105 protein-coding genes, 4 tRNA genes, 1 other RNA gene and 2 pseudogenes are annotated in these 95966 nt (G+C 64.7%); 47 read left to right on the top strand and 65 right to left on the bottom strand.

All coding sequences use genetic code 11. From position 1 onward, the window contains the following. Positions 1 to 236: 236 nt before the first annotated feature. On the bottom strand, positions 237 to 1301 hold the full coding sequence (locus tag G9E11_RS01585) for a D-2-hydroxyacid dehydrogenase (RefSeq protein ID WP_190602353.1): 1065 nt from the start codon (positions 1299 to 1301) through the stop codon (positions 237 to 239). A gap of 94 nt (positions 1302 to 1395) precedes the next feature. Here G9E11_RS01585 and G9E11_RS01590 point away from each other — a divergent pair, with 94 nt between their 5' ends. From G9E11_RS01590 to G9E11_RS01600, 3 genes are read left to right on the top strand one after another with little or no spacing between them, the layout of a single operon-like run. Beyond that, positions 1396 to 2325: an NAD(P)-dependent oxidoreductase gene (locus G9E11_RS01590; RefSeq protein ID WP_190602355.1), complete on the top strand. Its 930-nt coding sequence runs from the start codon at positions 1396 to 1398 to the stop codon at positions 2323 to 2325. Next, positions 2322 to 3092, top strand: a complete 771-nt coding sequence (locus tag G9E11_RS01595; protein ID WP_190602358.1) for an SDR family oxidoreductase — start codon at positions 2322 to 2324, stop codon at positions 3090 to 3092. The genes G9E11_RS01590 and G9E11_RS01595 overlap by 4 nt, the downstream gene beginning before the upstream one ends. Then, complete coding sequence (locus G9E11_RS01600; RefSeq protein WP_246468635.1) at positions 3092 to 4219, top strand: L-idonate 5-dehydrogenase; 1128 nt, start codon at positions 3092 to 3094, stop codon at positions 4217 to 4219. Before G9E11_RS01595 ends, G9E11_RS01600 begins: the two co-directional genes overlap by 1 nt. Before the next feature lie 69 nt (positions 4220 to 4288). Here the strand turns inward: G9E11_RS01600 and G9E11_RS01605 are convergent, their stop codons facing one another. After that, complete coding sequence (locus G9E11_RS01605; protein WP_190602360.1) at positions 4289 to 5029, bottom strand: FadR/GntR family transcriptional regulator; 741 nt, start codon at positions 5027 to 5029, stop codon at positions 4289 to 4291. A 247-nt stretch (positions 5030 to 5276) separates the two neighbouring features. Between G9E11_RS01605 and gndA the strand changes: the two genes are divergently transcribed. Both gndA and G9E11_RS01615 read left to right on the top strand, forming a co-directional pair. Next, complete coding sequence (gndA, locus tag G9E11_RS01610) at positions 5277 to 6713, top strand: NADP-dependent phosphogluconate dehydrogenase (protein WP_102972232.1); 1437 nt, start codon at positions 5277 to 5279, stop codon at positions 6711 to 6713. 139 nt (positions 6714 to 6852) lie between these two features. Continuing rightward, positions 6853 to 7686 carry an oxidoreductase gene (locus G9E11_RS01615; protein WP_190602362.1) on the top strand — a complete coding sequence of 278 codons (834 nt, stop codon included), beginning with the start codon at positions 6853 to 6855 and terminating at the stop codon, positions 7684 to 7686. Positions 7687 to 7738: 52 nt separating this feature from the next. Here G9E11_RS01615 and epsC read toward each other — a convergent pair whose 3' ends face one another. The 3 genes from epsC to msrA form a co-directional block, all read right to left on the bottom strand. Further along, complete coding sequence (gene epsC / locus G9E11_RS01620; protein ID WP_111905560.1) at positions 7739 to 8323, bottom strand: serine O-acetyltransferase EpsC; 585 nt, start codon at positions 8321 to 8323, stop codon at positions 7739 to 7741. 41 nt (positions 8324 to 8364) lie between these two features. Then, positions 8365 to 9300, bottom strand: a complete 936-nt coding sequence (gene cysK / locus G9E11_RS01625; RefSeq protein WP_111905561.1) for a cysteine synthase A — start codon at positions 9298 to 9300, stop codon at positions 8365 to 8367. A 67-nt stretch (positions 9301 to 9367) separates the two neighbouring features. Next, complete coding sequence (msrA, locus tag G9E11_RS01630) at positions 9368 to 9892, bottom strand: peptide-methionine (S)-S-oxide reductase MsrA (RefSeq protein ID WP_190602364.1); 525 nt, start codon at positions 9890 to 9892, stop codon at positions 9368 to 9370. 115 nt (positions 9893 to 10007) lie between these two features. On the opposite strand from msrA, the gene G9E11_RS01635 reads away from it, so the two are divergent. Together G9E11_RS01635 and G9E11_RS01640 are read left to right on the top strand one after the other, a co-directional pair. Next, entirely contained in the window at positions 10008 to 10910 is a 903-nt protein-coding gene (locus G9E11_RS01635; protein ID WP_190603570.1) for a Nif3-like dinuclear metal center hexameric protein, read from the top strand. Positions 10911 to 11091: 181 nt separating this feature from the next. Then, on the top strand, positions 11092 to 11829 hold the full coding sequence (locus G9E11_RS01640; protein WP_190602367.1) for a zinc ribbon domain-containing protein: 738 nt from the start codon (positions 11092 to 11094) through the stop codon (positions 11827 to 11829). A 65-nt stretch (positions 11830 to 11894) separates the two neighbouring features. Here the strand turns inward: G9E11_RS01640 and G9E11_RS01645 are convergent, their stop codons facing one another. Then, positions 11895 to 12659, bottom strand: coding sequence for a YaaA family protein (locus G9E11_RS01645; protein ID WP_190602369.1), 765 nt, complete (start codon positions 12657 to 12659; stop codon positions 11895 to 11897). A gap of 32 nt (positions 12660 to 12691) precedes the next feature. Next, positions 12692 to 13408: an alpha/beta hydrolase gene (locus tag G9E11_RS01650; protein WP_311764276.1), complete on the bottom strand. Its 717-nt coding sequence runs from the start codon at positions 13406 to 13408 to the stop codon at positions 12692 to 12694. Positions 13409 to 13679: 271 nt separating this feature from the next. On the opposite strand from G9E11_RS01650, the gene rnpB reads away from it, so the two are divergent. The 5 genes from rnpB to G9E11_RS01675 all read left to right on the top strand — a co-directional run bounded on the left by rnpB (position 13680) and on the right by G9E11_RS01675 (position 17482). Beyond that, an RNA gene (gene rnpB, locus G9E11_RS01655) (RNase P RNA component class A) lies at positions 13680 to 14071 on the top strand. A 25-nt stretch (positions 14072 to 14096) separates the two neighbouring features. Continuing rightward, a complete protein-coding gene (locus G9E11_RS01660; protein WP_190602371.1) occupies positions 14097 to 14489 on the top strand; it encodes a hypothetical protein in 393 nt (130 codons plus the stop codon). A 254-nt stretch (positions 14490 to 14743) separates the two neighbouring features. Next, positions 14744 to 16237 (top strand): glyceraldehyde-3-phosphate dehydrogenase, encoded by a 1494-nt coding sequence (locus tag G9E11_RS01665; RefSeq protein WP_190602373.1) that lies wholly within the window; start codon positions 14744 to 14746, stop codon positions 16235 to 16237. Between the two features lie 115 nt (positions 16238 to 16352). Further along, positions 16353 to 16562 carry a TolC family protein gene (locus tag G9E11_RS01670; protein WP_190602375.1) on the top strand — a complete coding sequence of 70 codons (210 nt, stop codon included), beginning with the start codon at positions 16353 to 16355 and terminating at the stop codon, positions 16560 to 16562. 122 nt (positions 16563 to 16684) lie between these two features. Further along, positions 16685 to 17482, top strand: coding sequence for an HNH endonuclease family protein (locus G9E11_RS01675; RefSeq protein ID WP_190602377.1), 798 nt, complete (start codon positions 16685 to 16687; stop codon positions 17480 to 17482). 29 nt (positions 17483 to 17511) lie between these two features. On the opposite strand, the gene def is transcribed toward G9E11_RS01675, so the two are convergent. The 3 genes from def to orn all read right to left on the bottom strand — a co-directional run bounded on the left by def (position 17512) and on the right by orn (position 19082). Continuing rightward, positions 17512 to 18084, bottom strand: a complete 573-nt coding sequence (def, locus tag G9E11_RS01680) for a peptide deformylase (RefSeq protein ID WP_190602379.1) — start codon at positions 18082 to 18084, stop codon at positions 17512 to 17514. Positions 18085 to 18207: 123 nt separating this feature from the next. After that, positions 18208 to 18280 (bottom strand) — tRNA-His (locus G9E11_RS01685). A gap of 130 nt (positions 18281 to 18410) precedes the next feature. Further along, the gene (gene orn, locus G9E11_RS01690) at positions 18411 to 19082 is read right to left on the bottom strand and encodes an oligoribonuclease (RefSeq protein ID WP_190602381.1); all 672 of its coding nucleotides are present in this window, start codon (positions 19080 to 19082) and stop codon (positions 18411 to 18413) included. 223 nt (positions 19083 to 19305) lie between these two features. Here orn and mptB point away from each other — a divergent pair, with 223 nt between their 5' ends. Continuing rightward, positions 19306 to 20862 (top strand): polyprenol phosphomannose-dependent alpha 1,6 mannosyltransferase MptB, encoded by a 1557-nt coding sequence (gene mptB / locus G9E11_RS01695; RefSeq protein WP_190602383.1) that lies wholly within the window; start codon positions 19306 to 19308, stop codon positions 20860 to 20862. 1 nt (position 20863) lies between these two features. Here the strand turns inward: mptB and G9E11_RS01700 are convergent, their stop codons facing one another. Further along, on the bottom strand, positions 20864 to 21541 hold the full coding sequence (locus G9E11_RS01700) for a DNA alkylation repair protein (protein WP_190602385.1): 678 nt from the start codon (positions 21539 to 21541) through the stop codon (positions 20864 to 20866). A gap of 107 nt (positions 21542 to 21648) precedes the next feature. Then, positions 21649 to 22740 (bottom strand): LacI family DNA-binding transcriptional regulator, encoded by a 1092-nt coding sequence (locus tag G9E11_RS01705; protein WP_190602387.1) that lies wholly within the window; start codon positions 22738 to 22740, stop codon positions 21649 to 21651. Between the two features lie 169 nt (positions 22741 to 22909). On the opposite strand from G9E11_RS01705, the pseudogene G9E11_RS01710 reads away from it, so the two are divergent. The 4 genes and pseudogenes from G9E11_RS01710 (at position 22910) to G9E11_RS01725 (ending at position 26462) form a co-directional block, all read left to right on the top strand. After that, positions 22910 to 24056 (top strand): annotated as a pseudogene (locus G9E11_RS01710) (Gfo/Idh/MocA family protein). After that, positions 24056 to 25270 (top strand): annotated as a pseudogene (locus G9E11_RS01715) (dihydrodipicolinate synthase family protein). The pseudogenes G9E11_RS01710 and G9E11_RS01715 overlap by 1 nt, the downstream one beginning before the upstream one ends. Then, positions 25267 to 25974: a sugar phosphate isomerase/epimerase family protein gene (locus G9E11_RS01720; protein WP_190602389.1), complete on the top strand. Its 708-nt coding sequence runs from the start codon at positions 25267 to 25269 to the stop codon at positions 25972 to 25974. The pseudogene G9E11_RS01715 and the gene G9E11_RS01720 overlap by 4 nt, the downstream one beginning before the upstream one ends. Before the next feature lie 56 nt (positions 25975 to 26030). Next, complete coding sequence (locus G9E11_RS01725; protein ID WP_190602391.1) at positions 26031 to 26462, top strand: SRPBCC family protein; 432 nt, start codon at positions 26031 to 26033, stop codon at positions 26460 to 26462. Positions 26463 to 26485: 23 nt separating this feature from the next. Here G9E11_RS01725 and G9E11_RS01730 read toward each other — a convergent pair whose 3' ends face one another. Next, positions 26486 to 26977 (bottom strand): LapA family protein, encoded by a 492-nt coding sequence (locus G9E11_RS01730; protein ID WP_190602392.1) that lies wholly within the window; start codon positions 26975 to 26977, stop codon positions 26486 to 26488. Between the two features lie 442 nt (positions 26978 to 27419). Between G9E11_RS01730 and G9E11_RS01735 the strand changes: the two genes are divergently transcribed. Continuing rightward, entirely contained in the window at positions 27420 to 28265 is an 846-nt protein-coding gene (locus tag G9E11_RS01735; RefSeq protein WP_246468637.1) for a metallophosphoesterase family protein, read from the top strand. Between the two features lie 495 nt (positions 28266 to 28760). Here G9E11_RS01735 and G9E11_RS01740 read toward each other — a convergent pair whose 3' ends face one another. Further along, positions 28761 to 28958: a helix-turn-helix domain-containing protein gene (locus tag G9E11_RS01740; protein WP_190602396.1), complete on the bottom strand. Its 198-nt coding sequence runs from the start codon at positions 28956 to 28958 to the stop codon at positions 28761 to 28763. Positions 28959 to 28984: 26 nt separating this feature from the next. On the opposite strand from G9E11_RS01740, the gene G9E11_RS01745 reads away from it, so the two are divergent. Next, on the top strand, positions 28985 to 29221 hold the full coding sequence (locus G9E11_RS01745; protein ID WP_190602398.1) for a helix-turn-helix domain-containing protein: 237 nt from the start codon (positions 28985 to 28987) through the stop codon (positions 29219 to 29221). 566 nt (positions 29222 to 29787) lie between these two features. Here the strand turns inward: G9E11_RS01745 and G9E11_RS01750 are convergent. After that, positions 29788 to 30072 (bottom strand): helix-turn-helix transcriptional regulator, encoded by a 285-nt coding sequence (locus G9E11_RS01750; RefSeq protein WP_190602401.1) that lies wholly within the window; start codon positions 30070 to 30072, stop codon positions 29788 to 29790. A gap of 525 nt (positions 30073 to 30597) precedes the next feature. Between G9E11_RS01750 and G9E11_RS01755 the strand changes: the two genes are divergently transcribed. Further along, positions 30598 to 30762: a DUF6221 family protein gene (locus tag G9E11_RS01755; protein WP_311764297.1), complete on the top strand. Its 165-nt coding sequence runs from the start codon at positions 30598 to 30600 to the stop codon at positions 30760 to 30762. Between the two features lie 80 nt (positions 30763 to 30842). On the opposite strand, the gene G9E11_RS01760 is transcribed toward G9E11_RS01755, so the two are convergent. From G9E11_RS01760 to G9E11_RS01770, 3 genes are all read right to left on the bottom strand, one after another. Next, positions 30843 to 31247 (bottom strand): type II toxin-antitoxin system VapC family toxin, encoded by a 405-nt coding sequence (locus G9E11_RS01760; protein ID WP_190602404.1) that lies wholly within the window; start codon positions 31245 to 31247, stop codon positions 30843 to 30845. A 253-nt stretch (positions 31248 to 31500) separates the two neighbouring features. Continuing rightward, a complete protein-coding gene (locus G9E11_RS01765) occupies positions 31501 to 31830 on the bottom strand; it encodes a hypothetical protein (RefSeq protein ID WP_190602406.1) in 330 nt (109 codons plus the stop codon). 44 nt (positions 31831 to 31874) lie between these two features. Further along, positions 31875 to 32231, bottom strand: coding sequence for a hypothetical protein (locus G9E11_RS01770; RefSeq protein ID WP_190602408.1), 357 nt, complete (start codon positions 32229 to 32231; stop codon positions 31875 to 31877). Positions 32232 to 32959: 728 nt separating this feature from the next. Between G9E11_RS01770 and G9E11_RS01775 the strand changes: the two genes are divergently transcribed. The 3 genes from G9E11_RS01775 to G9E11_RS01785 all read left to right on the top strand — a co-directional run bounded on the left by G9E11_RS01775 (position 32960) and on the right by G9E11_RS01785 (position 33834). Beyond that, positions 32960 to 33103: a hypothetical protein gene (locus G9E11_RS01775; protein ID WP_190602410.1), complete on the top strand. Its 144-nt coding sequence runs from the start codon at positions 32960 to 32962 to the stop codon at positions 33101 to 33103. Between the two features lie 2 nt (positions 33104 to 33105). Then, positions 33106 to 33387: a hypothetical protein gene (locus G9E11_RS01780; RefSeq protein WP_190602412.1), complete on the top strand. Its 282-nt coding sequence runs from the start codon at positions 33106 to 33108 to the stop codon at positions 33385 to 33387. Positions 33388 to 33495: 108 nt separating this feature from the next. Then, the gene (locus tag G9E11_RS01785) at positions 33496 to 33834 is read left to right on the top strand and encodes a hypothetical protein (protein ID WP_190602413.1); all 339 of its coding nucleotides are present in this window, start codon (positions 33496 to 33498) and stop codon (positions 33832 to 33834) included. Between the two features lie 207 nt (positions 33835 to 34041). On the opposite strand, the gene G9E11_RS01790 is transcribed toward G9E11_RS01785, so the two are convergent. The 28 genes from G9E11_RS01790 to G9E11_RS21610 all read right to left on the bottom strand — a co-directional run bounded on the left by G9E11_RS01790 (position 34042) and on the right by G9E11_RS21610 (position 56584). After that, positions 34042 to 34485 (bottom strand): hypothetical protein, encoded by a 444-nt coding sequence (locus G9E11_RS01790; RefSeq protein WP_190602415.1) that lies wholly within the window; start codon positions 34483 to 34485, stop codon positions 34042 to 34044. Between the two features lie 246 nt (positions 34486 to 34731). Continuing rightward, a complete protein-coding gene (locus G9E11_RS01795) occupies positions 34732 to 36183 on the bottom strand; it encodes an alpha/beta hydrolase (RefSeq protein WP_190602417.1) in 1452 nt (483 codons plus the stop codon). Next, the gene (locus tag G9E11_RS01800) at positions 36183 to 36794 is read right to left on the bottom strand and encodes a hypothetical protein (RefSeq protein ID WP_190602419.1); all 612 of its coding nucleotides are present in this window, start codon (positions 36792 to 36794) and stop codon (positions 36183 to 36185) included. Before G9E11_RS01800 ends, G9E11_RS01795 begins: the two co-directional genes overlap by 1 nt. Positions 36795 to 36858: 64 nt before the next feature. Continuing rightward, positions 36859 to 37206: a hypothetical protein gene (locus tag G9E11_RS01805; RefSeq protein WP_190602421.1), complete on the bottom strand. Its 348-nt coding sequence runs from the start codon at positions 37204 to 37206 to the stop codon at positions 36859 to 36861. Continuing rightward, a complete protein-coding gene (locus tag G9E11_RS01810; RefSeq protein WP_190602423.1) occupies positions 37206 to 38186 on the bottom strand; it encodes a M23 family metallopeptidase in 981 nt (326 codons plus the stop codon). Before G9E11_RS01810 ends, G9E11_RS01805 begins: the two co-directional genes overlap by 1 nt. Beyond that, a complete protein-coding gene (locus tag G9E11_RS01815) occupies positions 38183 to 38530 on the bottom strand; it encodes a putative phage holin (protein WP_190602424.1) in 348 nt (115 codons plus the stop codon). Before G9E11_RS01815 ends, G9E11_RS01810 begins: the two co-directional genes overlap by 4 nt. Further along, the gene (locus tag G9E11_RS01820) at positions 38527 to 38685 is read right to left on the bottom strand and encodes a DUF7620 family protein (protein ID WP_190602426.1); all 159 of its coding nucleotides are present in this window, start codon (positions 38683 to 38685) and stop codon (positions 38527 to 38529) included. The genes G9E11_RS01815 and G9E11_RS01820 overlap by 4 nt, the downstream gene beginning before the upstream one ends. 41 nt (positions 38686 to 38726) lie before the next feature. Continuing rightward, positions 38727 to 39002, bottom strand: coding sequence for a hypothetical protein (locus G9E11_RS01825; RefSeq protein ID WP_190602429.1), 276 nt, complete (start codon positions 39000 to 39002; stop codon positions 38727 to 38729). 8 nt (positions 39003 to 39010) lie between these two features. Continuing rightward, a complete protein-coding gene (locus G9E11_RS01830) occupies positions 39011 to 39982 on the bottom strand; it encodes a hypothetical protein (RefSeq protein WP_190602430.1) in 972 nt (323 codons plus the stop codon). Beyond that, positions 39982 to 41088: a Gp37-like protein gene (locus G9E11_RS01835; RefSeq protein ID WP_190602433.1), complete on the bottom strand. Its 1107-nt coding sequence runs from the start codon at positions 41086 to 41088 to the stop codon at positions 39982 to 39984. Before G9E11_RS01835 ends, G9E11_RS01830 begins: the two co-directional genes overlap by 1 nt. Continuing rightward, positions 41088 to 41867, bottom strand: coding sequence for a hypothetical protein (locus G9E11_RS01840; protein WP_190602435.1), 780 nt, complete (start codon positions 41865 to 41867; stop codon positions 41088 to 41090). Before G9E11_RS01840 ends, G9E11_RS01835 begins: the two co-directional genes overlap by 1 nt. Positions 41868 to 42077: 210 nt before the next feature. Next, positions 42078 to 47099 carry a peptidoglycan DD-metalloendopeptidase family protein gene (locus tag G9E11_RS01845; protein WP_190602438.1) on the bottom strand — a complete coding sequence of 1674 codons (5022 nt, stop codon included), beginning with the start codon at positions 47097 to 47099 and terminating at the stop codon, positions 42078 to 42080. 20 nt (positions 47100 to 47119) lie between these two features. Beyond that, positions 47120 to 47503, bottom strand: a complete 384-nt coding sequence (locus G9E11_RS01850; protein ID WP_190602440.1) for a hypothetical protein — start codon at positions 47501 to 47503, stop codon at positions 47120 to 47122. Positions 47504 to 47553: 50 nt separating this feature from the next. Then, the gene (locus tag G9E11_RS01855) at positions 47554 to 47895 is read right to left on the bottom strand and encodes a hypothetical protein (protein ID WP_190602441.1); all 342 of its coding nucleotides are present in this window, start codon (positions 47893 to 47895) and stop codon (positions 47554 to 47556) included. Between the two features lie 28 nt (positions 47896 to 47923). Continuing rightward, positions 47924 to 48091 (bottom strand): hypothetical protein, encoded by a 168-nt coding sequence (locus G9E11_RS01860; protein ID WP_190602444.1) that lies wholly within the window; start codon positions 48089 to 48091, stop codon positions 47924 to 47926. A 94-nt stretch (positions 48092 to 48185) separates the two neighbouring features. Continuing rightward, complete coding sequence (locus tag G9E11_RS01865) at positions 48186 to 48851, bottom strand: hypothetical protein (protein WP_190602446.1); 666 nt, start codon at positions 48849 to 48851, stop codon at positions 48186 to 48188. 51 nt (positions 48852 to 48902) lie between these two features. After that, positions 48903 to 49310: a hypothetical protein gene (locus tag G9E11_RS01870; RefSeq protein WP_190602448.1), complete on the bottom strand. Its 408-nt coding sequence runs from the start codon at positions 49308 to 49310 to the stop codon at positions 48903 to 48905. Continuing rightward, positions 49307 to 49582 (bottom strand): hypothetical protein, encoded by a 276-nt coding sequence (locus G9E11_RS01875; protein WP_190602449.1) that lies wholly within the window; start codon positions 49580 to 49582, stop codon positions 49307 to 49309. Before G9E11_RS01875 ends, G9E11_RS01870 begins: the two co-directional genes overlap by 4 nt. Next, complete coding sequence (locus G9E11_RS01880; RefSeq protein ID WP_190602450.1) at positions 49579 to 49953, bottom strand: hypothetical protein; 375 nt, start codon at positions 49951 to 49953, stop codon at positions 49579 to 49581. The genes G9E11_RS01875 and G9E11_RS01880 overlap by 4 nt, the downstream gene beginning before the upstream one ends. A gap of 6 nt (positions 49954 to 49959) precedes the next feature. Beyond that, positions 49960 to 50367 carry a Gp19/Gp15/Gp42 family protein gene (locus G9E11_RS01885; protein WP_190602451.1) on the bottom strand — a complete coding sequence of 136 codons (408 nt, stop codon included), beginning with the start codon at positions 50365 to 50367 and terminating at the stop codon, positions 49960 to 49962. 58 nt (positions 50368 to 50425) lie between these two features. Then, complete coding sequence (locus G9E11_RS01890) at positions 50426 to 50578, bottom strand: hypothetical protein (protein WP_190602452.1); 153 nt, start codon at positions 50576 to 50578, stop codon at positions 50426 to 50428. 12 nt (positions 50579 to 50590) lie between these two features. Then, positions 50591 to 51529: a phage major capsid protein gene (locus G9E11_RS01895; protein WP_190602453.1), complete on the bottom strand. Its 939-nt coding sequence runs from the start codon at positions 51527 to 51529 to the stop codon at positions 50591 to 50593. Between the two features lie 33 nt (positions 51530 to 51562). After that, the gene (locus G9E11_RS01900) at positions 51563 to 52045 is read right to left on the bottom strand and encodes a capsid assembly scaffolding protein Gp46 family protein (protein ID WP_190602454.1); all 483 of its coding nucleotides are present in this window, start codon (positions 52043 to 52045) and stop codon (positions 51563 to 51565) included. Positions 52046 to 52143: 98 nt separating this feature from the next. Beyond that, positions 52144 to 52863 carry a VG15 protein gene (locus G9E11_RS01905; RefSeq protein ID WP_190602456.1) on the bottom strand — a complete coding sequence of 240 codons (720 nt, stop codon included), beginning with the start codon at positions 52861 to 52863 and terminating at the stop codon, positions 52144 to 52146. Further along, entirely contained in the window at positions 52847 to 54256 is a 1410-nt protein-coding gene (locus G9E11_RS01910; RefSeq protein ID WP_190602458.1) for a phage portal protein, read from the bottom strand. Before G9E11_RS01910 ends, G9E11_RS01905 begins: the two co-directional genes overlap by 17 nt. Before the next feature lie 5 nt (positions 54257 to 54261). Continuing rightward, positions 54262 to 55779 (bottom strand): hypothetical protein, encoded by a 1518-nt coding sequence (locus G9E11_RS01915; protein WP_190602460.1) that lies wholly within the window; start codon positions 55777 to 55779, stop codon positions 54262 to 54264. 22 nt (positions 55780 to 55801) lie between these two features. Then, positions 55802 to 56035 carry a hypothetical protein gene (locus G9E11_RS01920; protein ID WP_190602462.1) on the bottom strand — a complete coding sequence of 78 codons (234 nt, stop codon included), beginning with the start codon at positions 56033 to 56035 and terminating at the stop codon, positions 55802 to 55804. A 246-nt stretch (positions 56036 to 56281) separates the two neighbouring features. After that, positions 56282 to 56584: an HNH endonuclease gene (locus G9E11_RS21610; RefSeq protein ID WP_190602464.1), complete on the bottom strand. Its 303-nt coding sequence runs from the start codon at positions 56582 to 56584 to the stop codon at positions 56282 to 56284. A gap of 302 nt (positions 56585 to 56886) precedes the next feature. Here G9E11_RS21610 and G9E11_RS01930 point away from each other — a divergent pair, with 302 nt between their 5' ends. Together G9E11_RS01930 and G9E11_RS01935 are read left to right on the top strand one after the other, a co-directional pair. Continuing rightward, positions 56887 to 57204 carry a hypothetical protein gene (locus G9E11_RS01930; protein ID WP_190602466.1) on the top strand — a complete coding sequence of 106 codons (318 nt, stop codon included), beginning with the start codon at positions 56887 to 56889 and terminating at the stop codon, positions 57202 to 57204. A 2-nt stretch (positions 57205 to 57206) separates the two neighbouring features. Beyond that, complete coding sequence (locus G9E11_RS01935; protein WP_190602468.1) at positions 57207 to 57608, top strand: hypothetical protein; 402 nt, start codon at positions 57207 to 57209, stop codon at positions 57606 to 57608. Positions 57609 to 57815: 207 nt separating this feature from the next. On the opposite strand, the gene G9E11_RS01940 is transcribed toward G9E11_RS01935, so the two are convergent. The 8 genes from G9E11_RS01940 to G9E11_RS21580 are packed head-to-tail and all read right to left on the bottom strand — an operon-like array spanning position 57816 to position 62601. Further along, positions 57816 to 58214: a hypothetical protein gene (locus tag G9E11_RS01940; RefSeq protein ID WP_190602469.1), complete on the bottom strand. Its 399-nt coding sequence runs from the start codon at positions 58212 to 58214 to the stop codon at positions 57816 to 57818. After that, positions 58211 to 58831 (bottom strand): DUF7341 domain-containing protein, encoded by a 621-nt coding sequence (locus G9E11_RS01945; RefSeq protein WP_190602471.1) that lies wholly within the window; start codon positions 58829 to 58831, stop codon positions 58211 to 58213. Before G9E11_RS01945 ends, G9E11_RS01940 begins: the two co-directional genes overlap by 4 nt. Beyond that, on the bottom strand, positions 58828 to 60135 hold the full coding sequence (locus G9E11_RS01950; protein ID WP_190602473.1) for a replicative DNA helicase: 1308 nt from the start codon (positions 60133 to 60135) through the stop codon (positions 58828 to 58830). The genes G9E11_RS01945 and G9E11_RS01950 overlap by 4 nt, the downstream gene beginning before the upstream one ends. Then, on the bottom strand, positions 60132 to 61211 hold the full coding sequence (locus tag G9E11_RS01955) for a hypothetical protein (protein WP_190602475.1): 1080 nt from the start codon (positions 61209 to 61211) through the stop codon (positions 60132 to 60134). Before G9E11_RS01955 ends, G9E11_RS01950 begins: the two co-directional genes overlap by 4 nt. Beyond that, the gene (locus tag G9E11_RS01960; RefSeq protein ID WP_190602477.1) at positions 61204 to 61614 is read right to left on the bottom strand and encodes a hypothetical protein; all 411 of its coding nucleotides are present in this window, start codon (positions 61612 to 61614) and stop codon (positions 61204 to 61206) included. The genes G9E11_RS01955 and G9E11_RS01960 overlap by 8 nt, the downstream gene beginning before the upstream one ends. Beyond that, positions 61614 to 61985 (bottom strand): hypothetical protein, encoded by a 372-nt coding sequence (locus tag G9E11_RS01965; RefSeq protein WP_190602479.1) that lies wholly within the window; start codon positions 61983 to 61985, stop codon positions 61614 to 61616. The genes G9E11_RS01960 and G9E11_RS01965 overlap by 1 nt, the downstream gene beginning before the upstream one ends. Beyond that, a complete protein-coding gene (locus G9E11_RS01970; protein ID WP_190602481.1) occupies positions 61982 to 62176 on the bottom strand; it encodes a hypothetical protein in 195 nt (64 codons plus the stop codon). Before G9E11_RS01970 ends, G9E11_RS01965 begins: the two co-directional genes overlap by 4 nt. After that, a complete protein-coding gene (locus G9E11_RS21580; RefSeq protein ID WP_190602483.1) occupies positions 62173 to 62601 on the bottom strand; it encodes a helix-turn-helix transcriptional regulator in 429 nt (142 codons plus the stop codon). The genes G9E11_RS01970 and G9E11_RS21580 overlap by 4 nt, the downstream gene beginning before the upstream one ends. Between G9E11_RS21580 and G9E11_RS01980 the strand changes: the two genes are divergently transcribed. Both G9E11_RS01980 and G9E11_RS01985 read left to right on the top strand, forming a co-directional pair. Then, positions 62511 to 63308, top strand: a complete 798-nt coding sequence (locus G9E11_RS01980; RefSeq protein WP_246468638.1) for a helix-turn-helix domain-containing protein — start codon at positions 62511 to 62513, stop codon at positions 63306 to 63308. The genes G9E11_RS21580 and G9E11_RS01980 overlap by 91 nt on opposite strands. Continuing rightward, on the top strand, positions 63301 to 64485 hold the full coding sequence (locus G9E11_RS01985) for a tyrosine-type recombinase/integrase (protein ID WP_190602486.1): 1185 nt from the start codon (positions 63301 to 63303) through the stop codon (positions 64483 to 64485). Before G9E11_RS01980 ends, G9E11_RS01985 begins: the two co-directional genes overlap by 8 nt. Before the next feature lie 85 nt (positions 64486 to 64570). On the opposite strand, the gene G9E11_RS01990 is transcribed toward G9E11_RS01985, so the two are convergent. From G9E11_RS01990 to G9E11_RS02000, 3 genes are all read right to left on the bottom strand, one after another. After that, on the bottom strand, positions 64571 to 64984 hold the full coding sequence (locus G9E11_RS01990; RefSeq protein ID WP_190602488.1) for a hypothetical protein: 414 nt from the start codon (positions 64982 to 64984) through the stop codon (positions 64571 to 64573). Next, positions 64966 to 65379: a hypothetical protein gene (locus G9E11_RS01995; RefSeq protein ID WP_190602491.1), complete on the bottom strand. Its 414-nt coding sequence runs from the start codon at positions 65377 to 65379 to the stop codon at positions 64966 to 64968. The genes G9E11_RS01990 and G9E11_RS01995 overlap by 19 nt, the downstream gene beginning before the upstream one ends. Positions 65380 to 65591: 212 nt before the next feature. Further along, positions 65592 to 65664, bottom strand: a tRNA-Arg gene (locus G9E11_RS02000). A gap of 182 nt (positions 65665 to 65846) precedes the next feature. Here G9E11_RS02000 and G9E11_RS02005 point away from each other — a divergent pair. From G9E11_RS02005 to ettA, 3 genes are read left to right on the top strand one after another with little or no spacing between them, the layout of a single operon-like run. Further along, entirely contained in the window at positions 65847 to 66416 is a 570-nt protein-coding gene (locus tag G9E11_RS02005) for a single-stranded DNA-binding protein (protein WP_190602493.1), read from the top strand. A gap of 60 nt (positions 66417 to 66476) precedes the next feature. Then, entirely contained in the window at positions 66477 to 67043 is a 567-nt protein-coding gene (locus G9E11_RS20900; RefSeq protein WP_246468697.1) for a DUF6993 domain-containing protein, read from the top strand. Between the two features lie 45 nt (positions 67044 to 67088). Next, on the top strand, positions 67089 to 68771 hold the full coding sequence (gene ettA / locus G9E11_RS02015; protein ID WP_190602495.1) for an energy-dependent translational throttle protein EttA: 1683 nt from the start codon (positions 67089 to 67091) through the stop codon (positions 68769 to 68771). A 124-nt stretch (positions 68772 to 68895) separates the two neighbouring features. Here the strand turns inward: ettA and G9E11_RS02020 are convergent, their stop codons facing one another. Next, entirely contained in the window at positions 68896 to 69867 is a 972-nt protein-coding gene (locus G9E11_RS02020) for an acyl-CoA thioesterase (RefSeq protein ID WP_190602497.1), read from the bottom strand. 63 nt (positions 69868 to 69930) lie between these two features. Here G9E11_RS02020 and G9E11_RS02025 point away from each other — a divergent pair, with 63 nt between their 5' ends. Continuing rightward, on the top strand, positions 69931 to 70608 hold the full coding sequence (locus G9E11_RS02025; RefSeq protein WP_190602499.1) for a DUF8185 domain-containing protein: 678 nt from the start codon (positions 69931 to 69933) through the stop codon (positions 70606 to 70608). Positions 70609 to 70645: 37 nt separating this feature from the next. Here G9E11_RS02025 and G9E11_RS02030 read toward each other — a convergent pair whose 3' ends face one another. From G9E11_RS02030 to pepN, 4 genes are all read right to left on the bottom strand, one after another. Then, entirely contained in the window at positions 70646 to 71119 is a 474-nt protein-coding gene (locus G9E11_RS02030) for a globin (protein ID WP_272912715.1), read from the bottom strand. A 2-nt stretch (positions 71120 to 71121) separates the two neighbouring features. After that, entirely contained in the window at positions 71122 to 71784 is a 663-nt protein-coding gene (locus tag G9E11_RS02035) for a mechanosensitive ion channel family protein (protein ID WP_190602501.1), read from the bottom strand. A gap of 107 nt (positions 71785 to 71891) precedes the next feature. Then, positions 71892 to 72371: an OsmC family protein gene (locus tag G9E11_RS02040; protein ID WP_190602502.1), complete on the bottom strand. Its 480-nt coding sequence runs from the start codon at positions 72369 to 72371 to the stop codon at positions 71892 to 71894. 3 nt (positions 72372 to 72374) lie between these two features. Beyond that, positions 72375 to 74927, bottom strand: a complete 2553-nt coding sequence (gene pepN, locus G9E11_RS02045; RefSeq protein WP_190602503.1) for an aminopeptidase N — start codon at positions 74925 to 74927, stop codon at positions 72375 to 72377. A gap of 209 nt (positions 74928 to 75136) precedes the next feature. On the opposite strand from pepN, the gene G9E11_RS02050 reads away from it, so the two are divergent. The 4 genes from G9E11_RS02050 to G9E11_RS02065 all read left to right on the top strand — a co-directional run bounded on the left by G9E11_RS02050 (position 75137) and on the right by G9E11_RS02065 (position 78892). Continuing rightward, positions 75137 to 76153 (top strand): hypothetical protein, encoded by a 1017-nt coding sequence (locus G9E11_RS02050; protein WP_190602504.1) that lies wholly within the window; start codon positions 75137 to 75139, stop codon positions 76151 to 76153. 123 nt (positions 76154 to 76276) lie between these two features. After that, positions 76277 to 76771: a ribose-5-phosphate isomerase gene (locus G9E11_RS02055; protein WP_190602505.1), complete on the top strand. Its 495-nt coding sequence runs from the start codon at positions 76277 to 76279 to the stop codon at positions 76769 to 76771. Next, the gene (locus G9E11_RS02060) at positions 76771 to 77709 is read left to right on the top strand and encodes an Fpg/Nei family DNA glycosylase (protein ID WP_190602506.1); all 939 of its coding nucleotides are present in this window, start codon (positions 76771 to 76773) and stop codon (positions 77707 to 77709) included. Before G9E11_RS02055 ends, G9E11_RS02060 begins: the two co-directional genes overlap by 1 nt. Before the next feature lie 25 nt (positions 77710 to 77734). Further along, positions 77735 to 78892, top strand: a complete 1158-nt coding sequence (locus G9E11_RS02065; RefSeq protein WP_190602507.1) for a winged helix DNA-binding domain-containing protein — start codon at positions 77735 to 77737, stop codon at positions 78890 to 78892. Between the two features lie 50 nt (positions 78893 to 78942). Here G9E11_RS02065 and G9E11_RS02070 read toward each other — a convergent pair. Continuing rightward, positions 78943 to 79016, bottom strand: a tRNA-Gly gene (locus tag G9E11_RS02070). Between the two features lie 138 nt (positions 79017 to 79154). Here G9E11_RS02070 and G9E11_RS02075 point away from each other — a divergent pair. The 6 genes from G9E11_RS02075 (at position 79155) to G9E11_RS02100 (ending at position 84475) form a co-directional block, all read left to right on the top strand. After that, positions 79155 to 79229, top strand: a tRNA-Pro gene (locus tag G9E11_RS02075). 79 nt (positions 79230 to 79308) lie between these two features. Then, on the top strand, positions 79309 to 80700 hold the full coding sequence (gene tig / locus G9E11_RS02080) for a trigger factor (RefSeq protein ID WP_190602508.1): 1392 nt from the start codon (positions 79309 to 79311) through the stop codon (positions 80698 to 80700). Between the two features lie 243 nt (positions 80701 to 80943). Beyond that, on the top strand, positions 80944 to 81558 hold the full coding sequence (locus tag G9E11_RS02085) for an ATP-dependent Clp protease proteolytic subunit (protein ID WP_190603577.1): 615 nt from the start codon (positions 80944 to 80946) through the stop codon (positions 81556 to 81558). A 38-nt stretch (positions 81559 to 81596) separates the two neighbouring features. Beyond that, positions 81597 to 82256 (top strand): ATP-dependent Clp protease proteolytic subunit, encoded by a 660-nt coding sequence (locus tag G9E11_RS02090; protein ID WP_102972267.1) that lies wholly within the window; start codon positions 81597 to 81599, stop codon positions 82254 to 82256. A 196-nt stretch (positions 82257 to 82452) separates the two neighbouring features. Further along, complete coding sequence (clpX, locus tag G9E11_RS02095; RefSeq protein WP_190602510.1) at positions 82453 to 83739, top strand: ATP-dependent Clp protease ATP-binding subunit ClpX; 1287 nt, start codon at positions 82453 to 82455, stop codon at positions 83737 to 83739. 121 nt (positions 83740 to 83860) lie between these two features. Beyond that, positions 83861 to 84475 carry a mycothiol-dependent nitroreductase Rv2466c family protein gene (locus tag G9E11_RS02100; RefSeq protein WP_190602512.1) on the top strand — a complete coding sequence of 205 codons (615 nt, stop codon included), beginning with the start codon at positions 83861 to 83863 and terminating at the stop codon, positions 84473 to 84475. A gap of 359 nt (positions 84476 to 84834) precedes the next feature. Here G9E11_RS02100 and valS read toward each other — a convergent pair whose 3' ends face one another. After that, positions 84835 to 87456 carry a valine--tRNA ligase gene (valS, locus tag G9E11_RS02105; protein WP_190602514.1) on the bottom strand — a complete coding sequence of 874 codons (2622 nt, stop codon included), beginning with the start codon at positions 87454 to 87456 and terminating at the stop codon, positions 84835 to 84837. 83 nt (positions 87457 to 87539) lie between these two features. Between valS and G9E11_RS02110 the strand changes: the two genes are divergently transcribed. Then, complete coding sequence (locus G9E11_RS02110; RefSeq protein WP_190602516.1) at positions 87540 to 87914, top strand: DUF488 domain-containing protein; 375 nt, start codon at positions 87540 to 87542, stop codon at positions 87912 to 87914. Positions 87915 to 87974: 60 nt separating this feature from the next. Next, a complete protein-coding gene (locus tag G9E11_RS02115; protein ID WP_190602518.1) occupies positions 87975 to 88760 on the top strand; it encodes an SDR family oxidoreductase in 786 nt (261 codons plus the stop codon). A 25-nt stretch (positions 88761 to 88785) separates the two neighbouring features. Here the strand turns inward: G9E11_RS02115 and G9E11_RS02120 are convergent, their stop codons facing one another. Next, positions 88786 to 89880 carry an endonuclease/exonuclease/phosphatase family protein gene (locus tag G9E11_RS02120; RefSeq protein ID WP_190602520.1) on the bottom strand — a complete coding sequence of 365 codons (1095 nt, stop codon included), beginning with the start codon at positions 89878 to 89880 and terminating at the stop codon, positions 88786 to 88788. 327 nt (positions 89881 to 90207) lie between these two features. Here G9E11_RS02120 and ileS point away from each other — a divergent pair, with 327 nt between their 5' ends. From ileS to ndk, 4 genes are read left to right on the top strand one after another with little or no spacing between them, the layout of a single operon-like run. After that, positions 90208 to 93549 (top strand): isoleucine--tRNA ligase, encoded by a 3342-nt coding sequence (ileS, locus tag G9E11_RS02125; protein ID WP_190602522.1) that lies wholly within the window; start codon positions 90208 to 90210, stop codon positions 93547 to 93549. A gap of 3 nt (positions 93550 to 93552) precedes the next feature. After that, the gene (locus tag G9E11_RS02130; RefSeq protein ID WP_190602525.1) at positions 93553 to 94926 is read left to right on the top strand and encodes a bifunctional folylpolyglutamate synthase/dihydrofolate synthase; all 1374 of its coding nucleotides are present in this window, start codon (positions 93553 to 93555) and stop codon (positions 94924 to 94926) included. Beyond that, entirely contained in the window at positions 94926 to 95435 is a 510-nt protein-coding gene (locus G9E11_RS02135) for a DUF4233 domain-containing protein (RefSeq protein WP_246468639.1), read from the top strand. The genes G9E11_RS02130 and G9E11_RS02135 overlap by 1 nt, the downstream gene beginning before the upstream one ends. Positions 95436 to 95476: 41 nt before the next feature. Further along, a complete protein-coding gene (ndk, locus tag G9E11_RS02140) occupies positions 95477 to 95896 on the top strand; it encodes a nucleoside-diphosphate kinase (protein WP_190602526.1) in 420 nt (139 codons plus the stop codon). The last annotated feature ends 70 nt before the right edge of the window (positions 95897 to 95966 follow it).

Genomic DNA, 95966 nt, shown 5'->3' on the forward strand with positions numbered 1-95966 from the left:
CGCTAAAGCCACACAGCTAGAGCGCTCAGCGTAGAGCACGTAGCGCGAACGTACACCTGCGGCCCCTCCCGACAACGGGTGGGGCCGCAGGTGTACGTTCGCGCTTGGATTGGGGCCTCGAGTGTACGTTGGCACTCAGAGGAGGAATGCAACAGGAGAGCCGGGCAACCGTGGGCTGCCCGGCTCTCCGGTGTCTGCCGCTGCAGGAGTGTCCTGCGGCGCTTTCGCGGAACCGCTTAGTAGAAGTGGACCATATCCACGAGGTGGGGGAGTTCGCCGCCGTCGAGGAACGTCCTGAGGTTGCTGCAGAAGCGCTCGGCGATCAGCCGATTCTCGGCAGCGCTCAGGGCCGAGGTGTGCGGCGAGACCATGACGCGCGGGTGGTTCCACAGCGGGCTGTCCTGCGGCAGAGGCTCGACGGCGAACACGTCCAGGCAAGCGTAGGCCACCTGACCGTTCTCCAGCGCCTCGAGCAGCGCGTCCTCGTCCACCACCGTTCCGCGGCCCACATTCACGAACACCGTGCCGGGCTTCATGGCCGCGAAGACCTCGCGGTTGAAAAGCCTGTCCGTGTACGGCGTGCCCGGGAGGGTGTTCACCACGGCGTCGGCAGAGGCGAGCAGCCCGGCCAGTCCGTTGTTGTCCGCCACTTCCTCGATGCCGTCGATCGGCTCGACGGAACGCTTGGTGCCGCTGACCTTCATGCCGAGTGCGCGGGCGATGCGGGCGGTTTCCAGCCCGATCTCCCCGAGACCCGTGACCACCAGCGAGGAGCCGTTGACCAGCTTGGTGGGTATCCGCAGCTCCGGCCACACCTTGGCGGCCTGGTCCTGGGCGAGCTCCGCGGTCCGCTTGAAGCCATTGAGGATGCCCAGCGCCGCAAATTCGGCGAGGGGCAGGGCGTGCACGCCTGCGGACGTGGTGACCTTGAACTTGTTCAGGGTTTCGGCGTCGAGGCCGGATGCTTTGACCGCTCCGCCGGCACCTGCCGCCATGGCGTGGATCCACTGCAGGCGCGGGTTTTCCTTGGCGATCCGCGCCAGGCCGGCGGGGCTTTCGTTCGGGAAGCCGTACAGCACGTCGGCCTTGCCCAGGATTTCCCAGTAGCGCTCCTCCTGCTCAGGCGTGCGCCTGAAGTCTGGGTCGCCGGCGTGGTCTGCGGGAAACCGTTCGGGCGGCAGCAGGTCGGGCTCATAAAGGACGGTCACGGAGGGATCTACGGCGCGGATGCGTTCCACGAACTCGGCTTCGAGCGGGACGGCGATCGCGACGGTGGTTTCAGTCGTCATGCTGTTCATCATACTGAATGGCGGCTAGAATACTGAACAGCTTTGCAAGAATTAAAGAGTCATGGATGCGCCACATTGGCCACAACGAAGTGAGGTTCCGCTGCAGATGAATATACCGAGAGCAGGCTTCGTGGGCCTGGGCCTGATGGGGGCGCCGATGGCGGCGAACCTGGTACGGAAGGGCTGGGCGGTTACGGCGTGGAACCGCTCGCCTGGCGCCCTGGAGTATTTCCGCCAGCTCGGCGGAGTCGGTGCAGACAGCGTAGGCCAGCTCAGGGACGAGCCGGTGATCGTCTTCATGCTGCCTGACCTTGCCTACATCGAGGACGCGGCAACCGGACTCCTCGAGAGCTGGAAGTCAGCGCCGCCGGCGGCCGGCACAGCCGTGGTGGTCATGAGCAGCGTTTCCCCCGCCGCGGTTAGGGCTTTCGGGCAGAGGGTCCAGGAGGCCAGTTCAGGCCACGCCGTGGTGGTGGACGCGCCGGTCAGCGGCGGGACAAAGGGTGCGATCGATGGGACGCTGGCCATCATGGCCGGCGCGGACCGCGACGCCGACTTCCGCCGGCTGCTTCCGCTTTTCGAGGCCATGGGCACCACCGTGCGGCTCCTTGGTCCGCTCGGTGCCGGATCGCTGGCTAAGGCGTGCAACCAGCTGGTGGTCGGAACGACGACGGCGGCACTCGCCGAAGCGGCCGAGCTCGCCGAACGGTCGGGCGTCGATGTCGCGGCCCTCTATGAGGTCCTGTCCGGCGGCCTCGCCGGCAGCCGCGTCCTGGACCAGGTGGGCCCGCGGATGGCCCGGAAGGACTACACCCCCACCGGCCCGGCAAAGTTCATGCACAAGGACCTGTCCTTCGTCGTGGAGTCGGCCGACGCCGCCGGGACGGCCGTCCCGATGGCACGGGCCGGCGTCGAACTTTATGCCGAACTGAAAAGGCAGGGCCTGGGGGACCAGGACCTGGCCGTGGTGCGGCAAACTATTTCAAATCTCAGCAGGACGGGCGCCGTGGGCGCCGCAGAAGGGACCTCTTCATGACTTCACTTTTTGATTTGACCGGGCGGGTTGCCCTGGTGACTGGTTCGAGCCGGGGGATTGGTAATGCGTTGGCCCGGGCGTTGGCTGATGCGGGTGCGACGGTGGTGTTGAACGGTGTGAACGCTGAGCGGTTAAAGGCTGCGGAGGCGGCGATGGCGGCGGAGTACGCGCCGGGCCGGGTGCACAGTGTGGCGTTTGATGTCACGGACGACGCTGCGGCCGCGGCGGGTGTGGCGTGGGTCGAGGAGCAGGTGGGCCCGCTGGAGATTTTGGTGAACAACGCCGGGATCCAGCACCGGGTGCCGATGCTGGAGCTGGATGTGAAGGACTGGGAGCGGGTGATCTCCACGGACCTGACCAGCGCGTTCCTGGTCGGGAGGGAAGCGGCCCGGCACATGATCGGCCGCGGTCACGGGAAGATCATTAACATCTGCTCGGTGCAGACGGACCTGGCCCGGCCCACGATCGCCCCGTATGTGGCGGCGAAGGGCGGGTTGCGGAACCTGACCCGGGCGATGACCGCGGAGTGGGCTGGTGCGGGGCTGCAGATCAACGGGATCGCGCCGGGGTATATCCATACCGAGATGACGCAGAACCTGGTGGACGATGAGCAGTTCAACGCCTGGATCCTGGGACGGACCCCGGCGGCGCGGTGGGGCACGGTGCAGGATCTGGCCGGCCCGGCGGTGTGGCTGGCCTCGTCCGGGTCTGATTTCGTGAACGGGCAGACGATCTTTATCGACGGCGGAATGACGGTGGTGGTCTGATGACACACACAACAGAATCTTCAACAGCAGCAGGCACCTCAGCAGCAGCAACGGCAGCAGCAACGGCGGAAACCGAACTTCCGGTTTCGGGTCCGGCGGTGGTCGCGCACGCGAAGGGGGATCTGCGGATCGAGGATGTCCCGCTGAAGGCCCCGGCCCCGGACGAGGCGGTCGTGGAGGTGCTGTATGGCGGGATTTGCGGGTCGGACCTGCATTACTGGCTGCACGGCGCGGCGGGCGAGTCGATCCTGAAGGCGCCCCTGGTGCTGGGCCACGAGATTTCCGGCCGGGTCGTGAGGGCCGCGGCGGACGGGACCGGGCCGGGAGCGGGGACTCCGGTGGCGGTGCACCCGGCCACCCCGGGACCCGGCACGGGCCCGGACGCGCCGCGGTACCCGGCGGACCGGCCGAACCTCTCGCCGGGGTGCACATACCTGGGCTCCGCGGCGCGGTTCCCGCACAGGGACGGGGCGTTCAGCCGGTACGTGAACCTGCCGGTGAGGATGCTCCGGGCCCTGCCCGAAACCCTGGACCTGCGCACCGCGGCCCTGATCGAGCCGGCGTCCGTGGCCTGGCACGCGGTCGCCCGGGCCGGGGACGTGGCCGGCAAAACCGCGCTCGTGATCGGGTCCGGCCCGATCGGGGCTTTGGTGGTCGCGGTCCTCAAGCGTGCCGGCGCTGCCCGGATCGTCGCGGTGGACATGCACGCCAAACCGTTGGAGATCGCCACGGCGGTGGGCGCGGACCAGGTCCTCAACGCTACCGACGGTGAGGCGATCGCCAGGGTCCAGGCCGACGTCGTGATTGAATCCTCCGGGAGCCACCACGGCCTGGCCTCCGCGATCCAGGGCGCGGCCCGGGGCGGGACCGTGGTTATGGTCGGGCTGCTGCCCACCGGCCCGCAGCCGGTCCTGATCTCCCTGGCCATCACCCGCGAACTGGACCTCAAAGGCTCGTTCCGGTTCAACGACGAAATCGACGAGGTCATCACCGCCCTTGCCGACGGCACCCTCACCATCGACCCCGTCATCACCCACGACTACCCCGTCACCGACGCCCTCGAAGCCTTCGACATCGCACGCAACTCCGCCCAATCCGGCAAAGTCCTCCTCAACTTCGCCGGCTAAACAAAGCACAGCTACATCCGGGCCAGCGCGTACATCCGGGCCAGCGCGGCCAGTGCCAGCCAAGAGGGGCTAGGCGGACTGCGTCCGCCGCTGCAGTGGAACGAAAACCCTCGGCTGCTCCACCCAGACGGGCTCCATTTCCGAGATGGTGCGGCGCATGATCCTGCTCGACGCCTCGCGGGCCTCCGCTGCGTTGCCCCCAAAGATGGCTTCGGCCACATCGAGGTGCCACTGTAGCGTGAGGTCCCGGGGCCGGTCGGGCATGAGGCCGTGCACAGTGCGGCCGGTCAGGGTTTCGGCCACCTGGCCTACGAGGTTGGCAAACATCTCGTTGCCGGAGCCGCTGAGCAGCAGGGAGTGGAACTGGATGTCCAGTTCGAGGAAGCGCGGCACGTCGCCGGCCTGGCCGGCGTCGCGCATGGCCAGTGCCACGTCGAGCAGTTCCTGCCGCAGCTCCTGCGGTGCGTTGGCCGCAGCGAGTTCGGCAGCCACGGGCTCGACGGCGGAGCGGAGTTCCGCGAGGGACCGCAGCTGGGCCCCGCGCCCTTCCCCGGCCAGCCGCCAGCGGATCACGAGGGGATCGAACGGATTCCAGCGGTGCGCCGGCAAGACCTTGATGCCCACCCGCTTGGTGGTCTCCACCAGGCCAAGCGACTGCAGCACGCGGACAGCTTCCCGGATCACGGACCGGGACACCTGCAGTTCGTCCTCCAACTGCTCCGCCAGCATCACGTGCCCTGGCGGAAGGCTGCCGTCGACAATTCTGGTACCCAGGTGCTCGACGGCACGGTGGTGGAGGCTGGTTGACATAGTGGTAAGCATAATCGGGCCGGGAGGCTTTGTTCCCCGCAGCCGGGAAGAGTCTGGACGCTGTCGGAGGGGCACGTCATAGACTCTTTATGGCGCGGCTGGCGTCCAAGGAGTGGTCACCCGCTTTCGCACTCGCCCTCGAATATATATGCTTTATTCACAGCCCAGTTTTCTAAAGCGTGTTCCGCGGCACCCGCGGGACGCAATGCAATGCACACATGTTGCACCCACTGAATTGGAGTTTTTGATGTCAGCACACATCGGTGTCACCGGCCTCGCGGTGATGGGCGCCAACCTCGCCCGCAACCTGGCCCGCAACGGCTTCACCGTTGCCCTGCACAACCGCTCGGTTGAGAAGACCGACGCCCTCCTCGAAAAGCACGGCACGGACGGCGACTTCGTGCGCACTGAAACGCTGCAGGAGCTGGTGGACTCCCTGGAGAAGCCGCGCCGCGTGCTCATCATGGTCAAGGCCGGCAAGCCGGTTGACGCCGTCATCGACCAGCTCGTTCCGCTGCTGGAACCGGGCGACATCGTGATCGATGCCGGCAACTCGCACTACGAGGACACCCGCCGCCGCGAATCCGCGCTGGCCGAGAAGGACCTGCACTTCGTGGGCGTAGGCGTCTCCGGCGGTGAGGAAGGCGCCCTCAACGGCCCGTCCATCATGCCCGGCGGCTCCAAGGAGTCCTACGACGCACTCGGCCCGCTGCTGGAAAAGATCTCCGCCAAGGTTGACGGCCAGCCGTGCTGCGCCTGGATCGGCACCGACGGTGCCGGCCACTTCGTCAAGATGGTGCACAACGGCATCGAATACGCTGACATGCAGGTCATCGGCGAAGCGTTCGACCTCCTGCGCTCCGGCGCCGGTATCGAGCCCGCCGAGCAGTCCAAGATCTTCGCCGACTGGAACAAGGGCGAGCTCGCCTCCTTCCTGATCGAGATCTCGGCCGAGGTTCTCGGCCACGTGGACGCCAAGACCGGAAAGCCGTTCGTCGACGTCGTCGTGGACGCCGCCGGACAGAAGGGCACCGGCCGCTGGACGGTCATCTCCGCGCTGGAACTGGGCTCACCGGTTTCAGGCATCGCCGAGTCTGTTTTCGCCCGCGCCCTGTCCTCGCAGGCGGAGCAGCGCAAACTCGGCCAGGAGCTGCTGGCGGGCGAGGAAATCGCCGTCGAGATCCCCGAGAACTTCGTCGAGGACGTCCGCCAGGCGCTGTACGCCTCCAAGCTGGTCTCCTACGCCCAGGGCCTGGACATGCTGACTTCCTCCGCCAAGGAATACGGCTGGGACCTCAAGCTGGACGAGATCGCCTCGCTGTGGCGCGGCGGCTGCATCATCCGTGCAGAGCTGCTCAAGGAAATCACCAAGGCCTACGCCGCGGAGCAGAAGCCGGCCAACCTGCTGTTCGCCCCGGCCTTCACCAAGGCCATCGCCGAAGCACTCCCGGCCTGGCGCCGTGTGGTGGCCACCGCCGTGCAGCTCGGCATTCCGGTTCCGGTGTTCTCCTCCTCGCTGGCCTACTACGACGGCTTGCGCCGTAAGCGCCTAGCCGCCGCGGTCATCCAGGGCCAGCGCGACCTCTTCGGTGCGCACACCTACGGCCGCGTCGACGCCGAGGGCACGTTCCACACGCTGTGGGGCGAGGACAAGTCCGAGGTCGAGGCAGTGGACACCCACTAGCCACACCCGCCGCATGACGCAGGAACGGCCGGCCCTCCCGGATAATCTGGGAGGTGCCGGCCGTTCGTGCGTCCGGCTCCAGCCGTTCTTGGCGACGACGCCGATCCGCGCCTGGCCGACTTACCCCGAGGAGTGCCGAGTGTCCCAGCCCGTAGCGATTGTCACCGGAGCCTCCACCGGCATCGGCTTCGAGTCGGCAAAGCTCCTCAGCGCCAAGGGATTCACCGTCTACGCCGGAGCCCGGCGGGTGGACAGGATGGAACCGCTCAAGGCGCAGGGAATCAGGGTCCTGTCGCTGGACGTCACGGATGACGCGTCCATGCAGAGCCTGGTGGCCACGGTCACCCGGGAGCAGGGGCGGATCGATGTCCTGGTGAACAATGCCGGGTTCGGCTCCTTCGGTGCGCTGGAGGAGATGGATCTGGCGGAAGGCCGCCGGCAGTTCGACGTGAACGTCTTTGGGCTGGCGCGGATGACGCAGCTGGTCCTGCCCTCAATGAGGACTGCCGGGCGGGGCAGGATCATCAACATCTCCTCCATCGGAGGCAAGTTCTATGAGCCGCTCGGCACCTGGTACCACGCCACCAAGTTCGCCGTGGAAGGCCTCAGCGACGCGCTGCGGCTGGAACTGAAGCCGCACGGGATCAGCGTGTCCATCATCGAGCCCGCCAGCACGATCACCGAATGGGGCGGGATTGCAGCCGAGGGGCTGCTGGCCAGCTCGGGCGGCGGGCCGTACGCGGCCCAGGCCAGGGAGATGGCCGCCGTGCTCGTGTCCACGGGGCGGCCTGCGACGTCCACCCAGCCCGACGTCGTCGCCGGAGCTGTGCTGAAGGCCGCCACCGCCGCCCGTCCCCGGACCCGCTACCCGGTGGGCAGGGGCGCCGCTGCCATCACGGCACTGCGGCGGCTGCTGCCGGACCGGGTGTACGACCTGGCGGTGACGGCGGTGCTGAAACACATCGCCCGCTGAGCCGCCCGGCGCCTAAAAGCACCAAAAGGCACAGCCGCCCCCAACCTAGGGATCAGATCCGGTATTCGATGTAATACTCGGCCGGGTCCACGGCGGGCTTGGTTTCCCGCAGGGCGTCGCGGTGCCGCCAGCTCGCGGGGATGCCGGTGATGATGGACTCGGGCGGGGCGTCCTTGACCACCACGGCGTTCGCGCCCACCGCGCTGTCGTTGCCGATGGTGATCGGTCCCAGGACTTTGGCCCCGGCGCCGATGGTCACGCGGTCCCCGATGGTGGGGTGGCGCTTGACCTTCGCGAGGGAGCGGCCGCCGAGAGTGACGCCATGGTAGATCATGACGTCCTCGCCGATCTCGGCCGTTTCGCCGATGACCACACCCATGCCGTGGTCAATGAAAAAGCGCCGTCCGATCGTGGCACCCGGATGGATCTCGATGCCCGTCAGGAAGCGTGCCAGCTGCGAAATGAGCCGGGCGGGGAACCGCGTGGACGGGTCCTGCCACAGCTTGTGCGTCAGGCGGTGCGCCCAGATGGCGTGGAGCCCGGAGTACGCGAAAAAGTTCTCAAAAGAACCTCGAGCCGCCGGGTCGTGGGACCGGGCGGCGTCGAGGTCTTCCTTAAGTCTTGCGAAGAAACCCACAAAGATCTTTCTACAGGAAACGGAAAGCGGCTGGCTAAGGTCTAGCCCCGGATGTCGTCATAGAGCACGGTGGAGATGTAACGCTCACCGAAGTCGCAGACGACCGCCACGATCAGCTTGCCGGCGTTTTCAGGGCGCTTGGCCAGTTCGAGGGCGCCCCACACGATGGCGCCGGAGGAGATGCCGCCCAGGATGCCTTCCTTGATGCCGAGGTCGCGGGCCACGGCCACGGAGTCCTCCAGGGTGGCGTCGAGGACCTCGTCGTAGACGTTGGTGTCCAGGAGTTCCGGAATGAAGTTAGCGCCGAGGCCCTGGATCTTGTGCGGGCCGGGGGCACCGCCGTTCAAAATGGCGGAGTCCTTGGGTTCAACGGCCACGATCTGGACGTCCGGCTTGCGCTCCTTCAGGACCTGCCCGACGCCGGTGATGGTGCCGCCGGTGCCGATGCCGGAGACAAAGATGTCCACCTTGCCGTCGGTGTCGGCCCAGATTTCCTCGGCCGTGGTTTCACGGTGGATCTGCGGGTTGGCCTCGTTGGCGAACTGCTGGGCCCAGATGGAGTTCTCCGTGTTGGCGACGATCTCCTGGGCTTTCTCCACGGCGCCACGCATGCCCTCGGAACCCGGGGTCAGCACGATCTCGGCGCCGAAGGCACGGAGCATCACACGGCGCTCGGTGGACATGGTCTCCGGCATGGTCAGGATGACCTTGTAGCCGCGGGCTGCGCCCACCATGGCCAGGGCGATGCCGGTGTTGCCGGAGGTGCCTTCGACGATGGTTCCGCCGGGCTTCAGCGCGCCGGACTTCTCAGCGGCGTCGATGATGGCGACGCCGATACGGTCCTTGACGCTGTTGGCCGGGTTGTAGAACTCAAGCTTGACCGCAACGGTGGCGTCCAGGCCTTCCGTCAGGCGGTTGAGCTTGACCAGCGGGGTGCCGCCCACCAGCTGTGTTACATCGTCGTAGATCCGTGCCATGTGTACTTGCGCCTATCTCTCAGGGAGGAATACTTTGGTCAGCCTAACGAGGGGGTCAGCGCCACTGCTACGCATTAAGCCATGCAGAGTAATATTTCCGGGCCTTGGCCAGCTTCGGGTTAATAATCACCTGGCAATACCCCTGCTCCGGGAACTTGGCGTAGTAGTCCTGGTGAATGTTCTCCGCCGGATAGAACACAGGGAGCCGGCTGACCTCGGTCACAATCGGCCGGGACCAGAGCGCCTGGTTCCGTTCGATCGCCTCTTCGAAGAGGATCTTCTCCTCGGTGGTCTCATAGAACATCGACGAGCGGTACTGCGTGCCAACGTCGTACCCCTGCCTGTTGAGGGTGGTGGGGTCGTGCAGGGCGAAAAACATGTCCAGGATGACCTCGGCCGGGATGACGTCCTCATCGAAGGTCACGGCAACCACCTCCGCGTGCCCCGTGGTCCCGGAGCAAACGGAGTAGTAATCCGGGTTGCGTTCATGGCCGCCGGTGTACCCCGACACCACCGACGTGACGCCCTTCGTTTTCTGGTAGACGGCGTCCAGGCACCAGAAGCAGCCCCCGCCAAGCACAAAAGTTTTCATGTCCTCTTTACTCATGTCCTCTTTAATGGTTCGCGGGCGCCAATGATTCCCCAGCCAACCCCAGGGTCACATACCGGGCAGGGGCCAGAGCCGACTGTAGGGTAAAAATATGAGTATGGAACCTGTGAACAGCGACGTTGCAGCGGAACCGGAAGACGCTCCCGACGCCGCGGAGTCGCCCGCCGCTGCAACCCTGGGGCAGCTCATGCTGGCCGTGGAGGAACTCTGGCCGGAGTCGCTGGCAGAGTCATGGGACGAGGTGGGCCTCGTGGCCGGCCATCCGTCCGCTGACGTCACGCGCGTCATGTTCGCCGTGGATCCCACCATCGAGGTCATCGACGAGGCCATCGAATGGGGCGCGGAGCTGCTCATCACCCATCACCCGCTGCTCCTCAGGGGCGTCACCTCGGTTGCCGCCAACACCCCCAAAGGCCGGGCAGTCCACCGCCTGATCGAATCCGGAACGGCACTGCTGACGGTCCACACCAACGGCGACTCAGCAGTGGGCGGCGTGTCCGACGTCCTGGCCGACGCCCTGGGCCTTGAGAACGTGTCGCCGCTGACTCCTGCGGCGGACGGCCTTCCGGAGGAAGGCATCGGGCGGGTCGGGGACTTGAAGGAGTCCATGACCCTGGGCGATTTTGCCGCGCGGGTTTTCGGCATCCTCCCGGCGGTGGCGGGCGGGGTGCGCGTGTCCGGGGACAAGGACGGCCTCGTGCAGCGGGTCGCCGTGTGCGGCGGGGCCGGGGATTCCCTCTTTGACCAGGTCCGGGCCAGCAATGCAGACCTGTACGTCACCGCTGACCTCCGCCATCACCCGGCCTCGGAAGCCAGGGAGGCTGCTGTCAATGACCGCCCGTACCTCATCGATGTCTCGCACTTCGCCAGCGAATGGCTGTGGCTCCCGGCCGCGGCCGAAGCGCTGGGCAACGTGCTCGCGGACCAGGGCCTCGACGTCGAAATACGGGTCAGCACCACCAACAGCGATCCGTGGGACTTCATACTGACTCCCGGCTAAGCCTGGCGCGCGAAGTCCATCGCAGGGCCCACGCCGGCGAGGGGCCCGCACCGAGCGCAGCGAGGTTTGGGAGCCGGTGGGGATGCGTAGCGAGGCTGGGGAGCGCGTTAGGCGCTAGAGTCTAGAAAACCCCCAACGGGGTGCCGGCCAGGAGCCGGAAGGGATCAAGCGGAGGTAAAACGTGGCCAAGGCAGCACCGGCGGAACAATTGAAGTTGCTCGAGCTCCAGGGCCTGGACGCCCGGCTGAAGTCACTGTCCAACCGGCGCCGTGCCCTTGAATCCGATCCCCGGATCACCGATCTTGAGGCCGCCCTCAGCGTTGCCAACGGTGAGCTGGGCGCCGCGAAACTCGCCGTCCACGACGCCGAAGCGGAACTGAAGCGGGCCGAGGCCGACGTGGAGCAGGTGGCTACCCGGATCGAACGGGACGAGGCAAAGCTCAACAGCGGAACCGGCCTCTCCAAGGACCTCGTCGCGCTGCAGAAGGACATTGCTTCGCTCAACAAGCGCCGTTCAGACCTGGAGGACGTGGAACTGGAGGTCCTCGAGCGCCTGGATGTCCTGCGCGAACGCCAGGCGGCCCAGCAGAGCATCGTGGACGACATCCAGGGTTCATTTGGCGGGATCCGTGCCGAGCTCGATGAGCAGCTAGCGGAGGTCAACGCTGAAGAGACAATAGTCCGCGGCCAAAGAGCAGAGTTCGCAGCGGGGCTGGACGCCGGGATGCTTACGGTCTACGAGAAGACGCTGGCCCGGCGCGGAGTGGGCGCGGCGCGGCTCTTCCATGGCACGTCCGAAGGATCGGGCATGCAGCTGAGCCCCGGCGACCTGGCCGAGATCAAGGCCGCCTCCGAGGACGAGATCGTGTTCTGCCCCGACTCCGGCTGCATCCTGGTGCGCTCCGCCGAGTGGGTCTGACCGCCTCACCCAACTGACTGGCAGTAGATGTCGTTCTGAGCGCTCAAAACGACATCAATTGCCAGCTAGTTGGGCAGGATGATGTTCAGGGCGTGCGCCTTGCGCGCCGTGCCCGGAATGAGCTCGGCCTGCCACTTCTCGGCCGCTGCCTTGCGCAGCTGCTCCGGCGTTGCCGGGGCCTTGCCCCGCCGTGTCAGGAGGTGCCGGGCCAGCTCGCCCCGGGTGTGCTTGGCGAAGTGGCTGACCACCTTGCGGGCGCCGTTCACGTCAGTGAACACGTTGACCGCCACGGTGTCTGCCGGCGGGGGAGTCCAGGCGGCGGCATAAGTGCTGGACCGACAATCGACCAGGAGCTGGCCGCCGGCAAGCTCGCCCAGGGCGTCGGTAAGCTGCGGTTTCCAGAATGAGGCGAGGCGTCCGACGTCGGGCAGTGCCGTTGACATGGACAGCCGGTAGGCGGGCACGAAGTCGGCGAATCGGATGGCGCCCCATAACGCGGAGATGACCAGCACCGACTCATCCGCCCGGCGCCGCTGCGCCGGCGTCATGAGCCTGTATCCCAGGGCGTCGTACAGCACCCCCGAATACACCTGGTGCGCTGGCGCCGCCGGTTCGGCGTGGAGCCGGGTGTTACGTTCGACGTCGTCCTTAAGGGATGCGCCGACGCCCAGCAAGGCGAGGGCGTCCTCGTGCGAACTGACTGTCCCCAGTGCGCCAAGCACCTTGGCCCGGTAGGTGTTCAGCACGGGAAAACTCAACGAAGCCCAGTCCATGGCGTCACCGTGAACGGCCGGAGTCTTGCCTTCGGATGGGGGGAGCAGAATCAGCACCGTACGATCTTACCGGCCGGGCGCCCGCGTGATTAGTCCAGATGGCGGCCCAGGAAGTCCAGCACGTCCGGGAGGATCGACCGCCAGTACAGGCTGTCGTGGCCGCCGGGCTGAAAGCCTCCCTCGACCCGGCCGGGAAGTCCCGAACGGTACTGGCGCACCGTCGACGCCAGTTCATCTTCGGCGCCGCAGTCGATCCGCTTGGAAATCGCTGCAAGCCGGGGACGGAGCGCGAAAACGTCATTCGCCGCGAAATCAGCCGGGCCGTCGAAGGCGCTCTTCATCCCCGCGTCGTAGCTGGACCAGACGGCCGGGCTCATGGCCGCAACGGCGCGAAGTCCGGACACCCTGCCCCGGGACGCCAGGAGGAGGGCGCCGAACCCTCCCATCGACGTGCCGAAGAGCCCGACCCTCCCGAGGTCGAACCCCTGCTCGGCCAGGAACGGCAGGAACTCCAGCACCAGCATCGACTGCGTATCGCTGCCGTCGGCGCGGGCATGCCACCAGGAGTCGCCGCCGTCCACGGCAGCTATCCCAAAGGGCTGGCCGCCATCGTCCAGATGGCGCTGCAGGGCCTGGTCCGCAATGAGGTCACGCAGTAATACCTCGCTGCTGCCGCCCAGCTCGTGCAGGAAGACCGCCACTGGCAGCACCTGGTTGGCCTGTTCCGGAAGCGGCACCGCCAGGGACCAGTGCGTGGTGGCCACCGGGCGGAAGCGGGAGCTAAAGGCGCCAGTCCGGGTCAACACTGTGGAAGAGGGCACTCTGGAATGGGGCATTGAGGTCGGCGGCACCGTGGACGGGGGATCCGGCGGGATGGCCGCCGTGGTTGTGTGGCTTGGAACCGGGGGAGGCGGGGCCGTGCAGGCCGACGAGCGGGCTGCAGTCAGGCCGGCAGCGATTCCTGCCAGCTGCAGCATGCGTCGCCGTGGGAAGGACGGCCGGTCCATTTCCCGATCTTAGACCCCGGAACCGGCGCGTGTCCGGCACCGCAGGAAAGCCCGTAAACTGGACTCCGGATGGGTTGACCAGGCGGCCGCGCGTCACGCAAGTGGCTCGAGGAACGTCCGGGCTCCACAGGGCAGGGTGGTGGGTAACGCCCACTCGGGGTAACCCGCAGGCCAGTGCCACAGAAAACAGACCGCCTGCCTCGCGCCGATTTGAAAGCGGCACGAAGCAGGTAAGGGTGAAACGGCGGTGTAAGAGACCACCAGCTTCCCGGGTGACCGGGAAGGCTAGGTAAACCCCACCCGGAGCAAGGCCAGACAGGACACGTTTGAGGGCTGCCCGCCCGAGTGTCCGGGTAGGCCGCTGGAGGGCGCCGGCAACGGCGTTCGTAGATGGATGGCCGCTACTCCCGTGCTGGCAACGGCACGGGAGCACAGAACCCGGCGTATCGGTCAACCCATCCACTTAGCCCGCGTCTGGAAGGTAAAGATGCCCGCGCAGTCGTCCGATGACATCGACCCAAGACTGAACGCCGTGCTCGCGCCCATCGTCGGCCCCGGCGCTCCGGATCCGGATGGGACGATCGAGCTCACCGTCATTGTCGACGGGACGATAGTCTCCGGCTCGGTGGTGAGTGAGGAAGCATGGTCCAGACGCCAGAAAGCGCAGATCAGCGCATCAGGCGAGTATGGAGCAGGCGTTGCTGAAGACGCGCAGGAAGCCGGGAACAACCCGCTCCTGAAAGAACAGGTCCGGTTCATCCATTTCCTTGAACCCGTAGTGGTCTCCGGCGGCAACCCGATCCGCCTGAACGCGACGAGGGTGGACCTCCTCAACGTATCGGCCTGGAGCATTGGGCGCCTCCAGTACGGAGAGAAGTAAGTTGCACGTCCGGTGGTGTGAGTGATTTCACGGGCCCCGGGGCAAAAGAAGCCCTTCGCCCGCCCTAGAATGGATGGTGAACGTAGAAGTTCCTCCGCCGGATCTGCGTTCGCAGCCGGCGGTATTTCTTTGCACGTCCAACGGCATCCGGGGTGGACCTAAACCCTGCCGGTGCCAGCATGCCCTGGATAACTTCCAGTGGCCGCCATCCGGTTTACGAGGACGTAGCCGGTTGAACCAAGGAAGGTAGTTCTGTGAGCCAGACGTCAGATTCTTGTCTTGATACGTGGATGAGCCGAGAGGCGCTCGCCGAGGCCATGATCCCGGTTATCGGCCGGCTGTACCGTGAAAACAACGTGGTTACCTCCATCCACGGCCGCAGCCTGATCAACAAGTCCACCATGAACATCCTGAAGGCGCACCGCTTTGCGCGCCGGATGAGCAAGGATGAGCTGCTCCTCGAGGAGACGGCACCGCTGCTGGACACGCTGGCACAGCTCGACCTGGGTGCCGCTGCCATTGACATTGCCCGGCTGAACCAGAAGTTCAAGTCCGACGGCGGGGACATGACTTTGGAGGAATTCCTCCGCGCCGAGCTGGCTGAGATCGTGGGTAAGCGGGGCGGCGACGACCGCACCAGCACCGACGTCGTGCTTTACGGCTTCGGCCGCATCGGCCGCCTGCTGGCGCGCCTCCTGATCGAAAAGGCGGGCGGCGGCCACGGCCTGCGCCTGCGGGCCATCGTGGTCCGGCGCGGCTCCGACAACGACCTGACCAAGCGCGCCAGCCTGCTGCGCCGCGACTCCGTCCACGGTTCCTTCGAAGGAACCATCCGGGTGGACACCGAAGCCAACACCATCACGGCCAACGGCGTCCAGATCCAGGTCATCTACTCGGACAACCCGGCCACCATCGACTACACGGCCTACGGCATCAACAACGCCCTGGTGGTAGACAACACCGGCCGCTGGCGCGACGCTGAGGGCCTCGGCCAGCACCTGCTGAGCAAGGGTGTGGCCCGTGTCCTGCTAACCGCACCGGGCAAGGGCGAGCTGAAGAACATCGTGCACGGCATCAACCACCGGGACATCACCGCTTCGGATCCGATCGTGTCGGCAGCCTCCTGCACCACCAACGCCATCACTCCGGTCCTGAAGGCCCTCAACGACAAGTACGGCGTGATCCACGGCCACGTGGAGACCGTCCACTCGTTCACGAACGACCAGAACCTTATCGACAACTTCCACAAGGGTGACCGCCGCGGACGCTCGGCCGCGCTGAACATGGTGATCACCGAGACGGGCGCCGCCAAGGCCGTGGCCAAGGCGCTCCCCGAACTGCTCGGCAAGCTCACCGGCAGCTCCATCCGGGTCCCCACCCCGGATGTTTCCCTGGCCATCCTGAACCTCAGCCTGGCAAACGGCACCACCAAGGACGAGGTCAACGACTACCTGCGCGAGATGTCGCTGCACTCGGACCTGCGCAAGCAGATCGACTACATCGACTCGCCTGAGGTCGTCTCCACCGACTTCGTCGGCTCCCGCCGTGCCGGCATCGTCGATGGCCTTGCCACCATCGCCAACGACAAGAACCTCGTTGTCTACGTCTGGTACGACAACGAGTTCGGCTACAGCTGCCAGGTGGTCCGCGTCATGGAAGAAATGGCCGGGGTCAACCCGCCGACCTTCCCGGCCAAGGACTCCGAAAAGGACGCCGCCCCGGTCCTTGCCGTGGCAGCCTCGGTCTAACCGGAACGTTTCGTCAGCCCCGTCAGCACAGTTGTGCCGGCGGGGCTGACCCAATCCCGGGAAGTTCCCGGGCAATTCTCTGGAATCAGGCGGCAATCGGGCACAAACTTGTGTCATGGAACAGAACCCGACAATCCAGCATGAGACAACCCTGGAACGTGCCCTCGATGTTGCCAAGGCCAACCAGAAAGAAGCGCAAAGGCTTCTGGACCAGGCACGAACGTCACATGCGGCAGGGGAAATTGGCGACGACAGGGTGGCGCAGCTTGAGCGACTCCTGGATCTTGCCAATACCGATCTTCATCGGGTCATGCGCGAGCAGTAGGCCTCCACAGGGCACCTGTCCTCCACACTGTGGATAGCCGCACAGCGACGGGTGGGTTCGTTTAGGCTCCTGGATGTGTACCCACAACCTGCCCGAAACACCAGGCGCCCCCGGACGCCCCTGTGAGCGTCAGCTGGGCCGGTTACCGGCGTGCGCGGCGCCGCTCCCGGCAGGCCTGGGCGGTGCTCGGCGCCGCAGCGGTATCGGTGGTCGCAGCCACCATGTGGTTTTTCACGACAGGCCAGTTCATCGCCGCCGAGCCTGCCGTGTCCGGACCCAGCGACGCGCCCGTGTTCGATGCCGCCTGGATGAAGCCCGTAACGCCCCCGCGCCAGGTGCCGCCGGGCAACGCCGCGGCTGCACTTGAAACCCTGGCAGTGAAGGGCCGGGCATCCGGAAGCGACTATGACCGGTCAGCCTTCGGCCAGGCCTGGCACGACGCAGACCACAACGGCTGCGACACGCGCAACGACATCCTGCGCCGGGACCTTCGCGAGGTTGAGTTCACCAAGGGGTCGAAGTGCAAGGTTGCCGCCGGAACCATGCATGAGCCGTACGTGGGGCTGGTGGTCAGGTTTGTCCGCGGCGCAGAGTCCAGCAAGGCCGTGCAGATCGACCACGTCGTCGCGCTCGGCGACGCCTGGCAGAAGGGGGCCCAGCAGCTGACGCCGCAGCAGCGGCAGAACCTTGCCAACGATCCCGTCAACCTCATTGCGGCGGACGGTAACGCCAACCAGGAGAAAAGTGCGTCGGATGCCGCCACCTGGCTGCCGAAGAACAAGGCCCTCCGGTGCCACTACGTGGCGCGGCAGATCTCGGTGAAGGCAGCGTACGGACTCTGGGTCACGCAGCCGGAGAAGGACGCCATGGCCCGCGTTCTGGATTCATGCGCGCAGCAGCAGACGGTGGTGCCGCAGTAGGGCCGCAGAGGCAGCAAGCGGGGGCGGTGTCAGTGTCCGAACGGGTCAGGGTCAACGCCCGGCATCCAGGTCAGGCCCGGGACGCCCCAGCCGCTCTTCTTGGCCTGCTTCATCGCCTTGCGGGCATACCTGTCGATGAGCCGGTTGACGTACAGCTTGCCGTCAAGGTGGTCGTATTCGTGCTGGATGATGCGGGCGAACCAGCCGGTGGCTTCGAAATCCACCGGAGTTCCGAGCCCGTCAAAGCCTTGGACGCGCACCCACTCGGCGCGCTTGAGCGGAAACTGCTCGCCGGGGAAGGAAAGGCAGCCCTCCACTTCCTCGTCCGGATCCGGCAGAGCCCCGGACACCTTGGAAAGCGTCAGCACAGGATTGACCACGACGCCGGCCGGGGGAGCGCCGTCCTCGTTCTCGTACTTGTACACGAAGATGCGCTTGCCCACGCCGATCTGCGGCGCGGCCAGACCGACACCGTTCGCCTTGTCGTTGGTTTCGAACATGTCGGCAATCAGCTGGCGAAGCCCGTCGTCGAACTCTTCCACTTCAGCAGCCCGGCGGTGCAGCACCGGCTCGCCCCAGATGGTGATGGGCAGAACGGTCATGAGAGGGGATCCTTCGACGCTTTTCCGGGTGGAACCGGCAGTGGTGAAAACAAGCAAAGGCCGCACCGGTAAACCGGTACGGCCTTTGCTGCTGGCCGGCAAGAAACTGCCGTCCTCGGTGAGGGTGAGCGACGGGGGTTGAACCCGCGACCTCCTGGACCACAACCAGGCGCTCTGCCAACTGAGCTACGCCCACCATGTGCCCTGCAGACTGTCCGGTTTCCGGGCCGTCCGAATTGGCAACGACAAATAGCTTACCTGCTGTTTGGGGATGCTTTTGCCACTTTTGGCCGTTTCTGCAAAATTTTCCCCAAACGTGGCGCAGATTACTTTCCGGACTGCTGAGCTGCGGGCGGCAGAACGCCTTCCGGGGCCTGCTGGTCGACGGCGGAGGGCGACGCCGAGATGCGCTTGGAGATCTTCTGGGCCGTGGCACTGTCCGGTCCCGGTGTGGGCACGAAGACGGCTTCCCGGTAGTACCGGAGTTCGTCAATGGAATCCTTGATGTCCCCGAGGGCGCGGTGGCCGCCGAGCTTCGCCGGCGCCTGGAAGTAGGCGCGCGCGTACCAGCGCCGGGCCAGTTCCTTGATGGTGCTGACGTCGATGATCCGGTAGTGCAGGTGCTCCACCACCGACGGCATGTCCCTGGCGAGGAAGACCCGGTCCGTTCCCACCGAGTTGCCGGCAAGGGGCGCCTTGCGGGGGTCCGGCACCCACTTGCGGATGTAGTCCAGCACCAGGGCCTCCGCCTCGGCCATGGTTTTGCCGGCCGGAAGCTCGTTCAGCAGGCCTGACCGGGTGTGCATGTCCCGGACGAAGTCGTTCATCTGGGCGAGGGCGGCGTCGTCCGGTTTGATCACCACGTCCACCCCGTCTCCGAGGATGTTGAGCTCGGAGTCGGTCACCAGAGCCGCGACCTCGATCAGGGCGTCGTTGACGCTGTCGAGGCCGGTCATTTCGCAGTCGATCCAGACGATGCGTTCGTTAGTAATAGGCACCCGTTCAGCCTACCGTTTAGCCGCGTGCAAGCCTTGGAGAGGCGCTCCGATGCTAATATTTCGGGTACGTGGCAACGCCACAGCGGCGGTCGCGCCCCCGGCGTCGCCGGTTTTGGCTGGCCGCCCGATTTGGCCGGCCTCTCAGCTTGGCTGCAGATGGGGCAGCATGCCAAAGAGATACGCGCAAAAGAGTTAGGCGCAGAAGAGATTGGACGATCCTGAGATGACGGCGCCTGTGCCTGCGATAGGGGAAACGGCCACCGGCACTTCCACGGACCCGGCCCGGCCGGAAGTGGACAACCCACGCTCACCGATCCTCTCCGGTTTCATCGGATCCATGTTCCTGCTCATCGGCTCGCTCGGCGTCGGCTGGCTGGCGCCGGTCTCGGAGCTGCGGCGAATGCCCCTGTTCATCTGGATGCGCACGGAGGCGTTCGGCGTCGGGCTGTCCATCGTGCTGCTTGCGGTGGGCGGCATGCTGCTCGTCCGGGCGTGGCTCCGGCTTGGCCAGCACGTCCACGTGTGGGGCCGGGAGGCACGGAAGGCCACGCTCCAGGCCGTCGTCGCGTGGGGCCTTCCCATGATGTTCACGGTCCCACTGTTCAGCCGGGACGTTTACGCCTACATCGGCCAGGGCCGGCTGATGGTCGAGGGCTTCAACCCGTACGAGAACGGCATCTCGGCGCTGTCCAACTACTTCCAGCTGGGCGCGGACAAGATGTGGACCGAGGCCCCGGTTCCCTACGGCCAGGTGTTTTTGTGGATCGAGCAGTTCGTGGTCTGGTCCACCAACGTTCACCCGGAAGCCAGCATCATGCTGTTCCGCCTCGCCGCGCTGGCTGGTGTGGTGCTGTGCATCATCTACGTGCCCAAGCTTGCAGAGCTGCACGGCGTCAATCCGCACCGTGCCCTCTGGCTGACGGCGGCGAACCCGCTCTTCCTGACCAACTTCATCGCCAGCGTCCACAACGATGCACTGATGATCGGGCTGGCCCTCGCGGGCCTCTACTACTGCGCCACCCGGCGCGTCATCTTTGGCATCGTTCTTGTCACGGCTTCCATCGCCGTCAAGCCGATCACCGTTGTGTTCCTTCCGTTTATCGGGTTGCTCTGGGCGGGCAAGGGGGCCAGCTGGCCCAGGAAGTTCGTGTTCTGGGGCCTGACCGCCGGAATCAGCCTTGCCCTGCTCTACGCCATGAGCCTGGTCAACGGCTTCGGGTTCGGCTGGATCAACGGACTCTCGGCCCCCGGCAGCGTCTGGATCTGGTACGCCCCGGTGGGACTGCTTGGCCTGGTGGTCGCCTCCATTTTTAACGCGTTCAGCCTGGACGGCTGGGGGCTGGCCAAATGGGTTTACGACGCCGGCAAGGTCCTTGCCGTGAGCATCGTCGCCTGGCAGATTTTCCGGGGCGAACACGACCGCCTCATGCGCCGCCTGACCCTCGCCTTCGCGGCTGTTGTGGTGCTCGCCCCGATGATCCAGTCCTGGTACGTGGTTTGGCTGATCCCGCTGTTCGCCGTCACGGGCATCCGCGACGACTGGCAGGTCAAGGCGCTGTACTTCATCGTGTCCTTCTTCATGGTCTACGCCATCTCCGACCAGCTGGAAGTCTTCCCCTACCTGCAGACCGGCGACCTGGGCCTTGCCCTGGCGCTGGCCCGCAACGCAGCCGCCATCATTGCCCTGCTGTTTGCCCTCTACCTGATCTTCCTGGACCGCAGCACCAAACTGCTTTTCAGCAAGGCGGACCAGCCCGTCACGACGCGCCCCGTTATCTGACCTAAAGGTTTTTCAGGGCTTCCCTGCGCGAGAGCGGACTGAGTGATGTGCCGTTCCGCGCCACGAAATCCAGGACCCATTCCGGATCGGTTTTCGCGTACCCACGCAACGCCCACCCGATGGCCTTGCGGATGAAGAACTCCCTGTCGGCCATGTTCGCCTCGATGACCGCAGAGAGCAGCGCGGTGTCCGTCTGGAATTTTGCCCCCAGCTGGGCCGTGATGGACGCCCGCCGAATCCAGAAGTCGCGATCCGCACTCCACTGGAGCAGTACCTGGGTGAGTTCGTCCCGGTGGGCCCGGAGCAGTGTGCCGATCCGGTGGGCCACGCCGTCTACATAGTCCCAGGATGAGCCGGTCCGGATGATCTCCTCATACACCGGAAGCATCCGCGGGTCTCCGGCTACGGCCCGCAGCCCGGTCAGGTCAATCGCCGCGTAGCGTTCCTCGCGGTAACGGGCTTCACGCCACAGGACAAGCACCGTTGACCGCAGGTCCTCGGCGGATTCAAACGGATGGGCAGCGGCCGCGGCCTTGGTTGCCTTGCGCACCTCCGGCACGCGGACGCCGAGGGACGGCGTTGCTGACTTCATGTAGGCCTGCGCTGCGGCGCCGCGGATGGGGTCTGCCGCCGCCCGCAGTTCGGTGCGAATCAGCGCCAGCACCGCTTCATTTGCCATGCTGCCAAGATAGCCCGTCCAAGGAGGCCAGGGCAGCGGTTTCCGCTGCCTCCACGGCCGAATAGCCCTGTCATCCGACCCATATCCGCGCCACCCTGCTGCCGGGACTAGGAAGCGGGCTCGCCGCCAGGCTCGGTGCTCCGGCGCAGCGTCACCTCGCCCGTGACCGCCACGGCGCCGGCCGCCGCGGGGCCGGAACCGGCGGGAACTGCCAGCCTCCCGATCTCCTCCAAGGGCAGGCGGACGGTGGAGAGGGCGGGCCGGAAGTCGCGCAGGGTTTCGATGTCGTCAAAGCCGGCGATGGCGGCGTCACGGGGGACGCGCAGCCCCTGGGAGCGCAGCGCGGCCGTGGCCCCGATCGCCATGACGTCGTTGACGGCGAAGATACAGAGCCGTTGCGGTGCGGGGGCGTCAGTACCGGCCTCGCCGTTGCCGCCGTGCGCCCCGATGTGTGCGGCGAGCTCCATGCCCGCCTCGTAGCCGCCCGTGCGGTCGAATCCGGTGTGCAGGACGTCTGCCGGCGGAAACCCGGCGTCTGCCAGGCCGCGCTGGAAGCCGCGCACCCGGTCGTCGGAGGTCAGGAGGCCCTCCGGGCCGGCGATGATCACGAACTCCCCGGCACGTGAGACGGCCAGTTCCCGGGCGAGTTCGGCGGCGAGCTCCTCGTTGGGAACTTCAACCACGTGATAGCCCTCGTCGGATTCGGCGCCCACTACGGCGTGTCCCACGACGCCCACTTGGCCACCGTTGCGGCAGTAGCGGTCAAGCTCGGCGGCCAGTTCGGCGTTGCCCTGCCTGTCGGCGGTCCGTGCCGACCGCGAACCCGCGATCACTATCGAGTCCGCCCGGCGTGCCGCAAAGGCAGCCACGGCCGCGCGCTCGTCGGCGGGGCTGCCCGCGGTGGTGGCCAGTAGCACCATCTTGTTCTGGTGCCGGGCCGCGGTCTGGACGCCGCGGGCGATGGCTGAGAAGTAGGGGTCCGCGATGTCGTGCACGATGAGTCCGATAAGGCCGGAGCTCGACTTCGCGAGGCCCTGTGCCTGGGCGTTGGGGATGTAGCCGAGGGAGTCCGCAGCTCTGCGGACGCGCTCAGCAATATCAGGTCCGGGGGTCCTGGCGGAACCGTTCAGGACGCGGCTCGCGGTGGCAGGGGAGACTCCGGCCAGGCGGGCTACTTCGGTCAGCGTGCTTGCTGCCACAGGCGAAACTCCTCTTCAACGGGCCCCGGCGCCGGGAAACTCGGCTGATGCCCACACTATCGCAGTTATAAAACGCCGGAAAGCGCTTGCCATGTGCCCGTGAGTTCTGCACTATAGAAGCAGCGGGAATGCGCTTTCCCGGTCCATCACCACGAATGAATGAGGACTCGTGGGCTTCGAAACAAAGACGATCCGTATCGCCATGAACGGCATTACCGGCCGAATAGGCTACCGCCAGCACCTGCTGCGCTCCATCCTCCCCATTCGTGATGCAGGCGGCTTCACCCTGGAGGACGGCAACAAGGTCCAGATCGAGCCGATCCTCGTCGGCCGCAACGAAGCGAAGGTCCGTGAACTGGCCGAGCTTCACAAAATTTCGGAGTGGACCACCGACCTTGACGGCGTGATAAACGACCCCACTGTCGACGTCGTCTTCGACGCCTCCATGACCAGCCTGCGGGCCGCAACCCTGAAGAAGGCCATGCAGGCCGGCAAGCATATCTTCACCGAGAAGCCGATGGCGGAAACCCTCGAGGAGGCCATCGAGCTGGCCCGCATCGGCAAGGAAGCCGGGGTCACCGCCGGTGTCGTGCACGACAAGCTCTACCTGCCCGGCCTGGTCAAGCTCCGCCGCCTCGTTGACGAAGGGTTCTTCGGCCGGATCCTGTCCATCCGCGGAGAATTCGGCTACTGGGTCTTCGAGGGCGACGTGCAGGCCGCCCAGCGCCCGTCCTGGAACTACCGCAAGGAGGACGGCGGCGGAATGACCACGGACATGTTCTGCCACTGGAACTACGTCCTGGAAGGCGTCATCGGCAAGACCGCCACCCACATCCCGGCGCGGTGGGACGAGGCCGGCAAGGAATACAAGGCAACGGCAGACGACGCCTCCTATGGCATCTTCGAGCTGCAAACCCCAGGCGGGGACGACGTCATCGGCCAGATCAACTCCTCGTGGGCCGTCCGGGTCTACCGTGACGAGCTGGTCGAGTTAAGGTGGAAGGCACGCACGGATCTGCCGTCGCCGGCCTGAACAAGTGTGTGGGCAACAGCGGGCCCACACGCCGAAGCCGGTTTGGAACCCGGACCTTCCAGTTACAGAATCCTTCCGCAGCCAGTGGCAGGAAGTCCCCGCCAACGCCGAGCTGGACAACGGCTTCAAGCTGCAGTGGGAAGAGTTCCTGCGGGACGCCGTCGCCGGCCGCGAGCACCGCTTCGGGCTGCTCTCCGCCGCAAGCGGCGTGCAGCTCGCCGAACTCGGTCTGCAGTCCAGCGAGGAACGCCGCACCATCGACATCCCGGAGATCACGTTCTGATGACTTCACTGATCCTTCCCACATCCGACGGCGGGATCCGGGAGTACCGCCTCCGTGCTGCCACCACCTGGGCCAAACCGATGGCGCCGCTGACATCGCGCCGGGCCTATGCTGCCGCCCACGTCATCCCCGAGGTCACCGCAGACAATAACTCCCGGCGCTCCGGCCCGTCTCGACTGGGACGCCACCCTGGCCTATCGGCACGAGCTGTGGTCCTACGGGCTCGGGGTTGCCGACGCGATGGACACCGCCCAGCGCGGCATGGGCCTGGACTGGGCCGCCACGCAGCAGCTGATCAAGCGCACAGGGGCGGAGGCGGCCTCCGTGGTCTCCGCCGGCGGCACGGCCACGGCGGGCATGACCGTCCGCGACCTCGTGTCCTGCGGCGCCGGCACCGACCAGCTGTACCTTGCCACACTGCCGTCCGGCGCTGCTGGGCTGCAGGCTGTCCTGACCGCCTACCGTGAGCAGGTCGCCGTCGTCAGCGAGGCCGGAGCCAAGGTGATCCTCATGGCCTCCAGGGCGCTGGCCCAGGTGGCGTCCGGTCCCGAGGATTACCTGAAGGTTTACTCCACGCTGCTCCAGGAATCCGACCAGCCCGTCATCCTGCACTGGCTCGGCATTGTGTTCGATCCCGCGCTGGCCGGTTACTGGGGCTCGGACAGCATCTCCGTCGCCACGGAGACGTTCCTCTCCCTCATCCGCGGGAACGCGGACAAGGTGGACGGCGTCAAGGTCTCCCTCCTGGATGCCTCGCACGAAGTCGCGCTGCGGGCGGCGCTCCCCGAGGGCATCCGCCTCTACACGGGTGACGACTTCAACTACCCCGAGCTGATCGACGGTGACGGCACCCTCCACTCGGATGCCCTGCTGGGAATCTTTGCGGCAATCTATCCCGCTGCGTCCGCGGCGCTGCAAAGCTACGACGCCGGAGATGCCGCCAAAGCGCGTGCCATCCTGGACTCCACCCGCGAATTGGGCAAGCACATCTTCAGTGCCCCCACGTTCTACTACAAGACCGGAATCGCCTTCCTGTCCTGGCTCAACGGCAAGCAGCCCGGATTCCAGATGGTCGGCGGCCTGCACTCGGGCCGTTCCGTGGTGCCCTCGCGAAGACCTTCGAACTGGCCGACGAAGCCGGGCTGCTGAAGGACCCCGGCCTCGCAGCGTTCCGGATGTCCGATTTCCTTCGCATTAACGGAGTGGGAGTATGACCTTCAATTCAGAACCGTCCCCCTTTTCACGGCTTTCCCTCAACAGCGCCACCACCAAGAAGTGGACGCTCGCCGAGGCTGTTGACGGCTGCGCCCGTGCAGGCATCCCCACCATCGGGCCCTGGCGGGACATCGTCGTTGCTCTCGATACCCGAGAGCTGTTCCTCGTGGTCGGGGGACTGACTCCGGGGGAGAAGGACGGCGTGGCGGCCCGCCAGCGCGTGGCTGACCGGCTTGAAGACCTCGTCCCATTCGCCGTCGAACACGGCGTACGGCTGGTGCTGGAACCCCTGCACCCGATGTACGCCGCCGACCGCGCGCTCATCTCCACGCTGGGGCAGGCGCTGGACCTGGCGGCGCCGTACGACGCCCGGGCGGTGGGGGTCGCCGTCGACACCTTCCACATCTGGTGGGATCCGGAACTGAAAGCGCAGATCGAGCGTGCCGGCCGGGAGAACCGGATCGCCTCATACCAGGTGTGTGACTTCAACCCTCCGATCGCCGCGGACGCGCTGCTTTCCCGCGGCATGATGGGCGACGGCGTGATTGACTTCGCGACGATCGGCACCTGGGTCCGGGACGCCGGGTACACAGGCGACATCGAGGTGGAGATATTCAATCAGGAGATCTGGGACGCAGACGGCGACGACGTCCTGGCGAGGATGAAGGACCGCTATGCGGAACTGGTGCAACCCTTTGCCTGAACCTGCCCTTACTTCGGTGGGCGTCCGCGGGTAGGGTGGCGCCAGGAGGCGAAGCAATGGACAAACAAAGCAGGGACGCCGAGGCGAGCGTTGTTGTCGCTGCTCAGCCGGAGCGGGTGTGGAAGGCGCTGACGGATCCGGCCGACGTCAAGGAATACTTTCTCGGCACGAACGTCACATCCACCTGGCGGGAAGGTGAGCCTGTGACGTTCGAGGGGGAGTGGCAGGGCAAGTCCTACCAGGACAAGGGGACCGTGCTGGAAGTCCGCCCCAACGAACTCCTGCGCATCACCCACTACAGCCCCTTGTCGGGCCTGCCCGACGAGCCGGACAGCTACCACAGCGTGGAATACGGCCTGGAGCCCGTGGCGGAGGGCACCCGGGTCAGCATTACCCAGGGCAACAACAAGAGTGATGACGAAGCCGCGGAGTCTGAGAAACTTTGGGGCATGGTGCTTGGCAACCTCAAGGAGTACCTGGAGGACTGACCGCGCCGGTGGCGGCTTGCGGCTTACCGGTTCCGGCCAGCCTGCACCCTGCGACGGTGGGCAGCAGCGCGCAACTGGATGATCCGGGCTGCGCCCGCCATGGCTACGAGGACACCTCCGCCTACTGCCGCGATGAAGAGGGACATCCCGAGCGACACCGCGCCTTCAAGGCCGAAGAACTTCACCTGGACGAGTTCCTGGTTCTGCAGGATGAAGATGATCAGCAGCACCAGTACCACCAGCGCCGAGGCCACCGCCGCCCAGATCATACCGGCGCGCGTCACCTGCCGTTCCGGCTCCGCCAGGCCGGGGCGCGGTGATGCGGCTCCGTCGTAGCCCGGGATCGCGGCCGTGCCAGGATGGCGGGCCGCCGCGCCGGTACCCGCCGTGCCGGTACCCGCTGCGGCCGGTGCAGGGTCAAGGGGCTCTGCGGCACCTGGCTGGCCTGGCGCCGGGCTCGCTGGCCGGGGCGTTTCCGGATCGGCCGGGTTTCCGCCCGGCTGGCTTTGCTGCATGCGGATGTTCCTTTCCTGACGGTTGGTCCAGGCTGACCGGCCTATGCATATCGCCGGCGCCCAGTCCGATCATAGGCACAGTCGGGCCGTATTAGTAAGCATGCTTGCAATATGCCCCCCGGGCGATCGGATCGTTTACTCATATGAGCTCCCGCCAAGCGTCATGGGGTGTTCTACACTCGGAGGTAGACATGCGGGGCGTACTTGTCCGAGGTAGTACACGGCCGCCCCGAAGGGAGGAGTACCCCCGATGCGCCGCAACCGTGTTATCGCTGGAGCGACCGCTTTCCTCTTGGCCGTCACTGGCCTTTGGGCTGCGTCCCTCGCTATCGGCGGTGGGGAGGTGCCGCAACCAAGGACGACTCTCAGTCCGGGTTCGGTACCGTCCCCCAACAAGCCCAGGGTCCCGGCGCCGGATGTTCGGATCGCTGCTGTCGGTGACATGAACGGCGTCAGGAACATTGAGCCCAATAGCCCGTCCGGCCGGAACGGTGCGGCGATCACCCGGCTCGTGCAGAAAAACCAGATTGACGCGTTCCTGGGGCTCGGGGACTTCCAGTACGACACCCCGCGGTGCGCTGACTACGTGAAGTACTGGACGCGGCTGTGGGGTGGCGCCAAGCCCAAGTTATACTGGGTGTCCGCCCCCAACCACGACTGGCAACCAGGCCGCAACGAAGACCTCGACAACTTCATGAATGGCCAATGCCCGGGTGCCCCGGCGAAGGCTGCGATCAACCGGCAGCGCGGATTCATCGGGAACGGGGATCCGTACTCGAAGGACTTCGGGAACTGGCACTTCGCGTTCCTGTCCTCCGCGCACTGGCGGTACAACCCCGCGAAGGCCCAGGCGTTGACGAGATGGCTGGACAGCGACCTCGCTGCTGCCAAGGCGGCGGGCAAGTACCTGGCAGTCGTCTACCACGAACCGTACTTCACATCGAACACCGGCGAACATAAGCGGGCCGCCGACCACAAGCCGTGGATCGACGTGATGTATAAGCACCGTGTCCGTCTGACCCTGTCAGGGTCACAGCACAACTACGAACGCTCATGTCCGGTGAACAACAGGGACCAGTGCGTCAGTGACGGGATGACAGCGTTCCAGGTATCCACGGGAGGGATCGGACTCCGCTCCTTCACGAGCAGTCCGTCGTTCATCGTGAAGCGGTTCAGCAACACTCACGGTTTCCTTCGGATGACACTCCGGGATAACGGGTCTTTCAGCTGGAACTTCGTTCCAACGTCGGGCCCGGGCAAGGATGCGGGTACGCGTTCCGCGCCGTAGTAAAAGCCACCGCCGCATCTCCCAGAAGCGGTCCTGACTGGCGTTTGCGCAGTTCAGGACCGCTCTTGGCCGTGCCCCAGGAGGGAATCGAACCCCCGACCGGCGGATTAGGGGATGCTGGTTATTGTCATCATTCGTCCTTAGCCAACATCCGCCAGTTTCCAAGGAATACGAGGGATTGTGCGCCCATTCCATTTCGAGACTGGTCGTTGATATTCGTTGTTTCCGGTGGGTAAGCGGTGGGTGGCTGGGCTTATGCGAAAGGATCATGTTCCGGTTCGGTCCACCACTCATCAGCCTTGTCCTTCCGCTGCCGCACCCACTTTACGAGGGCCTTGATGTCATCCTCGTGCAGCATGATCCGTCGTCGGCTGAGTCTGGTGTGAATGCCTGAGATCCGGCAGTAGTGTCGAAGCTGAGACTTCGACATGCCAAGTTCCGGGGCGACTTCCTCCGGCGTACGGAAAATGGGTACCGGTGCCGGCCTCTCCCTGGTCACCGGATGCCCCCTGGCGGTTCGGCCGGCAGGGCGTCCAGCCAAGCAGCTAGATCCTCGTGGCGGATGACGCCCTTACTGTTGGCGTAGCGGGCGGCGAGGTTGCCATCCGCCACCGCCTGCTTCAATGTCCTTACGCTGTATCCCGACTGCTCCGCAGCTTCATCGAAGGTATACGCGAGCTTCTGTATTGTCATGTTTCGATCCTAGATACGCTCTCCAGATGAACGAACTGAAAATGCTGACGGCTGCAGAGATGGCTGCCCGGCTGAACGTATCTACTGACACGGTTCGGCGCATGTGCCACGCCGGCAAATGGCCTCACAGCAAGATCGGCAGGCTCTTCAGATTCACTGAAGGGCACTACCAAGCCATCATCGCAACGCCACAACCCCCGGAACCGTGGACAAAAGAGCGGCGGGACAACATAGCAAGGATGCTGCGTCAACTGTCGAAGTAGTAGTAGAGCTCGAAGTCCTATGCAGACATTGGCAGTTGTTGCGGGCGGCGGAATCCCGCAGGATTCCGGGCTGTTTGCAGTTGATCGCAGTTGTCAGTCCGCAAAAAGTCCGCAGGAGGTCCACAAAACGGCCATCCTGATCAGCTGAATGCTTTCCCATCAGGTCGTAATACCAGCCCTGCCGGCCGGGACGCCCGCCTGAGTAGCCGAGTGCAATTGCCAGGGAAAGACAGGTACTGAGTACTGATGTCCTGGTCTCCACCTGTCACTTAGGTTTAGCCATGGGCGGAGACCAAGAGGACCGTGGAAGTGCCGATATTCCTCTACCTGTCGTGATGGGCTCTCAAGGGATGCCGCCAGCGGCACTGTTCGGCTTCGAAGACGGTGTGGCATGGGTGGCCGATGACGTGTTCGTGACTCGGCTTACTGGCGGGATCCTTCTCGTCGAGCGATGGGATGGACGGAGTGTGACGTCAGCCGTTCTCCGCCCGGACAACGAAGGTTTCCTCCGTGAACTGTGGGTGGCGCTCAATGCAGTTGCAATGAACGGGACGCCCGAATAGACGTCAAGAAAGCGGCCGTTCCCTGAGGCCGTTCCTAAGGTTGTACGCCCGGTTCCTGGCCTTCTGCCTCTCCGTCCCGATCCGTGTGCTCCTGGCCCCCATAACAGGTGGAGGTACAGGGGTCTTGCGGGACATTGCCTTGATAGCTTCGATGTCTCCACGACTGAATCGGATGTCGGTCGGGGTGATCCTGAGATGCGGCCACCCTGAGACGCGAGCATAGATGGTGCTCGGCGACAGCTTGAACATTTCCGCCACTTCCTTGACGGTGAAGACCTCGTCGTCCATGGGCCCTGATCTTAGCGTTTATGCCCCCGTCGCACTGGGGCCAAAAAATAAGCAACCTCCGCAGCTGGGGGGCAATTGCGGACGTTGCCACTGATAACGCTACCCAGCTCTCAGTTAGACACTCAACGTGATAAGCCTGCTGGTTCATCAGCCTGTCGTATCATCCGGTTACCGTCGCCGTAACGGGTCTCGATGTATCTATGGCTTCGGTAGGTGGCCCCGCTCCTGTCTGGGGGAATGAGCGGGCTACCGATTTATTGTCTACAAACGGAACGGGTTGCTCTCCTGGCTCTGCCCACGTTGCTTTGTCCTTCAATGATGTCCATGCCTTATCCTGCCACCGAGTTGCGCCGACCAGACATCCCCTGCGCCCTGGGGATGGTTCGGGGAAGCAGGAACGCCTCAGCGCTCTAATTTTCTGCGAACGAACAGGCTGTACTTGACGCGTACGTAGACCACGCGCCTGGGTACCTCGCCTGCAAACTCGAAGACCGGCTCTACATCGCTTAGTTCAACCCCGGCCGGATCCTTGCTGAATGCGTGGCCAAACGGCAGATGCTGGCCAACATCCCGCTCGTTACTGATATCGGCAGCGATGTTGGCGGAACCAGCGAATTCGTCCTCATGTGCATGGCCTCGCCGTACAGGGACCACCCCGACTACCCGGAAGGCTGGGCAATCGAGCTTTGAGAGCCCAAGGATCTACGCCCGAATCGGGAAGAACAGCGGGTTGGCCGCCGCCGACGCGCTTGGTTGAGAGACGGGCCCGCCTAGGGAACGAGCATGAAGTAAGGAGTTGAATCCGTCACAACGTTTCGCAGCAGATTATCCATCGATGCCACGCGATTCGTTCCATTCGCTTCTGCCGAAACCAACACGGAAGCGTCCACGCCACCTAGTTTGGAACCTAGGTACTTCTCCACGACTGTGCAAATTTGGGTCCAGTCTGCCCCGCGGTAGTACGGCAGGATCTCGCCGTCCCGTATGAGTTGCAGGAACTTGAGCTCCGCGGCCGGTCCGATTTCACGGTCGATGAAGTGGCAGATTTCGGCGATAGTCAGGACCGGAAGAACAATCGGGCGAGGCAGCGACTCAACGAGGGCCGCGCAGCGTTCGTGATCGTCATCAGTGTCGACTAACGCTGCCACCATGACGTTCGTGTCGACGATCGTCATTTGTGCATTCATGTCTTGTCCCGGTTCATGGACAGTGAGGACAGATCGGTCCGATCAGTAAACTCCGAAAGGGCCCCGACGATCGTTGAACGCCGTCGACGGGCAGCCGGCGTGGCGCTGGCGGACGCACCACGTATGGAGATTCCGGGTGAATCCTGCAGTTTCGCCGGCGAAATGGCCGAACCCGCTATCGAGGCATCGGCGTCGTCCGTGTGAATCGGCGTAGTCGTAGAGCCTGCGACCTTTGGAGACGTCATGATGCAATGCCGCTTCTGAACTTGTTGAGGAACTCAGCGGGTCCGGCGAACCCCACCAACGTGAAACGGCAGTCGATGAAGTGGCATGACTCCAGTTCGATCGCACCTAGGACGGACCCGCGGCTCTGCGGGATCTCCCAGAGGATCGCGTCCAGATCGCCATCGAAGGTGCAGCCCTGCAGTGTGCCGTCACCTCCGGTCATGACGACCACCGCCGGGCCCATGATAAGGCAGTTCTCAAACGTTATGCCGGATATCTTTTGGTCGGTGACGGTGAGATCCGACAGGCGTACCACTTCGCGTTCGATTCTCGGCGGGATTCTCATGCGCTTGATCTTCTCACAGGGCAGCTACTTGGGCAGCCATCAACTTATTCGGGCAGGAAGCCCGGCAGCCGCTTAGCCCACCGCACGTGTCGCAGGTCCTCGGGGCAGGCGTGAAACTCGATGATGTCCCACTCGGAATCCGTCAGCGGCCTAACGTTGGCCGTCGGCAACCATGCTGCATGGAAGTGGCCTTCGTCGTCAGCCCACCGCACGTGGACCTGCTCGGCACTCCACCGGGACGCCTCGCCGTAAACCTGCGCGCTCCCGCCGTCGGACAGTGGCACAGCGGCCTCCACTCGCGGCCAATGCGGGTACTCCCACGACTTGATCAGATGGAGGCGCACAGGACCGGCCGGCGCCAGGTAGTCGTACGTGACGCCGTCTTGCGTGAACGTGGGCATAGGCCCAATATAGTGACCCCGTCTGATCCCGCCGGACAGCATCCTCGCCACCGCGGCCGCATCCACTTTCACCATGCTCCGCACCATACGTGCTAGGGCGGACAACACAAGAGAGCCCCGCGCCACCCTAGGGGCAGCGCGGGGCTATATTGATCCGGGAGTTACGTTCAGCGAGTTTGTGCGTATGCGCTCCCCACGTTCTCGTACCACTCGCACCATGCCGCGGAAGGACGAGTCAACGTCCTCATCCACGGTCCATAAACGGTCCGCCCAGTTGAACCCAATTTCACCCAGTTGATGCAGAAAATTGCCACCCGAAACTCCCCGCTGCCGTTGAAACAGTAGGTCGAGCGACTATTGCCAGTGCCGCTGATTGGACAATTCCATGGTGCGGCGCTGGCCGGCGCAGCGGATGTTACCAGTCCCCCCAGGCCTAAAGCCAGCGCGAGAGCCCCCGCTGCGATACGCTTTCGGCCCTGTGCAGCTAACGAAATTTTCATGATGCGCCTTCCGTGACTCGTTGGTCCACGAAAGCTACACAGCAAAAAACTAGCAATCAATGCCCTGACCTGAAACGTCATCAGTTTTAGTGACAAGCACCTGGTCAAAGCCAGTTTTTGAGTTAGGTCTGGCTGTCACTTCGGATAAATGAGAGGTAGTGCGTCGTTGGAGTAACTTCAATCGCGAGCCACGCGTCACTCTGCGGCAGGCGGCGGTAGAGTGCTCAAGTGAAACTCGTCGGCGTCATACCCACCAAAGAAACCAGCACCATCGAAGTCGAAGCAGCCTCCTACCAGGAAGGTCTGGCCGCGCTCGAAGCGAAGATCCCCGAGGGCTACCAGCTCCTGTCGATCCGCACGGAGAAGGGCTGAACGTGGCTGTAAAGAATCCGAAGAAGTCATCCGCTCTTGAAAAGACTCTGGTCCTGACACTCACAGGTGTCGCCGTCTTCGCTATCGCAGTCACCCCGAACGGGCATTGGCCCGCTGCATGGGGCAACTTTTTCGGGGCAATGGCCGTAGCCATCGGCGGCCTTCTTGCCGCTCTGGACGCATATGATGTCGTGTCCCACGAAACCCGCCCAGCATCATGGGCGTTCATAGTCGTCGGTGGGTTCGCCATCGCCGGCGCCTCCCTGCAGATGGCACTGGCCTAAGGCGCGTCGTGGACCATCTCATTCGGGAAATCGCTGGCGCTGCCTGACGTGTGCGCTGCCGTTCAATCCGAAAATGGGAAAACGACTGGCTCAAAGTATAAGAACTGGGTGCGCGCTTACCTGCAGCAGGACTACCCGAAGCTGGATCCTGACGAGCTTTATCAGCTGCGCTGCAGCTTCTTGCATCAGGGGACGTCCTCTACAGTCAAGTACAAGCGGATCATCTTCGCCCCTCCAAACTCTTCTGTTCGCGTCCATAACAATGAGGTGGACGACGCGCTCATCCTTGATATGCCCATGTTCACTCGGGATGTAATCTCAGCGGTCCGCTCTTGGCAGGAGAAGGTCAGCGGGACAGGGAACTACGCCCGGAACATCGAGATGGTCATGCGCTGGCACCGCGGCGGCTTTGGAAGCTACATCGTAGGCGGCGACGTCCTGACATAAGAGTGACTATGCCCCGGGCCGTACCAGGCCGACTGGGAGGGGCTGTGGCGGGGGCATCTACTCGCGGATACAGAAGAACCCCGCGGCACGAGTCAATGCGCGGGGTCCTTCTGGTGGTTCGACATCTCCATGCTCTGGGGGAATAAGGAGTTGCTTCACCCAACATATAGACAGCAGGCTTACTTTCACAAATCGGGGTAGCGGTAGTCAGCCCCGGACTTGAAAGTTTCCATTGATTATGTCGTCGCTGCCATGCTTGGCCGGGCAGAATTGGCGGGTAGCGACGAGCCGGCGGACGTCTGCCCTGTCCGGAACGCCTGTCTGTTCGCCGTCTGTGATCGTGATGAAAAAGAACTGTCCGTTGTCGAGCTGTCCGGACACGCCCGCGTTATCCCCTTCTACGCTCAGGCAATCGACGGTACCGTGCACCGCCGGCTCTCCTGGGAATTTGATGGTGACGTTGCCGGTGCCCTCCTCCTCGGGGGCGTCAGCGGGCTTATGGGCACTTACTGTTACATGCACTGTCCCCTCTGACCGGAACACTAGGGTGCCGGCCCCGGTGACGCTGACGTTGGGTGGGGCGCCTATGGAGGGTGCCGCCAAGGTGAGGATGGCGCTGGTGAGCAGGGTGGCGACTAATGGCTTGTTCATGTTGGTCTCCTGGGCATGGCTGGGGGTAATGCGGTGCCCCTGCGGGGTGCTTGGCTGCCCGAGAAACGGGGCGAGCGGATTCCAGAGAATTCCAAGTGTAGGACTGCGTTTAGGGAGCCACAAGGGGCCCCACAATGACTCGTCAAGGACACGTTCCCGGTTCAGGTGGGGCCACGAAAAGGCCCCCGCACTGACCCCGGAGGGGCGATGCGGGGGCTTCGTTTCAGGTGGGGAACTTAACCGGTCTTATGCGTACCGGTCGAAGAATGCGACGATCGACGCTCCGGGGTACTGGGTCGTGTCGTTGTGTTCCCCCGAGGCCGTTATGACTGTCGTATCGGTGATCCCATTCAGGGCCGTCACGAATGCGTCCGTGTTTGCTGCCTTGGTGACAATCGTGTCGCCGGGGGATGCAATGATCAGCATCGGAATGCCCTCGAAGTCGGTCGGTTTCAGCAGTGGGTCAGACCCAGCAGTCTTTGCCGCGTAGTTCGACCCATCCGAGGCGACGCCGTAGGCGGTCCGCACTTCGGCCGGCCAGCCCTGCGCCGCATTTGCGTAGGCGTAGGCCAGCGAGCATATCGGGGACGATGCCACGAAAGCCCTGACGCCTGGGATGCGGGGGTCACGTGCGCTGTTGAGGCCACCTAGGCCGCCCATGCTGATTGCGTAGATCGACACGGAACTGACGTTGTAGTGGTCCCTGACGTACTTGTACAGCGCCGCTTGGGAGTCCACGAGGGAGGGGTTGCCGAACTCGAAACCTACAGGGGTGCCCACGGTGCTGGCGACGATGTACCCGGCATCATGTAGGGCGTTGATGACGTTCCTCGTGGGGCCATCAGCGTAAGGCTGGCTCTCGTTTGCGCCGTGGCTGTGGCTGAACAGAATGAGTGGTGAAGGTACGCGGTGATCGTAGTTTCGCGGAAGAGCGATCCGTGCCCCGTAGTTTCCGTTACCGAGCGTCGGGGTGGTTGTCCAGTGCACGGTCCGTTGCTGCCCTTCGATTCCCATGCGGGGCGCGAGTGTGGCGATTTCCTTGCGCGCCCCGATAGCACCGATGTAGTTGGTTGTGTCCCCTGCCGTTGCGCTGTTGAACACAAAGAGGTTTCCGACTTTTTTGTTGGATGGGATGGAGCTTCGAAGCCATTGAGCGGCGAAGTCCGCACCACCATCTGATCGTACGGCCACCACGCTTATGGTTGCGTTGTCTACGGTGATGGTCACCGTATAGGTGAACGCGGCTCCGGGGGTGTTGAGTAGTACTTCGGTTCCGCCCGCACCAGCACCCCATTTGTAGATGCCTGTTCCGGTGAAGCTGAGTCCTACGGCGTTCGTTGCGCCGCTTGTGGCGGCGGCTCCTGGCGCGTCGAAGCTGACTCCGACAATCATTCTGCCGCCACCAGCGATGCCTGTTCCGTTGAAAGTCACTGAGGTCACGGCGCGCATTTTTTCGGGGTCTTTGAGGGCGAAGGCGTGGTTTGCACCGGAGTTTGCGGCTTGCCCGTTGCCCTGCACTACGCCGTTGTTTACGACGCCGAATGCGCTAGGAGACCATGCGGCGGTGTCGGCCCATGTTTCGGTAAATGTTGCGCCGTCTGACATTGCGGCGGCGGCGCGGGCGGCAGAGCGTTCCCTGTGACCTTTTGAGCGGTCCAGCAGCAGGTTCCTCAGTGTGGATTCTTTTGCGATAGCCATTAGAGTTCAACTCCGTCAAGGTAGAGGGTTACGCCGCCAGTTGCATCAACTTCGGCTGTGACAAAGGTGGCATTTAGTGCCCCTCGCGTGTCACTGCTCGGGTTCTCGATGGCCTGCTTGATCGCCGTGTCTGTGGGCAGCACGTTGGCGCCGTCGTTGCCCTTGTCGCCCTTGTCGCCCTTCGGGCCTATAACGGGTCCAGCGTCGACGGTTGTCTCGTCGGCTTTTTTCAGGATCAACCGACCGGAGCCGTTCACCGCCGCCTGGGTCACGACGGTCGACGCCGCGGCGTTGGCTCCCGCTTCGGCGTTCTCAGCCGCGGCCTTGGCATCGACGGCAACCTGCTTCATACCCTCGTACGAGGTAAAGAATCCGGTGTACCCGCCGCCGGCCCATGCGACACGATCAAGCGTGGCGTGCATGAACGCTGGGCCGTAGCCCAGCGCGTTCACCTGCACCGGGTTCGGCAGGGGCGAACCGCTGGTGTCGGTGATAACCAGCGGCGTCTTGGTTTCGTCGCCGGGTTCGAAGATGAGGATGGAAGCGTTGGACGCAACGAGTGACGGGATGTTCGGGTCCCGTGCCTCGATGTGATCGAACGTAAAGGCCACGAGGGCGCTCCTTTACTTGGGCATGAAAAAAGCGCCCTCGCAGGCGCTTCGTGGACTTGGGGGGTCAGGCTTCGTGCTTGCCCTGCTTGGTCAGCGCAGTTTTCGCTTCAATGGCAGGGGCAACGCCGGTCGGTTTCCACAGGTTCTTGTACGCGGTGGCGCCCGTGACGAAAACGACGAGGATGGCTGTCACAAGCCCGGCGGCGTTGAAGATTCCGTTCAACCAGGCTGTCACCGCCGATACGGCGAGGTAGAACACGAACGCCACCACAGACTGGCGGCGAGCCGACCAACCCGACTGCTGAATGATCGAGATGACCAGCGGCGAGAAGAACCCGACGGCCAGCAGCCAGAGCGCTACCGGGCCCAGACCAACCAGTAGGGCGACTGCTCCAGGAGTGAGAGCATCCATCAGACAGCATCCTTTCCTGCGAGCCGGGCTGCGAGCGCGTCAACGACCTGCTGCGCGAGGTCGTCCGGGATCTGCGCCGCCAGCTGGTCTGCGTCAGTGTTCTCGAGGATCTGGGCAACTGCCGGTTCCACGTTGGCGACCTTGGTGAAGATGTTGGCGAGCTCCTGCAGGGCGGGGATCTTCTTCCCAGCCCGGGAGATCGTGGTTGCCCACACGCGGGCTGCGGTGGCCCGGATGTCGACCTGGTTCTGAGTCGCGATCCGTTTGACTTCGGCGATGGTGTCCCGGGCGGTGCGGATGTCGCCCTGGTTGTTGGCGGCCAGCTTCCACAGTGGCGCGGCCAGTTGGTCCTTGGTCGGGGCGCCGCCGTACAGCGCCATATTGAAGTGGTTCTTGAGTGCTTCGACGTCAGCTGCGGACATGGAGTCCTCCTCGTTGATGGTGCCGCTTTGGGGCGCGATTGCCGCGCCACCCTTGCCGGCGTAGTCGGGGTTGAGGTTCCCGTAGAGGTACGGGGTGGGGTCAATACGGCCGCGCATGCGGTCGTTCAGGTTGTAGCCGTTCATCAGCAACATGCCGAGGTGAAGGTGGGGCGCCGTGGCCGCCCCGGTATGCCCCGACCGGCCGATGACTTGGCCCTTGCTGACGGACTGCCCTTCCTTCACCAGCCACGCGGACAGGTGCAAGTACTCGGTCTGCACTCCGTAGTCCGGATGCTCCACGAGGATGGCGTTACCGCCGCCGGAAAGGATCGGGTGCCAGAGACCAGCGTCCCCGGCGAACGTCACTATGCCGTCCGCGACGGATTCGACCGGGTCCCCGTCGAAGCATCCGTAGTCGATGCCGTTGTGCCCGTCCCAGCCGATCGAGTGGTAGAAGCCGCCGGGGTAGTCCACGACGCCGTCCCCGTTCCAGTCATCGAACTCGGCCAGGTAAGCCTGCGTGACAGGCCGGGACGTGGGGAGGGTGAATCCCGTCATTTCGTCAAGCCTCCCGTTTGTAAAGGCTCGGAAACCTTGGTGGGGTCTACCGGCTGTGGAGTTTCGTGGGCTGCGCGCCAGTACCGGAGCTGTTTGGAAATGATGGTGTAGCCGTTCCATGCGATCGCGAGTGCAACCAGGCCCAGGACGCTCTCTTCGACCCATTGCGGCATCTGCCCGACGAGCTCTTCCACGAGGAAGTGCCCGGCTAAGACAGCGAGGGCAGCGAAAAGGATGAAGTACGCCTTCCCGGCGCGAGTCGTCCACCAAGGGGCGACGATGCTGTACGCGCCCAGAGTGAAGACTGTGAGCACGAAGATCGTGAAGGTGAGGATTCCGGTCATTGCTTGCTCCAGTTGAGGTTTTCGAGGGACTGCCCGAAGTGGTTTCGTTGCCGGATCTGCCGCAGGGTCTCGGCCAGGGTGATCGCCTCAGCGTGGCGCTCGTTAGCGCTTTCCAGCTGGCGTGCGGCCTGCTCGCGGGCGTGTAGTGCCTCCACGTGGGCGGGAGGCGGAGATTTTCGGTTCCACCAGCTGCGCCTCATGAGTCCACCCCCGCCTTGTCCTGGATGGTGGTCATGACCTTTTCGACGGTCTTGCCAGTGCCTTCCACAAGGATGTGGATCGTTTCCGCCTGCCTGTCGATAGTCGTCTGCTTCGTGTCCGCGACGTCCCGCCAGTACTTGGTCGTCTCTTGTTCAGCGCGCAGTCTGCCGATGGGTACGATTCGCTCGAAGAAGAGCAGCAGAACGAGCATGATGTACAGCCCGACAGGGGTAAGTGTTTCCATGGCAGGGATGGGGAATCCATCGATCATCGTCGCCCCTATCCCTGCTGGTAGTACGTCAGGTTCAGGCTGAACTGTGCGTTCCGCTTGATCGTGATCGGATCCGCTGTGGCCATGATCGACACAACACCAGTGGAGGGGTTCAGGTGCACCCCGATGGGGACGTTGTTCCCGCCGCCGACCAGCCATCCCGGGACGTACTTGGATGTGGAGGGGCCCCGCGCCGCGATGGGCAGCGACACCTGAGTCGGGGACATCGGAGTGAGGTCCATATTGGTCAGTGGGGTGTCGGGGCCGGTCCGCTTGAAGTTCAGGTCCACCGTGATCTGCCGTGTCACGCCGAACCATTTCGCGGTGATCAGCCCAGTTGTTTCCCAGTTCGTCAGAACGTTCGGGGAGTACGAGAAAGTTTCGTCCGCGGTCCGCCACTCCGGCACATCGTTGGCGCCCAGCATGCGCACCCAATCCGTGGCACCAATACGGATGCGCGTTCCGAGAGCGTTCAGGTATGTGCGCACCAGATCTTCGTCGGCATAGAAGCCGCCGCCGTCGCCAACCCATGTTCGGAGATCGATGAACCCGATCGGCGCCGAGGTGCCGCCCTGCCATTGCACTAGGCAGATTGGCTGGTCATCCTCAACCCCGGGGCCGATCTTCCGGGCAGGAGAACCGGGGATAGTAGGAGCGGCGCCGACCTGAATGACCTCGAGTGTGGACGGGCCGCCAAGTGCCGGCTGCCAGTTTCGGCGCACCACGATCAGATCCCAGCGGACAGTGTTTGTGCCGGACAGCGTCTGGCATTGCACCACCTGATCCACGTCCGCAGTGTCCGTGACACCATGTCCCCAAGCGCGACCGGCCTTCACGAGGACGGCGAAGGGGATCGACGGGTGCGCGGTGACCTTGAAGTCCGTCGGCCCGTAAACGCCGTAGGTTGGTGCGCCGGCTCGGTTCTTCGCCTGGTCAGACTCGGTCACGAAACCGTCGTAAAACTTGCTGGTCAAAGCCATCAGTAGGCCTTCCTATCTGCGTTGTCGCGCTGCAAAGCGCGGAGCCTTTTGGCCAGAAGCGTGTCCGTGTCATCGGCCCGCTCGCCGACTACTGGTGTGGCGACGTCTCCGCCGCCGTCCCAAGACAGGCGCACCTCGCGCAATACGTCCGTGAAGAATTGGCCGCGGATTTCAGCTGTGACCCGGTCGCCGACCCGGAGCCCTTGGCCTCCGTATCGGAAGTGGTCCGTCTCGGTAAGCTCCAGCGAGAGACCAGCCAGCGGCGCGCCCTCAGCGAGGGTCTCGGCGGCTCGGTCCGCATAGACGTCGCCCGTAGACGAGTCCCGGGCATCTTGGAAGACCTCGATAATGTCGTTCCACTCGGCTTCCCGGGCGACATCAGAGAATCCCTTGAAGGTGCGCGCCACACCCTCGCCCTGGCCGCCGACAACTACGCGGGTTGCGGTCGGTGCTGCTAGGGAGTACGTGCCGCCGATTACCGTGCCGGCGTCCGGCGAAAGACGGTGCGGGTACTCGCGAACGGCATAGCAGTCCAGCAGCAGTCCAGCGCCTTCCTGCCGAACAGTCACTCCAATCCCCGCCTGATCGACGGCTGGGAACAGCCGGTCGTAGGCAGGGTGGAAGCGGAACGTGCAGTTGACAGTGGAGCCTCGACCTTGGTCAGGGGCGATGGCCAGCGGGTAACCGAGCCGTGCTGCGTTCTCGGCCATGACTGTCTTCACGACAGTCTCGGCCGGGCCTGTTATCGTTCGATACTCGACGTTCTGTCCCGTCAAGGCCGCCGCCGGCTTGGGCCACGCCCGCCAGTTGTTCAGGATCCGGAAATCGTCCTCAACGCTGAACGTCAGGGACGCTGTATCCATGAATGGTCCGTTGACCAGCCGCACCGGCCCCGTCATCTGGAGCGCCCCATGCCGGTAGATCATGACCCGGGCGCCGGGTTGGCGTAGGTCGGCAGCCCGGACGTGGTCCGCGTCGAGGGCAAATGTCGCGTTGGACTTCACGTTGTGCCGCACAACGGGCTTCACTTCGCCCGGCCGGCCAACCCACCCTTTGAAGTCCCAACCTCTGTAGACGAGGATCTCGTAGGGAATTTCGGAGGTCACTACCATGCCCTCCTGTACTTGTTCTGGATCGCGGCGATAACGGTGCCCGATCCGGTCATCGCGATGCTCACAGGGCGGTCCTGGCCGCGGGGGATAGCGCCGAACTGCGACGCCGGGTCAAGCTCAGAGGTCCGGTCAATGGGCGAGAGCATGACCCTGTTGACGCTGTCCCATTCGCCGTACCAGAGAACCCGGTTACTGGTCGGGTCAGAGTCCAGCTGCACCGCGTACCCTTCTGGAATTTCGAACGGCACCGTGATGCTCTTGCCGTCCACGCCGAAGGACACGGCCGTCGTCTGCCCGATCACGGTCCACGCCGGATAGGAAGCGACGTCGCCGTCGTTCGTGAACGTCGCCGTCCCGAGCGAACCACCAGGCGACAGATAGTAGATAGCGTCGTCCGGGTACCCGTAGGTAATGCGGTCCTCGGCCGTGATGTAGTAGGGCCGCATCTCGCCCTGACCCCAGGACTTCGTAACCGTCTCTCCCAGCCAGTACGGTTTGTCGGCCAGCAGGTTGATGCCGTACCTCGCCCAGCCGCGCTGCACGAAGTCGTGCGTCAGCTCGTCGTCCGCACCGCTCAGGCGGAGCGGGAGTGTCCGCCGTGCACCATCCGGCAAGACAGCGGTCCACGTGCCTTCCAAGTCAGGGTCAAGGCTCTTCCAGAACGCCCGGTCCCGGGCCATGAAGTCCGTCGAGCCCTGATCCGAGTACAGGTACAAAGGCCAGAACGCCGTCCGGTCCTTCACCGCCGTGCCGAGGTGACGTGATCCCGGCACGGCCGGCGAGGAACTAGACTGCCGATCAAACTCTGGCAGCAGCAGACCTCGCACGCCCGGCCGGAGAAACAGCCCGGTGGAGGGTCTTGTCAGTTCCCACTCGCTCCCGTCCCAGCCCCTCCACAGCAGTTCAATGCCGCGCCATGGAGGGGTTGGGGGAGCCGGAGGTACATATGGCAGTGCAAAGGCGAAATTCGCCACACAGACCTCCTATATTCCGAAGGCAGCGAACGTGTCGCGCCGCTTCGTCTCGATACGGTTTGCTACTTCGTTGGGGTCCCATCCGACGTTGCCGTGGAAGTTGATGTCTCCACGGCCGCCGGCGCCGTTGGATCGCTCAAGCGCGAGCGTGCGAACATCGGCCCACTGCTGCGGGTTGAGGATCGCCTCAGGCTTGCCGGTCCGGTTGACGACCTGCGAGATGCCGGGAGGCAGGATGCCGCCCAGGTCGTACAGGGCCGGGTCGTGGGCAGGCTCAGGGGCACCGGTCGCGGAACCGAATCCGAGCTTGCCTTTCACCCAGTCCACGACGTTGCCGAACAGCTTCTTGCCGAAGCCGGTCACGGCATCGATCATGAAACCGGCTGCAGGGAACGCGCCCTTGATCTGGCCGACGATCTTGTCGCCTAGCCCGGTGAGCATGCCGAGCGGATCGAACCCGCCGCTGTCCTTACCGGACGGCTGGGCCGCCCCGGACAGGTAGGTGTACGGGTTGATGTCGTTCGGCCACCCGCCGTTGAAGGTGCCGAAGTGCAGGTGCGGGCCAGAGCTGAAACCGGTGTTGCCGGAATTTGCGATCTGCTGCCCGGCACGGACCATCTGGCCGACCTTCACAGCCATCGACGACAAGTGAGCGAACCACGTCTGGATGCCCGAAGCACCATCGATGTGGACCTCATTGCCACCCCACACGCCCGGCGCCTGGACACCGGGCCCGGACCAACTAACCCGGCCCGGCTCAGTGGCGAACACCGGAGTGCCAACCGAAGCCGCAAAGTCAACGCCCTTGTGGATGCGGTTGTAACCCTGCGTCTGGACCATGCTCCGCAGCGGGTTGAGGATGCCACCCTTCGCGAAGCCCTCGCCGAACGCGGCCCGCGCCTCACGCATTGACCGGCCCGCTACAGCAGCCTTGTTCATCGCGTACAGGCGAGCCCGCTCGAAGGGGTCACGCATGACCTCCGAGACGTACACGCCCTCACCGCGACGCATCGGCACCAGCTGGTCATCACCATTCCGCCAGGACGACTGCCCCGGCAGGATGCCGCCACGAGCGAAGCCGAGCTCCTTGTTGTGGATCGTCGGCAGGTGGTCGATTCCTGGCAGAATGTCAGCGATCTTGTTGAAGCCGCCGATGAGGCCTTCGTTGATGATTTTGTCCATAACGAAAACCACGGGGGCCTTGGCGATCGCCCGGATCTTGTCCCAGTGGGTCTTGATGAACTCAACGCCCTTTTTGAAGGCGTCCGGGATCGTCTTGAAGATCACATCGTGGAGCGCGTCGAACACGGGCTTGAGGATGTGATCCCAGACCCACTTGATAGCGGACCCGATCCCGTCGAAGGCTGGCTTGATGATCGTCTTCCACAGCCACGTGAAGACCGGCCCCAGCGTGTTTTTGAAGATGCTGTGCCAGACATCAAAGGTTGGCTTCAGGATGTTCAGCCAGACCCAACTGATAGCCGCGCCGATACCATCAAAGGCCGGCTTGATGGCGTTCTTCCAAAGCCATGTGAATGCTGGCGCGATGACGTACCGGATGACCGATACGAGCAGCTGGAAGATGCCACGGATGACCAGCCAAGCAGCGCTGAACGCGGTCACGATCCCGTTCCAGACTGGCTTGATGATGTTCTGGTAGAGCCACGTGAACACGGCGCCCACGACGGCGAAGACCTTCTGAATGATCGGCATTGCAACGGTCTGGAACCATGTCACCACGGCATTTATCGCGACCTGAATTCCTGCCCAGACGTTCGCGATGATGTCCTTGCCCAGCTGCGTCTGGGTGAAGAACCAGACCAGCCCGGCCACCACAGCAGCAATAGCAGCCACGATGAGGAACACCGGGAACGCGGACGTTGCAGCGTTCAGGAGCCACTGGGCAGCGGCAGCGATGTCCGCCCTCGCCGCCCAAAGAGCCATCGCAGCCTGCGCAAAGCCCAGCACGGAGGACATCCCCGCGAGGACCAGATTGGCGGCGATGATCCCGCCGATCAGCAGCCCCAGGATGACAGGGCTGCCAGCGATCGCGGAAAGCATCGGCTGAAGGAACGAGATCACCCCGGCGAGCCCACCAGCGAAGCCAGTCAGGAGCTCCACCAGGCTGGGGCCGATCTCGGCAACGATCGGAGCGATCGAAGTCAGCAGATCACCAAAAGCCCCAGTCAGGCCCGGCAGGAGCGGCGCTACGGCCTCAGCCCCGCGCTGCAGACCCTCCATGAAGGTCACCAGCCCGGCGCCGAACTGCGGGTTCGACAGAGCAGTGAAGACGCCGCCGATGAGGGTACCGGCGATCTGCCCGCCGAGCTCCAAGAACCGAGACATGGCAGGGGCGCCCCGGACGAACGCGTCAGCGATCGGACCAAGAGCCTTCAACAGGCCATCCGCGCCAGTCTGAGCCCCGGAGAAGAGCGTCGCCATCGTGGTCTGGAAAACCGGGCCCTTCATGGCCGCATCGATGTCCCGTAGCCCGGCAGCGAGCCCGGACAACGTGGACACAGCTCCGCCAGCAGTAGCCGCATCATTCATCGACTGGAAGATCCCGACAACGGACTTGCCGATGGACCACAGATCCTTCAGCGACTGGATGCCGCCATCGATCCACGCCTTCAAGCTGCCGTCAGCCGCGCTCTTCTGGACGATGTCGTTGAACCACTTGGCCACGTCCGCCACCAGCTGCGCCAGGCGGGGCATGTAGTCCATGCCGACGACGCCAAGCGTGGTGAACGCCTCCACTACCGGAGTGATGGCCGTGTTCAGGATGCCCGTAGTATCGGCAACGCCCTTCAACAGCGACTCCAGGACGCCGTTACCGAGCGAAGACTGCACTGCGCCCATGAAGATCCGGGCGCCGGCGCCCAGTTGGGAGGCGATTGCTCCCACGCCGGTTGCCAGCTGCGGCATGATCGTGTTGGCCAGTCCCAGCAGGGGCGCGGCGAACCCGGTGAAGAAGTTCTCCTGCGCGATTTTCCGGATACCGCTCAGCATGTCCTTCACGGTCAGCAGGGCCCGGACAGACTCCTGCGCGGCAGGGGTCAGTGCCGCCATAGCAGCGGCTGACTTAGCACCGCCCTGCTCAGCCTGGTCGGCCTGCTGCATCTGAACCCGTTCAAGGTTCCGGTGAGCCTGCTCGACGGCCCGGGCAGAGTCCTTCTGAGCCCGCGTTGCCTCTTCGGTAGCGTCCTTGATCGACTGCTCAGCGTCCGCCACGCGGCGGGCGCCGTCCTCGGCGACCTTGGCAGCCTCCTGGTGAGCCTTCTTCTGATCCTGCACCGCGTCGGCGATAGCCTGCTGCGCGTCAGCGATCTGCCGAGCGCCGTCCTTTTGCTGTTTGATCGCCTCAGCCTGAGCCTGCTTGCGATCGTAGATCGCATCAGCCTCGGACTGCCGGGCCTTCGCGAGCTTTTCCTCGGCGGCACGAACAGCGTCGTTACCAGCCTTCGCCTCAGCCTGGGCAGACTTCTGCTCGTCACGGAGGTCCATCACGGCGGACTTGGCCTGCTGGTCAGCTGCCGCGGCCTTGGCCATGTTGTTTTCGAGCTGGGCCAGCTGCAGCTGCCCGGCCTTCGGGTCGGCCTTGGCTTTGTTGTAGGCATCCGTGGCGCGCTGGAGCGCGAGTGCCGAGTCTGTGGCCTTCAGGTTGGCGTCGCGGAGCTTCGTGCCCACCTCAGCCACGCGGGCGGCGGCCTTCTCGCGGGCCTCGACCAAAGCCTTCTGGGCGGCCACTACATCCTTGGCCGCTTCGGCTTCCCTGCGCTCCGCCATTTCAACGGCACGGGCAGCACGCTCCTGCGCCTCCGCCACATTCTCCGTCACGTCCTGCAGGGACCGCTTCGCGTCGGTCACTCGCCGGGCGGCTGCGACCTGCGCCTCCGCCGCTGACTCTTCAGCTTCCTTCACTGCGCGGATAGTGTCCTGCAGGGACTGCTTCGCAGCGGCCACTCGGCGGGCAGCGCTCTCCTGCGCCTGCGCAGCGTTCTCTTCAGCGACGGTGATCGCCATCATCGCGTCTTCGACGGCCATTGCCTGGAGCCGGGGATTGATGGTCGATACAGCACCTGCGGCGTCAACAGCCGATTTCAGAGCTTCCCCGACGCCAGCAAAAGCCGTCACCAGCACGCCAGCGCCCGCGCCCACGGCCATCAGCCCAGCCGGGAGTAGGGCAGCTACGCCTGCGAGGGAGGACAGCGAAGCAGCGAAAGTGATCGCATTACCGGAGGCTGACAGGAGCGAAGCGCCAGCAGCGCCTGCCGCTGGAGCGAGCATGGACAGCATTCCGGTGATCCGGAGGAACCCGGAAGCGAAGGCTTGGCCGCTGTCGGCGCCCTTCTTGGCCGCGTCGGTGGCCAGCTGCGACAGGTCGAGACGGATCCGGTCGCTGTCGCGGCGCATGTTGACGACCATCCCGGCGAGCGGGCTGTCACCACCGAATGCGTTGCGCAGCATCGTCCCGAGTCGGCCGGTCTTGCGCTCGGTGTTCTCCGATTCGTCCCCGAGACGCTTCATGTGCGTCTCAAGATCAGCCGACGCCTTGCCGGCCCTCTCGTGCGCCGCGCCGAGATCAGTCGTGGTCTTAGCGAGGTTCCGCTCGGCCGTCTCGCGACGAGTGGTGGCCTCGGCCGCCCGGGAACGGGTGACGTTGAGCTTTTCCTCGGCCGCAGCGATCTGCGACGCCTTCGCGTTCGAGTTCTCCCGGACCTCCGCCAGCTTCAGTTCAGCAACGCGCAGGTCGCCGAGAGCCTTGGACTCAGCCGAGGATGCCGTGGCAACCTTCGCCTTCGACGCCGCGACCGAATCCTCAGCCTGGCTGACAGCCTTACCGAGCCGACCCACCTCAGCTTCAAGCCCCGCCGTCTCGGCTGCGAAGCCGGACTTCACGCCCTTACCCATGCGGGAGCCAGCCTCGCGGCCTACCTTGTCAGCAGCCGGGCCAAACTCTTTCGAGATCGTCCTCTGCGTTCCCGAGAAGATGGGCTTCACAAGGACTTCGGCGATGCCGACTACAGGCATGGGGTACCTCGAATCTCTATTCAGATGTCAGCGGCATCGAAACCGAACTGGCCAGCGAACGCTTCCGCCCACTGCCGGTCGAGTTCAGCTATAGCCCGGTCAATCTCCGTGCGCGGGGCGGGGAACGGCTTCTCTTCGCCTGGCTTTCCACCAGCAGCCGCCAGGGATACCTGCTTGAGTCCCTTGACCGCGTGCAGGATCTCCCGCAGTAGGTGCGCCGTCAGATCGAACTCAGCGAAAGATGGCGCCCACTCGCGATCAGACTTAGGTTGAGCGGCGATAATGGCCGCCGTCTCCGGGTCATTGACTATTGCCTCGTTGAGCCTGCAAGCGCTGGGCAGCCCGTCGATGTAATCGAGGAGGGCCACCCAGCGCCCGGCCGCATACCACTCCGCAAGGTCCACGCCGTAAACCTCCTTGAGGTCACAGCGGATCTGCGGACGGTAGCGCCCGATCAGCCCGCGGAGGCGGCGTCTTCCCCCAGGTCGCCGTATGCGTCCTCGTAGTACTTGGACGCGACCTTCACGAGACGCAGGAGCTTCACCCGGGAGAGCTTTTCGGCCCGGAGTAGCGCGGCGTCTTCCTTGCTCAGCCAGTCGTCGAGAACACCCCACGTTGAGGTGAGCTTTTCGATCCTGCTAAGCAGTTCATCAGACTCTTCAGACTCCATGGCCATGAGGTCAGGGAACGTGATGATCTTTGAGCTGGACAGTGCCACGCTGAACGGCTCAACCTCTTTGACTTCCTTGCTGAGCTTGGCGACGGAATACTGGACGGTCGGCTTGTCTACGGCCATGGTGTTACCTCCGGGTGTGAGGGGTGGGTTACTTAGTGGTGGTCTTGGCGGATTCGGCGTCGGCCTTCTTGACCTCGGAGGTCTTGGCCTTCTGCTCGTTCCATCCCTGCGAGCGAAGCGCTGCGGTTTCGGTCGGGATAGCGGTTTCGACGGTCAGCGCGTTGCCGTCCGCCGATTCTTTGGTGAAGCGGGGCATCTCGGCTCCTACGTGAAGAGTGTCCGGGCGTGGTTAGGTACGGTGCGCGCCGCCACACCCGGAGAGCAGCGCGCACCGCGTTTAGAGGACCGGCTTAGGTGCCGGCAGTGAAGCCGAGGGTCGTCTTGTGGACCAAGGCGCCCGTGCCACCGATGTAGTGCTTCACAGGGACTCCGACTTCGGAGTCCGTGAACACGTCAAAGGTCAGCGGCTGCTGGACCGGGTCGCCCGTCCCCCACTTCTGGGAGTCAGTGGAGGCGAGCTTCACCGAGCCATAGCCGCGGCCCAAGATCCAGTTCTCGGCGGCAGGGCCGTCAGAACCGATGATCAGCAGCCGGTACTCGGCTCCTACGGGCAGGTCCGGTTCGTCGAAGACGATCTCGCCCGTCGTGGCCGACTGGGTGACCGCGGACAGGTCCGTGCCGTAGGTGAGCTCCAGCATGTGCTTCCGGCCAGTTTCCAGCGGCGTCATCGTGACCGTCCTGGCAACCTCGGTGATGTCCGAACGGACAGGGGACGCGTAACCGAGCGCGGTCACGTCCTCTTTGCTGATGTCCCGGCCGAACTCGTAACCGTCCGGGGTGACGATGCCGATCGGCAGCCACCCGGCAGTCTTGAGGTCAATCAGGGTACCGGCGCCGGAGAACAGCGTGTCGGGCAGGTCCACGCTCTTCGGAGCGAGGAACGCGATCGCCTTCTGAATCTTCCGGATCAGCTCGCGTGCGTCAGAATCCTGACGGATCGTGTCGAAAGTTGGCATGGCAAATAACCCCTTTCAAGGGCATGAGATTTGTTGGTCCCCGGACGGGGTCTAATTGATGGGCCGCATAGTGACCAGCAAAGTGGCCGTGGCCTTGTTCAAGGTGTCGGACGGGTACGGGACCTCGGAAGGGGTCACATCGGGGTCGATGCGGTCAAGGAATCCGGAAGGCGTCTCGATGTTCTCGCCCACGATGGAAGCGCAAATCGACTCGAGTACGTCCACCGCCTGCTGCCCAGGCGCGTAAAGCTCGACCGTGGCCCGGTCCACCCGGTCCACATACCCCTGAGTGCCGCCAGTGACGTATATCAGGGCCACTGGGTAGGGCCCTTGTGGCGCCCCATACGCGTCAGCCTGCAGCTGGTAAACAGCCCGCACCGGCTTTTCCTCGTGGGTGGAGCCGTCGATCAGGTCGAACAATGCGGATCTGGCTTCGGGGAAGACCAGACCATCGATCATTTCTTCCTCACCTTCATGGCCTCAGCTACGCGAAGCAGGATCCGGTCGCGAGAGTCTTTCCAGTGGTGGTCAACTTCACGGACCACGGCGCCGGCACGTTCCTCGTTGTTCCAACCAGCCGTGACCTTCGACGGCGCCGCCTCATAAGTGGAGTCGCCCACCGCGTTGGCGTTCCCGGCCAGCCGCTGCGCAACGTCCAACACGGCCTTGCCTACAGCATCCGATTGGCCCAGCTTCTTCAGCCCGTTGTCCAAAGGCTCGTATTTGCTCACGCCCGCACCAGCCCAACCTCAGACCCGAACGGCCACTCGCCCGGTCGGCCGTCCACCGACCACTCACCAGCCATCCGTGCACCATCAGGCACGCGGATCCGGTCCGTGGACAGGAAACGGAAACCCGGCCCCCGGTAGAGCACAGCCTTGCCGTCGACGACGTCAGATCGGTCCACAGGGTCAGAGGTCGCCCGGGCGCCAATCAGGCAGCCCGTGACGGTGAGCTCCACCGGCGGCAGCGGGTTGCCTTTCGGATCCCGGCCCCCACCGCGCAGCACCGTCACGTCTGTCAGCCACGACTTCGGGAAGCCCCGAAGAGGGGACATCCCCGGCGCGTGATAATCGCCCGGATACGCGAACGCAACACCCATCCGGAATCACCACGCCTCGAAGGACGCCGGCAAGGCGTCCGGGAACAGGTCGAACTCGAACGCGGCCCCGTCGCCCATCCCCAGCATCTGCTTGTGCAGCTTCGTCAAGTAAAGGTTTCCCTCAGGGTTGGCGAACTGCAGCGTCTGCGAGAACGGGCCAGTTTGCTGCGTCGCCTGGCTGACGCCTGCCATGTCGTCCGGAGACGACATGGACCGCTTCACCATGTCCCGTACAACAAAGTTCGGGACAGCCGCCGAGAGCGTCTCGGCTGTGATCTCAGCGTCGACGGTGGGCTTCACGGCCCGGATGATCAGCGAAGCGTCATCAAGCCGTCGCGTGGCCGCAGTCCGTTCCGTGGAGTCCAGCGGCCGCCACCACGCCTCGAGTTCTTCAATGGTTGCGAAAGCTGCCACTGTGGCCTCCTGCCGGGGCTAAGGCGGGCCGCCACGGGGACGACCCGCCTTGACGGGGTTATTCGGACTTCGCGGCCGTCTTGGTCGCGGCGGCCTTCTTGAAGCCGCTGCCCGCCACCAGCTTGCCGCCCAGCTCGGCGGACACCGTGACCTGTGTGCCCTCGGGGGAGGTCAGCGTGACGGTTTCCTTCTTCTCTTCGGTCTTAGCCATCAGGGCCTCCTATTAGGCGGTGTGGTTGGTGAGCTTGACGAATGCCTCGGTGTCGTTCACGACGAAGCCGTATTCGGCCTCGGCGAGGATCGCCACGAGGTTGTTCTCGAACAAGGACACGAGTTCGCCGTTGATGGTGACCGTGGCCTCGGTGGACACGCGGTAGGAGATACCTCCCACGGCGCCCCATGCAGCCTGGGTCCAGTCGCCGCCGTAGCCGACGATGCCGCCGGTGTTCGGCGTTCCCACGACGACGTCGGTGCCGATGCCCTCGGCGTAGAGCGCCGGCCGGCGCAGCAGGCGGCCGGAGTCCAGCGCGGACCCGTCGTAGGGAGATTCCACGAACAGCGGGCGGCCGTTGAGGTCCACGGCGCTGTTGAGGGTCGGCTCTGCCGTGTCATCGAGGGCCCAGCCGCGGAGCTTCTTGCCGTCGTTCACCAGCAGCCGCAGGGCGCTGTTGAGGTCAGCGTAGATCCCGCCGCTGGCCTGCGAACCGGTGCCCAGTTCGACGGACTTGGTGGTCTGGTCGATGTAGCGGTCGAACGGGCCCGTGCCCGTTCCGTCGCCGCCGGTGTTGTGCAGCGCGGCGAGGTCGAAGGCGATCGCGAATGCCTCGGCGAGCTGGCCGCGGATGTTGGTGACGTAGCCGCCCGGGTTGGCACGGACCGTCTCAGCCGAAACGACCACGATGGAGGTCAGCTTCTCCGGCTTCATCGGCAGCAGGGTCATAGAACCCTTGGATGAGTGCTTGCGCTGGCCCTCACCCGTCCAGTTCGCGGTCGGCTTGCCGGTGACGATCGGGATGTCCTGGCCGGACGCGCCAAGGGCGACGCGCTGCGCCAGGCCCTGCACTACGGACTGGCGGGCAGCCTGATCGAAGATGCCTGCTGCCTGGTCCGGCTTGATGAATCCAGCGAAGTCGCTGGTGGTTGTGGGGGCAGTAATTGCCATGGGGGTCTCCTTGATCCCTAGAAGTGGTACGGGCTACTGGCCGATGCCGAGTGCCCGGCGCAGCGATTCCTCAAGGGCATCGCTGTTCAGTGCAAGGTTTGGGCTGTTCCCCTCGGAGGGAATGACGTAGGAGGCGCTGTTGGCTTCCTGCGTGGCAGCCGCACCAATGAGCCTTTTGACCTTCGCAGCCGATGCTTTGAGGGATTCCTCATCGCTCCCCACCACGAGATCGTGGTAGTCGGCGGGGATACCTTCGGCAGCAATCACTGACAGCCTCGTGCGCTCCTGCTCGAGCTGCGCTGCGCGCTGCTCAGCGGTCGTTGCGCGTTCCTGGATGCGCTCAATCTCGGACTTCTTAGAGTCTTCGATCTTCCGCAACTCTTCGGCTGCCCTGTTGTTTTCTTTCGCCCTGGCTTCCCACTTGCGGGCCTCGACTTTCCAGTCTGTCTCCTGTGCAGAAGCGGCAGGTGCTGCAGGCTCGGCGGGGGTGCCGGCAGTCGGCTCGTTCTCGCTCATTGATGATTTCCTTCCCGTGCGGGATCGACCCGGGCCGTGATGCGCCATGCGGCAGGTGGACCGGGAAACAGTGAAGGCCCCCATGCGGGAGCCTTGGGTTAGTGCTCGACTACGCCGTCACGGACGTGGTCGGGGAAACTGCGGCGCATGGCCGCAGCAATCTCTTTGATGTCGCCGGATCCGGCTTGATCGCGGGCCACTTGGTACATCCGGTAGTACTCGTCGGGGTCATACCCTTCGGGGTAGTCATCCCGCGAGCCCAACGGGGTCGGCACACAGTCACAGTCGCCGTGGTAGTCCGAGCCGTCCGCGGCCTTGGAAGCCGAACGCTCGGAGAGATATACGGCATCGCGACTGGCGAGTGTCAGGCACCAAGCGCATGTCTTAGAGCCGGTCGGAACGCGAGCCCATCGCACGCGGCCACGCCTCGCGTTGCTGGCGATCGTGTCCCGCCCGGGCTGCTTCACGAACTTGTCCACCTGCACGGATAAGACGCCCAACGCCGCGGCCGGCTGCGGCGTCCACAGGTGCCCGGCCGCGTACCGGACCTGCGACGCAACCGTAGCGGCGTCAACGGACCTGGCCAGCGCCGCCCCGGTAGAACCAGTCAGTTCCTCGTACCAGTCGGCGGCCAACGCGGCAGCCACCTCGCCATACTGGGCGACAAGGACCGGCGTGAACTCAAGCAGCGAGTCACGCGCCGCCTCCGGCCGCGCCAGATCCAGCGAGGCAAAGAACGCTTCAAGCGCTTCCTTCACCATTCGGGACAGCTCAGCGTTAGCCGTCCGGAACCTCTCAAGGTCAGACCGTTCCACCATCCGCAGCTACCTCCTGCGCGGGCGCCCGCCTGGACGCCGCCGCTGCCACAAGCGCGTTGATGCTATTGCCGGCGGCCTTACGTTTCTGCTCGTCTTGGAACCGGACGATCTGCTCCCGGGTGAGTCCGGCCGTTTCCAAACCGACTTCGGACTCTGCGAAGCCGGGGATCGCCGCGGCCCGCTTCGTGAACGCGTCAGCGGCCGCCGTCGGCGAAACCATCGACGGGTCCGTGAACATCGCCGTGAGCTTCAGCAGCGGCTCCGGCGTCACATCAAGCCCGTCACGCAACCGCACAGCCAACTGCACCGCCTTGACCGCACCCTGGCCCCACGAACGGTTAGCCTGACGGGCATCGATAATCAGGTCTTCCTTCGCCGCGTAGATGGCCTCAGCTGAAGACGGGTTGTCATGGATGATCCCCAGCGACGACGGAGACAAGCCCTGATCGCCGCAGAACAGCATCGCCCACATCTTCAGGTGATCCACGTGCGGGACCATGCTCGCGCCCTCAAACCGCTTGACGTCCGGCACTTCGCCCGTCTCCGAGTTCTCGGTCAGACCGAACACGCGGCCCATCACGGCCTTGAACCGGGCATTCCCGGCGAAGGCCTTGGCTGATGCCCCCAGGAGCCAGTACTGCGGCGCGGAGAAGCCTTCTGCCTGCACCTCGGACCGGAGGACGGTGCGGAGCGCGGCGTCTGTGTAGTCCATCGCCGCCCGCGAGATCCGGGAATGACCGAAGGGCCGCTTCAGATCGGGCTTGTGCACCAGCGGGGCGACGGTGACTTCCCGCAGGGGGTTGCGCCGGATGTCGACCTGCCAGCCACCTGCCGGTTGCCGGGTCAGCGTGACCACCTTCTCAGGACGGTACATCACCATCTCAGTCGGCATGTCGGCCTCATCGACGGACACGACAGCCAAGAACCCGCGCACGGCCCGCCGCCGCGAATCCCACAGCCCAGCCGACGCATCCGCGGCCCTTGGCAGGATCAAAGCCTCTGGCTCACCCGATGCCACATCCCCCTGCGAAACCGTCAGGAACGCGCACGCATGAATGGCCGACGACTGCACCGCCTGCGGGAACTCATTGTAGAACTGGTTCGCCGTCAGGACAGACTCAATCGAGTAGGGGTCATCCACCATGCCTGGGGACACGAACCCTTCAAGGTTCGAGCGGTCCACCAGGGCGTTCACGCCCTTGGCGACCCACCCGAGCGTTGTGCCGAACTGCTGCAGCTGCGGAGGGATCGAGATGCCGAAGTCCTTGAACGCCTGCTTACCCTCAAAGTAGACGGTCCGCAGCACGTTCCGGTTGCGCTTCGCGTTCCAGACACTGACCAGTTCCTCGAGAAGGCGGGCATCATCATGGTCCAACGCGAGAGGGGCCTGCATGGGAATCAAAAGACCTCCACCTCACCTTCGCTGCTCGATTGTTCGTCATCGTCGTTGACGGTTGGCCGGCGGCCGAACTTGACCGCTCCGAAGTGCGCGCACGTTGCCGCCATCGTTGGTGTGAGGTCGACCGAGAAGTCGCGACGGTTCCACTTCCACGCGCCTCCCTTGCCGAATTTCTCCTTGACCGCTCCCGCAATAGACACGTCCAAGTGCTCCTGCCCGAAGTGGGTCATTGAACGATCCTTGGTGACCGCGTCATACAGTCCGCCGCACGCCTGGGACAGCTCGGCGGGGCCCAGTACGAAGACCTTCATCTTCCGCTTCTTGAGCAGGGGCTCCAGCGACCGGGCCGGGGTGTATGCGTCCAGCACGACCGGGATCCGGCGCTTGCATCGCTTCCACAGCCACTCCACGATCTGCTCGGAAAGCATCTCGTCGAACCGGACGTCGTTGTCATCCGTGTCCACGAGCTCCACGTGCACCCCATCAGGAGCCCAGGCAGCGGCCGCCAGCGTGATCGCCGTGCGCTCCGGGTTCATGTCCAGCCCGAAAGCGGCCAGCGGCCAGTCCTCGGGGACTTCTGCCAGCCGCCGAGCGTCCCAAGCCTTCTTCGGGATCGCCGACTCAAGGGATGCAGGCTCCGGCCACATGTTCAGGCGTTCCCGGGCGAAGGACCGCGGCGACCATCGGCTATGCTCGCCCTCAATCGTCCGCTGGGTGATGCGCCGGCCAAGAGCGGGGTTCGACTCAGCCCAGTGCTTCCGGTCTGCCACGAATAGCTTCAGGTCAGCCTCGGTCATGGAATCGACGTCGCCCACAGCGGAATGCTCCACCCACGCGACGCGCTTATCCTCGCCCGTGATCGCACCGTTGCGGACCTTCATGAACGGGGCGCCGCGCTCACTGATTTCCCGCGGCGGGGTGCCCATGTAGATCGTGACGGGATCGCCAGAGGGAGAGGCGGAGATAGTCGGCTCGAGCGCTTCCTGCTCGTCTTCCTCGTATTCCTGCGCCTCATCGATCACGAGGACGTCGAACGAAGAACCACGCCCGGCGCCGCCAGTGCGGGCACCAAGCTCGATCAGGCCGCCGTTGTACAACTCAATAGCTTCCTGGCCGTTGGTCTTCCGGACCTCCTTGACCAGCGCATTGAGCTCCGGGTACTTCGCCTGTGGATCGTTCTTCTGCGTGCCGAAGAAGTGCATCAGACGCTTGAACGCCTTCCGGGCAGAACCCAGCAAGTGCGAGGTGTGCAGGATCTTCAACTCGAGGGCGACCATCAGGTACAGCTCGACGATTTCCAGCCCGCCGTTCTTGCCGTTCTGCCGGGGGACAGAGACAGCCCACGTCGAGGCACACCACAGCCCATCCTTGCCCTTGCGGAGCCAAGACCGGACCACGTTCGCCTGCCACGGATCCGGGATCAGGTGGTAGCCGGAAGCAAACTCCAGAGCCAGTTCGGCATGCTTCGTCGTGTAGCCGCGGGGAGTCGGAGCCGTGTCGAAGCGTGGTTCCTGCAAACCTCGAACCACACTGCACCGCCTACGCTTGGATCTTCCCCATGAGCTTCTGCAGGGGGGTCACATTGTCGGGGAGTAGTCCCGGCTGGCCAGATGCCTTCGCGGCCCCTTCCACGGGGGCGAGCTTCCCAAGGATGTTCGTGAAAGCGAGCGCCTGCTGCCGGGCCTCAGCCAACGGCGCCTGGAACTTCACCTCGACGTTGATGTTCAACGAGCCATCGTCCTCGATTTCACGGTTGAGAACTCGGAACTGCATGAGTTCAGGACGCCCTTGCCCTGAATGATGTTGTCGAGCTCGTCAAGACGATCAGCCAGGCGCGCAGCCTCGAGGACCAGCGCGTTCCGAGGCACATCCTCAGTCGCCAGGGCCTCCCACAGGGCCAATCCGCGCACGCCGAGGCCGGAGGGAACGTCCACGGCGGCCTCCTGTGCGTGCTCGGGGGGATATTTTCGCTATCGCCTGGGGGCGACGGGCGGGCGGGGTGGGGGATGGGGCCCTGGGTCACCATTTCCGGCTGGTGGAAAGTGGTTTGCGGGTCAAGACGCCCGCTGCACGTGGTGCCGCACGGTTCCCTTTGGACTGATTGCAGGCTCTGCAGATCACGTCGAGCGGTCCGTTGTCGTGGCCTAGCGTTCCGAATGGGATCACATGGTCGACCTCGGCACTGTTGGGTTTGAGGCTCAGGTCGTAGTCGAGCTGGCACCTGCAGTATGGGCAGTGTGTGCGTCCGTGGGCTTGGGCTTCCCGCAGGGCGTGTGCTCGGCGTCTCTTCCATGTGGCTGTGCCAGTGCGTGAGGTAGCCATCAGGGGTCATCGTCATCGATGGATTGGCGGTCACTGCGCATGTGTAGCTCTGGGGGTGTGGTGTATGAGTGGGCGTGCTCTGCTTGGGCTGGCCCTGCACCCTCTGGCCCGAACTCTTCAGGCTCGGACATGGCTGCTGCTGAGGCTTCTAGCCAGGCGCAGATAGCGCGGTATAGGCGCATGCCTAGCCTCCGATCAGACGGTTACTGCCTCGTACGCGACTTTGGATTTGCGCCTTGTAGGCCCTGTGCCGGGGTGCCATTCTTTTGTTGCATCGAGGCGAATGAGAAGGGACAAGGGCAATGACTACGGAGCCAGGCGATCAGGGGCTGTTCAACGCCATTGACAAGGCGCGAAGGTATATGCCCGAGATTGAACCGGAAGGCAGGGCGGATTCAGACGCGGTGAGGAGCGGACTGCGTGAAGCTACCGTGGCTGTGGACCGTGACTATTTTCCCGGGACCATTCGTGAGGCAATGATCGAAGCGACGTCTGAGGCCACGGTGCTGGGTGTTATGGCGCGTCAGGCGTTCGATGAACCGCAACTCGATAGGGCCGACATCGAAGCAATCAAGGAGTTCTTCAAATGGATATTCAACGGGGCAACCAGGCCTAGGTAGTCGTGGACAAGGAGGAGGTGCCGTATCCACGGAGCGCCGCCCACGCGAACCATGTTCGGTGGGAGAAGTTCTGCGCCTATCTTGGAGCCGGCCTCGGTGGCTTGATCTTGTTTGGGGATCTTGCGAAGGATGCATTTGCAAATGCGGACTACACGATTCGTGCCATGTTCATCACGGCCGCGGTAGCTGCTGGCGCCGCCATTGGCCGGGCCTACTGGGGCTTCACTCACGCAGACTATGAATTGTCACGAGCGGGATATGAGGGGCCTGATAACCAGAACCTCGATACCCCGGGCTGGGTCGTTAAGTCAGAGACCATGTCATTCTTTTTCTACTGGGTTGGGGCAGCCTTGCTCGCATGCGCGACGGCCCTCTTGTTCGTCGCAGCATGGACGGGCCCGTAGGGAATTTCTATACCATGGCCGGTGGGCTGGCGGCGCGCAATGCCCACAGCAAGGCCCTGGCGGGGCGGCGGGCGGGAAACTTCGCAGGCTGCTGTCAAAGGAAGAAGCCCCGGAGTGGGGGACTCCGGGGCTTCACGACGTTTTGGGTACAGGTATGCGCTGTGCCATCAGTCTAGTAAAAGCTGGCCATACTTACAAGCGTGTAAGTTAGCCGCGCTGTTTCCGCTTGTGGAGCCACTGGCGGGGGCTCCACAGGTCGGGCACGACGTAACCGGGGCCGCCGCCGGGCCGCTGGAGTGTCCTTCGTGGCGGCTTGCACGTCTCTTCGATGCAGTACGGGCATGCTTCCTCTTCGTCGGCCTTGAAGGTGTTGGGCATGATGATCTTCACCTTGGCTCCACAGAGGGCGGCCCGGTAGTTGTAGGTGTCTTCGATAAAGTACGGCTCCCGCAGTCTCAGCTCGCTCTGGGTCGGCCGGACGGCGTGGATAGTTCCGGGCTCATCGGGCACCTGAGGTGTTCGCGCACCTGCTTGCCTGTCGAAGGGCATTGACCAGCTGGTGAGGCCGGCCTTGTAGATGGGAGCGGACGAGTCGGCAGGGGTCATGCTGCAGCCTTTCCGAGGTTGAGGGCGAGCGAGTGCAATTCTGCTCCTGCCCAGGTAGTTCCGCAGGCTCCGCATCGGGCTTCGGCTCCGGTGGCAGTGATCGCGGTGTTGCGGACGTATTCGCCGTCCTCCCATGTCCAAGCGTGTGAGGCCCCGCATGCTTCGACTGGGCACGCACCGACGATTTCCGTGCGGCGGACTGGGTTGAGGAGTTGCTCGATTGCTGACGCCCATGCCGTCGCCGAATGAAGGCACTTCTGGGCGCTCTCCCCGCCGACGTCAGACTGGGTCCATGCCGCCCATTTCTGCAGTTTGGACTCGGCGCTGAGCTTGGGTTCGTCTCGGCCGGTGATTGCGATGTGCATGGTCGCCAGGGTTTCCCGGATCTCAGCCCAGAGTCCGAATGCTGGGATCGCGATGGGGGAGCGGGAGCCGGAGGACCCGCCAGTGGACGGGCGCCGGCCAGATGCGATTTCCTGGCGCAGCTGCTCGAAGAGGCTGAGCTCCGTTGGGTAGCTCTTGATCCCGGTGTCTGGATCGACGTGCGTGGTCCGGTGGTCACGTGTAAGCCGGTGCACGGTTGCGTTGAGAATGTCGATGGTCGGGGTGGTGTTCAAGATGCTTCCATTCCATAGCGGTAGTCGTTGGCGCCCAGGGACATGCTGTTGACTGAGGCGAAGTGCGGGCGCCAGGCGAGGCGGATCTTGCCGGTTTCGCCGTGGCGGTTCTTTTCGATGATCAGTTCTATTTCGCCTTCCATTTCTTGGTCGTCGCGGTGGAGCAAGATGATGTTGTCCGCGTGCGCCTCGATGCCGCCGGACTCCCGCAGGTCGGCCATAGTGGGGCGCGTGTCAGATCGCTGTGTGGATCCGCGGTTCACCTGCGCGAGCGCTAGGACATGTGTGTCGAACTCCTTCGCGAGGTGCTTGCAGTCCTCGGCGATCCGGGATACCTGGCGCTCCCGCATATCCCGAGGATCGGCGGGGGCGCACAGCTGCAGGTAGTCGAGGACGACCAGTGGGACGGGGCCACGCCTAGCCCACGTTCGGACGGTCGCCCGGACCTGGGCCATAGTGATCCGTGAGGCTTCCTCTATGTAGACCGGCCAATCGGCGGCCCTCGCAGTGAGGCGTGCGATCTTAGCCCAGTCGGCCTCGCCAAGGTTGTGGGAATTGATCTTGTGGAGGTCGATTCCTTCCGAAGCTGCGGCCATGCGTCCGACCACTTCGTGTTCTTTCATCTCAAGTGAGAAGAAGCCCACACCGTACTCCGCCGCGGCGACGGCCGCGCAGCCGGCGACGAGGGACTTGCCCACAGCTGGCCGGGCGCCCATGACGGTGAGCTGGCCGGGGTGCCAGCCACCGTTGAACTTGTGGTCGAGCTCTGACCATCCGGTCGGGTAGGAGCGCCCCTTCGGCGCTGACCAGAGATTCACGGCGTCCTCCAGCGCTGCCGAGAACGTCCGGATCCTGATGCCCGTCGCTTCGTTGGCTGTCGCGTCGAGGGTTACCCGTGCCTCGTCCAACACGCCTTCAGTCTCATCCCATGCAGCGGTGGCCGACATCTGCTGCAGCTTCAGCCCGACGTCTGCCAGACGCCGGAGCCTCGCGGTTCCGGTGACAATGCTCGCGTAGTGGCCGGCGGCCGAACGGACCGGGGCTGCTTCCATGCACTGGTGCAGGTACGTCGCCTCCAGCCCCTTGATGGGCGAGGAGATGAGTTTCTGCGACACGGCGAGCGCCGTGACCGGACGTCCCGCCCGAGATTCGGTCAGGATCATGTCCCACAGTTGCTCGTGCTGCGGCGAGTAGAAGTCCTCGGCCTTCAGGTTGACCTCTTCCAGCGCTCGCTGGTCCAGCAGCACGGCCCCGATGACGGCACGTTCAGCGTCCACGTCCTGCCGCGGCGTCCTGTCGGTCATGCTGCCACCCCCAATTTCCGTTTAGCTTCCGCCAGGCGCTCGGCGTTGTGCAGCGCCCGTTGTTCCTTCTTCCACGCGATTTCACCAGCGACGTCCAGCCCTTCCGGCGGTGTCCCCGGCTGCCAAACATCCCGACCCAGGACCGCATCCACGTCGATCTCACCGTGAAAGCCGGCGGCCGGAGCCTTTGCCCCGACGCCGGCCTTTGCCTTGAGCTGGTCGAACTTCTCCCGGAGCTTCGACATGGACAGAATATTGCCCCGCCAGAACTCATCGCTGGTGGCCCACCGGATCATCCACGAGACCTGCTTGACGTCATAGCCATCCCGGTCCAGAAGAAGCCTGGCCGCGTCGCGGTTCTTCTTGTTCCTAGATGGCCTCTTGGAGCCGTTCGCCTCCAAGCAGGAATCAAGAAGATCAAGGAGTTCCTCAACGTCGGGTCGCGGGATTTCGTCAGAAATCTCCGACGAAGAAGTATCTTCTTTAGAAGATGTAGCAGTAGCAGTAGCTGTTCGCATAGAAACGCTATTCAGATCCTTTGCCAAGGGCTTTGCCAAAGCGCTTCCATAATCCTTGTCCTGTTCTTGCCTAAGCCCGCGGCAAACCGCTTTCATATCGCTTGCCTTAGCCTTGAGGATCGTCCGCACCTTCGGATGCCCCCAGAGGGCGAGATCCGGCTGCTCAGAATGAAGCTTCTGGATCTCGAAGGCAAAGAATTCCTTAATGGCGGAAGACGCGATGCCGGCGAAGTCGTTAGCCATCGTGACGTGAAGACGGGGGTGCTTCACGACCCCGTCGTGCCTGGCGAACGATCGGACAAGCACCTCCTCAGTGGAGTCGTCGGCGAAGACGAATGCTGCCGCTGACAGCTCGGCAGCATCCCCCAAGACATCGTCGACAGTCCGGCCTCGGGTCAGGGCGGCGAGGCGACCGGGCCGCCAGTCAGCCACGCCAGCGTAGTTCAAGGTCGGGTGGGTCAGGATCAGCTGGTAAAGGTGCTGGGCGCCCATTGAGAGGGCCCGCCAGTCCTCGTCGGCCCACAGGTCGACGCGGATGTTCGCACGGTCTCTAGCCAACGCGTAGCGCTCCTTCCGCTGTCTGGAATTCTTCGATCGACTGTCCGGAACGCCGGTACGCCCGGTAGTCGGCGGCAGACCATTCGCCCGTTGCCACCAGTGCCCGCAGTCTGGCGACTGGCGGTACCCCGTGGCCGTCGACATGGTCGGCGGCGTTCGCCTCCAAGGTTCCGCATCGCCGAAGGCGGACGCCCTCGTTCTCCAGGATGTGCGCCTTCAGATCGCCGGGGTAGGCGGGCCGCTTATACGGCTTTGAATGAAACGCCAGAACAGCCTCTGACGCGTCTTTGAGAGAGTGCTGACCGAGGATGTCGAACCAGGCACAAATCTGTTCGGGCGTGAACGTTCGGGCCTCCAGCAACTCGAGCTTCCCCAGCACATAGCGAAGTTCGCTCAGGTCCATCAGTTCCCATCCTTGTCTTCCTCGACGGCAGTTCCGAGCGCATCCTTGGCCATGATCAGCAGGTCAGCCGCGAGTTCGATCGCTTGCAGCGGCATGAGGTGAGTATCAGACTCACCCGGTTCCTTAGACGTCCATAGGTCGATGCTTCGACTGTTCGTGGCGGCGTTCCACACTGGGGTCACGATGTACTGACGATTGACGACGTCGTTACCGATCCAACGCTGCTCGCTGCCCTTGGTCATGGCGAAGCCCACGGGCGGGATTGGCCAAGGGCCAAGCTCGTCCAGCATCCGCATAAAGGTGGGGAAGTCGCCGGCCATATCGCCCAGTTCTCGCAGCGTGGCCGGCCTCTTGATAGCATTGGTGCTCACAGGAATCGCTCCTTCTTAACGGTTGTTGATTCTTCGGCCGTGGCGTGTTCTTTGGCGAGAGCGCCACGGCTTTCTTCTGTCTCATACGGGTTCTTCGCGGCAACTGCGGCACCGTTCAGTGGTCCTTCGCGAGATGTTCCGTGCCAGTAGCCGGATTCCCACGCGCCGGCTAAATCGGCTTCGGTGATCATGCCGACGCCTTGGATTCATCCAACTGGGACTCCTCCCAAGCGAGTACGTCAGCCAAGCGGTAGCGCAAATGCTTGCCAATTCGCATTGCACGCGGACCTTTGTGGTAGACCCTCCATCCGTAGATTGTTTGTAAAGGAACGCCCACTCGATCCGCCAAGTCTTGGGGGGATAGGTGTCGCTCATGGCCGTTGGGTGCGGACTGCGTACTCAATGGAAATGGCCTCCTTGTTCGAGCCCGATTGTTCGTGCTGGAATCGACGGTATTCGAATCTGATGAAAGATACAAGTCAAAGTCGAAAGGCAGATATTCGATTTTGAGTGTATGCTCAACCCATGAACTCCACACCCGATGAAGAGATAGGCCTGCGACTCCAGCAAGTGCGGGAGCGTCAGAACCTGAACCAAGCGCAGGCTGTGCGCGCATTGCGTAGCGTCGGCCTTGTTTGGTCACAAGGCACTTTGTCTAAGGTCGAATCCGGCATTCGCCCCGTCCGACTCGCTGAGCTGCCGTCGATTTCTAGGGCCCTGGGTGTCAGTCAGAGTGACTTGCTTGCACCAGAGGATCCCATTGCAACCACTCTGGAGCGGATGAGAGTCGTGGAGTCAACGGCGAGGGAGGCGTACTCGGACCTCCGATACCGATACTTGAGCGCAGCGGCTACGAGGCGAAGCATCCAGCTCCTGGTTGAGCTCTCGGAAGGTCGACCAGGCCCTTACGCGGTCTCCTGCTCTTCGACGCGGTTCCTTCAGGATGGCCTGCGTGATGAATATTCCGCCACCGGCCTGTCTCCGGAAGACGCTTTGGCTCGCATGGGTGTCAATTTCGTTGCATCGGAGGGGGTCAAGGTCGAATCGGAAGATGACTGGCAAGCGATCAACGACTCGCTCCCCGAGGATTATAAGTTGGCTCTGGGGTGGGAGGACGTCGAACGTATGCGGGAGGCGCCAGCCGATTCAGGGTACAACTCAATCGCACATATTCAACGGACTCTGACCGAACACGCCATGGGGAAGGCCCTAGAGGCCAAGTTCCCACAAGTTACGTTCACTGCTGCAAATGAGCCAAGGCTGGGATACCACTTCAAGGAAAATCTGGTGATCTCCGGGATTCAGGAGTCCGATGATGCCTAGGCCGCCGCTGCAGATCGGGACTTGGGGCAAGATCAGCAGGGACGAGGTCTCGCCAGGCGTATGGCGTGCGATGGCCAGATTCAGAGACTTTGATGGAGTGACCCGCAAAGTCGAGGCCCGGGCGATCGCCAAGTCGAAGAATGACCGCGGCTCGAAGGCGGAGCAGACATTGATCTCCGCGTTGAAAGAACGGGGGATGCCGGCCGGTGAGGACATCACGGCGGATACCCGGCTGAATAGGTTGGCGGAGGTTTGGTGGGTTGAGTTCATGGATCAGGACCGCGCTATCAACACGCAGCGGCGCTACCGGGAAGTCCTTGACTCCTACGTCAGCCCCGGGGTCGGCGGGCTTGCGATCAGAGAGGCGACGGTATCTCGTCTGGATCGCTTCCTCAAGGCGACGAGGACGAAGCACGGCAACGGATCTGCGAAACTCGCCAAGACCGTCTTGTCGGCCATGCTCGGTCTTGCGGCACGCCACGGTGCCATCGCATCTAATCCTCTTCGGGACGTAGCGAAAGTCCCTGTGAACCGGAAAGAGGTGCGGGCGCTGACCGTGGAGGAGGCGGCCGCTCTTCGAGCCGGCTTGGGCCAATGGCAATTGGACTCGAGTCCCCGCGGACGCAAGCGGCCGAACGACCTGCTTGATGTAGTCGATATCATGCTCGCTACCGGTGCCAGGATAGGCGAAGCCTTGGCGCTCAGGTGGAAGGACATTGATCTGAAGGCGGAGCGGCCGACGCTCACCGTTACGGGGACAGTTATTTACGTGCCGGGGGAGGGGATGACCATTCAGGAGCATCCGAAGTCGACCAACTCGAGGCAGCGTTACTACCTGCCCGCGTTCGCGGTGGAAATGCTGCTCCGGCGCCAGGTTCAGCAGGTCATGGCCAACCCTTGGGACGTCGTGTTCCCGTCCGCTACGGGCACGCTGAGGGATCCGGGAAACTTCCGGAAGCAGTGGCGCTCAGCCCGCGATGACATCGGCTTCCAGTGGGTCACCCCGCACACGTTCCGAAAGTCCGTCGGCACGCTGCTGGCCAAGTCCGAGGGCATGGCGTCAGCGTCAGCCCAGCTGGGCCACTCCAGTGAGCAGATCACCAGCCGCCACTACGTCCAGAAAACTCATGAGGCGCCCGACATGACCGCGCTACTACAGGCCTTTGGTCGGCCATAACGAAAACGCCCCCGGATCAGAAGACCGGGGGGCGTCTTTTCGCCCTATCCCTGCTGCCAACAATGGCACGGTATTTGGGAATGAACTAGGCCAGGGCGTACTCAGACGAGTTCATGGCTGACATGATGTCAGATCCCGACGTGTGATATGTGCGTCCTGGATTCAGCCGCATCATCTCGAGCCAGTCGCGGACGGTGATTCCGCCAACGATGTCCACGAGATCTTCAGCCCTCCCGGACGAATCGGTTGTCTTCATGTAGATGATGTGGACGCGGTCATCAAACGCCGTGGCGAGGACAACGCAGTCGCGCCCTACTCGTTCCATTCGATGAATCGCCACGACAGCGGCTTCATCTGAACCCGCTACCACCATCGGAATCTCCCCGTCATCATCGATAACGGCGGCTTCGGCTAGATCGCGATGGAAGCTGGGGTTCAGCATCAGATTTGAAATGCTGCGTGCCGCTGCGGCGCGAGATGTCATATCTTCTTGCTCCATTCCTTTTTCCATTCTGCGTAGCGGGGGAACACGTTGTGTGATGCATGCCCGTGTGCCCTTATTAGATCATCATGCGAGTCGATGGGGTACATCTCGTTGATTTTTGTCTCGGCGACCCTCAAGTGATGCCAGTGGTGGACATGGTAGTTGGCGTGAGAAGAACAGGCCCTGATGACGTCTACCTCCTTGCCTCGTACAGACGAGTATGTGAGCAACCCCATGCTGAAGCTGACGGGTTCATCGCGGCAAAAGAACGTTCGGTTAATGCCCAAAACTTTGTCCTCGTCATCGAGATACATTTTGATCGGCGCTGGCCGGAAGCAGTCCGGGCATTCCTTGACGTCGCCGTCGTGAACGCTGTACTTACCGGGCGTGACCTTATCGTGCTTAGCCAATTCTGTTTTCCCCAAACTTCCGCGCTGGGCGGAGGCTCCCCCATAGTTCCAAGGGTTCCATCGTATGCCACAACGTCCCCATGCCATTCGCAAGGACTCACTGATAGGACCGCGTTATCAAAGCGGTGGGTAACCGGTGGATCGGCCGAATGCCAGCCAAAAACAGAAGTGGCTCTGATCTACGTTTCCGCAGGTCAGAGCCGCTTTTTCTGTGCCCCAGGAGGGAATCGAACCCCCGACCGGCGGATTAGAAGGCCGCTGCTCTATCCCCTGAGCTACTGGGGCAACTGGTTTCCCGGCTTCCCGGGTGCCTGAAAAAGTCTACATTGCCTGCGGGCCCGTCGGCGGCACCGGGGAGGAACGTTTCGGTTATCCACATACAGCATTGCGTACCTCCCGGCGGTCGCGTCGGCGGTTGATGCTGGAAGTGCCTGCTAGGGCAAGACACTTCGAGACAGGACACCAAGATGAGTGACAACGTTACGGTCCGGGGCTTCGTGGCCACGGAGATCCGCAGTTCCACAACTCCCGGGGGCGTTCCTACCGCCTCATTCCGCCTCGGTTCGGCTGAACGGCGGTACGACCGGACGGCCAACGCCTGGGTGGACGGCAATATCAACTGGTTCACCGTCCAGGGATACCGGCAGCTGGCCGGGAACATGGGCTGCAGCATCAAGAAGGGTCAGCGCGTAGTCATCGTGGGCAAGCTGAAGATGCGCAGCTGGGAGAAGGACGGCCGCATCTACCACGACGCCGAGATCGACGCGGACGCGGTGGGCCACGATCTCAAGTGGGGCACCGCCAACTTCATCCGCAATTCCGGCAACCCGCAGGCCGCTGACGGATTCGGCTCCGCGAACGGCGACCGAAGCGTTTCCGGATCCTCTGGCGAGGCCGGGGACGGCTCCGACGAGGACCGGGAGGAAGGGGACGAAGCCGAAGAGGACGCGGCTGCGGCGGGCATCTTCCTCGACGGCGCAGGCGACGAGTTGCAGCTCGACCCCGAAACGGGCGAACTCACGGGAGCCGCTGCCTGAACACCGGCGGCGTGCGGCACTGCACCCCCTGGCGGTGCCGCATGGCAGAATGGCAGCGTGATGCGAGCGACTACCATTCAGCGGAACAAAGCACTCCGCGGCAATGCCACTGATGCCCGGGGAAATGCCAGGAAGGTTGCCGTCCGGCTCGCATTGGCGGTTGTTGTCGTGTCGCTAGCCGCCGCCTGCACGGCACCGGCAGATCAGGCGACCGGGAACAAGTCGGCGCAAGCGCAGACCGCCGGGGAACAGGCGGCCACGCTGTCAGCCACGGCGGCCACGGCCTCGGCGAAACCGTCGGCGTCTGCGGCAGCCACCAAGGCCGCTTCCGGGGCCACGGCCGCGCTGCAGCGCACCATGGCTGACGTCCTGGGAAGTGTAGTCGCGGCCAACCCCAAGCCTGCTACGGCGGACATCACCTCAGCCCTGACGGCGGCAGGCGTTCCGGAGCGGAGCCTCGAGGTCTCGGCAGGGCGCACGCCCACCGGACTCGAGGTGGATTCCATGGAGGCGGCGGCTGTCCAGGCCAAGGAATGCGTGATTGGCCAGATCCGCGATGGGAAGGTGACGGTGACCGTGCTGCCGGCGCTGTCGAACGGCAAGTGTTTCGTAGGAGCCGCCGGCTGAGCCCGGAATGTGAGATATCACCGCCAACCCACTAGATTTGGAACCATGGCGGAATTTATCTACACAATGACCAAGGCCCGAAAGGCTGTTGGCGAAAAACTTATTCTCGACGACGTCAGCATGTCGTTCTTCCCGGGCGCCAAGATCGGCGTCGTTGGCCCCAACGGTGCCGGTAAGTCCACCATCCTGAAAATCATGGCCGGCCTGGACACCCCCTCCAACGGCGAGGCGCGGCTGAGCCCCGGCTACACGGTCGGCATCCTGCTGCAGGAGCCGCCGCTGAACGAGGAAAAGACCGTCCTGGGCAACGTCCAGGAAGGTGTGGGCGAGATCTACGGCAAGATCCAACGCTTCAACGCAATCTCCGAGGAGATGGCCAGCCCGGACGCGGACTACGACTCGCTCCTCGAGGAGATGGGCCACCTGCAGGAGGCCATCGACTCCGCCGATGCCTGGGACCTGGACTCCCAGCTCGAGCAGGCCATGGACGCCCTCCGCTGCCCGCCGGCCGACGCGGATGTCACCCTGCTCTCCGGTGGTGAGCGCCGCCGCGTGGCCCTCTGCAAGCTGCTGCTGCAGAAGCCGGACCTCCTGCTCCTCGACGAGCCCACCAACCACCTCGACGCCGAGAGCGTGCTGTGGCTGGAACAGCACCTCTCCTCCTACGAGGGCGCAGTGCTCGCCGTCACCCACGACCGGTACTTCCTGGACCACGTCGCGGAATGGATTGCGGAGGTGGACCGCGGGCACCTGTACCCCTATGAGGGCAACTACTCCACCTACCTGGAGAAGAAGCGCGCCCGCCTGGAAATCCAGGGCAAAAAAGACGCCAAGCAGGCCAAGCGCCTCGCCGAGGAACTCGACTGGGTCCGCTCCAATGCCAAGGGCCGGCAGACCAAGTCCAAGGCGCGTCTGGCCCGCTATGAGGAAATGGCGGCCGAGGCCGACCGCACGCGGAAGCTGGACTTCGAAGAAATCCAGATCCCGCCGGGACCGCGCCTTGGCGGCGTGGTGCTGGAAGCCAAGAACCTGCAGAAGGGCTTCGACGACCGCACCCTGATCGACGGACTGTCCTTCTCCCTGCCCCGCAACGGCATCGTCGGCGTCATCGGCCCGAACGGTGTGGGCAAGTCCACACTGTTCAAGACCATCGTGGGCCTTGAACCCCTCGACGGCGGCGAGCTGAAGATCGGCGACTCGGTCAAGATCTCCTACGCTGACCAGAGCCGCGGCGGCATCGACCCCAACAAGACCCTGTGGGAAGTTGTTTCCGACGGCCTGGACTTCATCCAGGTGGGCAACGTTGAAATGCCGTCCCGCGCCTATGTCGCGGCGTTCGGGTTCAAGGGACCGGACCAGCAGAAGAAGGCAGGCGTGCTCTCCGGTGGTGAGCGCAACCGCCTGAACCTGGCGCTGACCCTCAAGCAGGGCGGAAACCTGCTCCTGCTCGACGAACCGACCAACGACCTCGACGTCGAAACCCTCAGCAGCCTGGAAAACGCGCTGCTGGAGTTCCCGGGCTGCGCCGTCGTGGTCTCCCACGACCGCTGGTTCCTGGACCGGGTGGCCACCCACATCCTCGCGTACGAAGGTGACGAAGAGAACCCGTCGAAGTGGTACTGGTTTGAAGGCAACTTCGAATCCTACGAGGAGAACAAGGTGCAGCGCCTCGGCCCCGACGCCGCCAAGCCGCACCGGGTCACGCACCGCCGCCTGACCCGCGACTAATCGAGCCGCGTCTAATCGAGCCGCGGCTCATCCAGCGGTGAAATCAGGCGCTGAGCGCGAATAAGGCCGGCCCCGGGTTGACGAGATCAACCCGGGGCCGGCCTTTTCGTGTGCCCGAAGTCCGTCAGGCCTTGCGCATCTGGTGCTGCAGGATCTTGGTCTGCACGGCGCCGGCCACCTTGCTCTTGATGTCCGTCGGCACGCGGACCATGCCCTCCTGCGCCACGGATGCCACATGCAGGCCCTCGCGGTTGAAGATCTTGCCGGTCGCCAGGCCCCGCGCTCCCTGCGCGCTGGGCGATTCCTGCACGTACAGGAGCCACTCGTCAACGCGGACGGGACGGTGCCACCACATGGCGTGATCGAGGCTCGCCACGCTCATGCCCGGCGTGATCCAGCTCAAACCGTGCTTGCGAAGAATCGACTCGAGCAGCGTGTAGTCACTGGCGTAGGCCAGCGCGGCACGGTGCGTATTGGCGTTGTCCGGCATGGGGCTGAAGGTCTTCATCCACACGGCGTTGCGCGCTTCCTTCTTCCCCGTGGCCGCCACATACAGTGCGGGATCCACATGGCGGATGTCGAAGGGCCGTTCGTACGACCAGTGCCGGGCGACGGGGTGGTCGAACTTGCCCAGCAGGTCGGCCGTGCTGGGCAGCGTCTCCGGATCCGGAATGCCGGCAGGCATCTCGGACTGGTGCTCAATGCCGTCATCGCCGGCCTGGAATGAGGCGATCATGGACAGAATCGGCGTGCCGTCCTGGTAGGCATGCACGCGCCGGGCGGAAAACGAGCGGCCGTCCCGCAGGCGCTGGACGCCGAAGGTGATGGGCTTGTTTGCGTCTCCGGGCCGGAGGAAGTAGCCGTGCATGGAATGGACGGTGCGGTCCTCGTCCACGGTGCGCATTCCCGCGACCAGGGACTGGGCCAGGACCTGGCCGCCGAAGACGCGCTGGTGCGGCTGGCGCTGCGACGGACCCATGAAAATATCCTCGTCGGTGCGGGCGCCTTCCAGCTCGCCGAGGTCAAGCAGTTCGAGGAGGGAGTTTGTGGGGTCATTCGTGGGTAAGGCCTGCAATCCGGCGTCCGCTTCAGTCATGGTTTGACTCTAGACGGCACCCCGGCACCGCTCAACCGGGCCCCAGCCGGTAGTGTTCTTAACGTGTCTGATCTCCTTACCCAGTCTTTCCGCTTCGCCGACCCCCGCGACCTCGCCGATCTGAAGACCTTTGTCACCCGCGCCAAGTCCATCGACGACGGCGCCATCCGCCTGCAGGCGGCCGGCACGGTCCTGGCTGCCTATGTGTGTGTGCTCCGGCCCCGGATCCTGGGGGAGTCCACACCCACGATTCTTGGCTTGCGCACGATGGGACTGGCCGAGCCGTCCGCCGTTGATGTCACGGTTCCGCTCGCAGCTGTTTTGGACCGGCTGGCCCGGGCGGGGGAGAACGACGCCGATCTTCCGGTCCCGCCGTCGACCGTCACCGAGTCATGGGCCGGCGTGGGTGCGCCGCGCGGCGGCTGGGAACTCGTGGACTCCGTGCCTGACGCCGAACTGCGGCAGGCCGCCGAGGCCGGCATCGCCGAGGTGGCTGGCATCGTTCCGGACAAACCCGGAGCCATGGTCGTGAACAACGCCCGGGCCGCCGTCTGGGGACGCGGGCTTGAGGGGCGGCACGGGGTGCCGGCCGGAGCGGCTTTCGCCGCCCTTGCCCTGGGATTCCTGGGCGGAGACGAACTGAGCGGGGACGAACAGAAGCTCTACCGTTCCGGGCGCTGGTTCCGGCTCAGCGGAAACCGCGGGCACGTGCTGGCACGTACCGGCGCCGGTCTGCTTTAGGCCGCCGATACCCGGCGGCGCGAAGCAGCAGCCGGTCTTAGCCCTGCGCCTCGGACGGGCTGTTCACCATCGAGAGCGCGGCGCGTTCCATGTAATCCCACAGCGTTCCCTCATGCAGCGGCGGCAGGTCCAGGGAATCGACCGCCGTCCGCATGTGGTGCAGCCAGCGGTCCTTCGCCTCGGGCGTCACCCGGAACGGCATGTGGCGCATCCGCAGCCGGGGATGGCCGCGCTCCTCGCCGTAGGTGGTGGGGCCGCCCCAGTACTGCTCCAGGAACATCAGGAACCGCCGCTTGGCCGGGCCCAGGTCCTCCTCCGGGTACATGGGGCGCAGCAGCGGATCGGTGGCCACGCCATCGTAAAAGACGTCAATGAGCTTCACGAAGGTCTCATGGCCGCCGACGGCGTCGTAAAAGTTGTCCGTGTAGCCCGGCTGGCTGAAGGGGTCGTTGCGCATCAGCGGCTTCCGGACCCCCGGCTCGGGCGGGGTGGGAAGGGATGGAATGGTCATGGCTATTCTCCGGCCTTCTGCTGGGGTGCGTGCTCGGCTTCCGCAGCCGTCTCTTCCGGCTCCACAGGCGGGACGTAGTTGCCCTGCGAGCGGTTGCCCACACGGAGGATCTCACCGTTGCGGAGATACCAGATGGCGCCGTTCTCGTCGCGGACGCGCGTGATCCGCAGTCCGATCGACTCCACGACGCCCACCACTTCGCTGGTTTCGATGATGTCGCCGATGCCGTACTGGTCCTCAATGGTGATGAAGATGCCAGCGAGGAAGTCCCTGATCAGCTGCTGGGCGCCAAAGCCGATGGCGATACCGAGGATTCCCACGCTGGTCAGCAGCGGTGCCACGTCGACGTCGAGGTTTTTCAGCATGTAGATGGTGGTGATGACGGCGATCATCACGCCGATGCCGCTCTTCAGCAGCGAACCGATCGTGTTGGCCCGCTGAACACGCCGCTCATGGTCGAGGGCGCGCAGCGCCGGCGCCACCCAGCGGAAATGCGGCTTCTTGAACAGCGACGTGCCGCTGGCCACACGCTTGGTGATCCTGGCGATCAGGAAACTGGCGATCAGCCACAGGAGTATGCCTGCGCCAAGGCTGATGGCCACGCCGGCCAGGTCGAGTCCGGTGGGCTCCAGTGAGGCGGAGGGCGCGGTGAACATGCTGTGCATCTGCTGGAAGGCTCCTTGCTGCTGTCCGGTGGCGGCCCGTCTCCGCGCTTTCCGGGGAGGCCGGCCGCTCTTTGGTTGCCCTTAAGCCTAACGGGGTCTGCCGCTGGCTAAGGACTCCCGGCTGTGGTAACGGGAGCGTGCACGATAGGGAAATTTACGCTACGGGCAATGAAGCACACCTGGTTGGCCTCGTGGTGCATCCGGTCCGCCAGCGCGATGTGCCCCGGATCCGCAACCGTCACTTGCGGGCGCAGTGTTACGGTTTCGAACTGGCCGCTGCCGTCCCGGTTGAGGCGCATCATGCCGGTGGCGTTGTCCTCATAGGACAGGACCACCACGCCATGCTTCACCGCAACATGCAGGAAGGACAGCATGTGGCACTGTGCCAGCGCCGTCAGCAGCAGCTGCTCGGGGTTGTACCGGGAGCGGTCGCCGTGGAAGGTGGGATCGGCCGAGCCCTGCAGGACCGGCAGCCCGGGAATTTCGATGTCGTGGTCCCGGGAGTAGTCCCGGTAGGACGACGTGCCGCTTCCCAGGTTGCCGGTCCAGCGGACCGTCAGCGCATAGTGGTGTTCGTTGAGTGCCATTGCCTAGGCATCCGCCGCGCGGGCCCGCAGAGCCCGGGCCACGCCATCGCGGTTTTCCAGCATCATCCGGCGCAGCGCGGCGCTTTCCTCCGGCAGCGACGCAAGGAACGCATCGGTCCGGTCCACGGTGGCCTGGCTGGTCAGCTGCGCCGGGTACAGCCCGACGACGATCTGCTGGGCCAGGGCACTGGTACGCTCGGCAACGATTCCCGGCACGGCCTCGAAGTATTTCTCCACGAACGGTTCCAGCAGCGCGGTGTCCAGCACCCGCGTGAAGCCGGCGACGGCCGAGGCCTGGATGGCGTTGGAGAGCTCGCCCTTGACCACGATTGACTCCCACGCCTCAGCCTTGGCCTCCGGGGTGGGGATGGCAGCCTTGGCCAGAGCGGCCGCGTTCTGGCCGCTGGAGGTGTTGTCCCGCTGCAGTTCCGCGTCGATGTCCGGCTGAGCCAGCCTGCCGCCCGCCACGAGGGAGGCCACGAGCTCCCAGCGGAGGTCCTGGTCCACGGTCAGCCCGGCCAGGGTGGCCGAACCGTCCAGCAGCCCGGCGATCCGGTCCAGCTGCTGCCCGCTGCGCGCCAGGAGCGCGAACGACTTGATGAACTGCAGCTGTGCGTCGGACCCGCCCGGCACGTCCGTGGCGAGTTCCCAGAGCCGGTCGACGGCGGCAACGGTGATGGCTTCCCGGTGCTCCTCGGCCACGTAGAACGTGAGCGTGGTGGCAAGTTGCCGCAGCTGCACCAGGATCACCGACGAATCGGACTCGGAGGCGATGTTGGCCAGGATCAGGTCGACGTATCCGCGGGCGGGGCTTTCCCCGTCCCGTGCAGCGTCCCAGGCCGAGCCCCACACCAGCGTCCGCGGCAGGCTCTCCCGGAAATCCTTCAGGTGCGCCTTGGCGGTGGCGAGGGAATGCTCATCAAGCCGCACCTTGGCATAGGCGAGGTCATCGTCGTTGAGCAGGATGAGGTCCGGCCGCTTGAGTCCGGCCAGTTCGGGGACCTCGGTGCGCTCGCCGTCGACGTCGAGCTCTTCACGGTGCACGCGCTCGAGGGTGCCCTCGCCCGTTAGGTCATAGAACCCCACTGCCAGGCGGTGGGGGCGGATGGTGGGCTGCTCCGCAACCGCCGACTGCAGGATGGCGAAGGATGTGATGGTGCCGTCGGCGTCCACCGCCAGCTCCGGCTTGAGCGAGTTCACGCCGGCCGTTTCCAACCACAGGCGGCCCCACTGGTCCAGGTCGCGTCCGCTGGCCTTCTCCAGCTCGACCATCAGGTCACCGAGCTCGGTGTTCCGCCATGAGTGCTTGGCAAAGTATTCGCGCACGCCGGCCATGAACTGGTCCGGCCCCACCCAGGCCACCAGCTGACGCAGCACGGAGGCGCCTTTGGCATAGGTGATGCCGTCGAAGTTCACCTCGACGTCCTGCAGGTCGTTGATTTCGGCGAAGATCGGGTGGGTCGTGGGGAGCTGGTCCTGGCGGTAAGCCCACGACTTCTCCACCGAGGCGAACGTGGTCCACGCGCTCTGGAACTTGGTGTTCTCCACCGCGGCCAGGTGCGACATGTATTCGGCGAAGGATTCGTTCAGCCAGAGGTCGTTCCACCAGCGCATGGTCACGAGGTCGCCGAACCACATGTGGGCCAGTTCGTGCAGCACGGTGATGGCGCGGCGTTCCACCTGCGCCTCCGGGACCTTGCCTCGGAAGACATAGCCTTCGAGGATGGTGACGGCGCCGGCGTTTTCCATGGCGCCGGCGTTGAACTCCGGCACAAACAGCTGGTCGTACTTCTCAAACGGGTAGGGACAGCCGAACTGAGCCTCGAAGAACTCGAAGCCCTGGCGCGTGAGCTCGAAGATGTTGTCCGCGTCCAGGTACTGCATGAGGGACTTGCGGGCGAAGACGCCCAGCGGCACGACGCGGCCATCCGAACTGGTGACGTCGCTGCGCACCGACTGGTACGGTCCGGCGATCAGCGCGGTGACATACGAGGACAGGCGGGGCGTGGGCGTGAAGTTCCAGACCGAGCGGGCGTCGCCGTTGTTTCCCGGGGCAGCCGCCACCGGCTCCGGCGTCGGGGAATTGGAGATGACGTCCCAGTGCGAGGGGGCGGTGACGCGGAAGCGGAAGGTGGCCTTGAGGTCGGGCTGTTCAAAGACCGCGAACATGCGGCGCGAGTCCGGCACCTCGAACTGCGTGTACAGGTACACCTCGCCGTCCACCGGGTCCACGAAGCGGTGCAGGCCTTCGCCGGTGTTCATGTAGGGGGCGTCCGCCACTACAGTCAGTTCGTTGTCCGCAGCAAGGTCCGGCAGCTGGATCCGGACGCCGTCGGACACCTCGGCGGGGTCCAGTTCGCGGCCGTTCAGGGTCACGCTGTGGACGGCCTCAGTCACCGCGTCAATGAACGTCGAGGACCCGGGCGCCGCCGTGAACCTGACGGTGGTGGTGGAACCGAAGACCGTCTCGCCCTTGGCCAGGTCCAGGCTGACATCGTAGGAGTCGACGGCGATCAGGGCGGCGCGCTCGCGTGCTTCGGCGCGGGTCAGGTTCATGCCTGGCAAAGGTTGTGCCTCCAGAGGTTGTGGTGGCCGGACAGGCCCGGCCCGCCGGCTGCTGCGTACGGTGGTCACGCGCACGGTTTGCATCACTGTGAAGCCATTGTTTCATTTCGCCGCCGCTTGGCAAGTTACCTGGCTCACTTGGCTGGTTCATGCCGTAGGCAGTAATCACCATCGGCCAGTGCAGGGGTAGCGTTAAGGGCATGGGAAAGATCCTCGATGCTGTGGACACTAAAGCGCTGCGGTTCGCGATCGGCTTCCCAGTGTTGCTTGCCGCCGGGTTCGCGGTCTGTGCCGTGCTGTTGCGGCCGGATCTGCCGGAACCGCTGGCGGTCATGTGGAATAACGACGGCGGCACCGCCTTCGCGCCGTTCCCCGCCTTCGTGGGCGGCGGTGCCGTCCTGATCGTCACCACCGGCTGGCTGGTGCTGCTGCAGGCCGCGCCGGTGTCGCGGCCCACTGTGATGCGCCGGATCATGATGGGCGCGGGGCTGACGGTGAGCCTTTTCGTCACCACCGTGCTGGCGGCCGCCCTCGTAGGCCAGGCCGGCGTGGCAGACGCGCGCGAGTCAAGCGTGGACATGATTGTCCTTGCCTCGGGCAGCGGTGCCGCCCTTTCCCTGGGGGTCATCATCGGGTTCGTGTTCAAGGCGGACCAGCAGTGGACGCCGGAGGACGACCGTGCCCTGCAGCAGGCCCTGGAACTTGAGCTCGACCCTGAGCTCGTCCGCGATTCCGTCCGGTTCTGGGTGCATGCGCGCAGCTCGGTCTTCGTCATGATCGCCATAGCCAGCCTGTTTCCCGCTTCACTGATCGCGATCGCCGTGCCGTGGCTCGGAGCGCTGCTCGTGGCGGCCGCACTGGTGGGTGCCGCGTTCCTGTTCGCCCGGGTTACCGCGGACCGCAGCGGTCTGCGGGTCTTCCTTGCAGGCATCCTGCGTGTGATCGACGTTCCCGCCGCCGCCATCTCCGCCGCCCAACCGGCTGACGTCCGAGCCGCCGACTACGGCGGCTGGGGCTACCGCAATCACGACGGGACCGCAGCGGTGCTCGTCAGCAGCGGCCCCGCCGTCGTCGTCCGCAAGACCGACGGCCATAAGCTTGCGGTAAGCGGCGGCAACCCCGACTCCGCCGCCCGTCTCGCAGAGGTCCTGACCCGCGTTGCGGCAAGGGCCCGCCGCGACGCCCGCCCGCCGGCGCAGGGTGATTCGGAGTCGTAACTGCCGCGTCACCGCCCAGGCGGCTCCCCGCTGCGGGAAGCGCACCGAGTACTCTTGGATCTGTTGATTTGACCTGTACCAGCCCGGCCGCGCCCCGGTGCTCATGACTGAACGGAAGCTACCGTGACAACAAACCCTGCATTTCCGCGGGTCCACATCGCCACCGACCACGCCGGCATGGAGCTGAGCGCCCATCTGGTCAAGCACCTGACGGCGAGCGGCTACGACGTGGTGGATCACGGACCCAAGGAATACGACGCCCTGGACGACTACCCGTCGTTCTGCATCAATGCGGCGCTCGCAGTGGTGGCTGACCAGGCAGCAGGAGTCCACGCGCTGGGCATCGTGCTGGGCGGATCCGGAAACGGCGAGCAGATCGCGGCCAACAAGGTCAAGGGTGTCCGCGCCGCGCTGGCCTGGAACCAGTCCACCGCCACGCTGGCCCGCGAGCACAACGATGCCAACGTCGTGGCCGTCGGCGGGCGCCAGCACAGCGTCGAGGAGGCCACCTCCCTGATCGAGGCCTTCCTCCAGGAGCCCTTCAGCAATGACGAGCGGCATGTCCGCCGCATCGGCAAGATTGCCACCTACGAAACCACCGGCGAGATCGTCGAATAGTGCCGGAAGGCCACTCCATCCACCGGCTGGCCCGCCAGTTCGGTGACGTGTTCGCCGGCGAGCGGCTGGCTGTCAGCAGCCCCCAGGGCCGGTTTGCCGCCGGCGCCGCACTGCTGGACGGGCACACCATGGTGCATGCGTCCGCGCATGGAAAGCACCTGTTCCTGCACTTCGAGCACGCACTGGTGCTGCACGTCCATCTTGGCCTGTACGGGGCCTGGGACTTCGGCGGGGACAGCCAGTTCCGCGGGGCCTCCAGCATCGGCGCGCCCCGCCGGGTGGGGGAGCGGGAAGTGGCTGATGGCACCGGGCCAACCGAAGGCACTGGGTCAACCGAAGGCACTGGCGATCCTTCTCCCGCCGAGTACGCCGGGCCGCCGGCGCCGGTGGGAGCGGTGCGGGTCCGGCTGGTGAGTGACCACGGCTGGGCCGACCTGCGCGGCGCCACCACGTGCGCGGCCATCACCGACGCCGAGGCGGCAGCCGTGCTGGACAGGCTGGGCCCCGATCCGCTCCACAACACCGGCGGCAGCCGGGACGACTTCGTCCGGCGCATCCTGGCCAAGCGGACGCCGCTCGCCACGCTGCTGATGGACCAGAAGGTGATTGCCGGCGTCGGCAATGTCTACCGGGCCGAAGTGCTGTTCCGCGGCAGGATCGACCCCCTGATTCCCGGCCGCGCGCTTACCGCGGACGCCGCCGGTCTCCTCTGGGATGACACCGCCGCGGTGATGGCCGACGGCGTCCGCGACGGGCGGATCATCACCACCACCGCCGGCTTCTGGACCCGGAGCGGCCAGCTTCCGCCGGCGGAGGAAGCGCACTTTGTCTACCGCCGGCACGGCCAGCCGTGCCGGGTCTGCGGCACCCCCGTTGCCCTGGCCGAACACGCCGCCCGCAAACTGTACTGGTGCCCGGACTGCCAGCAGCCCGTATGAGCTGACCGGAGACGGCTGGCGGGCGATGACTCATAGACCGGAACGCGAGTATTCGTGGGCGCAGGTCTGTGCCCGGCGCCTGGAGCGCCAGTGGCTTGCTGCCCCTTCTCATGGCGCCTCCCCGGCGGAAATCGTGCGGGCCATGTGCGGTGCGCACGCCCAGGTGATGCCCGCCGCCGAGTTGTCTGTGGGCATACGCGGCGCCGGCACTTCCCGGGCCGAGGTGCGCAAAGCGCTCTGGGAAGACGGAACCCTGGTCAGGACCTTCGGGCCACGGGGCACTGTGCACCTGCTCCCGGCCGCCGACCTGTCCCAGTGGACCGGGGCGCTGGGTGACCTTCCGTCCAACCCGGCGCTCGGACAGTTCCTGACACCCGGCCAGACGGACGAGATCGTGGCTGCCATTGCGGATGCGCTGCGGGATGCCGAGCTGACCGTCGACGAACTCACTGACGCCATTGTCGCCAGAACCGGTGCCTGGGCGGCTGACCCCGTGATGCCCGCATTCCAGGCCATGTGGCCCCGCTGGCGCGCGGCGCTGGGGGCCGCGGGCTTCCGGGGAGCGCTGTGCTTTGGCGCCGGCAGGGGCCGCGCAGCGACATACCGCAGCCCCGGGCAGTCACTTCAAGGCTTCCAGCCCGCCGATGCCGGTCCGGCGCTCGGCTGGCTGCTCCGGGCGTACCTGCAGGCGTACGGGCCCGCTACGCCGGCCCACTTGGCCCGGTGGCTGGGAGCTCCGCACGGGTGGACGGCCGGCCTGTTTGATCACCACCGCGGAGAGCTTGCCCAGGTCACCGTGGAGGGGTCGCCGGCCTGGGTGCTGCGGAGCGACGCCGGGCCCATCACCACGGAACCTTCGGGCGTCAGGCTGCTTCCCTACTTCGATTCCTATGTGGTGGCGGGCCAGCCCCGGGAGTTGCTGTTCCCCGGCGCGGCAAGTACCCGTGCCCTGGCCAGGGGACAGGCAGGTAACTATCCCGTCATACTCATCGACGGCGTCGTCCGCGGACTCTGGCACCACCGCCGTTCCGGAAAGACAGTGGAGATCACCGCCGAGCTGTTTGATCCGGCAGGGCCATCACGGCTGGAGGAGCTGGCGCAGGAGGCGGAGCGGATCGGGAACTTCCTGCAGGCAGAAGCACGTCTCACCCTCGGCGCGGTGAATGTCGGGGGCCACGCCTAGGCCAGGGCTTAACCCAAAAGAGGCCCCCGCATCAGGGGCCTCTTTTGGTGTGGAGGGGACGACGGGAATCGAACCCGCGTAATCAGTTTGGAAGACTGAGGCTTTACCATTAAGCTACGTCCCCGAGGAAAGCGTTCCGGCGCACTGGCCTTGGGCTTTTCTTCGGCGGCTGTTCAAGCCGGATATAACTAAACCTAATTCATGTCCCAACTGTCAAATGTGCAATCGCGGCGGGGATGAACGTAGACTGTCCTGTGCATTACGGGGTGTAGCTCAGCTTGGCTAGAGCACCTGCTTTGGGAGCAGGAAGTCGCAGGTTCAAATCCTGTCACCCCGACTCTGCGGCCCGGGCCCCAGGCCTGGTCACAACAACGCGTTTGCAGAACCCATCCAACAAAACCAGGAGTACTTAGACCGTGAAGAGCGCTGTCGAGAACCTCACCCCCACGCGGGTCAAGCTCAATGTTGAGGTCCCCTTTGAGGAATTGAAGCCCAGCATCGACGAGGCATACAAGACTGTTGCTTCGCAGATCCAGGTCCCTGGCTTCCGTAAGGGCAAGGTTCCCGCCAAGCTGATCGACCAGCGTGTCGGCCGCGGCTACGTGCTGGAGACCGCCATCAACGAGGGCCTTAACGGCTGGTACCAGGCTGCAGTCCAGGAGTCCGGGATCCACCCCCTGAGCCGTCCCGAGGTTGAGATCACCGAGGTTCCGGATCCTTCCGCCACCGATGGTGAGCTGAAGTTCCAGGCCGAGGTTGACGTCCGCCCGGAGATCGAACTGCCCGACTACGCCGGCATAAAGGTTGAGGTTGCCGCGGCAGAGTCCTCTGACGCCGACGTCGACAAGGCCCTGGACGAACTGCGCGGCCGCTTCGGCACGCTCAAGTCCGTGGAGCGCCCGGCAGCTGACGGCGACTTCCTGAGCATCGACATCACGGCGAGCATCGACGGCGCCGAGGTGGACTCCGCTTCCGGGCTGTCCTACCAGGTTGGCGCCGGCACCATGCTCGAGGGCATGGACGAGGCCGTGACCGGCCTGAGCGCTGACGAGGACGCCATCTTCGACACCACCCTGGTGGGCGGCGACCACGCCGGCGAAGCCGCGCAGGTCAAGGTTGTGGTCAAGTCCGTCAAGGAGCGCGAACTGCCCGAGGCGAACGACGACTTCGCCCAGCTTGCCTCCGAGTTCGACACGCTGGCCGAACTGCGCGAGGACCTCGCCAAGCAGGCTGCCGACTCCAAGGTCGTGGAGCAGGGCGTCGAGGCCCGCGACAAGGTCCTGGACAAGCTCGTTGAGCTGGTTGAGGTTCCCGTTCCGGAGTCCGTCGTCGAAGAGCAGCTCGACCAGCACTTCAAGGCCGAGAACTCCCACGGTGAAGGCGAGCACGACACTGAAGAGCACCGCGCCGAGGTCAAGGCCAACACCGAGCGCGCCTTCCAGAACGAGATCATCCTCGACGCTATCGCCGAGAAGGAAGAAGTGGGCGTCAGCCAGAACGAGCTGATCGACTACATCGTCACCACCGCCAGCCAGTACGGCATGGACCCGAACCAGTTCGCCCAGATCATCGACCAGAGCGGGCAGGTTCCCATGATGGTCTCCGAGGTCCGCCGCCGCAAGGCACTGGCCGTCGTCCTGGGCCAGGCCGAGGTCACCGACTCCGAGGGCAACAAGGTTGACCTGAGCGACTTCGTCCGCCCCGGCGGCGAAGAGGCTCCGGCCGTCGAAGCCGAAGCAGAAACCGAAGCTGAAGAGGCAGCCGGCGAGACCGTCGCGAACGACGATCCCGCGGCCGTGAAGTTCTAGCAGCAGCACGCATCAGCGGCGCCAGCCCCCGGGTCCTCGGATCCGGGGGCTGGCGCGTTAACGGCCGGTGTGCAGCTCCCGCCGGCAATCGTGCGCCGTCAGCGAACAGCGCGATTCCGACGAACAAATCCGTTCCGAAAGCAGTTAGTGTCCAAGTAGTGAAGTTCAGTGATGTCGTTCAGTGATGTCACCGTCACCAGCGAGAGGTAAGTACAAATGTCACAGCAAGCAGCGGCCCCCCGCATGGCAACCGTCGATCCTGCAGCCCAGGACAACTACATCTACAACCGCCTGCTGAAAGAGCGCATCATCTGGCTTGGCTCCGAGGTCCGCGACGAGAACGCGAACGCCATCTGCTCACAGCTGCTGCTGCTTTCCGCCGAGGATCCCAACAAGGACATCTACCTTTACATCAACTCGCCCGGCGGCTCCGTGACGGCCGGCATGGCCATCTACGACACCATGCAGTTCATCCCCAATGACGTCGTTACCGTCGCCACCGGCCTGGCGGCATCCATGGGACAGTTCCTGCTGTCCTCCGGCACCAAGGGCAAGCGCTACGCCACCCCGAACGCCCGCATCCTGATGCACCAGCCCTCCGGGGGCATCGGCGGCACGGCTTCGGACATCAAGATCCAGGCCGAGCTGATCCTCCACATGAAGAAGGTCATGGCTGAGCTCACGGCGGACCAGACCGGCCAGACCGTGGAAACCATCCTCAAGGACAACGACCGCGACAAGTGGTTCACCGCCAGCGAGGCACTCGAGTATGGCTTCTTCGACAAGATCTCGGCACACGCAGGATCTGTCGCAGGCGGCGGCGGAACCCAGAACGCGTCATCAAACGGCCAGAGCTAACCGGCAACAAGACAGAACTGAATCCAGGAGCAATGAACATGAACTACAATTTCGGATCGTCTGCCGGTAACCTGCCGACAAGCCGCTACGTCCTGCCGCAGTTCGAGGAGCGCACGCCGTACGGCTTCAAGCGCCAGGATCCCTACACCAAGCTCTTCGAGGACCGCATCATCTTCCTCGGTGTCCAGGTGGACGACGCCTCTGCCGATGACGTCATGGCGCAGCTGCTGGTGCTGGAGTCCACGGACCCGGACCGCGACATCACCATCTACATCAACTCGCCAGGCGGCTCCTTCACCGCCATGACGGCCATTTACGACACCATGCAGTACATCCGCCCTGAGATCCAGACCGTGTGCCTGGGCCAGGCCGCAAGTGCTGCGGCTGTGCTGCTGGCCGCCGGAACGCCCGGCAAGCGGCTCGCCCTGCCCAACGCCCGCGTCCTGATCCACCAGCCGGCACTGTCCGGCGGCCAGGGCGGACAGGCATCCGACCTGGAGATCCAGGCGGCCGAAGTCATGCGCATGCGGACCTGGCTGGAAGACACCCTGGCCAAGCACTCCGGCCGGACGCCGGAACAGGTCAACAACGACATCGAGCGGGACAAGATCCTCACCGCCGCCGAGGCGCAGAATTACGGCCTGATTGACCAGGTCCTCGATTCCCGCAAGATCAAGCCGCAGGCACTTGCCCGCTAAATGCAGGCACATGCCAGGTAAACAGCAGTAACGGGCGCCGGTGCGGTTTAGATTTTTGAACCGCACCGGCGCCCGGTTTCCACCCCTTGGGCCGAATGTGACCTAGAGTGGATGTAAATCATTGCCGGATCCCGGCCGTGGTTAGATGCAACCGGTGCAAAGCTGCCCTTGCGGCAAGATACTAAGGGGTTCACATATGGCTCGGATTGGCGAGAGCGCGGATCTGCTCAAGTGCTCTTTCTGCGGCAAGAGCCAAAAGCAGGTGCGCAAGCTCATTGCCGGGCCCGGCGTCTACATCTGCGACGAGTGCATCGAGCTCTGTAACGAGATCATCGAGGAAGAACTCGCAGAGGTCGCCGACCTGGGCAGTTTCGAACTGCCCAAGCCCCGCGAAATCTTTGACTTCCTGCAGGAATACGTCATTGGCCAGGAACCGGCCAAGCGTTCCCTCGCCGTCGCGGTCTACAACCACTACAAGCGGATCCAGGCCGGGCATGCGCCCAAGAGCGGCACACTGGCCGAGGGCGTCCACCACGACGACGTTGAAATCTCGAAGTCCAACATTCTTCTGATTGGCCCCACCGGCTGCGGCAAGACCTACCTTGCACAGACCCTGGCGCGCCGGCTGAACGTCCCCTTTGCCGTTGCGGACGCCACCGCCCTGACCGAAGCCGGGTATGTGGGCGAAGACGTGGAGAACATCCTCCTCAAGCTCATCCAGGCCGCCGACTACGACGTCAAGAAGGCCGAACAGGGCATCATCTACATCGACGAGATCGACAAAATTTCGCGCAAGAGCGAAAACCCCTCGATCACCCGCGATGTCTCGGGCGAGGGCGTGCAGCAGGCCCTGCTGAAGATCCTCGAAGGAACGGTTGCCTCGGTTCCGCCGCAGGGTGGCCGCAAGCACCCTCACCAGGAATTCATCCAGATCGACACCACGAACGTCCTCTTCATCGTTGCCGGTGCCTTCGCCGGACTGGAGGACATCATCGGTTCCCGCTCCGGCCGCAAGGGCATCGGCTTCGGTGCTCCGCTGAACGAGGTCAAGAATACCGACTCCTACGGCGAAGTGATGCCGGAAGACCTCCTGAAGTTCGGGCTTATTCCGGAGTTCATCGGCCGCCTGCCGGTCATCACCACTGTCTCCAACCTTGACCGTCCCGCCCTGATCCAGATCCTGTCCACGCCCAAGAACGCCCTCGTCAAGCAGTACCAGAAGATGTTCCAGCTGGACGGCGTGGAGCTGGTGTTCGACGACGATGCCCTGGACCTGATTGCAGACCAGGCCCTGGAACGGGGAACCGGAGCCCGCGGATTGCGCGCCATCATGGAGGAAGTCCTTCTCCCGGTGATGTTCGACCTGCCCAGCAGGGACGACATCGCCAGCGTGGTCATCACCGCTGACGTCGTGGGCAAGAAGGCCCAGCCCACCATGATCACGCACGACGTCGTGGCCAAGCGGCGGAACAAGTCCGCTTAGCCGGATGGAATCCGCCGGGCCGGAATAAATCACCCAGATCCATCGCTGTCGCTTAAGCGTGCCCTGCGAGTATGGCTTTGCGGCGCGCCACGCCCCGAAGACTTCCCTGAGGAGATTTGCTGTGTCTGAGACCGCCGCCAACAAGGCCGACTTCTGGTTCGACCCCCTCTGCCCGTTCGCCTGGATCACGTCCCGCTGGATCGGCGAGGTGGAAGGCGTCCGCGACATCCAGACGGAGTGGCACGTCATGAGCCTGTCCGTGCTGAACGAAGGCCGCGACCTTGATCCCAAGTACCGCGAAGCCATGGACAAGGCCTGGGGGCCCGTCAGGGTGATCATCGCCGCACAGGAACAGCACGGCGACCACGTGGTCAAGCCGCTGTACGACGCCATGGGAACGCAGATCCACGATGGCGGGCAGAAGGACTTCTCGATCGTCATCAGCAAGGCCCTGGCCGACTGCGGCCTCCCCGCCGGGCTGGCAGCCGCCGCCGGCTCCGACGAGTACGACCCCCAGCTGCGTGCCAGCCATGAAAAGGGCATCTCCCTGGTGGGCCAGGACGTCGGAACCCCCGTGGTCGCCTTCAACGGCACCGCGTTCTTCGGACCCGTCCTCACCCGCATACCGCGCGGGGAGGAAGCAGGGAAGATCTGGGACGCGTCAGTCACGCTCGCGTCGTACCCGCACTTCTTTGAAATCAAGCGCAGCCGGACTGAAAGCCCCGCCTTCGACTGACCGTTTGAGTCCCGGCAGAACTACATGAGAGTAGTTCCGCCGGGGCTCTTGCGCATCCGCAACAGGAGGACAAAGATAGTTCTTACCCACTTCGAAAGAAGTGAGACGCAGGAACCAAAGATTCAGTGACATGCTTCCAACGCAGCCTTCGGCAAAGTTAGAAGCAGGCTACCGGTGACAAGGTAGGAAGACCTGAAATTCTACGGATCTTGCCAGACTGTCAAAGATGTCACCAGACAGCCGAAAAGTCGAAGCCCCACCAACGGCAAAACGCTGATGGGGCTTCCCCTTTGCCCAAAATATGGGCCTGGCGGTCAAAACAGGCCGGTGAGCCCGGAATGCTCCGGGCTCACGTCGTATCAGGCCTGTGCCGGCTCCTCGGCCGGGGCCAGCTCCACGTCGCTCACGGTAAGTTCGCCTTCGCCCGTGTTGAGCGAAATCTCCTGCGCGTTAGCCGCCGCCTTGAGGTCCCCGAGCCCGGCCTGAAGCTGGGCTACGAGGGACTCTGTCGCCGTGATCGTCGCCGACAGGACCTCGGTGCGCTGCTTGACCTTGGCCTCGGACTTGGCCTTGCGGATGCCGCTCAGCGCAATGCCCACGGTGCCCAGCATGCCGGTGTCGCCGTCGGTGATCTCCAGCGGCGCCGGCCAGGCGGCGCGGTGCACGGAACCGGCCCGCCACCAGCCCCAGACCTCTTCGGTGGCGAAGGGAAGGAACGGCGCGAAGAGGCGCAGCAGCGAATCCAGCGTGGTGGCCAAGGCAGCGAGAACCGAAGCCTGCTCGGTCTCGCCGGCGGCACCGTAGGCCCGGTCCTTGATCAGCTCGACGTAATCGTCGGTGAACTGCCAGAAGAACGATTCGCTGATCTGCAGCGCCCGGGCGTAATCGTAGTTGTCGAACGCCTTGGTGGCCTGGGCCACGACGTCGGAGAGCTGGGCCAGCAGGGCACGGTCCAGGGGATTCGTCAGGACAGACAGATCGGTGGACACCACCGAGTTCTCCGTGGCGCCGAGGTTCAGCACGAACTTCGAGGCGTTCAGCAGCTTGATGGCCAGGCGGCGGCCGATCTTCATCTGCGCGATCTCGTAGGCGGTGTCCGCGCCGAGGCGTGCGGAGGCAGCCCAGTAGCGGACGGCGTCGGAGCCGTACTCGTTCAGGACATCCGTCGGCACCACAACGTTGCCCTTGGACTTGGACATCTTCTTGCGGTCCGGGTCCAGGATCCAGCCGGAGATCGCCGCGTGCTTCCAGGGCGCGACGTCCTGCAGGGCGTCGGCGCGGACGGCTGAGGAGAACAGCCAGGTGCGGATGATGTCGTGTCCCTGGGGGCGCAGATCGAACGGGAACACTTTGGCGAACAGGTCCTCGTCCCGGCTCCAGCCGCCCACGATCTGCGGGGTCAGGGATGAGGTGGCCCAGGTGTCCAGCACGTCAGCGTCACCGGTGAAGCCGTTGGGCTGGTCGCGCTGGGACTCGTCGTAGCCGGGCGCGGCGTCGGCCGCCGGGTCCACCGGCAGGGACTCGTCCGAGGGGATGACGGGGTGGTCGTAGTCCGGGTTGCCCTGGGCGTCCAGCGGGTACCAGACCGGGATCGGCACGCCGAAGAAGCGCTGGCGGGATACCAGCCAGTCCCCGTTCAGGCCGGCGATCCAGTTCTCGTAGCGGGAGCGCATGAAGGACGGGTGGAAGTCGATGTCCTTGCCGCGGCCGATCAAACGTTCGCGGCGGTCCTCGTCGCGGCCGCCGTTGCGGATGTACCACTGCCGGGACGTAACTACCTCGAGGGGCTTGTCACCCTTTTCGAAGAAGTTTACCGGGTGGGTGATCTTCTTGGGCTCGCCGTCGAGCAGGTCAGCTGCGGTGAGGAGCTCCACCACGGCCTCCTTGGCGGAGAAGACCGTCTTGCCGGCGATGGCGGCGTACGCCTCGCGGCCGGCATCCGTGGTGATCCACTCCGGAGTCTCGGCGAGGATGCGGCCGTCGCGGCCCACGATCGCGCGGGTGGGGAGCTGGAGTTCACGCCACCAGGTCACGTCGGTCAGGTCGCCGAAGGTGCAGACCATCGCGATGCCCGAGCCCTTGTCCGCCTTGGCCAGCGGGTGGGCCTTGACCTCGAGCTCGACGTCGAACAGGGGGGACGTCACGGTCTTGCCGAACAGCGGCTGGTACCGCTCGTCGTCGGGGTTTGCCACCAGGGCGGCGCAGGCCGCGAGCAGTTCGGGACGCGTGGTCTCGATGAAGATTTTCTCGCCGTCCGCGGTGAAGAACGGGTAGCGGTAGTACGCGCCCGGCACCTCGCGGTCCTCGAGCTCGGCCTGGGCCACAGCGGTGCGGAAGGTGACGTCCCAGAGCGTTGGGGCTTCGGCCATGTAGGCGTCGCCGGCCGACAGGTTGGCAAGGAAGGCGCGCTGGGACACAGCGCGGGACGTGTCGTCGATGGTCCGGTAGGTGAGGTTCCAGTCGACGGACAGGCCGAGGGTCTGGAACAGGTTCTCGAAGACCTTCTCATCCTCGACCGCAAGTTCCTCGCACAGTTCGATGAAGTTCTGGCGGGAGACGACGTCGAAGTCCCGCTGGTTCTTCGCCGGCTGTGCCGGAGGCTGGTAGTCCGGGTTGTACGGGATGGCGGGATCGCAGCGGACACCGTAGTAGTTCTGGACGCGGCGCTCGGTGGGCAGGCCGTTGTCGTCCCAGCCCATGGGGTAGAAGACGTTCTTGCCGGTCATGCGCATGTAGCGGGCCTGCACGTCGGTCTGCGTGAAGGAGAACATGTGGCCCACGTGGAGGGAGCCGGAAGCGGTGGGCGGGGGAGTGTCGATCGAGTAGACCTGCTCCCGGGTGGTGTCTGGGTCGAACCGGTAGGTTCCTTCCTCGAGCCAGCGCTGCGTGAGGGCAGCCTCCAGGCCCTCCAGGGCCGGTTTGTCGGGAACGTTGATGGGGGCGGTGGCGGGCGTGTCTGTACCCTGCGTTGATTCAGCCATGGCCCAATTGTTTCATGCCGGGCAGTTGTTTCCTGCCCGGCGGCGGGCGCCTGCAGCCGCACACCGGGAGTAGCATGCGGCCTATGGGCAAAGCAGACGCTTCCTTTGCGATCAAACGCATCTATGAGGAACCAGCGGACGACGACGGCTGCCGGGTTCTGGTGGACAGGCTCTGGCCGCGAGGGGTCAGTAAGGAACGGGCGCGGCTGGAGCTGTGGCTCAAGGACGTGGCGCCGTCGCCGCCGCTGCGGCAGGAGTTCGCCCACATGCAGGAGCGGTTCGAGGACTTCCGTGCCCAGTATGAGGACGAGCTGGCGGGCAACCCGGCAGTGGATCAGCTCCGGGAACTGGCGGGACAGCACGGGAAGGTGACGCTGCTGTACGCGGCCAAGGATCCGGAGGTGAACCACGCAAAGGTGTTGCTGGAGTTCCTGGCAGCACGGGGTTCAGGAAAGTAAGCGGTTCGCGGGAGTAAACATTGGGCTGGCCCACCCTGCGGTTGGCGCTAGGGTGGTGCCATGACTGAGGTTTCCGCAAGCTCTGACGTGTCCACCAACAAGCCCGCCAGGAAGGCAGCCCTCGTTACAGGCGCCAGCTCCGGCATTGGCGAGGCCACGGTCCGCGCGCTCCGTGCAGACGGCTGGACCGTGTACGCCGTCGCCCGCCGCCAGGAACGGCTGGCCGCGCTGGAAGCCGAGACGGGCGCCGTCGCCCTCGCTGGCGACATTTCCGAGGACGGGGACGTGGCCCGCCTGCTGGCAGAGGTGACCTCCGCCGGCGGGATCGACACCCTGGTCAACATCGCCGGCGGCGCCCGCGGTGCGGACCGTGTGGGCCAGGCCGTGACCGAGGACTGGGAGTGGATGTACCGCGTGAACGTCCTCGGCACCATGAAGCTGACGCGCGCCTTCCTGCCGATGCTGCGCGAGAACGGCGAGGGCACCGTCCTGAATTTGACGTCCACGGCCGGGCTGGATGCCTACGAAGGCGGGGGTGGCTACAACGCCGCCAAATTCGCCCAGCATGGCCTGACCGGGGCGCTGCGGCTCGAAGAGGCCGATCACAACATCCGGGTCATCGAAATCGCGCCCGGCCTGGTCCAGACCGAGGAGTTCGCGCTGAACCGGCTTGGTGACGCACAGGCGGCGGGCAAGGTGTACCAGGGCGTGGAGAAGCCGCTCACGGCCGAGGACGTAGCCGATGTGGTGCGCTACGCCGTGAGCGCACCGCACCACGTGAACCTCGACCAGATCGTCATCCGCCCGGTGGCGCAGGCGTCGACCTACAAGCTGATCCGCAAGTAGGCCTGAACAGGCTGACCCGCAGCCTCTATCCGGCCGTCGGAACCTCCAGCGTGGCCAGTACGGCAGCGTGGTCCGTCCCGGGGACGCGGTGCACGGCGTAGCCCGACGCCGGAATGCGCGGGCTGGTGACCAGATGGTCGATGGTGATGCCGGGCAGCGCCTGGCCGTCCATCGGCCACGTGGGCATGAACCGCGCCCCCGACGCCGTGCCGACGTCCACCAGCTTCCGGCCGCCCGGGCCGCCGTCGAGCAGCCTGCGGAACTCCGAGTGGTCGTAGGTCGCGTTGAAATCGCCCATCAGGAGTTGGTTGCGCTGCAGTTGGTTGCTCGGCAGCTCATTGTCCTGGCCGTCCACCCCGTTGCGGGCAACCAGCCGGGCCAGCGACTCAAGGTCGCTTCGCCACTGCCCCACGCGGACGTCCACCGGTGGAAGGGTGTGCACGTTCGTGACCTCAAGAGTGGCGGCCGCAACGCCGTTGCCCGTGTTGGCGGCATCCGCAACGGGCAGGGTCACCCGGAAGGTCGGAATCTGGAACGGTGTGTCGGGAATCAGCCCGATGGCCTGGATGGGGTGTTTTGAGTACGTTGCGCTACCCGAGCCGTTCCCGGTTGGGCTGCTGATCCTGTTGGGCAGGAGACTCCCCAGGCCTTCCGCGGCCAGCCGGTCCTCCAGCGCCTGGGTGTGCTCCTGGATGGCGAGCAGTTCCACCCCGTTGTCCCGGACCAGCCGGACGATTTCGGCGGGGTCGGCCCTGCCGAAGCGGGAGTTGATGGTCATCACCGTCAGCGGAACGGTGCTGCCGGTACCGGAGTCTGCTTGTCCGGCTTCTGCTACCCCTTCATCCGCCCGACCCGCATCCGGTGCCCAGAGCCAGAAAAGCTGGGCTCCCAGGAGCAGTGCGGCAGCAGCCGTGACCAGATGCCGCCGGCCCAGCAGCGCCAGGGCCAGCGCAAGGGCGGCAGGAATCACCAGCCACGGCGTGAAGGACAGCAGTTGGACCACCGGCGTGGGCCACTCGGCCGGGATGGCACGGAACACCGAAAGCGAAGCGACCGGCAGGAGGATGCACAGTGCCAACACCAGCCAGACGGTTTGCGCGCGGCGGGCCGAAGCAGTCATGGACCGAGTCTAGGCTCTGGCCGCCGGATGGTTGTGGCCGCCCCGGCCTCAGCAGTTAGACTGGAGCCAACAGCTTTGACCCGGCCATCACCGGTGAGCTTCCGGAAGAACACCAGGCCCGCGTGCGGACAATCAGTCGCTGGGGGCCAGGCCAGTAGAACCGGACGGGTAAGCCCGTCACAGCAGCAATGAGCGGCCGTCGTCGAACTCCCTTGGAGTTGGCAGCGGTAAGTGAGGTGGTACCGCGGTGCCGGTGCAGTTGAAAGACTGCGCACGCGCCGTCCTCGCATCCTGAATTTGTTCACCAGCTCAACCCAGGATGTCGAGATGACGTATTACCCCAAGGCCTCAGCAGCCCCCGCCGGCCCGGGCTCCTCTTCAGGAGTGTCCGCCTCCGTGAAGTTCCCGGAGATCGAAGAGCGGATCCTCAAGTACTGGGACCAGGACGGCACTTTCCAGGCAAGCATCGACCAGCGCAGCGCCGACCTTCCCGGCGGCGCCCCCGGCAGCAACGAATTCGTCTTCTACGACGGGCCGCCCTTCGCCAACGGCCTGCCGCACTACGGCCACCTGCTGACCGGCTACGCCAAGGACCTGGTGGGCCGCTACCAGACCCAGCGCGGCAAGCGCGTGGAGCGCCGCTTCGGCTGGGACACCCACGGCCTTCCCGCTGAGCTGGAAGCCATGAAGCAGCTGGGCATGACGGACAAGACCCAGATCGAGGCCATGGGCATTGACAAGTTCAACGACGCGTGCCGCGCCTCCGTGATGAAGTACGCCAACGAGTGGCAGGCGTACGTCACCCGCCAGGCCCGCTGGGTGGACTTCGACAACGACTACAAGACGCTCAACGTCGAGTACATGGAGTCCGTGCTCTGGGCCTTCAAACAGCTGCACGAGAAGGGCCTGACCTACAACGGCTACCGCGTGCTGCCGTACTGCTGGAAGGACGAGACGCCGCTGTCCAACCATGAGCTGCGCATGGATGACGACGTCTACAAGAACCGCCAGGACCAGACCGTCACGGTGACGTTCCCCGTCAAGGCGGGGGAGTCGGACCTGTCCAAGCAGTTGGCCGGTGTGCAGGCGCTCGCCTGGACCACCACGCCGTGGACGCTGCCCACCAACCTGGCGCTCGCCGTCGGGCCTTCCATCAGCTACGCCGTGCTGCCCGCCGGCCCGAACGGCGTCAAGGCCGCCTCGGCCGAGGCGCCCGTCACCGGCAGCTTCCTGCTGGCCGAAGACCTGCTGGGCAGCTACGCGAAGGACCTGGGGTACGGTGATGGTGCCGCTGGCGCGGCGGCCGCGGCCGCCGCCGTCGTTTCAACCCACACCGGCGCCGAGCTCGAGGGCCTCACCTACGAGCCGCTCTGGCACGATTTCGCCGACACGGAAAAATACGGCACCCAGAACGCCTGGCAGTTCCTCGTGGCTGACTACGTCACCACCACCGACGGCACCGGCATCGTCCACCAGGCCCCGGCCTACGGTGAGGACGACCAGAAGGTCTGTGAGGAAGCCGGCATCCCCGTGGTCCTCTCCGTGGACGAGGGAGCCAAGTTCCTGCACCTGTTCGCCCACGGCGACCTGCACGACATCGTGGGGCTGCAGGTCTTCGACGCCAACAAGCCCATCACCCAGGTGCTCCGTGCCCAGGGCCGCCTGGTCCGCCAGGCCAGCTACGAGCACAGCTACCCGCACTGCTGGCGCTGCCGCAACCCACTGATCTACCGCGCCGTCTCCTCCTGGTACGTGGAGGTCACCAAGTTCCGCGACCGGATGTCCGAGCTGAACCAGGAGATCAACTGGATCCCCGGCAACGTCAAGGACGGCCAGTTCGGCAAGTGGCTCGCCAACGCCCGCGACTGGTCCATCAGCCGCAACCGTTACTGGGGCAGCCCCATCCCGGTGTGGCAGTCCAGCGACCCGGAGTACCCGCGCACGGACGTGTACGGGTCGCTCGCGGACATCGAAGCCGACTTCGGCCGGCTGCCGCTGAACAAGGACGGACAGGTGGACCTGCACAGGCCGTTCATCGACGAGCTGACCCGGCCCAACCCGGACGACCCCCGCACGCCCGAAGAGGGCCAGTCGGTCATGCGCCGCGTGGAGGACGTGCTGGACGTCTGGTTCGACTCCGGCTCCATGCCCTACGGCCAGGTGCACTACCCGTTCGAGAACGAGTCCTGGTTCGACACCCACAACCCGGCCGACTTCATCGTGGAGTACATCGGACAGACCCGCGGCTGGTTCTACATGCTGCACATCCTGTCCACCGCGCTGTTCGACCGCCCGGCCTTCCGGAACGTCATCAGCCACGGCATCGTCCTGGGCTCCGACGGGCAGAAGATGTCCAAGAGCCTGCGCAACTACCCGGACGTCTCCGAGGTGCTGGACCGCGACGGCTCCGACGCCATGCGCTGGTTCCTCATGTCCAGCCCCATCCTGCGCGGCGGCAACCTCGTGGTCACCGAACAGGGCATCCGCGACGGCGTGCGCCAGGTCATCCTGCCTCTCTGGAACGTGTACAGCTTCTTCACGCTGTACACGAACGCATCGAACAAAGTGGACGGAACAGCGGACGGCTACGAGGCGCAGCTGCGGTACGACGGCTACACGGACACGCTGGACCAGTACCTGCTGGCCAACACCGGCGACCTCGTCCGGAACATGACCGCCCAGCTGGACACCTATGACATCTCCGGCGCCTGCGATGAACTCCGCAGCTACCTGGACATGCTCACCAACTGGTATGTCCGCCGCAGCCGCCAGCGCTTCTTCGATGAGAACGCCGACGCCTTCGACGCCCTGTACACCGCCCTGGAGGCCGTGTGCCGCGTGGCCGCCCCGCTGCTGCCGCTGGTCTCCGAGGAGATCTGGCGCGGCCTGACCGGCGGCCGCTCGGTGCACCTCGCTGACTGGCCGGACCCGGAGCTGTTCCCGTCCAACGCCGCGCTGGTGGAGGCGATGGACCGCGTGCAGCAGATCTGCTCCACCGGCTCCTCGCTGCGGAAGGCCGCCAACCTGCGCGTGCGCCTGCCGCTGCAGGAACTCACGGTCGTGGCACCCGGCGCAGATGCGCTGGAAGGCTTTGCCGCCGTCGTCGCCGACGAACTGAACCTGCGCTCGGTCCGCCTGCTGGACGCCGCCAGCGCCTCCCCGGAGGAGTTCGGCATCGAGCAGAAGCTCGTGGTCAACGCCCGGGCCGCGGGTCCGCGCCTCGGCAAGAACGTGCAGCTGGCCATCAAGGGCTCCAAGTCCGGCGACTGGTCTGTCTCCGACGCCGGTGTGGTCACCGCTGGCGGCCTTGAGCTGGAGCCCCAGGAGTACACGCTGGAGACGGTGGTGGCAGAGTCCGACGGCGGCTCCGCCTCCGTTGCGGTTCTCCCCGGCGGCGGCTTCGTGGTGCTCAACACCGAGGTCACGCCCGAGCTTGAAGCCGAAGGCCTGGCCCGTGACATGGTCCGTGCCATCCAGCAGGCGCGCAAGGACGCCGGGCTGAACGTCAGCGACCGGATCCGGACCAGCGTGAACGCCGCGCAGAACGTCATCGACGCCCTGCAGGCGAACGCCGAGCTGGTGAAGACTGAAACGCTGACGCTGGAGCTGGATGCCGTGCCGGCCGACTCTGCCGAACCGCGCATCACTGTCGAGAAAGTGGGGGCCTGAGCAATGACTTCTGAACCGACCGACGAATTCTCCGTGGAGAGCGTCTACGCCGAGCTGCTGGGCCGGGCGCCGGAAAACAAGATGGAGCCCCGGCTAGCGCCGCTGTTCCGCGCCATGGATGTGCTGGGGGAGCCGAACAAGGCCTACCCGATCATCCACATCACCGGGACCAACGGAAAAACGTCCACGGCGCGCATGATCGAGGCCGGCCTGCGCGCCCACGGCCTCAGCACGGGCCGCTACACCAGCCCGCACCTGTCGAAGGTCACGGAGCGGATCAGCCTGGACGGTGAGCCGGTGTCCGACGAGACGTTCGTGCGCATCTGGGATGAGATCCGGCCGTACCTTCAGATCGTCGACGACGAACTCACCGCCGAGGGCCAGCCCCGCCTGACGTACTTCGAATGCCTCACCATCCTGGCCTTCGCCGTGTTCGCCGACCAGCCGGTCAACGTAGCCATCATGGAGGTGGGCCTCGGCGGCATCACCGACGCCACCAACGTGGGCGACGGCCAGGTGTCCGTGGTGACGCCGATCTCCCTCGACCACACCGATCTGCTGGGCGACACCACCGAGGACATCGCCTACGAGAAGGCCGGCATCATCAAGCCCGGCGGCTTCCTCGTCAGCGCGGCCCAGCCGCTGGATGCCGCACAGGTCCTGCTGGAGAAGGCCAAGCAGGTGCAGGTGCCGTTCCGCTTCGAAGGGGTGGAGTTCGGCGTCGAATCCCGGCAGGTCGCCGTCGGCGGGCAGGTCGTGACCATCCAGGGCCTCGCCGGCCGCTACCCGGACCTCATGGTTCCGCTGCACGGTGCCCACCAGGCCGAGAATGCGGCCGTGGCAGTGGCCGCGCTGGAGGCGTTCCTTGGCGGCGGCGAGAAGGAGCTGTCCCTGGAAGTGCTGCAGGAAGCCTTCGGCACTGTCTCGTCCCCGGGCCGGCTGGAAGTCGTACGGACGGCCCCCACCATCATCGTGGACGCTGCCCACAACCCGGATGGCATCCGGGCGTCCGCCGAGGCGATCCAGGAGGCCTTCAGCTTGAGCAAGCTGGTGGTCGTCGTGGGCGTGCTCAAGGAAAAGGACGCCGAGGAGATCCTGCGCCAGCTCAAGGAATCCCTGGGTGACCTGGCGGAGGAATTTTGCTTCACCCAGTCCAACTCCCCGCGGGCAGTGCCTGCAGCGGAACTGGCGGAGCTCGCCGTCGACCTCGGCTTCGGCGAGGAAAACGTGCACATCGCCGAAAAGCTGGACGATGCGCTGGAGTGGGCCGTTGAACGCGCCGAAGCCAACGACGACCTCGCCGGCGGCGTGCTGGTGACCGGCTCCATCACGCTCGTGGCGGACGCCCGCATCCTGCTTGGAAAGGCAGCCGACTGATGGCCCGGCTGACCAAGGCCCAGCGTGAATGGCGCCCCGGCATGCCCAAGAAGCGGCGGTCCACCAAGGTCATGTTCGCCTCGACGGTCCTGCTGCTGGAGGCCTTCGTGGTCTTCTTCGCAACGCTGGCGGTGTTCGGCCTGCGCCGCGCCGAAATCTCCCCGGCGCTGATCCTCTCGGTGGGCATTGGACTGAGCGTGGTGCTGATCCTGGCCTGCGCGGTGCTGTCCAAACCGTGGGGCGTGGCGCTTGGTTGGATCCTGCAGCTGGTGCTCATCCTGAGCGGCTTCGCGGAACCCCTGATGTTCCTGGTGGGGGCGCTGTTCGCCCTCGCCTGGTGGTACGGCATCCGGGCCGGCATCCGGATCGACCGCGAATCCGCCCAGCGGGACCGCGAGCAGGCTGAATGGGATGCCGCGCACCCTGAGGGCGCCGGCAATGAAGGCGCTGGCACTGATGGCGCCAGCACTGAAGGCACCGGCACTGAAGGCACTGGCCAGACCCCGTAGACTTACCGTCGAAACCCACAACCAACCCCATTGGAGCAACTGTGAGCATTGAGCGCACCCTTGTCCTGATCAAGCCGGACGGCGTCACCCGAAACCTGACGGGCGAAATCCTGAAGAGGATCGAAGCCAAGGGCTACACCCTGGCCGAACTCAAGAAGACCAACGCCAGCCGGGAACTGCTCGAGCAGCACTACGAGGAGCACGCGGGCAAGCCGTTCTACGAGCCGCTCGTGGAGTTCATGCTCAGCGGCCCCGTGGTTGCGGCGATCTTCGAGGGCCACCGCGTGATCGAGGGCTTCCGGTCGCTGGCCGGCACCACGGACCCGACGACGGCGGCCCCGGGCACCATCCGCGGCGACTTCGGCCGCGACTGGGGCCTGAAGGTCCAGCAGAACCTCGTCCACGGTTCTGACTCGGTGGACTCGGCCGAGCGCGAAATCAAGATCTGGTTCCAGGCCTAAGCCTTCCGGCAGGTTAAGCGCGAACGTACAGTTGTGGCCCCTCACTCTCCGGAGTCAGGGGCCACAACTG

Origin of the sequence: Arthrobacter ipis, from assembly GCF_014694315.1 — a bacterium.
Lineage (GTDB): Bacteria > Actinomycetota > Actinomycetes > Actinomycetales > Micrococcaceae > Arthrobacter > Arthrobacter ipis.

Bases quoted from the DNA above. Each gene is read 5' to 3' on its own strand.
- gndA (WP_102972232.1), top strand. From the start codon at position 5,277: ATGTCAGCACACATCGGTGTCACCGGCCTCGCGGTGATGGGCGCCAAC.
- mptB (WP_190602383.1), top strand. From the start codon at position 19,306: ATGACGGCGCCTGTGCCTGCGATAGGGGAAACGGCCACCGGCACTTCC.
- G9E11_RS01725 (WP_190602391.1), top strand. From the start codon at position 26,031: ATGGACAAACAAAGCAGGGACGCCGAGGCGAGCGTTGTTGTCGCTGCT.
- G9E11_RS01845 (WP_190602438.1), bottom strand. From the start codon at position 47,099: ATGCCTGTAGTCGGCATCGCCGAAGTCCTTGTGAAGCCCATCTTCTCG.
- G9E11_RS01600 (WP_246468635.1), top strand. From the start codon at position 3,092: ATGACACACACAACAGAATCTTCAACAGCAGCAGGCACCTCAGCAGCA.
- G9E11_RS01855 (WP_190602441.1), bottom strand. From the start codon at position 47,895: ATGGCCGTAGACAAGCCGACCGTCCAGTATTCCGTCGCCAAGCTCAGC.
- G9E11_RS02005 (WP_190602493.1), top strand. From the start codon at position 65,847: ATGAGTGACAACGTTACGGTCCGGGGCTTCGTGGCCACGGAGATCCGC.
- G9E11_RS02085 (WP_190603577.1), top strand. From the start codon at position 80,944: ATGGCAACCGTCGATCCTGCAGCCCAGGACAACTACATCTACAACCGC.
- G9E11_RS21610 (WP_190602464.1), bottom strand. From the start codon at position 56,584: ATGGCTACCTCACGCACTGGCACAGCCACATGGAAGAGACGCCGAGCA.
- clpX (WP_190602510.1), top strand. From the start codon at position 82,453: ATGGCTCGGATTGGCGAGAGCGCGGATCTGCTCAAGTGCTCTTTCTGC.
- G9E11_RS02040 (WP_190602502.1), bottom strand. From the start codon at position 72,371: ATGGCACTCAACGAACACCACTATGCGCTGACGGTCCGCTGGACCGGC.
- G9E11_RS02090 (WP_102972267.1), top strand. From the start codon at position 81,597: ATGAACTACAATTTCGGATCGTCTGCCGGTAACCTGCCGACAAGCCGC.
- G9E11_RS01765 (WP_190602406.1), bottom strand. From the start codon at position 31,830: ATGAGAATCCCGCCGAGAATCGAACGCGAAGTGGTACGCCTGTCGGAT.
- G9E11_RS01750 (WP_190602401.1), bottom strand. From the start codon at position 30,072: ATGGACGACGAGGTCTTCACCGTCAAGGAAGTGGCGGAAATGTTCAAG.
- def (WP_190602379.1), bottom strand. From the start codon at position 18,084: ATGACCGTTCTGCCCATCACCATCTGGGGCGAGCCGGTGCTGCACCGC.
- G9E11_RS01595 (WP_190602358.1), top strand. From the start codon at position 2,322: ATGACTTCACTTTTTGATTTGACCGGGCGGGTTGCCCTGGTGACTGGT.
- valS (WP_190602514.1), bottom strand. From the start codon at position 87,456: ATGGCTGAATCAACGCAGGGTACAGACACGCCCGCCACCGCCCCCATC.
- G9E11_RS01830 (WP_190602430.1), bottom strand. From the start codon at position 39,982: ATGGCTTTGACCAGCAAGTTTTACGACGGTTTCGTGACCGAGTCTGAC.
- G9E11_RS01795 (WP_190602417.1), bottom strand. From the start codon at position 36,183: ATGGCTATCGCAAAAGAATCCACACTGAGGAACCTGCTGCTGGACCGC.
- G9E11_RS02115 (WP_190602518.1), top strand. From the start codon at position 87,975: ATGACTGAGGTTTCCGCAAGCTCTGACGTGTCCACCAACAAGCCCGCC.
- G9E11_RS01895 (WP_190602453.1), bottom strand. From the start codon at position 51,529: ATGGCAATTACTGCCCCCACAACCACCAGCGACTTCGCTGGATTCATC.
- G9E11_RS01960 (WP_190602477.1), bottom strand. From the start codon at position 61,614: ATGGACCTGAGCGAACTTCGCTATGTGCTGGGGAAGCTCGAGTTGCTG.
- G9E11_RS01635 (WP_190603570.1), top strand. From the start codon at position 10,008: ATGGAACCTGTGAACAGCGACGTTGCAGCGGAACCGGAAGACGCTCCC.
- G9E11_RS01815 (WP_190602424.1), bottom strand. From the start codon at position 38,530: ATGACCGGAATCCTCACCTTCACGATCTTCGTGCTCACAGTCTTCACT.
- msrA (WP_190602364.1), bottom strand. From the start codon at position 9,892: ATGAAAACTTTTGTGCTTGGCGGGGGCTGCTTCTGGTGCCTGGACGCC.
- G9E11_RS01590 (WP_190602355.1), top strand. From the start codon at position 1,396: ATGAATATACCGAGAGCAGGCTTCGTGGGCCTGGGCCTGATGGGGGCG.
- G9E11_RS01730 (WP_190602392.1), bottom strand. From the start codon at position 26,977: ATGCAGCAAAGCCAGCCGGGCGGAAACCCGGCCGATCCGGAAACGCCC.
- G9E11_RS01870 (WP_190602448.1), bottom strand. From the start codon at position 49,310: ATGATCGATGGTCTGGTCTTCCCCGAAGCCAGATCCGCATTGTTCGAC.
- G9E11_RS01905 (WP_190602456.1), bottom strand. From the start codon at position 52,863: ATGGTGGAACGGTCTGACCTTGAGAGGTTCCGGACGGCTAACGCTGAG.
- G9E11_RS01825 (WP_190602429.1), bottom strand. From the start codon at position 39,002: ATGATCGATGGATTCCCCATCCCTGCCATGGAAACACTTACCCCTGTC.
- G9E11_RS01810 (WP_190602423.1), bottom strand. From the start codon at position 38,186: ATGACGGGATTCACCCTCCCCACGTCCCGGCCTGTCACGCAGGCTTAC.
- G9E11_RS02065 (WP_190602507.1), top strand. From the start codon at position 77,735: ATGACTCATAGACCGGAACGCGAGTATTCGTGGGCGCAGGTCTGTGCC.
- ettA (WP_190602495.1), top strand. From the start codon at position 67,089: ATGGCGGAATTTATCTACACAATGACCAAGGCCCGAAAGGCTGTTGGC.
- G9E11_RS01950 (WP_190602473.1), bottom strand. From the start codon at position 60,135: ATGACCGACAGGACGCCGCGGCAGGACGTGGACGCTGAACGTGCCGTC.
- G9E11_RS02020 (WP_190602497.1), bottom strand. From the start codon at position 69,867: ATGACTGAAGCGGACGCCGGATTGCAGGCCTTACCCACGAATGACCCC.
- ileS (WP_190602522.1), top strand. From the start codon at position 90,208: ATGACGTATTACCCCAAGGCCTCAGCAGCCCCCGCCGGCCCGGGCTCC.
- G9E11_RS01910 (WP_190602458.1), bottom strand. From the start codon at position 54,256: ATGCAGGCCCCTCTCGCGTTGGACCATGATGATGCCCGCCTTCTCGAG.
- pepN (WP_190602503.1), bottom strand. From the start codon at position 74,927: ATGAACCTGACCCGCGCCGAAGCACGCGAGCGCGCCGCCCTGATCGCC.
- G9E11_RS01660 (WP_190602371.1), top strand. From the start codon at position 14,097: ATGCCCGCGCAGTCGTCCGATGACATCGACCCAAGACTGAACGCCGTG.
- G9E11_RS01740 (WP_190602396.1), bottom strand. From the start codon at position 28,958: ATGACAATACAGAAGCTCGCGTATACCTTCGATGAAGCTGCGGAGCAG.
- G9E11_RS01700 (WP_190602385.1), bottom strand. From the start codon at position 21,541: ATGGCAAATGAAGCGGTGCTGGCGCTGATTCGCACCGAACTGCGGGCG.
- G9E11_RS20900 (WP_246468697.1), top strand. From the start codon at position 66,477: ATGCGAGCGACTACCATTCAGCGGAACAAAGCACTCCGCGGCAATGCC.
- G9E11_RS01970 (WP_190602481.1), bottom strand. From the start codon at position 62,176: ATGATCACCGAAGCCGATTTAGCCGGCGCGTGGGAATCCGGCTACTGG.
- G9E11_RS01760 (WP_190602404.1), bottom strand. From the start codon at position 31,247: ATGACGATCGTCGACACGAACGTCATGGTGGCAGCGTTAGTCGACACT.
- G9E11_RS01585 (WP_190602353.1), bottom strand. From the start codon at position 1,301: ATGATGAACAGCATGACGACTGAAACCACCGTCGCGATCGCCGTCCCG.
- G9E11_RS02030 (WP_272912715.1), bottom strand. From the start codon at position 71,119: ATGACCATTCCATCCCTTCCCACCCCGCCCGAGCCGGGGGTCCGGAAG.
- G9E11_RS01920 (WP_190602462.1), bottom strand. From the start codon at position 56,035: ATGCAGTTCCGAGTTCTCAACCGTGAAATCGAGGACGATGGCTCGTTG.
- G9E11_RS01605 (WP_190602360.1), bottom strand. From the start codon at position 5,029: ATGTCAACCAGCCTCCACCACCGTGCCGTCGAGCACCTGGGTACCAGA.
- G9E11_RS02035 (WP_190602501.1), bottom strand. From the start codon at position 71,784: ATGCACAGCATGTTCACCGCGCCCTCCGCCTCACTGGAGCCCACCGGA.
- G9E11_RS01670 (WP_190602375.1), top strand. From the start codon at position 16,353: ATGGAACAGAACCCGACAATCCAGCATGAGACAACCCTGGAACGTGCC.
- G9E11_RS01940 (WP_190602469.1), bottom strand. From the start codon at position 58,214: ATGACCCCTGCCGACTCGTCCGCTCCCATCTACAAGGCCGGCCTCACC.
- G9E11_RS01790 (WP_190602415.1), bottom strand. From the start codon at position 34,485: ATGAACAAGCCATTAGTCGCCACCCTGCTCACCAGCGCCATCCTCACC.
- G9E11_RS02050 (WP_190602504.1), top strand. From the start codon at position 75,137: ATGGGAAAGATCCTCGATGCTGTGGACACTAAAGCGCTGCGGTTCGCG.
- G9E11_RS02120 (WP_190602520.1), bottom strand. From the start codon at position 89,880: ATGACTGCTTCGGCCCGCCGCGCGCAAACCGTCTGGCTGGTGTTGGCA.
- G9E11_RS01770 (WP_190602408.1), bottom strand. From the start codon at position 32,231: ATGCCCACGTTCACGCAAGACGGCGTCACGTACGACTACCTGGCGCCG.
- G9E11_RS02110 (WP_190602516.1), top strand. From the start codon at position 87,540: ATGGGCAAAGCAGACGCTTCCTTTGCGATCAAACGCATCTATGAGGAA.
- G9E11_RS01890 (WP_190602452.1), bottom strand. From the start codon at position 50,578: ATGGCTAAGACCGAAGAGAAGAAGGAAACCGTCACGCTGACCTCCCCC.
- G9E11_RS01900 (WP_190602454.1), bottom strand. From the start codon at position 52,045: ATGAGCGAGAACGAGCCGACTGCCGGCACCCCCGCCGAGCCTGCAGCA.
- G9E11_RS01880 (WP_190602450.1), bottom strand. From the start codon at position 49,953: ATGGGTGTTGCGTTCGCGTATCCGGGCGATTATCACGCGCCGGGGATG.
- cysK (WP_111905561.1), bottom strand. From the start codon at position 9,300: ATGGCACGGATCTACGACGATGTAACACAGCTGGTGGGCGGCACCCCG.
- G9E11_RS01745 (WP_190602398.1), top strand. From the start codon at position 28,985: ATGAACGAACTGAAAATGCTGACGGCTGCAGAGATGGCTGCCCGGCTG.
- G9E11_RS01990 (WP_190602488.1), bottom strand. From the start codon at position 64,984: ATGGAGCAAGAAGATATGACATCTCGCGCCGCAGCGGCACGCAGCATT.
- G9E11_RS01985 (WP_190602486.1), top strand. From the start codon at position 63,301: ATGCCTAGGCCGCCGCTGCAGATCGGGACTTGGGGCAAGATCAGCAGG.
- G9E11_RS02130 (WP_190602525.1), top strand. From the start codon at position 93,553: ATGACTTCTGAACCGACCGACGAATTCTCCGTGGAGAGCGTCTACGCC.
- G9E11_RS01805 (WP_190602421.1), bottom strand. From the start codon at position 37,206: ATGGATGCTCTCACTCCTGGAGCAGTCGCCCTACTGGTTGGTCTGGGC.
- G9E11_RS21580 (WP_190602483.1), bottom strand. From the start codon at position 62,601: ATGCGCGCACAGCCTGCGCTTGGTTCAGGTTCTGACGCTCCCGCACTT.
- G9E11_RS02135 (WP_246468639.1), top strand. From the start codon at position 94,926: ATGGCCCGGCTGACCAAGGCCCAGCGTGAATGGCGCCCCGGCATGCCC.
- G9E11_RS01735 (WP_246468637.1), top strand. From the start codon at position 27,420: ATGAACGGCGTCAGGAACATTGAGCCCAATAGCCCGTCCGGCCGGAAC.
- G9E11_RS01865 (WP_190602446.1), bottom strand. From the start codon at position 48,851: ATGCCAACTTTCGACACGATCCGTCAGGATTCTGACGCACGCGAGCTG.
- G9E11_RS01930 (WP_190602466.1), top strand. From the start codon at position 56,887: ATGACTACGGAGCCAGGCGATCAGGGGCTGTTCAACGCCATTGACAAG.
- G9E11_RS01860 (WP_190602444.1), bottom strand. From the start codon at position 48,091: ATGCCCCGCTTCACCAAAGAATCGGCGGACGGCAACGCGCTGACCGTC.
- G9E11_RS01980 (WP_246468638.1), top strand. From the start codon at position 62,511: ATGAACTCCACACCCGATGAAGAGATAGGCCTGCGACTCCAGCAAGTG.
- G9E11_RS01720 (WP_190602389.1), top strand. From the start codon at position 25,267: ATGACCTTCAATTCAGAACCGTCCCCCTTTTCACGGCTTTCCCTCAAC.